The organism is Vibrio sp. 2033, assembly GCF_033339735.1.
In genome coordinates this window covers 428-115,770 of sequence record NZ_JAWOVC010000008.1, presented here as the reverse complement: position 1 = coordinate 115,770, position 115,343 = coordinate 428, and the positions used below count along the sequence as shown (strand labels likewise).

102 protein-coding genes (1 of these 102 cut by a window edge) are annotated in these 115,343 nt (G+C 45.8%); 43 read left to right on the top strand and 59 right to left on the bottom strand.

Annotated features, from left to right (window positions below):
* The 7 genes from R7P74_RS12845 to R7P74_RS12815 form a co-directional block, all read left to right on the top strand.
* Window positions 1-510: the final stretch of a tetratricopeptide repeat protein gene (locus R7P74_RS12845; RefSeq protein WP_005379348.1), read on the top strand. The gene continues 714 nt to the left of window position 1, outside the view; only the last 510 of its 1,224 coding nucleotides appear in the window; the start codon falls outside the window, past its left edge; the stop codon is at window positions 508-510.
* 448 nt (window positions 511-958) lie between these two features.
* Window positions 959-1,582 carry a guanylate kinase gene (gene gmk, locus R7P74_RS12840; RefSeq protein WP_005379347.1) on the top strand — a complete coding sequence of 208 codons (624 nt, stop codon included), beginning with the start codon at window positions 959-961 and terminating at the stop codon, window positions 1,580-1,582.
* Window positions 1,583-1,763: 181 nt separating this feature from the next.
* On the top strand, window positions 1,764-2,036 hold the full coding sequence (gene rpoZ / locus R7P74_RS12835) for a DNA-directed RNA polymerase subunit omega (RefSeq protein ID WP_005379346.1): 273 nt from the start codon (window positions 1,764-1,766) through the stop codon (window positions 2,034-2,036).
* Window positions 2,037-2,075: 39 nt separating this feature from the next.
* The gene (gene spoT / locus R7P74_RS12830) at window positions 2,076-4,196 is read left to right on the top strand and encodes a bifunctional GTP diphosphokinase/guanosine-3',5'-bis pyrophosphate 3'-pyrophosphohydrolase (RefSeq protein WP_005379340.1); all 2,121 of its coding nucleotides are present in this window, start codon (window positions 2,076-2,078) and stop codon (window positions 4,194-4,196) included.
* Between the two features lie 52 nt (window positions 4,197-4,248).
* The gene (trmH, locus tag R7P74_RS12825) at window positions 4,249-4,932 is read left to right on the top strand and encodes a tRNA (guanosine(18)-2'-O)-methyltransferase TrmH (RefSeq protein WP_017820702.1); all 684 of its coding nucleotides are present in this window, start codon (window positions 4,249-4,251) and stop codon (window positions 4,930-4,932) included.
* 253 nt (window positions 4,933-5,185) lie between these two features.
* Window positions 5,186-7,267 (top strand): ATP-dependent DNA helicase RecG, encoded by a 2,082-nt coding sequence (gene recG, locus R7P74_RS12820; RefSeq protein ID WP_086046435.1) that lies wholly within the window; start codon window positions 5,186-5,188, stop codon window positions 7,265-7,267.
* Between the two features lie 232 nt (window positions 7,268-7,499).
* Window positions 7,500-8,888: a uracil-xanthine permease family protein gene (locus tag R7P74_RS12815; protein WP_005379335.1), complete on the top strand. Its 1,389-nt coding sequence runs from the start codon at window positions 7,500-7,502 to the stop codon at window positions 8,886-8,888.
* 72 nt (window positions 8,889-8,960) lie between these two features.
* Here R7P74_RS12815 and envZ read toward each other — a convergent pair whose 3' ends face one another.
* The 5 genes from envZ to R7P74_RS12790 all read right to left on the bottom strand — a co-directional run bounded on the left by envZ (window position 8,961) and on the right by R7P74_RS12790 (window position 14,195).
* Entirely contained in the window at window positions 8,961-10,253 is a 1,293-nt protein-coding gene (gene envZ / locus R7P74_RS12810; protein WP_017820700.1) for a two-component system sensor histidine kinase EnvZ, read from the bottom strand.
* Between the two features lie 102 nt (window positions 10,254-10,355).
* Entirely contained in the window at window positions 10,356-11,075 is a 720-nt protein-coding gene (gene ompR, locus R7P74_RS12805; protein WP_005379333.1) for an osmolarity response regulator transcription factor OmpR, read from the bottom strand.
* Window positions 11,076-11,204: 129 nt separating this feature from the next.
* Window positions 11,205-11,600 carry a DUF1090 domain-containing protein gene (locus R7P74_RS12800; protein ID WP_017635004.1) on the bottom strand — a complete coding sequence of 132 codons (396 nt, stop codon included), beginning with the start codon at window positions 11,598-11,600 and terminating at the stop codon, window positions 11,205-11,207.
* A 105-nt stretch (window positions 11,601-11,705) separates the two neighbouring features.
* Window positions 11,706-12,197, bottom strand: coding sequence for a transcription elongation factor GreB (gene greB, locus R7P74_RS12795; RefSeq protein WP_005379321.1), 492 nt, complete (start codon window positions 12,195-12,197; stop codon window positions 11,706-11,708).
* A 117-nt stretch (window positions 12,198-12,314) separates the two neighbouring features.
* Window positions 12,315-14,195: an ATP-dependent zinc protease family protein gene (locus tag R7P74_RS12790; protein ID WP_171344447.1), complete on the bottom strand. Its 1,881-nt coding sequence runs from the start codon at window positions 14,193-14,195 to the stop codon at window positions 12,315-12,317.
* 229 nt (window positions 14,196-14,424) lie between these two features.
* On the opposite strand from R7P74_RS12790, the gene R7P74_RS12785 reads away from it, so the two are divergent.
* Window positions 14,425-16,746, top strand: a complete 2,322-nt coding sequence (locus R7P74_RS12785; RefSeq protein WP_262634255.1) for a Tex family protein — start codon at window positions 14,425-14,427, stop codon at window positions 16,744-16,746.
* 104 nt (window positions 16,747-16,850) lie between these two features.
* Here the strand turns inward: R7P74_RS12785 and R7P74_RS12780 are convergent, their stop codons facing one another.
* Window positions 16,851-17,315, bottom strand: coding sequence for a hypothetical protein (locus R7P74_RS12780; protein ID WP_005379316.1), 465 nt, complete (start codon window positions 17,313-17,315; stop codon window positions 16,851-16,853).
* Window positions 17,316-17,439: 124 nt separating this feature from the next.
* Complete coding sequence (bioH, locus tag R7P74_RS12775) at window positions 17,440-18,207, bottom strand: pimeloyl-ACP methyl ester esterase BioH (protein ID WP_005384724.1); 768 nt, start codon at window positions 18,205-18,207, stop codon at window positions 17,440-17,442.
* A gap of 84 nt (window positions 18,208-18,291) precedes the next feature.
* Between bioH and R7P74_RS12770 the strand changes: the two genes are divergently transcribed.
* The 4 genes from R7P74_RS12770 to cysQ all read left to right on the top strand — a co-directional run bounded on the left by R7P74_RS12770 (window position 18,292) and on the right by cysQ (window position 21,317).
* Window positions 18,292-19,017, top strand: a complete 726-nt coding sequence (locus R7P74_RS12770; RefSeq protein ID WP_042522603.1) for an amidophosphoribosyltransferase — start codon at window positions 18,292-18,294, stop codon at window positions 19,015-19,017.
* A 97-nt stretch (window positions 19,018-19,114) separates the two neighbouring features.
* On the top strand, window positions 19,115-19,699 hold the full coding sequence (gene nfuA, locus R7P74_RS12765; protein ID WP_262635688.1) for a Fe-S biogenesis protein NfuA: 585 nt from the start codon (window positions 19,115-19,117) through the stop codon (window positions 19,697-19,699).
* 176 nt (window positions 19,700-19,875) lie between these two features.
* Complete coding sequence (nudE, locus tag R7P74_RS12760; RefSeq protein ID WP_005379309.1) at window positions 19,876-20,445, top strand: ADP compounds hydrolase NudE; 570 nt, start codon at window positions 19,876-19,878, stop codon at window positions 20,443-20,445.
* A gap of 44 nt (window positions 20,446-20,489) precedes the next feature.
* Window positions 20,490-21,317: a 3'(2'),5'-bisphosphate nucleotidase CysQ gene (gene cysQ, locus R7P74_RS12755; RefSeq protein ID WP_005379308.1), complete on the top strand. Its 828-nt coding sequence runs from the start codon at window positions 20,490-20,492 to the stop codon at window positions 21,315-21,317.
* A 292-nt stretch (window positions 21,318-21,609) separates the two neighbouring features.
* Here cysQ and R7P74_RS12750 read toward each other — a convergent pair whose 3' ends face one another.
* Genes R7P74_RS12750 through gspC form a run of 12 tightly spaced genes read right to left on the bottom strand, consistent with a single transcriptional unit; the run spans window position 21,610 to window position 32,918 of the window.
* Window positions 21,610-22,371 (bottom strand): type II secretion system protein N, encoded by a 762-nt coding sequence (locus R7P74_RS12750; protein WP_318122886.1) that lies wholly within the window; start codon window positions 22,369-22,371, stop codon window positions 21,610-21,612.
* Window position 22,372: 1 nt separating this feature from the next.
* The gene (locus R7P74_RS12745; RefSeq protein ID WP_005383002.1) at window positions 22,373-22,864 is read right to left on the bottom strand and encodes a type II secretion system protein M; all 492 of its coding nucleotides are present in this window, start codon (window positions 22,862-22,864) and stop codon (window positions 22,373-22,375) included.
* A 7-nt stretch (window positions 22,865-22,871) separates the two neighbouring features.
* Window positions 22,872-24,074, bottom strand: a complete 1,203-nt coding sequence (gene gspL / locus R7P74_RS12740) for a type II secretion system protein GspL (RefSeq protein ID WP_167415599.1) — start codon at window positions 24,072-24,074, stop codon at window positions 22,872-22,874.
* Complete coding sequence (gene gspK, locus R7P74_RS12735) at window positions 24,043-25,053, bottom strand: type II secretion system minor pseudopilin GspK (RefSeq protein WP_005379302.1); 1,011 nt, start codon at window positions 25,051-25,053, stop codon at window positions 24,043-24,045. The genes gspL and gspK overlap by 32 nt, the downstream gene beginning before the upstream one ends.
* On the bottom strand, window positions 25,046-25,723 hold the full coding sequence (gspJ, locus tag R7P74_RS12730) for a type II secretion system minor pseudopilin GspJ (RefSeq protein ID WP_047103742.1): 678 nt from the start codon (window positions 25,721-25,723) through the stop codon (window positions 25,046-25,048). Before gspJ ends, gspK begins: the two co-directional genes overlap by 8 nt.
* Window positions 25,710-26,099, bottom strand: coding sequence for a type II secretion system minor pseudopilin GspI (gene gspI / locus R7P74_RS12725; RefSeq protein WP_193837240.1), 390 nt, complete (start codon window positions 26,097-26,099; stop codon window positions 25,710-25,712). The genes gspJ and gspI overlap by 14 nt, the downstream gene beginning before the upstream one ends.
* Complete coding sequence (locus tag R7P74_RS12720) at window positions 26,086-26,685, bottom strand: prepilin-type N-terminal cleavage/methylation domain-containing protein (RefSeq protein WP_017635010.1); 600 nt, start codon at window positions 26,683-26,685, stop codon at window positions 26,086-26,088. Before R7P74_RS12720 ends, gspI begins: the two co-directional genes overlap by 14 nt.
* Window positions 26,686-26,714: 29 nt before the next feature.
* Window positions 26,715-27,158, bottom strand: coding sequence for a type II secretion system major pseudopilin GspG (gene gspG, locus R7P74_RS12715; protein WP_005379298.1), 444 nt, complete (start codon window positions 27,156-27,158; stop codon window positions 26,715-26,717).
* 59 nt (window positions 27,159-27,217) lie between these two features.
* Window positions 27,218-28,435 carry a type II secretion system inner membrane protein GspF gene (gene gspF, locus R7P74_RS12710; RefSeq protein WP_033905910.1) on the bottom strand — a complete coding sequence of 406 codons (1,218 nt, stop codon included), beginning with the start codon at window positions 28,433-28,435 and terminating at the stop codon, window positions 27,218-27,220.
* Window positions 28,435-29,937: a type II secretion system ATPase GspE gene (gspE, locus tag R7P74_RS12705; RefSeq protein ID WP_005394994.1), complete on the bottom strand. Its 1,503-nt coding sequence runs from the start codon at window positions 29,935-29,937 to the stop codon at window positions 28,435-28,437. The genes gspF and gspE overlap by 1 nt, the downstream gene beginning before the upstream one ends.
* Window positions 29,937-31,955 (bottom strand): type II secretion system secretin GspD, encoded by a 2,019-nt coding sequence (gene gspD, locus R7P74_RS12700; protein ID WP_005379295.1) that lies wholly within the window; start codon window positions 31,953-31,955, stop codon window positions 29,937-29,939. The genes gspE and gspD overlap by 1 nt, the downstream gene beginning before the upstream one ends.
* Window positions 31,956-31,991: 36 nt before the next feature.
* Entirely contained in the window at window positions 31,992-32,918 is a 927-nt protein-coding gene (gene gspC, locus R7P74_RS12695; RefSeq protein WP_115385654.1) for a type II secretion system protein GspC, read from the bottom strand.
* A gap of 253 nt (window positions 32,919-33,171) precedes the next feature.
* On the opposite strand from gspC, the gene hslR reads away from it, so the two are divergent.
* The 4 genes from hslR to R7P74_RS12675 all read left to right on the top strand — a co-directional run bounded on the left by hslR (window position 33,172) and on the right by R7P74_RS12675 (window position 38,738).
* Window positions 33,172-33,558 carry a ribosome-associated heat shock protein Hsp15 gene (gene hslR, locus R7P74_RS12690; RefSeq protein ID WP_005379292.1) on the top strand — a complete coding sequence of 129 codons (387 nt, stop codon included), beginning with the start codon at window positions 33,172-33,174 and terminating at the stop codon, window positions 33,556-33,558.
* 31 nt (window positions 33,559-33,589) lie between these two features.
* The gene (gene hslO, locus R7P74_RS12685) at window positions 33,590-34,465 is read left to right on the top strand and encodes an Hsp33 family molecular chaperone HslO (RefSeq protein ID WP_318122885.1); all 876 of its coding nucleotides are present in this window, start codon (window positions 33,590-33,592) and stop codon (window positions 34,463-34,465) included.
* A gap of 336 nt (window positions 34,466-34,801) precedes the next feature.
* Complete coding sequence (pckA, locus tag R7P74_RS12680; protein ID WP_017820689.1) at window positions 34,802-36,430, top strand: phosphoenolpyruvate carboxykinase (ATP); 1,629 nt, start codon at window positions 34,802-34,804, stop codon at window positions 36,428-36,430.
* A gap of 190 nt (window positions 36,431-36,620) precedes the next feature.
* Window positions 36,621-38,738, top strand: coding sequence for an AsmA family protein (locus tag R7P74_RS12675; protein WP_318122884.1), 2,118 nt, complete (start codon window positions 36,621-36,623; stop codon window positions 38,736-38,738).
* Here R7P74_RS12675 and R7P74_RS12670 read toward each other — a convergent pair.
* The 3 genes from R7P74_RS12670 to R7P74_RS12660 form a co-directional block, all read right to left on the bottom strand.
* Window positions 38,724-39,641 (bottom strand): bifunctional GNAT family N-acetyltransferase/hotdog fold thioesterase, encoded by a 918-nt coding sequence (locus R7P74_RS12670; protein WP_005379283.1) that lies wholly within the window; start codon window positions 39,639-39,641, stop codon window positions 38,724-38,726. The genes R7P74_RS12675 and R7P74_RS12670 overlap by 15 nt on opposite strands.
* A 106-nt stretch (window positions 39,642-39,747) precedes the next feature.
* Window positions 39,748-40,182: a D-aminoacyl-tRNA deacylase gene (gene dtd, locus R7P74_RS12665; RefSeq protein ID WP_021034088.1), complete on the bottom strand. Its 435-nt coding sequence runs from the start codon at window positions 40,180-40,182 to the stop codon at window positions 39,748-39,750.
* The gene (locus tag R7P74_RS12660) at window positions 40,154-41,098 is read right to left on the bottom strand and encodes a virulence factor BrkB family protein (RefSeq protein ID WP_005379281.1); all 945 of its coding nucleotides are present in this window, start codon (window positions 41,096-41,098) and stop codon (window positions 40,154-40,156) included. The genes dtd and R7P74_RS12660 overlap by 29 nt, the downstream gene beginning before the upstream one ends.
* Window positions 41,099-41,132: 34 nt before the next feature.
* On the opposite strand from R7P74_RS12660, the gene R7P74_RS12655 reads away from it, so the two are divergent.
* Window positions 41,133-41,774 carry a DUF2959 domain-containing protein gene (locus tag R7P74_RS12655; protein WP_005382972.1) on the top strand — a complete coding sequence of 214 codons (642 nt, stop codon included), beginning with the start codon at window positions 41,133-41,135 and terminating at the stop codon, window positions 41,772-41,774.
* A gap of 31 nt (window positions 41,775-41,805) precedes the next feature.
* On the opposite strand, the gene R7P74_RS12650 is transcribed toward R7P74_RS12655, so the two are convergent.
* Window positions 41,806-42,348, bottom strand: a complete 543-nt coding sequence (locus R7P74_RS12650) for an AAA family ATPase (RefSeq protein WP_031779018.1) — start codon at window positions 42,346-42,348, stop codon at window positions 41,806-41,808.
* 72 nt (window positions 42,349-42,420) lie between these two features.
* A complete protein-coding gene (typA, locus tag R7P74_RS12645; RefSeq protein WP_005379276.1) occupies window positions 42,421-44,250 on the bottom strand; it encodes a translational GTPase TypA in 1,830 nt (609 codons plus the stop codon).
* Between the two features lie 530 nt (window positions 44,251-44,780).
* On the opposite strand from typA, the gene glnA reads away from it, so the two are divergent.
* The 6 genes from glnA (at window position 44,781) to add (ending at window position 53,408) form a co-directional block, all read left to right on the top strand.
* Window positions 44,781-46,190 carry a glutamate--ammonia ligase gene (gene glnA, locus R7P74_RS12640; RefSeq protein ID WP_005379275.1) on the top strand — a complete coding sequence of 470 codons (1,410 nt, stop codon included), beginning with the start codon at window positions 44,781-44,783 and terminating at the stop codon, window positions 46,188-46,190.
* A gap of 195 nt (window positions 46,191-46,385) precedes the next feature.
* A complete protein-coding gene (locus R7P74_RS12635) occupies window positions 46,386-46,967 on the top strand; it encodes a DUF4124 domain-containing protein (protein ID WP_130544867.1) in 582 nt (193 codons plus the stop codon).
* Window positions 46,968-47,099: 132 nt separating this feature from the next.
* Window positions 47,100-48,146 carry a nitrogen regulation protein NR(II) gene (gene glnL / locus R7P74_RS12630; RefSeq protein WP_017821940.1) on the top strand — a complete coding sequence of 349 codons (1,047 nt, stop codon included), beginning with the start codon at window positions 47,100-47,102 and terminating at the stop codon, window positions 48,144-48,146.
* 57 nt (window positions 48,147-48,203) lie between these two features.
* Window positions 48,204-49,607 (top strand): nitrogen regulation protein NR(I), encoded by a 1,404-nt coding sequence (glnG, locus tag R7P74_RS12625; RefSeq protein WP_005379267.1) that lies wholly within the window; start codon window positions 48,204-48,206, stop codon window positions 49,605-49,607.
* Between the two features lie 102 nt (window positions 49,608-49,709).
* Complete coding sequence (locus tag R7P74_RS12620) at window positions 49,710-52,256, top strand: bifunctional diguanylate cyclase/phosphodiesterase (RefSeq protein ID WP_318122883.1); 2,547 nt, start codon at window positions 49,710-49,712, stop codon at window positions 52,254-52,256.
* Window positions 52,257-52,403: 147 nt separating this feature from the next.
* Window positions 52,404-53,408, top strand: a complete 1,005-nt coding sequence (gene add, locus R7P74_RS12615) for an adenosine deaminase (protein ID WP_017635015.1) — start codon at window positions 52,404-52,406, stop codon at window positions 53,406-53,408.
* A 69-nt stretch (window positions 53,409-53,477) separates the two neighbouring features.
* Here add and hemN read toward each other — a convergent pair whose 3' ends face one another.
* From hemN to R7P74_RS12590, 5 genes are all read right to left on the bottom strand, one after another.
* Complete coding sequence (gene hemN / locus R7P74_RS12610) at window positions 53,478-54,869, bottom strand: oxygen-independent coproporphyrinogen III oxidase (protein WP_318122882.1); 1,392 nt, start codon at window positions 54,867-54,869, stop codon at window positions 53,478-53,480.
* Between the two features lie 184 nt (window positions 54,870-55,053).
* Window positions 55,054-55,542: a DUF2489 domain-containing protein gene (locus R7P74_RS12605; RefSeq protein WP_005379254.1), complete on the bottom strand. Its 489-nt coding sequence runs from the start codon at window positions 55,540-55,542 to the stop codon at window positions 55,054-55,056.
* Between the two features lie 7 nt (window positions 55,543-55,549).
* The gene (gene yihI, locus R7P74_RS12600) at window positions 55,550-56,092 is read right to left on the bottom strand and encodes a Der GTPase-activating protein YihI (protein WP_005379252.1); all 543 of its coding nucleotides are present in this window, start codon (window positions 56,090-56,092) and stop codon (window positions 55,550-55,552) included.
* Window positions 56,092-56,730, bottom strand: coding sequence for a class I SAM-dependent methyltransferase (locus tag R7P74_RS12595; protein ID WP_005379250.1), 639 nt, complete (start codon window positions 56,728-56,730; stop codon window positions 56,092-56,094). The genes yihI and R7P74_RS12595 overlap by 1 nt, the downstream gene beginning before the upstream one ends.
* Before the next feature lie 838 nt (window positions 56,731-57,568).
* A complete protein-coding gene (locus R7P74_RS12590) occupies window positions 57,569-58,186 on the bottom strand; it encodes a c-type cytochrome (protein ID WP_005379248.1) in 618 nt (205 codons plus the stop codon).
* A gap of 159 nt (window positions 58,187-58,345) precedes the next feature.
* On the opposite strand from R7P74_RS12590, the gene yihA reads away from it, so the two are divergent.
* Window positions 58,346-59,005: a ribosome biogenesis GTP-binding protein YihA/YsxC gene (gene yihA / locus R7P74_RS12585; RefSeq protein WP_064353516.1), complete on the top strand. Its 660-nt coding sequence runs from the start codon at window positions 58,346-58,348 to the stop codon at window positions 59,003-59,005.
* Window positions 59,006-59,511: 506 nt separating this feature from the next.
* Here the strand turns inward: yihA and R7P74_RS29930 are convergent.
* The 4 genes from R7P74_RS29930 to hemB form a co-directional block, all read right to left on the bottom strand.
* Window positions 59,512-59,559 carry a hypothetical protein gene (locus R7P74_RS29930; RefSeq protein WP_438356636.1) on the bottom strand — a complete coding sequence of 16 codons (48 nt, stop codon included), beginning with the start codon at window positions 59,557-59,559 and terminating at the stop codon, window positions 59,512-59,514.
* Window positions 59,560-59,752: 193 nt separating this feature from the next.
* Entirely contained in the window at window positions 59,753-62,539 is a 2,787-nt protein-coding gene (gene polA / locus R7P74_RS12580; protein WP_213964346.1) for a DNA polymerase I, read from the bottom strand.
* A gap of 619 nt (window positions 62,540-63,158) precedes the next feature.
* A complete protein-coding gene (locus tag R7P74_RS12575) occupies window positions 63,159-63,593 on the bottom strand; it encodes a GNAT family N-acetyltransferase (protein ID WP_005379245.1) in 435 nt (144 codons plus the stop codon).
* A gap of 127 nt (window positions 63,594-63,720) precedes the next feature.
* The gene (gene hemB, locus R7P74_RS12570) at window positions 63,721-64,782 is read right to left on the bottom strand and encodes a porphobilinogen synthase (RefSeq protein ID WP_225473548.1); all 1,062 of its coding nucleotides are present in this window, start codon (window positions 64,780-64,782) and stop codon (window positions 63,721-63,723) included.
* 184 nt (window positions 64,783-64,966) lie between these two features.
* Between hemB and R7P74_RS12565 the strand changes: the two genes are divergently transcribed.
* Window positions 64,967-65,728, top strand: a complete 762-nt coding sequence (locus R7P74_RS12565; protein WP_154204922.1) for a TatD family hydrolase — start codon at window positions 64,967-64,969, stop codon at window positions 65,726-65,728.
* A 462-nt stretch (window positions 65,729-66,190) separates the two neighbouring features.
* On the opposite strand, the gene tatC is transcribed toward R7P74_RS12565, so the two are convergent.
* The 7 genes from tatC to rmuC all read right to left on the bottom strand — a co-directional run bounded on the left by tatC (window position 66,191) and on the right by rmuC (window position 72,379).
* Window positions 66,191-66,943 carry a twin-arginine translocase subunit TatC gene (gene tatC / locus R7P74_RS12560; RefSeq protein ID WP_005379234.1) on the bottom strand — a complete coding sequence of 251 codons (753 nt, stop codon included), beginning with the start codon at window positions 66,941-66,943 and terminating at the stop codon, window positions 66,191-66,193.
* A 68-nt stretch (window positions 66,944-67,011) separates the two neighbouring features.
* Window positions 67,012-67,410, bottom strand: coding sequence for a Sec-independent protein translocase protein TatB (gene tatB, locus R7P74_RS12555; RefSeq protein WP_033905892.1), 399 nt, complete (start codon window positions 67,408-67,410; stop codon window positions 67,012-67,014).
* Window positions 67,411-67,413: 3 nt separating this feature from the next.
* The gene (gene tatA, locus R7P74_RS12550; protein WP_005382958.1) at window positions 67,414-67,659 is read right to left on the bottom strand and encodes a Sec-independent protein translocase subunit TatA; all 246 of its coding nucleotides are present in this window, start codon (window positions 67,657-67,659) and stop codon (window positions 67,414-67,416) included.
* 52 nt (window positions 67,660-67,711) lie between these two features.
* On the bottom strand, window positions 67,712-69,346 hold the full coding sequence (ubiB, locus tag R7P74_RS12545; protein ID WP_005379226.1) for a ubiquinone biosynthesis regulatory protein kinase UbiB: 1,635 nt from the start codon (window positions 69,344-69,346) through the stop codon (window positions 67,712-67,714).
* Entirely contained in the window at window positions 69,343-69,978 is a 636-nt protein-coding gene (locus R7P74_RS12540; protein WP_054702493.1) for a ubiquinone biosynthesis accessory factor UbiJ, read from the bottom strand. Before R7P74_RS12540 ends, ubiB begins: the two co-directional genes overlap by 4 nt.
* Window positions 69,979-69,989: 11 nt before the next feature.
* Window positions 69,990-70,769 (bottom strand): bifunctional demethylmenaquinone methyltransferase/2-methoxy-6-polyprenyl-1,4-benzoquinol methylase UbiE, encoded by a 780-nt coding sequence (gene ubiE / locus R7P74_RS12535; RefSeq protein WP_005379210.1) that lies wholly within the window; start codon window positions 70,767-70,769, stop codon window positions 69,990-69,992.
* Between the two features lie 77 nt (window positions 70,770-70,846).
* A complete protein-coding gene (gene rmuC, locus R7P74_RS12530) occupies window positions 70,847-72,379 on the bottom strand; it encodes a DNA recombination protein RmuC (RefSeq protein WP_033905890.1) in 1,533 nt (510 codons plus the stop codon).
* A 168-nt stretch (window positions 72,380-72,547) separates the two neighbouring features.
* Between rmuC and R7P74_RS12525 the strand changes: the two genes are divergently transcribed.
* Both R7P74_RS12525 and R7P74_RS12520 read left to right on the top strand, forming a co-directional pair.
* Window positions 72,548-73,453, top strand: a complete 906-nt coding sequence (locus tag R7P74_RS12525) for a DMT family transporter (protein ID WP_225473502.1) — start codon at window positions 72,548-72,550, stop codon at window positions 73,451-73,453.
* Window positions 73,454-73,647: 194 nt separating this feature from the next.
* Window positions 73,648-76,095, top strand: coding sequence for an EAL domain-containing protein (locus tag R7P74_RS12520; RefSeq protein WP_262628842.1), 2,448 nt, complete (start codon window positions 73,648-73,650; stop codon window positions 76,093-76,095).
* Window positions 76,096-76,113: 18 nt separating this feature from the next.
* Here R7P74_RS12520 and R7P74_RS12515 read toward each other — a convergent pair whose 3' ends face one another.
* From R7P74_RS12515 to R7P74_RS12500, 4 genes are read right to left on the bottom strand one after another with little or no spacing between them, the layout of a single operon-like run.
* Window positions 76,114-77,184, bottom strand: coding sequence for an AI-2E family transporter (locus R7P74_RS12515; RefSeq protein ID WP_005379202.1), 1,071 nt, complete (start codon window positions 77,182-77,184; stop codon window positions 76,114-76,116).
* Between the two features lie 45 nt (window positions 77,185-77,229).
* Window positions 77,230-77,556 carry a hypothetical protein gene (locus R7P74_RS12510; protein ID WP_318057940.1) on the bottom strand — a complete coding sequence of 109 codons (327 nt, stop codon included), beginning with the start codon at window positions 77,554-77,556 and terminating at the stop codon, window positions 77,230-77,232.
* A complete protein-coding gene (locus tag R7P74_RS12505) occupies window positions 77,546-78,058 on the bottom strand; it encodes a phage holin family protein (RefSeq protein ID WP_005379198.1) in 513 nt (170 codons plus the stop codon). The genes R7P74_RS12510 and R7P74_RS12505 overlap by 11 nt, the downstream gene beginning before the upstream one ends.
* A 48-nt stretch (window positions 78,059-78,106) precedes the next feature.
* Window positions 78,107-78,355, bottom strand: coding sequence for a hypothetical protein (locus R7P74_RS12500; RefSeq protein ID WP_005379196.1), 249 nt, complete (start codon window positions 78,353-78,355; stop codon window positions 78,107-78,109).
* A gap of 360 nt (window positions 78,356-78,715) precedes the next feature.
* Here R7P74_RS12500 and R7P74_RS12495 point away from each other — a divergent pair, with 360 nt between their 5' ends.
* Complete coding sequence (locus R7P74_RS12495; RefSeq protein ID WP_005379194.1) at window positions 78,716-79,153, top strand: DUF2383 domain-containing protein; 438 nt, start codon at window positions 78,716-78,718, stop codon at window positions 79,151-79,153.
* Between the two features lie 148 nt (window positions 79,154-79,301).
* Window positions 79,302-79,700 (top strand): hypothetical protein, encoded by a 399-nt coding sequence (locus R7P74_RS12490; RefSeq protein WP_017821105.1) that lies wholly within the window; start codon window positions 79,302-79,304, stop codon window positions 79,698-79,700.
* A gap of 203 nt (window positions 79,701-79,903) precedes the next feature.
* Here R7P74_RS12490 and R7P74_RS12485 read toward each other — a convergent pair whose 3' ends face one another.
* The 5 genes from R7P74_RS12485 to R7P74_RS12465 all read right to left on the bottom strand — a co-directional run bounded on the left by R7P74_RS12485 (window position 79,904) and on the right by R7P74_RS12465 (window position 83,227).
* Entirely contained in the window at window positions 79,904-81,568 is a 1,665-nt protein-coding gene (locus R7P74_RS12485; protein ID WP_258474622.1) for a diacylglycerol kinase family protein, read from the bottom strand.
* Window positions 81,569-81,712: 144 nt separating this feature from the next.
* On the bottom strand, window positions 81,713-82,144 hold the full coding sequence (locus tag R7P74_RS12480; protein ID WP_005379185.1) for a hemerythrin domain-containing protein: 432 nt from the start codon (window positions 82,142-82,144) through the stop codon (window positions 81,713-81,715).
* 103 nt (window positions 82,145-82,247) lie between these two features.
* Window positions 82,248-82,445, bottom strand: a complete 198-nt coding sequence (locus R7P74_RS12475; protein WP_005379178.1) for a hypothetical protein — start codon at window positions 82,443-82,445, stop codon at window positions 82,248-82,250.
* 8 nt (window positions 82,446-82,453) lie between these two features.
* Window positions 82,454-82,630 (bottom strand): DUF1328 family protein, encoded by a 177-nt coding sequence (locus R7P74_RS12470; protein WP_005379177.1) that lies wholly within the window; start codon window positions 82,628-82,630, stop codon window positions 82,454-82,456.
* A 45-nt stretch (window positions 82,631-82,675) separates the two neighbouring features.
* Complete coding sequence (locus R7P74_RS12465; protein WP_005379174.1) at window positions 82,676-83,227, bottom strand: BON domain-containing protein; 552 nt, start codon at window positions 83,225-83,227, stop codon at window positions 82,676-82,678.
* A gap of 436 nt (window positions 83,228-83,663) precedes the next feature.
* On the opposite strand from R7P74_RS12465, the gene R7P74_RS12460 reads away from it, so the two are divergent.
* A complete protein-coding gene (locus tag R7P74_RS12460; protein WP_005382945.1) occupies window positions 83,664-85,007 on the top strand; it encodes a sigma-54 interaction domain-containing protein in 1,344 nt (447 codons plus the stop codon).
* Window positions 85,008-85,100: 93 nt separating this feature from the next.
* Here R7P74_RS12460 and R7P74_RS12455 read toward each other — a convergent pair whose 3' ends face one another.
* From R7P74_RS12455 to ftnA, 3 genes are all read right to left on the bottom strand, one after another.
* The gene (locus R7P74_RS12455) at window positions 85,101-86,294 is read right to left on the bottom strand and encodes an NAD(P)/FAD-dependent oxidoreductase (RefSeq protein ID WP_225468024.1); all 1,194 of its coding nucleotides are present in this window, start codon (window positions 86,292-86,294) and stop codon (window positions 85,101-85,103) included.
* Window positions 86,295-86,474: 180 nt separating this feature from the next.
* Complete coding sequence (gene uspB / locus R7P74_RS12450) at window positions 86,475-86,798, bottom strand: universal stress protein UspB (RefSeq protein ID WP_005379169.1); 324 nt, start codon at window positions 86,796-86,798, stop codon at window positions 86,475-86,477.
* A gap of 91 nt (window positions 86,799-86,889) precedes the next feature.
* On the bottom strand, window positions 86,890-87,417 hold the full coding sequence (gene ftnA / locus R7P74_RS12445; protein WP_005379167.1) for a non-heme ferritin: 528 nt from the start codon (window positions 87,415-87,417) through the stop codon (window positions 86,890-86,892).
* A gap of 282 nt (window positions 87,418-87,699) precedes the next feature.
* Here ftnA and uspA point away from each other — a divergent pair, with 282 nt between their 5' ends.
* Both uspA and R7P74_RS12435 read left to right on the top strand, forming a co-directional pair.
* Window positions 87,700-88,125 carry a universal stress protein UspA gene (uspA, locus tag R7P74_RS12440; protein ID WP_005379165.1) on the top strand — a complete coding sequence of 142 codons (426 nt, stop codon included), beginning with the start codon at window positions 87,700-87,702 and terminating at the stop codon, window positions 88,123-88,125.
* Window positions 88,126-88,189: 64 nt separating this feature from the next.
* Window positions 88,190-89,068, top strand: coding sequence for a carboxylate/amino acid/amine transporter (locus tag R7P74_RS12435; RefSeq protein WP_025768287.1), 879 nt, complete (start codon window positions 88,190-88,192; stop codon window positions 89,066-89,068).
* Between the two features lie 69 nt (window positions 89,069-89,137).
* On the opposite strand, the gene R7P74_RS12430 is transcribed toward R7P74_RS12435, so the two are convergent.
* The 3 genes from R7P74_RS12430 to R7P74_RS12420 all read right to left on the bottom strand — a co-directional run bounded on the left by R7P74_RS12430 (window position 89,138) and on the right by R7P74_RS12420 (window position 93,891).
* Window positions 89,138-89,710, bottom strand: coding sequence for a hypothetical protein (locus tag R7P74_RS12430; RefSeq protein ID WP_017821113.1), 573 nt, complete (start codon window positions 89,708-89,710; stop codon window positions 89,138-89,140).
* A 186-nt stretch (window positions 89,711-89,896) separates the two neighbouring features.
* Window positions 89,897-90,676 (bottom strand): class I SAM-dependent methyltransferase, encoded by a 780-nt coding sequence (locus R7P74_RS12425; protein WP_025768285.1) that lies wholly within the window; start codon window positions 90,674-90,676, stop codon window positions 89,897-89,899.
* 89 nt (window positions 90,677-90,765) lie between these two features.
* A complete protein-coding gene (locus R7P74_RS12420; RefSeq protein ID WP_086046423.1) occupies window positions 90,766-93,891 on the bottom strand; it encodes an EAL domain-containing protein in 3,126 nt (1,041 codons plus the stop codon).
* A 113-nt stretch (window positions 93,892-94,004) separates the two neighbouring features.
* On the opposite strand from R7P74_RS12420, the gene asnC reads away from it, so the two are divergent.
* The gene (gene asnC / locus R7P74_RS12415) at window positions 94,005-94,469 is read left to right on the top strand and encodes a transcriptional regulator AsnC (RefSeq protein ID WP_086046422.1); all 465 of its coding nucleotides are present in this window, start codon (window positions 94,005-94,007) and stop codon (window positions 94,467-94,469) included.
* Window positions 94,470-94,535: 66 nt separating this feature from the next.
* Here the strand turns inward: asnC and prlC are convergent, their stop codons facing one another.
* Entirely contained in the window at window positions 94,536-96,578 is a 2,043-nt protein-coding gene (gene prlC, locus R7P74_RS12410) for an oligopeptidase A (RefSeq protein WP_017635033.1), read from the bottom strand.
* Between the two features lie 399 nt (window positions 96,579-96,977).
* On the opposite strand from prlC, the gene R7P74_RS12405 reads away from it, so the two are divergent.
* The 7 genes from R7P74_RS12405 (at window position 96,978) to R7P74_RS12375 (ending at window position 108,016) form a co-directional block, all read left to right on the top strand.
* Entirely contained in the window at window positions 96,978-97,817 is an 840-nt protein-coding gene (locus R7P74_RS12405; protein WP_005379158.1) for a 23S rRNA (adenine(2030)-N(6))-methyltransferase RlmJ, read from the top strand.
* 259 nt (window positions 97,818-98,076) lie between these two features.
* Window positions 98,077-99,435 (top strand): glutathione-disulfide reductase, encoded by a 1,359-nt coding sequence (gene gorA / locus R7P74_RS12400; protein WP_042522575.1) that lies wholly within the window; start codon window positions 98,077-98,079, stop codon window positions 99,433-99,435.
* Window positions 99,436-99,532: 97 nt separating this feature from the next.
* Complete coding sequence (locus R7P74_RS12395; RefSeq protein WP_140103246.1) at window positions 99,533-100,858, top strand: tyrosine-type recombinase/integrase; 1,326 nt, start codon at window positions 99,533-99,535, stop codon at window positions 100,856-100,858.
* On the top strand, window positions 100,851-102,596 hold the full coding sequence (locus R7P74_RS12390; RefSeq protein WP_318122881.1) for a hypothetical protein: 1,746 nt from the start codon (window positions 100,851-100,853) through the stop codon (window positions 102,594-102,596). Before R7P74_RS12395 ends, R7P74_RS12390 begins: the two co-directional genes overlap by 8 nt.
* Complete coding sequence (locus tag R7P74_RS12385) at window positions 102,596-104,644, top strand: hypothetical protein (protein WP_252094121.1); 2,049 nt, start codon at window positions 102,596-102,598, stop codon at window positions 104,642-104,644. The genes R7P74_RS12390 and R7P74_RS12385 overlap by 1 nt, the downstream gene beginning before the upstream one ends.
* Window positions 104,641-105,108, top strand: coding sequence for a hypothetical protein (locus tag R7P74_RS12380; RefSeq protein ID WP_318122880.1), 468 nt, complete (start codon window positions 104,641-104,643; stop codon window positions 105,106-105,108). The genes R7P74_RS12385 and R7P74_RS12380 overlap by 4 nt, the downstream gene beginning before the upstream one ends.
* A gap of 193 nt (window positions 105,109-105,301) precedes the next feature.
* Window positions 105,302-108,016 (top strand): TrlF family AAA-like ATPase, encoded by a 2,715-nt coding sequence (locus R7P74_RS12375; RefSeq protein WP_180793863.1) that lies wholly within the window; start codon window positions 105,302-105,304, stop codon window positions 108,014-108,016.
* Between the two features lie 235 nt (window positions 108,017-108,251).
* Here R7P74_RS12375 and R7P74_RS12370 read toward each other — a convergent pair whose 3' ends face one another.
* Window positions 108,252-109,157: a LysR family transcriptional regulator gene (locus R7P74_RS12370; protein WP_162497013.1), complete on the bottom strand. Its 906-nt coding sequence runs from the start codon at window positions 109,155-109,157 to the stop codon at window positions 108,252-108,254.
* 121 nt (window positions 109,158-109,278) lie between these two features.
* Here R7P74_RS12370 and xapA point away from each other — a divergent pair, with 121 nt between their 5' ends.
* A complete protein-coding gene (xapA, locus tag R7P74_RS12365; RefSeq protein WP_318122879.1) occupies window positions 109,279-110,103 on the top strand; it encodes a xanthosine phosphorylase in 825 nt (274 codons plus the stop codon).
* 105 nt (window positions 110,104-110,208) lie between these two features.
* Here xapA and R7P74_RS12360 read toward each other — a convergent pair whose 3' ends face one another.
* Window positions 110,209-110,820, bottom strand: coding sequence for a bifunctional 4-hydroxy-2-oxoglutarate aldolase/2-dehydro-3-deoxy-phosphogluconate aldolase (locus R7P74_RS12360; protein ID WP_005394384.1), 612 nt, complete (start codon window positions 110,818-110,820; stop codon window positions 110,209-110,211).
* A 9-nt stretch (window positions 110,821-110,829) separates the two neighbouring features.
* Entirely contained in the window at window positions 110,830-112,206 is a 1,377-nt protein-coding gene (locus R7P74_RS12355) for a GntP family permease (protein WP_318105335.1), read from the bottom strand.
* Between the two features lie 153 nt (window positions 112,207-112,359).
* Here R7P74_RS12355 and R7P74_RS12350 point away from each other — a divergent pair, with 153 nt between their 5' ends.
* A complete protein-coding gene (locus R7P74_RS12350; RefSeq protein ID WP_213893885.1) occupies window positions 112,360-112,884 on the top strand; it encodes a gluconokinase in 525 nt (174 codons plus the stop codon).
* On the top strand, window positions 112,884-114,680 hold the full coding sequence (gene edd / locus R7P74_RS12345; protein ID WP_318122878.1) for a phosphogluconate dehydratase: 1,797 nt from the start codon (window positions 112,884-112,886) through the stop codon (window positions 114,678-114,680). Before R7P74_RS12350 ends, edd begins: the two co-directional genes overlap by 1 nt.
* The last annotated feature ends 663 nt before the right edge of the window (window positions 114,681-115,343 follow it).

The window sequence follows — 115,343 nt, the reverse complement described above, 5'->3', positions numbered from 1 at the left end:
TCTCTAGCCACCCTAGAAATGGTTTACAAAATGGGGAAACTAGAAGGAGAGAAGGAATATTTACGCTTTGTAAACTTCTTGGCTTACCAAGGTATTCCATATAAAGCAGCCAAAACTCTTGAAAAGGAAATGGCAGCTGGAAACATTGAAAAGACGAAGGAAAACTATGACCGCCTAGCCAGTTTCTGGCAGCAAGCTAAAGAGCTAGATAAATCAATTCTCGCTTATAAAAAGTCATATAACCTCGCTCCTTCTGCTAAAACGCAAATTCAGATTGCTCGCTTAATGATACAAGACAAGCAATATTCTGAAGCAACTCGTTTTGTAGAAAGCGCGGCATCCAGTGCCTCTAAAGAGCAAAAGGCAGAACTTGAATACATTCGCGGGATGGCCTATTTCGAGCTTAAGCAGCCACAAAAGGCCTTGCAGGCGATGAAAGGCGCTGCTCAATCGCCAAAATTCAGGTCAACCGTTAGCCCTTGGATAAATTTCCTAGAGTCTCAAGGATAATTCGAAGATTAAGTGTGAGTCAGTCGCACGCCTGGGGAAGTGAAAGCTTCCCCTTTTTTCCGTCTTATCATTATTAACCCCTATTTTTAACCAGAGTCACTCACGCAAGCCAAATCGGGACTCTAAACCTAAAATCAGCACACTAAACGGTTGTAGAAATGGTTTTAATAACAGAGTGCGCGGATGGTAAGTCCTGTATCACGCTCCTTCTTCGCTGTTTAGGAACACTCTGGCGTAAGTAACTATTTCATCAAAGACGATCACAGACAGAAAGATCAACTGGTAACAAAATAGAGATCATGATACTCTTCGCCTCCATTTTTCTGGCGGGATTATCACCAATATCCACCCCTTTGGTGGTTGATTTCTCAATGCCAGTGCTATCGTTATAAGAATGTCGAACTTTCCTTCGGCACTCAATCAATCCAATCAAAAGTGGAACAGTACAATGGGCAAAGGTACTCTCTATATCGTATCTGCACCTAGCGGCGCAGGTAAATCTAGCTTGATCTCAGCGATGTTGGAACGCAACCCAACCTACGCAATGAAAGTGTCTGTGTCTCACACCACGCGCAACATGCGACCTGGTGAAGAAAATGGTGTCCACTACCATTTTGTAGCGAAAGATGAGTTTGAAGCCCTGATCGCTAAAGGTGACTTCCTAGAATACGCAGAAGTGTTTGGTAATTATTACGGCACATCTCGTGTATGGATTGAAGAAACACTAAATAAAGGTATCGACGTTTTTCTAGATATCGACTGGCAAGGCGCACGCCAAATCCGTGAACAAATGCCAGAAGCCAAAAGCATCTTCATCCTGCCACCATCAAACGGTGAGTTAGAGCGTCGCTTGAACACTCGTGGTCAAGATAGCGATGAAGTGATCGCAAAGCGTATGGCTGAAGCCAAGTCGGAAATCTCTCATTACAACGAGTACGACTACGTGATCGTAAACGACGATTTTGATACCGCTTTGATGGATTTTAAAGCTATCTTGCGTGCTGAAAGATTGAAGGAAGAAAAGCAAGCTGCTAAATATAAAGGTATGCTTGACGCGTTGTTAGCAGAGTAACTTCAAAAAAGTCACGCTGTAAAACATAAAGAATTTCCCGTTTTTTGCCCAGTGCGAAAAACACAATAAACTACCTGAGAAAGTCCACAAACGGTGGCTTGTCTAATTGCTAGTAAATAAAGTAGTTAGGTTGTATACTTTCTCGTCATTCTAAAATTTTAGTTAACTATTTGGAGTCCTCATGGCACGCGTAACTGTTCAAGACGCTGTTGAAAAAGTTGGCAACCGTTTCGACCTAGTACTGATTGCGGCTCGCCGCGCTCGTCAAATGCAAACTGGCGGTAAAGATGCACTAGTGCCAGAAGAGAACGATAAGCCAACGGTTATCGCTCTACGCGAAATCGAAGAAGGTTTAATTACTAAAGAAGTTCTAGACGCTCGTGAACGTCAAGAACAGCAAGAGCAAGAAGCGGCAGAGCTAGCGGCAGTAAGCAGCATCGCTCACAACCGTTAATTCTGACTTTAGAATTCAACAACCTCCCGGGCCTATAATTTGTATCTATTCGATAGCCTCAAAGACGTTGCCCAAGAATACCTAACAGAGCCTCAGATTGAGGCTCTGCGTCAATCTTATGTGGTAGCGAGAGATGCCCATGAAGGGCAAACCCGCTCTAGCGGTGAACCATACATCATCCACCCTGTCGCTGTGGCTCGTATCTTGGCCGAAATGCGCCTTGATATCGAAACCCTCCAAGCTGCTTTGCTGCATGACGTCATTGAAGACTGTGATGTAACTAAAGAAGATCTCGAAGAGAAATTCGGCAACACTGTCGCAGAATTGGTTGATGGTGTATCTAAACTGGACAAACTCAAATTCCGCGATAGGAAAGAGGCTCAGGCTGAGAACTTTCGTAAGATGGTTCTGGCCATGGTGCAAGATATCCGCGTCATTCTGATCAAACTGGCTGACCGCACGCACAACATGCGTACGCTTGGCGCGCTTCGACCAGATAAAAAGCGTCGTATTGCTCGTGAAACGTTAGAAATTTACGCGCCCCTCGCTCATCGTCTTGGTATTCACAATATCAAAACCGAACTCGAAGAGTTGGGCTTTGAGGCGCTATATCCCAACCGCTACCGCGTACTGAAAGAAGTGGTTAAAGCCGCACGTGGTAATCGTAAAGAGATGATCCAACGCATTCACAGCGAAATAGAAGGCCGTCTGCAAGATTTTGGCTTGAATGCTCGCGTCGTTGGTCGTGAGAAAAACCTGTTCTCTATCTACAACAAGATGAAAACCAAAGAACAGCGCTTTCACACCATCATGGATATCTATGCGTTCCGAGTCGTTGTTGATACCGCTGATACTTGTTATCGCGTTTTAGGCCAAGTACACAGCTTGTATAAGCCACGTCCTGGTCGCATGAAAGATTATATCGCGGTACCAAAGGCGAACGGCTACCAATCGCTACACACTTCCATGGTTGGTCCACACGGCGTACCTGTTGAAGTTCAGATCCGTACTGAAGATATGGATCAAATGGCGGACAAAGGTGTCGCGGCACACTGGTCTTACAAAGACAAAGGCGACAAGTCTGGCACCACTGCGCAAGTAAAAGCTCAGCGTTGGATGCAAAGCCTGTTAGAGCTACAACAAAGCGCGGGTAACTCATTCGAATTCATTGAAAACGTAAAATCCGATCTTTTCCCAGATGAGATTTACGTCTTCACACCAAAAGGTCGTATCGTTGAATTACCTTTAGGCGCAACGGCTGTCGACTTTGCCTATGCCGTACATACCGATGTAGGCAACTCTTGTGTTGGTGCTCGTGTTGATCGTAACCCTTACCCATTGAGTAAGGCATTGAAAAACGGTCAGACGGTGGAAATTATCAGTGCCCCTGGTGCGCGTCCGAATGCGGCATGGCTGAACTATGTCGTGACTTCTCGTGCCCGCACTAAGATTCGACAAGTACTGAAAACGATGCGTCGTGAAGAGTCGATTACTTTAGGTCGTCGCCTACTTAATCACGCACTTGGCCGTCACTCGATTGATTCAATTTATCCAGAAAATATCCAAGAAGTCTTGAATGATCTTCGCCTAGAAAGCATCGATGATTTATTGGCTGCTATTGGATTGGGTGAGTTGATGAGCATTGTGATCGCACGTCGTCTCCTTGGTGACACCGAAGAGCTCACGACAACAAGTTCAATCCCAACGGACTCGAAGAAGAAGCTTCCGATTCGTGGCGCAGAAGGCTTATTGCTGACGTTTGCAAATTGTTGTCATCCTATCCCAGATGATCACATTATTGCTCACGTATCGCCTGGTCGTGGTTTGGTTGTTCACCGAGAAACATGTCCGAACGTTCGTGGTTATCAGAAAGAGCCAGACCGTTATATGGCTGTCGCTTGGTCTGAAGACTACGATAAAGAGTTCATTGCTGAACTTAAAGTCGACATGCTTAACAACCAAGGTGCTCTTGCAGAACTGACCAACGTGATCTCGAAAACAGGATCAAACATTCATGGTCTTTCAACGGAAGAACGTGATGGTCGTTTATACACTGTGACAGTGCTGTTGACGACGAAAGATCGTGTCCACCTTGCTGGTATCATGCGTAAGATTAAGGCAATGCCTCAAGCAACCCGAGTCAGACGCAGAAAGAACTAACCTCTATCGCCACCTACTCTGTTAGGTGGCGATTTTTTATACCTCAATAAATATGAACCTAGAACGTTACAACCGTATTCACCAAGTCCTAAAAACTCGCCAAACTGATCTGACACTTTGTCTCGAAGAAGTACATAAGCCAAACAACGTCTCTGCTGTGATCCGCACCGCTGACGCGACAGGCTTACACAAAGTTCACGCAATTTGGCCAGACAAAATGCGTACGCTGAGCCATACCTCAGCAGGCGCGCGTAACTGGGTTGAAGTGGATACTCACGATTCGATTGAAACTGCGATTACCGAACTCAAAGCGCAAGGTATGCAGGTTTTGGTGACCAATCTTTCGGACACCGCCGTCGATTTTCGCGAAATCGACTACACCAAACCAACGGCAATCATTTTAGGCAGCGAAAAGGTTGGCGCTTCGGAGCAAGCCAAACAGCTTGCCGATCAAGACATTATTATCCCAATGGTGGGCATGGTGCAGTCACTAAACGTATCGGTTGCCAGTGCCGTAATTTTGTATGAAGCGCAACGTCAACGTGAAGCCGCAGGCATGTACGACCGAGAAGAAAGCGCTCTGCCTAAAGAGACAATCAACCGTATTCTCTTTGAACGTGGTCACCCAGTGCTGGCAAAAGTCGCGAAACGAAAAGGGCTCGTTTACCCACCACTCGATGAAGAAGGTCAAATCATCGCCGATGACGCGTGGTGGCAAGAGATGCAAAGCAAGTAACAGACTTTCGTCATCCTGAACGGCGGCGAAGGAGCGTGGTTCAGGATCTAATTCTCAAATATACAGATGCTGATAGTGTTAACTTCAGCGACATACTTGTTGGAAATAGAATCCTGATGTCGCTAAAGCTCCTCGGAATGATAGGTTATCAGTCAAATCATGACACTAACTAAAGCATGACTATTTTTTCCTGTACAAAAACACAGCTCCATGGTTAACATACTGCTATGTTAACCATTTTCTTGAGCCCTCTATGTCCGCCCAAATGTTATCTGCCGTCCCATTAACCTCCCTTTCTGGAGTTGGCGCGAAAGTCGCAGAAAAACTCGCCAAAGTTGGCTTACATAGCGTTCAAGATTTGCTGTTTCACCTTCCGTTACGCTACGAAGATCGTACTCGTATTTACCCTATTGCCAAACTGCATGCTGGCCTTTGGGCGGCCGTGCAAGGTAAGGTCATGGCAGTCGACACCATCTTCGGTAAGCGCAAAATGCTAACGGTAAAAATCAGCGACGGTAATGGCACTATCACGCTGCGCTTTTTCAACTTTACCGCAGCCATGAAGAACAATTTCACGCAAGGTAAGTTAGTACATGCTTACGGTGAAATTAAGCGCGGTGGCATGGGTTTGGAAATTGTTCATCCTGACTACAAGTTTTACGTTAGCGAGCAAAAGCCCGATGTAGAACAGAGCTTAACCCCTGTTTATCCCACCACCGATGGTTTACGCCAAATCACATTGCGCAACCTTACCGAACAAGCTTTAGCCCTGCTTGATAAAACCGCAGTGCAGGAATTACTTCCAGCTGGGTTGTATGACCATCAAATCACTATGTCGCAAGCGCTGCACACCATTCATCGCCCACCACCAACCATTAATTTAGATGAGTTTGACGAAGGCAAACATCCTGCCCAAATCCGCTTGATCATGGAAGAATTGCTCGCACAAAACTTATCGATGCTGGCGGTGCGTAGCAAAGGTCAGAAGGATTCAGCGCTACCTCTCGGTCCTTGTCATAAACTAAAAACGCAGCTTTTAGCCCAACTGCCTTTCTCTCCTACAAACGCTCAAACCCGAGTAGTACAAGAGATTGAGGCCGATCTAGAAAAACCGCACCCAATGATGCGATTAGTGCAAGGCGATGTTGGTTCGGGGAAAACATTGGTTGCCGCTTTGGCCGCTGTTAGAGCCATTGAGCATGGCCATCAGGTGGCACTCATGGCGCCAACCGAACTATTGGCCGAGCAACACGCTATCAACTTCGCAAACTGGTTTGAAACAATGGGCATTCAAGTCGGTTGGTTAGCGGGCAAACTCAAAGGTAAGGCAAAGGAAGCCGAGCTGGCTCGTATTGCCAGTGGTGAAGCGCAAATGGTAGTGGGTACTCACGCGCTATTCCAAGAGCACGTTGAATTTCATCACCTTGCTTTGGTCATCATTGATGAACAGCACCGCTTCGGTGTCCATCAGCGATTAGAATTGCGTGAAAAAGGCGCAAAACAAGGCGCCTACCCACATCAGTTGATCATGACGGCGACGCCTATTCCTCGCACCTTAGCCATGACCGCTTACGCCGATCTAGAAACTTCCGTGATTGACGAGCTACCACCGGGTCGAACGCCGATTCAAACCGTTGCCATTCCAGATACAAAACGTGACGACATCGTCGAGCGTGTCCGAAATGCCTGCTTAAACGAAGGCAAGCAGGCATATTGGGTGTGTACCCTGATTGATGAGTCGGAAGTATTAGAAGCGCAAGCCGCGGCAGATACCGCAGAAGAGCTTCAACGTAAGCTACCGGACGTAAAAATTGGTCTAGTACACGGACGAATGAAGCCGGCAGAGAAACAAGCGGTGATGCAAGATTTCAAAGACAATAAACTGCATTTGCTGGTCGCAACGACAGTGATTGAAGTTGGTGTGGATGTGCCAAACTCTAGCTTGATGATCATAGAAAACCCTGAACGTCTTGGTTTGGCACAATTACACCAGTTAAGAGGTCGCGTGGGCCGAGGTTCCGTTGCTAGCCATTGTGTGCTGCTGTACCACTCTCCGCTGTCAAAAACCGCGCAAAAACGTCTCGGAGTACTACGTGAAAGTAACGATGGCTTCGTCATTGCGCAGAAAGACCTAGAAATTCGTGGCCCTGGAGAACTATTGGGTACAAAGCAGACAGGTCTTGCTGATTTCAAAATCGCAGACTTAGTTCGAGATCAACGCCTGATTCCCGAAGTTCAGCGTATTGCGCGTCATATTCATGACAATTACCCGACTAACGCAACAGCAATTATCGATCGCTGGTTGGGTGAGCGGGATATTTACTCCAAAGCGTAATGATTGAAAGCGAGCCAAATGGCTCGTTTTTTAATACGCCAAAAACAAAGCAAACGTTTGCTTTTTGAGTAAATCTCTCTATAATCGCGCACAAATTTTTAAGTGTGTTAGATCACACTCCACCAACCTGAGTTGACTCTGATTAACAGCAATCACAGGTAACGACGTCAACTCCACCCTGCTCTCCCATTCAGCGAGAACTAGGGAAATATTGCGACTAGCGAGACAAACAATGACAACTTCAAACCGATCTTCGGAACTGGTCTATCAACTCAACGATCGACCACCTTTGCCTCAAACCATTTTTGCCGCACTTCAGCACTTATTGGCGATGTTCGTCGCGGTTATCACTCCGTCACTGATCATCTGTCAGTCTTTGGGTGTACCTGCAGACCAAACGAACACCATCATCAGCATGTCTTTATTTGCGTCAGGCGTGTCTTCGTTTATTCAAATTCGCACCGTTGGCCCAATTGGCTCTGGTTTGCTCTCTGTTCAAGGCACCAGCTTTAACTTTTTAGGTCCTATTATTGGAGCAGGCCTATCGCTGAAAGCCGGTGGAGCAGACATCAGCACCATGATGGCTGCCATTTTTGGTACGATTTTAGTCGCATCATTTGCAGAAATTTTCCTATCTCGCGTATTGGAGCATGCCCGCCGAATCATCACTCCGCTCGTTTCAGGCATCGTCGTCACTCTTATCGGTCTCACACTGATTCAAGTCGGCTTAGTATCAATGGGCGGTGGCTACGCAGCATTAAATGAAGGAACCTTCGGCAGCTTAGACAAACTTGCTCTGGCTGGGACGGTACTTGGATTAATTGTGATTTTAAACCGCTCGAAAAACCCATACATCCGTGTGGCTTCAATCGTGATTGCGATGCTAGTGGGCTACATCATGGCGTATTTTATGGGGATGGTAGATACTTCTCAGCTAGGCGCAACTGAGATCGTAGCACTGCCCGTACCAATGCAATATGGCTTATCGTTTGACTGGTCTCTGTTCATTCCGCTGGTACTGATTTTCTTTATTACCGCACTAGAGGCCATCGGTGATATTACCGCAACATCTGAAGTGTCTGGTGAGCCAGTAAAAGGCCCAGTGTACATGAAACGCATTAAGGGCGGTGTGTTAGCAGACGGCTTAAACTCCGCAATCGCAGCCGTTTTCAACAGCTTCCCGAACTCAACGTTTAGCCAGAATAACGGCATCATCATGCTAACAGGAGTCGCGAGCCGCTACGTGGGTTACTTTATTTCTGGCATGTTAGTGATTCTTGGCTTGTTCCCAGGTGTCGCTAGCTTTGTTCAGCTGATTCCTGAGCCAGTACTTGGCGGCGCAACGATTGTCATGTTTGGTACGATTGCTGCCGCTGGTGTGCGTATTATCTCTCGTGTTGAGCTCGATCGCCGCGCAATTCTGATCATGGCCTTATCCTTCTCAATGGGACTTGGTATCGCACAAAAACCAGAGATCCTGCAATTTATGCCAGAATTTATTAAGAGTATTTTCTCAACTGGTGTTGCAGCAGGTGGCATCACAGCGATCATTTTAAATCTACTTCTGCCAGAGAAACTGGAAGACGAAGATGAACTTCCTCAGGAAGTGAAAGAGTCTTAAGATTATTGAGAATAAGAAAAGCCCAACCTAATTAGGTTGGGCTTTTTGTTTTAAAGGGTGCGGGCCATCGACTTACTTGGTAGGAAAGCTGATTTGAGCGATTAAACCGCCTTCACTGCGATTACGCATCACCACAGAGCCTGAATGTTGGCTGATTATACGCTTCACAATCGCCAACCCTAGCCCAGTGCCTTCACTACCGCGAGCGGTGTCACCACGCGTAAAGGGTTCAAATAACCTCGCGATTTGAGAATGCTCGATACCCGGTCCGTTGTCCTCTACTGAAATCCACACTAGCTGCTTATCTGCTGTCACACCAGTGCTGATTTTGACCCAGCCATTGCCATAACGTAGCGCATTCACAACTAAGTTACTGATCGCCCGCTTAATCGCAATCGCACTTCCTTTGGCTGGCGGCAAGTTAAGATTAAGATCTGTTTCAATTTCAACCTCATAACCACCTTCAGAACTGGCGACGTCACTGGCAATCGTACTGATATCAACCGCTTCAAACGATTCTTGGTTCACCGGTTTGAGGTAATCCATAAACTGACTGATGATCTCATTACATTCTTCCGTATCGCTAATGATCCCCTCCGCAAGATAGCTGTCCTCAGGAGACATCATTTCTGTCGCTAGGCGAATACGCGTCAGAGGTGTTCGTAAGTCATGGCTAATCCCTGCCATTAATAAGGCTCGGTCTTCTTCTAGCTCTTGAATACCTTTCGACATTTGATTAAAGGCTCGAGTTACAGAGCGAATCTCCGATGCGCCTTTCTCTGCTAAGGGGGGCGGGATCTCACCTCGACCGACGTCTTTCGCGGCTCTCTCTAAAGCCAAAAGTGGACGGTTTTGCAAACGAATAAACAACCAACCACCTGCAATGATCAGCAGCGCCATAATCAAGCTGTTACGAAACAGCGGGGCAAAATCTTCTTCTTGCAGCTCAGATAACGGAATACGAATGATGGAGTTCGGCAACTTTTCGATGTGCATCCACAAAATGTAACTTTCATCGCCAAGCAATAAGCGCACTTCTGTGGGCGAACCCAGCTCTTGGCTCATTTCTTCAGACATCAAATCAATCGACATTGCGTGATGAAATTCAATCGCCTTATCGCTATCGAGACTATGAACCGTCACCCCTAATCTTTCTAACAATTGACGCCTTAACGGTGCATCAGACTTTAAAGGTCCTTCATCATCAAGCACCAAATTGAGCTCATGGGCGAGAATTTTATTGAACTGCTGCAAACTCGGCATCAACGCGTAGTTAAAAACGGCGTAGTAAGAGAAAACTTGGCTCGCGAGAAGCAAAGAGATGAACAGCAGAATAGATTGTGTCAATGAACTTCGGATGCGCATGGAACGTTCCTAGTGGTCCTAATCGCGAAATTTCAGCCTTCAAAGGGAAGGTAATGAAGGCTGAAGTTGCTATAGCCAAGTGCTGGCTATGGAGTGAAGAGGTTACACCTCTTTGCCGTCTGGGACGAAAACATAACCTAGGCCCCATACGGTTTGAATGTAGCGCGGCTTGCTCGGATCGTCTTCTAACATGCGACGTAAACGTGAGATTTGTACGTCAATAGAACGTTCCATTGCAGAATATTCACGGCCACGCGCCATGTTCATCAATTTGTCTCGTGACATTGGCTCACGTGCATTCATCACGAGCGCCTTTAGGACAGCAAACTCTCCAGAGGTGAGTGGCATTGCCTCATCACCGCGGAACATCTCGCGAGTGCCTAGATTGAGTCGGAACTCCCCGAACTCCACCACTTTTTCTTCAGTGCTTGGTGCACCCGGCAACTCTACAGTTTGGCGGCGTAATACGGCCTTGATGCGAGCCAACAATTCGCGTGGGTTAAACGGTTTTGGCAAATAATCATCCGCCCCTACCTCAAGACCCACGATGCGATCCACTTCATCACCTTTCGCGGTGAGCATTAAAATTGGCAACATGTTGTTCGCGTGGCGTAGACGACGACAAATTGACAATCCATCTTCACCAGGCAACATTAGGTCTAGCACCATTAAGTGAAAGTTTTCGCGCGTTAGTAGGCGATCCATCTGTTCGCCATTGGCGACACTTCGTACCTGAAAACCTTGCTCAGAAAGGTAACGCTCCAATAGAGCACGTAAACGAGCATCGTCATCAACCACTAAAATTTTATGATTTTCTTGCATTGAAACATCCTTTCAGAAGCGTCTATTGTCGAAAATGTATCACTGTTTTTCCTAACGTGCTCAAGCAAATTGTTACTCTTTTTATCTTAAGCGCTTTATTCTCTCTCTAGCAGGTATTTTCAGCACCTACTATTGACCATAATTCCATTCCAGTTCACGTTTGGCCTCAAGCAGCTCTTGCTGTGCCTCAGCCAGCTTGTGACGTTTTTTCTCAATTTTGTCTGCTTTCCCTGAATGCTGAGCTTCGACTAATTCTTCCTCTCGCTCCTCAACTTCTTTAGTCTTTTCTTCCACTTCTGCTTGCAGCTCTTGGCGCAGCTCACCTTCCGAGCATTCATTCTGGATAGCGGAAAGTGCTTGCTCCAAGCCTTTAATGCGATGCTCATTACCTTGCGCTTTTGCATACTCAAGCTGCTGCTCTACCGCTAACTCTTTAGCGTCACAGCCTTTCACTTCATCTTGAGCAAAAACTGAAAGTGAGAATCCTATTGTTAGTGCAGCACTACACATGACTGCTTTGTTCATTTTACTTCTCCGAGAAAGGCACCATGCCTTTATACCAAATATTCTGACGTTGAGACCCAAGTCACTTCTAGTGAACTTCATGAGACTTGAATCGGTGATAAAGCCTCAGTCTTCCGAGGCCGGTTGAGTATATTCAATTGAGTTGATGAACCACTCTTTTTCACCTTCTGGGGTGCGTACCGTGAACTCTTCATCCACTTGTTTTTTCAACATCGCTCGCGCCATAGGTGAATCGATCGAGATGTAGTCTTTCGCATCGCCGTAAATCTCTTCAGGCCCGACAATACGAAACTTTTTCACTTCTCCTGCCTCATTTTCTATTTCCACCCATGCACCAAAAAAGACTTTGCCTTCTTGTTGCGGAGAATAGTCAACGATCGTGACTTCTGGCAGGAATTTACGAAGGAAGCGGACACGACGGTCGATCTGACGGAGTAAACGTTTATTGAAGGTGTAATCCGCATTTTCTGAGCGATCGCCCAGGCTCGCCGCCCAAGTGACGATCTTGGTGATTTCCGGGCGCTTTTCATTCCAAAGGTAATCATGCTCTTGTTTGAGTTTGTTGTAACCTTCTCGTGTAATCAGCTTAGTTTTCAAATTAACTCCTATCTCAACTAAAAAATGCTGCTCTGTGGCAGCATTAAGGAGATGATATACCCAAAGATCCAACGTTGTTCAGGCTTTGGGTATCAAGGTGATAAGGCGGCCAGAGTGTTACTTTTCGTAATCCGGTTTTTGCGTCACGATGTAATTCGTATCACTCGAAACAACCGCGCCATGTTTTAGGAAGTTTTTACCTAAAATCATGCTGTAATGGAAGCGACCTCGGTCCTGTAAGTTGACTCGGATCTTCTTCTCTAATTCGCCAAGCTTAACATGCATTTCAACCACAGGGCGTACGTTCGCTTTCTCGCCTTTCTTCGCTTTAATACGCATGACATCAACAACAGGCTTAGTAAACGCCTGTTTCATGCCAAGATCGTTCTCATAGGTAAAGCTCACCATGTCTTTGCCGTCTTTCTTAAACTGCTTGATGTTCTTAGCATTGATTGAGCTTACATCTGCACCCGTGTCTAACTTCACAGGGAAAGACATCCCCTCAACTTCCGCCACTTCGATATGGCCAGCTTTGAAAAGTGGCCTTGCATCTAGTAGATGATCTGCGCGAGTGTTCAGCAACACACCACCCTTGGCTATGTCATGACCAAAGACGAAAAAGGGTTGAGTGTCACCCTCATCAAGCACATCGAGCGCAAACTTCATTGATGTGTCTTTTCTACCGAGAAGAAAGTCTCCTTCGACAACAGGGCGAACCGCGCTGCCAACCTTGAGCTTTTTCAACACTGGTTTGGTGATTTTTTCTTCTTTCCCCTCATCGTTCATTAAATAAAACGTGACGGATTCATCCTTACCTTTTTCTGTTACTTCAAACCCATTTACACGCAGTAATGGCGTTTTCACAGTAAAAGTGGGGTAAGCAGGGACGGTATAACCATCAATGGTGACCTGTTCTTCTGGTGAAACGACAAGAGGTTTTGATTTGAGCGCGCTTTTGAACGTTTTTTCTACGCCACCCAGTAGATTTTCTCTGTCCGTATCAATAACAAAGTGCTGACTCGCGACGTCCCGACCTAAGCGAATTTGCGAACTGAACTTACTGCGATCACGCAGATACACCAACCAACGTTGAGTTTCATTTTCGCCGACTTTGACGGGTAAATAGACTAAAGGGCGCTCGCTTTTGGTCGTTTTCAGCATTCGTACCAAGGGTAATGTCATTGGATGACGCTTACCATTCTCGCCCTCTAACATAAAAGAGACTTCGTTATGCTTTTTGTCTACCTTGATGTCCAGTGCATGGACGTTGGTATAACGGCTAGAAGTTGAGATGCTGATCTTATATGGCACACCTTCGACTTCAACCGTCTCTTTTTTGCCAATCATTTTTGCGCTTGGCTGTTCTTGAAGGTAATCGTAACCAGCGAAGACCCATGCGTTATCATCGAGATAGGTTTTACCAATCAAGATAGGAGAAGAGAATTGCGTACGCTTGGTCAGGTTCACTTCCGTCTCAACGGTGTGACCAGCGATTGTCATCGGCATTTTTATTGTCGGGCGTAGGATGGGCTTTTTGCTTGTCCGACTGCGAATCGCGCTCACTCTTTCCAGATCATCGGTAATCTGTATTTCCTTCCCTGTATAAGGGTGAGGAACCGTAAAGCTAACCTTTACTTGATATGGCTTAAAGCTGTCGGCGTCCCACTTTGCCTTCGTACCACCTAAGTCATCGACAATCGCCCAAAGTAACTCGTTATCTTTCAAATCTTGGTAATCTGGGTGTGAGCTACTGACATGGATATTCTCCGCATGCATCGATGTCGTATCTGCACCAGTATCAATCTTGCCAATAAATGGCACCGCTTTTAGTTCCGGAATGTCACTGTAGTAGACGCTCTCCACACGCCCTAGTACCAATTTGTTATCGAGCTGATAAACGGGAGCTTGTGTGGTTCCTGAGATAGACTGCGCCCAACTAAGCGGGGCGGCAAGTAAGGCACTCGTAAGCGCTAACGCCAAAGACATTTTTTTCATCATGATTATCCGTATAAGCCGAGGTACATTTAGTGATATCAACAACCGTGGAATTAGGTTAGTCGATAACTGCGGATATAAGTTCTCAATTTAATTACAGTTTTGACATAAATATGACTGATGTCCACCAGCGCCCGGTAAATTTTTGCCTCGTTAATTTAAAACATTGCAAATTCTTCGAACGACCCCAATGTTCTATACAACCAAAACTGAATTAAAAGAGAAAACACGGATGAGCCAAGCTATCTGTCGCATGATTGCTCAAGAACTGAATGTTCGCCCAGAGCAAGTCAACGCCGCTGTCACCCTAATTGATGATGGCAACACTGTCCCTTTTATTGCACGTTACCGCAAAGAGGTGACGGGGGGCCTTGATGATACCCAGCTTCGTACTTTGGACAGCCGTCTGTCTTACCTTCGTGAAATGGATGATCGCCGTCAAACCATCCTCAAATCAATCCAAGAGCAAGGCAAACTGACGCCAGAGCTAGAACAAGAGATCGCGCAGGCAGACAGCAAAACTCGTCTTGAAGACTTATACCTACCTTACAAACCCAAGCGTCGTACGAAAGGTCAGATCGCGATTGAAGCTGGTCTTGAACCACTCGCAGATCAGCTTTGGAATCATCCACAAACCGAGCCAGAAAGCGAAGCAAGCAAATACCTTGATGCAGACAAAGGCATCGCAGGCACCAAAGCTGCATTGGATGGCGCTCGCGCGATCATCATGGAGCGCATCGCAGAAGACGCAAACTTACTGGAAAAAATTCGCAACCACTTAAATCGCAATGCGGAACTGGTTTCACGAGTCGTTGAAGGCAAAGAGCAAGAAGGCGAGAAGTTTAAAGATTACTTCAACCACAACGAGCCCCTAAGCAAAGTGCCATCGCACCGCGCACTGGCGATGCTACGTGGCCGTAACGAAGGCTTCCTGACATTGGCAATGAATGCTGATCCAGAACAGGAAGAAGGCGCTCGTCAGTCTTACTGCGAAACGATTATCGCCGACCATTATGGCGTGACGCTAAGCAGCGCACCGGCGGATACCTGGCGTAAGCAAGTGATCAGCTGGGCATGGCGCATCAAAGTATCGATGCACATGGAAACCGAGCTAATGGGCGCAATGAAAGAGCGCGCTGAAATCGAAGCGATTGAAGTATTCGCCACTAACCTAAAAGACTTGTTGATGGCAGCACCGGCTGGCCCTCGTGCAACACTTGGTCTCGATCCGGGTCTGCGTACAGGTTCAAAAATCGCGGTTGTCGACTCAACAGGTAAAGTGCTTGCAACCGAAACCATCTACCCTCACCCACCACAAAAACAATACGACAAGTCAGCACAAATCGTTGAGCAGTTGGTGCGTAAGTACAACGTGGATTTGATTGCGATTGGTAACGGTACGGCTTCACGTGAAACCGACAGCTTTGTCGCAGACGTCATCAAACGTGGCAACCTGAAAGTTCAGAAGATCATCGTAAGTGAAGCGGGGGCTTCGGTTTACTCAGCGTCTGAGCTTGCAGCAAAAGAGTTCCCGAATATGGACGTATCACTGCGTGGTGCAGTGTCGATTGCACGTCGTTTGCAAGATCCATTGGCTGAACTCGTGAAAATTGATCCGAAATCTATTGGTGTGGGTCAATACCAGCACGATGTAAGCCAATCTATGTTGGCAAAACGCCTAGATGCGATTGTGGAAGACTGTGTAAACGCGGTTGGTGTTGATGTGAACACTGCGTCTGCGGCGCTACTGACGCGCGTAGCAGGCTTATCAAGCACCATCGCGCAGAACATTGTCGACTTCCGCGATGAGAACGGCCGCTTCGAAGCACGTACAACCTTGAAGAAAGTACCTCGTTTAGGTCCTAAGGCGTTCGAGCAGTGTGCGGGCTTCCTGCGTATTATGGATGGTAAGAACCCACTTGATGCGTCTGCGGTTCACCCAGAAGCGTACCCAGTGGTCAAAGCGATTTCTGAGAAGAACAACAAAGATATCAAAGCACTGATTGGTGATTCAAGCTTCCTTAAAGGTCTGCATGCGGTCGATTACACCGACGATAACTTCGGCGTTCCAACCATTACAGACATCATCAAAGAGTTAGACAAGCCGGGTCGTGACCCACGTCCAGAATTCAAAACGGCGACCTTTGCAGAAGGTGTAAACTCGGTATCTGACTTGGAACCGGGCATGATTCTAGAAGGTGTGGTATCAAACGTAGCCAACTTCGGTGCCTTCGTTGATATTGGCGTTCACCAAGATGGTCTCGTACACATCTCTGCACTGACAGATCGTTACGTGTCTGACCCACGTGAAGTGGTGAAAGCGGGCGACATCGTCAAAGTGAAAGTGATGGAAGTTGACGTGCAGCGTAAGCGTATTGGTCTATCGATGCGTATGAACGACGAACCGGGTCAAGACAACCGCAGCCAACGCTCATCAGCAGCGCCACGTCGTAATGACCAACCGCAGCGTCGTCAGCCTCGCCGTGATGATTCGTCATCGAACAGCGCGATGGGCGGTGCGTTTGCTGCAGCGTTTGCTAAAGCGAAAAAGTAACCTTACCTAGGCTTCACCGCTAACGAGCTTTCATAACTAAAAAGAAAACGCTCCAATCAGTCAACCTGCTTGGAGCGTTTTTGTTTGAGTAGGATATTGAGTCGTCATAATACTGCTATCACTTCTGACGGGGTATGGGGAGCGACTGCATGACCATAATGAAACTTGATCACCTTCCTGCGCTTTTCCATTAATCCTTCATTGATCGCAGCATCCAAAATGCGCTTTGGTAAGCGAAAGCGGATCGCGTAGCCTTTCCCCTGGTCTTCACTATACGATTTGAGCGCAAGCAAACTAAAAAGCCGTTCTAGTGTATCTTCCGGCTCTTCTTGATAACGCGTGTCGACTTCCGTTTCCATATCATAATCAGGATGCTCTGAAGGATCCCAAGAAGACTGACGTCGGCGCTTGTCATCACCTTTTACTTTTCGCTCTGCATTGGTTTTGGCCAATGCGACCGTTGGCGTTACAGGCTCTCGGACTTTATTGTCGCGAGCTGCTTGTTCCGTCTGCACATTCACGGATGGGGCGATCAGTGGCACACTTACGTTGGTCGGTGACACAATCATTGCGAACCCTCCTCAGAGTCGCCCAACTCGTCAATATGGCTTAGCTTTATTGGCTAATAAAACCTCACCAGTCTTTATGTCGACCACTTTTTAAACAACTTGAGGTATTTCCGTTCGCACTTGCTCAATCGTGAGCAAACTCTCGGATTTGAACACAAAATTCGTCATGTTCGGTGATAAAAGGCGCATGAGAGGACTGATTAAAAACAAACTGCTGGGTATGAGGCAACTGTTCACTCAAATCGTTAGCTACTTTAATTGGCACCAACCCATCTAAACGGCCATAAAGACGCAACATTGGAACAGAAAGAGACGTCAACGCATCGCGCAGATCCACATCAGCAAGGATGTTTAGCCCAACCAACAGCGATTCAGGGTTTGGCTGAGGGCGCGATAGTACCGCTTGCTTGAGCTGTTTAACATCTTTACGCGCTGATGGGCTGCCCATCGCTTGCAACGCCATAAAGCGCTCAATGGTCAGTGAGAAATCTTCTAGCAACTGAGAGGTGAACGCACTCAGTACATTCGGTTGAATGCCGCGCCACGGTTTTTCTGCGGCAAATTTTGGTGAGCTGGCAACCGTAATCAACTTAGCCACGCGCTCGGGCATATTTAACGCCACATGCGTCGCCACTAAACCTCCGAGGGACCAACCAAGCCAAATCGCTTTCTCTGGCGCACCTTGCACCACCAGATTAGCAATATGGTCTAAATCTTCGGCATGAGATTCGGCGCTATGCCCGTACCCCGGAAGGTCAACCACATGAACTCGGAAATAAGGTTGAAGAGACTCGACTGTCTGCTGCCATACCGCACCATTCATGCCCCAACCATGAAGTAATACCAAATCTGGTCCCTGACCAAATGACTGCCAGTGTAATTTCGTGCTCATGCTCTCAATCTCTCCCACTTATTTTATTCCCTACGGCTTCAGCCAAGCGTTAGGCTGAGTAAAATATCACCATGAATAAACGCTATGTTATCTCATCACTGGCAAAACATCATGCATCGCGTATTGAGCAGTCAATGCGGCCTGTGTCGGTTCCCTATTCAAACACCAAGCCACACAAATACTCTGCGCTGGTGCGAGCACTGTTTAAAATACCTAACTCCGGTAAAACGATGTCAACGCTGCGGTTTATCATTACAGAAAGAAGAAATGAGTACGGATAGTATTTGTGGTGAATGTCTTTCAAAGCCACCGCCATGGCAAAGGCTATACACGTTAGGCGATTACGACTTTCCCCTTTCACGGGAAGTACAGCGCTTTAAAGATCACGGAGAGTCTTGGCATGTAAAAGCATTAACCGAGCAACTGGCACAGCGCATCACCACGCCAGCTCCAATCATTACCAGTGTGCCATTGCACTGGCAGCGTTACCTGCGCCGGGGTTTTAATCAAAGTGATGTTTTAGCCCGACACCTCGCCAAGCAATTGCAGACTAATTTTGATGCGAAGGTCTTTCGTCGAGTAAAGCTCGCCCAATCACAGCGTGGTAATACCAAAACAAGCCGTGAACAAAACTTAAAAGGCGCGTTTATTCTCAATAAGCAACCTCACTCTTCCCATGTTGCCATCGTCGATGATGTAGTCACCACAGGCAGTACCGTCCGACAATTATGTCATTTACTACTTGAAGTTGGCGTAGAAAGCATCGATATTTACTGCATCTGCAGAACACCTGCTCCTCGTTCTCTCTAGATCGCTTCGCCATGCCTTAGCATCAAAAAGACTAGACCCATACGTCAACAAGAGTAGAATAGCAGCAGTAACCTACAAATTTACTCGGGTATTCGTCGTGTCAAATATTACTATTACAGAAACTGCGCAAACGCATTTCGCTAACCTTTTAGGTCAACAACCTGAAGGCACTAACATTCGTATTTTCGTTGTGAACCCAGGTACACAAAACGCTGAGTGTGGCGTGTCTTACTGCCCACCAGAAGCAGTAGAATCGACCGACACTGAACTCTCTTACAGCGGTTTTTCAGCTTACGTGGATGAGCTAAGCCTGCCATTCCTTGAAGACGCTGAAATCGATTTTGTTACCGATAAAATGGGCTCTCAGCTAACGCTAAAAGCACCTAACGCTAAAATGCGTAAAGTTGCGGACGACGCACCACTGGTTGAGCGCGTTGAGTACGTTATCCAAACTCAAGTGAACCCACAACTTGCTGGCCACGGTGGTCACGTAAACTTGGTTGAGATCTCTGAAGACGGTGTTGCGATTGTTGCATTTGGTGGCGGTTGTAATGGCTGTTCTATGGTTGACGTAACACTAAAAGAAGGCATCGAGAAAGAACTGCTAAACCAGTTCATTGGTGAACTAACCGCAGTTCGTGATGCAACAGAACATGACCGTGGTGATCACTCTTACTACTAAGAGTAAACACTGTCAGAAAATGGGAGGCTTCGGTCTCCCATTTTTGTATCGATACTGAGGTGATGCTGAGATGCTTAGCTCGACTCGTAAAATCCGCTAGAAACTCAGGCGGAGTTCTCATATATTAAGAATCTTACGCATCTCGTAAACGCCAACGACACCAAGGAGCCAGCGTCATGCCGAAACGAACCCCACCAGAGATACTCTCATGCCAGACGGTTGCAAAATCCAAACTGTTTGCTGTGGAAGCGCTCGACCTTCGTTTTTCCAATGGTGAGCACCGTACTTATGAGCGTATGAAGCCAAGTGGACGAGATGCTGTAATGGTAGTCCCTGTAACAGAACAAGGCGATTTATTACTGGTGCGTGAATACGCCGCTGGAACTGAACGTTACGAGCTAGGTTTCCCAAAAGGGCTGATTGACCCAGGAGAAACACCACACCAAGCTGCGGATCGTGAGTTAAAAGAAGAAATCGGCTTTGGCTGTAATCAGTTAACCCCGTTGAAACAAGTTATCCTCGCGCCATCTTACTTTTCGAGCAAAATGACTCTATTTTTAGGACAGGCGCTTTATCCAGAGAAGCAAGAAGGCGATGAGCCTGAACCACTGGAAATTGTGCGTTGGCCACTTGCGCAAGCCGAAGAGTTATTAACTCACATGGATTTCTGTGAAGCACGAAGCATCACAGCGCTAATGTTGGCACTGAAACACTTACCAAACACCACTCACAAGCATAACCAATAACGGTCATTAGAACCGAATAACACTGTGAGTAAGGACTATCACTTATGCCAATGACAAAAGATCTATCTCACCTACTTCCTCAAGTCATCGAGATTGCCCGCAGTGCTGGGCAAATGATCCTCGAAATATATGAAAAGAAGCAATACGAGGCCTACACCAAAAGTGACGAAACTCCCGTAACAAGTGCAGATATTGCAGCTCACAAGTTCATCACTGAACGCTTGAGTGATCTGACGCCTGACATTCCCGTGTTGTCAGAAGAAGACGCAGACATAAGCTTAGAGCAACGCGCTCAGTGGGAACGTTATTGGTTAGTCGACCCTCTTGATGGTACTCAAGAATTCATCGCTCGCAGTGGTGACTTTGCCACTATTATTGCGTTGGTCGACAACAATCGACCAACCATGGGCGTCGTTTACGGCCCTGTATCTGGCGTGACTTACTACGCTTATAATGGCAAAGGCGCCTGGAAAATTCCCGACATGTCGGACAGCGTCAAAATCCATACACACAAACACGAACAGCCAGAGCAAAGCATCGCAATTGCTATTAGTCGTCGCCAAGACATCAATCGTATTACTAACCGTATGAGCAGCGCCTGGAATTACGACTTAATACCGCTCGGTTCTGCAGCATTGAAAGCATGCCTCGTCGCGGAAGGGGCGGTAGATTGCTATCTCCGACTAGGTCCAACAGGTGAGTGGGACACCGCTGCGACACAATGCATTGTTGAAGAAGCTGGCGGACGTATTCTCAGCACGCAATTAGAACCGCTGTCATATAACGAGCGGGAAACACTAGAAAACCCGAACTTTATTGTTCTTGGTGATGCGGATTTACCTTGGAATGAGATTTTACAACGCAAAGATTAAGCGCCCTATCGGTAAAATTTAGAGCACAAAATTCTAGCAATAGAAAGGCCACGAATATCTTCGTGGCCTTTTCTTTTTGACCTTCTGTACAGCACTTGGAGTATTTGGCCTACTATGTTCCAATTGCCTGTAAAGCTGAACGAAAGAAAACAAATCAATTAAAAATCATGGTTTTAAATTTCCATTCATTCCCAATGTACAGCGAATAGAGGTTTTAGCTTACGATGATCCAAAAGCAAAAAGAGCTGCACAATAGCAGCTCTTTTAAGATATTGGATTTTGTCACGATAGGTTAGAAGCGCCCTTGGTAATTAAACTCGTATTGACCTTGAGCATTCGGCTTACCCAACCATTTCAGTTGCTCCCCCATGCTGGATGGGAACTCTGCACCAGGTTTGAACCACGCTTTGGTTGAGTACCGTTGATTAGGCATCAGTTCAGCGGAAAACGCCGCAGAGACTTGTTTGCTGCTCTGCTCACCAGTTGCCGTCAATACACTATCCTGACAGTTTATATCGGCAATCACAGGACCGAGATCTAAGCTGCCAACGGGGCTTTGAATACCACTGGCATTCCATACTAAAGTGCCTTCACCGTTCTTACACCAAGGCGCAGCATAAGTCGCATGACGAATATTCAGCTCAAGCTGCCCATCAACACCAACAGGCACAGGGAGGCGCGCTTGCTCAACAACTTTTACCGCCGGAATCGAGGCAACTAAGTTTTTGGCATAAGGGCCATCACTTAAGCTATAGCCGACAAAACCGCGCCCACGAACGTCCATTTCACTACCACGACCAAAGCGCACAGCAAACTCAGCTTTACCTGTCAGTAGACTCGACCATTGGAAATCCCAATTAACTTCTCCAAGGTTCTGGTGCTGCCAACGAATACTAGCAGCTTGACCTTGCCATACCGAACCGTTGGCTCCTTGAATGTCCAGGCCTCTCACTGTTGGTGCTTGTTGTAACACCCAAGAGACTGGTAATCCCATTAAAAGACTGACTGAAAAAAAGACGATAAAGATAACAACGTAAAGTACTGCTCGCTTCACCTTAACCTCGCTTAAACTGAAGGCGGTTTACATCGATCATGCCCGCTTGCTCTGTTCGGTCGATATCTAAAAATTCGACTTCAATACCCTGTTGCTCTTTCAAGTAACGTAACCAATCCACTAGTTGATTAAACGCGAGTGGTTTGATCCACACTTGAACGCTCTCATTACGAGGTTGTACTCGAATCAACTCAACTTTATAACGACGAGCTGAAGAAGAAACCAACTGATTCAACGGTTGACTAGAGTAGCTCACACCGCTGCTTTTTCGCAGTGCAGTGATGCCATCCGCTTTATCTTGTACCCAAGCTAGCAACTGCTTTTCACTTTGAATACGTGACTGAGCTAGCTCCGCACGTTGACTCATTGGCTGTAATAAACCCCAATAAATAATACCGATAACGGCAATAGCGCCACATCCCATGACCAAACGCTGCTCACGCTGCGAGATGCTGCTCCACCAAACCTGAGCTTGAGAAATTAAATTTTTCATCATCACCTCACAAACGCTTCAAAACAAAGCTGCCAACCACAACGTTATCGCTACGGTTCAACTGACCTTGCTCAACATTAAACTTCTCTGCCAATTTCACACGAGCCTGCTCAAAAGGTTGGAAGTCTGAACTACGAGCCTGAATACGTACTTCGCCACGTTGTCCGTCGTATTTAAAGCTAGTGATCTCCAAGTCGCTGACCTGACCAAGCGTCGCGGGTAATGCCGCCAACCATGACAACATTGCCTGCTGACCACTTCCACCAGATAAGCGGCGCTCTTCATCATCCATTTGTCGTTTGAGGTAACTAACGGTAGGAATGCGTCGTTTATTTGGGAACACTTGGCGGAAAATACGCTCACTCTCCTCACGATACGCTTGAGCTTGTGCTTCGTACTTGTGGACCACGAGCAACTGCTGCGCAACCATGACAACGATAAGCACCCCCGCAGCAATGGTGGCTTTTTGCCAGAGCTTCCAGTATTTACCCCAAGAAGATTTCGGCTTGAAGATCCCAGTCAGCAAATTGACTTTGCTTTCTGTCACCCCCTTCGCCAGTAAAGCCATCGTCATTTCTTCTGGTTGCGGCTCCCATATTTCAGGTAACGCAGATTCCGGGACCGAGCTATAGCAATCGAGCTTCCAACCTTCATGATTTTGTAGATAAGAAGAGAGGTAAAGGTCTAACCAAGAAGCGTCGACAACCGCGCCCTCTGTCGCAGAGTGACGAATTAGCCATTGCTCGCCAATCATTGCAGCACTGCTGTGCTCTCCACGAACCGGTAATGCAAGCACATCGGGTAAAATGCGTTTAATGGCGATACCTTGGCTTGAAAAACGTTGCAGTACAGTCTGAATCCAAGCACGTTCAACTGCGCAAATCTGCGCTTTGTCCGCTTGTTTACCCAACACGCTAAAGTGCAGGCCATCAACGTCCTGAGCAACTTCGTCTTCCACTAAGTACGGTAACATCGCCTCGAATTGGCGTGTTGCACCAGGTGGTATATCCACTTGCGTCAGGACCACATCATTACTCGCCAACAGCGCCACAACTTGGCGCTGACCAGCATATGAGACCAACTCATCTAAGTGTTCCCACCCGGCGATTTCACCGCTAGCAATCACTTCCTGTTGATCTGTCGACCACACCACCCAAGGAATGGTACTTTGTTGTTCGCTACTCAGCCGAACGGTCAGAAACTCGCTCACTGATCCCTCCAAAACGACGGCGAACTACGGTCACCGTTTCTCTATTTGTACTTTGCAAAAGGCTTCGGATACGTACACGTGATTCATCCACCAACACTTGTGCATCCAATTCAAAAAAGGCGCTATCCACACCCAAATAGCCTTTGGCGTTTTTCTTTACATCTTCACTTAAGCCAGCCATTTCTGACTCTGCTAAAAATTCATCAATGCTATCCCACCCATCAAATGGGCGTTTTTCAATTAGCTGAATCGCATCACTACTGCTTAAGTTTGGTGAGAACATTGCCACCAAAATCGGAGCTTGCTCAACATCAATCGTATTCACGTTTAAACGCCAGTCATCACTTGGTAATGCACAGACCAGCGGCTCCAATTTTTGGAAAATTTCACCACTCACCTGATAGACAGCCCGTAACTCGGAAGCATCTGCCATCCAACCATTTGATGCTAAATAGGAAGGCTTCATCGCTTCATATGTGCTGTCTTCAACCCCAGTAGTCGAACGGACAGAGTCGTCAGCATCAATGTATTCCCAAGTAGAGTCTGCAATGATTTCTGCTTGATATGGCTCGACATCCAACTCTTCTAATAAGCGCTGCAATACATTCACTAAATATGGTCTTGTAATTTGCTGACCCGTTGGTTGCACACGACTCAATACATTTAGATTAAAGCACGCTTGCTTGTCTCTAATTCGTCCCGCCGCTTGACCATAATCTAACGGATAGACTTGCTCTTTTATCGCCCACGGTTGACTCATATTAATCGTGTCGGTGTCTTTATAACTTTGCTCGATACCCACTTTTGCTAGCGCCTCGACGCCAAGGCTGTACCAATACGCTTGCTGGTAATTGATTTGATTAGCGCCTCGCTGAAACTGCAAGAACAAACGTTCCGACATACTGGCAGCAACCGTTGCCATAATCGCCAGCAACATCAACACTATAATCAAAGCAACACCGCGCTGACGGTTAACCATTATTGCTGTCTCCTGAACTTTCCTCTTTCTGACTCAATGTGCCATCAGGAGTGAGATAAGTGCGGGCAATTTCTCCATAGTCTTTGAGAGTGAGAACAACAGAAACCGCTTTCGGCAGCGCTTTTTCTTCAGCCCACTCTTTTTTCCATTGCTTACCATCATAGAAACGCATATCAAATGACTCGACCTGCGTTAGCAATGGAGTAACAGTACCTTGTTGCCCAACCGGCGTATCAGGATAGCGCCACCATACTCGCTGCAGTGTTTCTTCTTTTAAGCGATAGCCAACCTTGGTTACTTCTCCACGAGGGAACTGCTGCTGAGGGTTGTGCCAACCTAAACGGGCAAACATCAGTCCTTTGGTATCGGAGTCCAACAGGTAATCGGACCAAAAAATTAGCCGGCTAGCAGGCTCTTCACCATTAGTACGTGTTTGACGCATCGCCATTTGACGAAAATCGTTATCCATCATCACCATGGCACGCTGAATTTCGTTTAAGCGTTGGGTTCGTTCTTGTGATAGCGCATTGCTACGCTGTACTTGCGATACCACTTGGTACGCAGCGACACTTAAACTGGCAAAGATGGCAATCGATACCAACACTTCAATAAGTGTAAAACCTTTTACCCTTTGGCGCGTATTTGCGCGGGGATTATTATTGCGCCACATAGCTTCGTACCGTTACTACAGGGCTCGCGCTTTTCTCTACCGAGACGCTCACATCAAATGCTTTCAGCAATGGCTGCGTCGTGGCGACTGGCGTGACTTTCCAGAACCAAGTGCGTCCTGCCAGCTCTTCTGTGCCGTTTTTCGCTTTGAGTTCTCCGGTATTCAACATCACATTTGCCATCTGATTATCCACAACCATGGCTGCAAACATTTTTTCTTCTAAATAACTGATTGTATTAATATGCTGGCTCACAGAGCGAATGACACTGATGGCAGCGGTAGCGAAAATTGCCAGTGCGACCAATACTTCCAGTAAGGTCATGCCTCTCGTCCGGCGATGACTCAAATTTAGGCGAGCTTGCTTAAAATTGCGCATTCTCATCCTCTTTCACTTCTTCGCCCGGAGCTAATAACAAAATTTGTCCACTTTCTTTGCCAATGACTCGCCAACCGTCATTAAAGGCATCACCATTTTGCGGAAAAAAAGACAGGGTAAATGGCGTGACTTCGGCGCTGGAAAAGATAAACACTTGCGGTGGCTCAATTTTCTTTTCGTCCTCTTCTTCTGCGAACATGTCTTCATCAAAAAGAGAACCTGGTTTGAATAAGCGCTCATCATTATCCCAAGCACCACCGCCGAGCTCGAGTTGTAGCGTAATATCTTCTTCTAGCTTGGTTTTGCTCGGAATCTGCTTTAATTTCAGAGGCTGCCAACCTTCTGAGGTTAAACTCAGTAGAGCGTAGGTCGATTTGGCATCATCCACTCGAACGCCAAAATCTTTACCGCTCAGCACCGCTTCTTCATTGAGCAGCTGTAAACGCTGAAAAAAGCTTTGAGCATACTGTTTGGAAAGATCTTTTTGGCTAGTCGGTAACGTCGAGATCACGGCCACAGCCGTAAGAGATAGCAAAACCAGCACCAATAGAATTTCTATCAATGTAAAACCGTTATGTTTTCGCATTTGTTTCATTAGTGCTGGCTTAGGCTCAATTATTGGAAGTCTTGCATGTTCCAGTTGCCAATATCTGCAGCTGGACCTTCTCCACCCTCTTGGCCATCTGCGCCTAGAGTGAAGATATCGATTGTACCGTTATCACCTGGGCTTAAGTATTGGTACTGGTTGCCCCAAGGGTCATTAGGAAGACGTTTGATGTAACCACCATCACGGTAGTTGCGTGGCTCTGGGTTAGATGGCTTACTAACCAATGCTTCTAGACCTTGGTCCGTTGTTGGGTAAACGCTGTTATCCAACTTGTACATATCTAAGGCATTTTCCAACGCGACAATGTCCGTAATCGCTTTTTGTTGGTCTGCCTTCTCTTTGTTACCCAATAGGTTTGGAACAACAAAACTTGCCAAAATACCTAGGATAACCACAACAACCATCACTTCTAAAAGTGTAAAACCCTGTTGTTTACTACGCTTAAACTTCATTTTTTTCTCCGAAAGTTAGATTAAAGCCATGCCGTTAGTAGACACGTCTTAATTCGAAATTATCCGCTCATCAAGTTATTCATTTCTAACATTGGCATCAAGGTCGCCATCACAATGAACAACACTAATCCAGCCATTAATGCAATCAGCGCAGGAGTAAACACACCCAGAGCAATATTGACTGTTGATTCAAAGTTTTGATCTTGGTTATCGGCTGCCCGCGTCAACATGCTCTCTAATTCACCACTTTGCTCACCACTGGCGATCATGTGTAGCATCATTGGTGGAAACAAGCGGGTTTGGTCCAACGCCTTACGCAGACTAGCGCCCTCTCGAACGTTATCCGCTGCAAGCAACACTTGCTGCTTCACATAACGGTTAGACATAACATCTACCGCAACGCGCATACCCTCTAGAATTGGAATCGCACTGGAAGTACAGATCGAAAGCGTTCGTGCGAATCGTGCGGTATTCAAACCTCGAGAGATCTTACCTATTAGCGGTAAGCTCAAGATTTTTCTGTCCCAAGCTAAGCGAAAGTCTGGCTTTTGCAACGCCAGTTTGAGGCCATAGAAAAGCACCACCAGCACAACGAAAATAATCAGCCCCCAATCTTGCACAAACTCACTGGCTGCCAGTAAAAATTGCGTCGATTGAGGTAACTCTTGGCCCATCTGAATGATGGGTTCAATGATTTTAGGAACCACTGTCGCCAATAAGAACGAAACGATGACAACCGCGAATACCACCAAAACTACAGGATAAATCATGGCTTGAAGCAATTTAGATCGCATCTTTTGGCGGTTTTCGACATAGTCTGCCAAACGCTCTAATACGGTATCGAGGTGACCTGATTTTTCACCCGCCGCAACCATGGAGCGGTACAGTTCATCAAACACGTGTGGGTAATCGGCAAAACTGTCGGCAAGCGGATAACCCTCTGTTACTTTCGAGCGAACCGCAGCCAACATAGAACGAATCCTCGGCTTTTCAGCCTGCTCAGAGACCGCACGCAAACACTCTTCCAAAGGCATTCCTGATTGGACTAGCGTAGACAATTGCCGTGTGATGAGTGCCAGCTCAGATGTTGAGATACCGCGCTTAAAGCTGACTGAACCTGAAGACTTAGCCGATTTAGCTTTCGTCTCGACCACTTCAATCGGGATCATCCCTTGCTCTTTGAGTCGCTGGCGCACTTGTCGGGCGTTGTCCCCTTCTATCGTGCCTTTTTTATGCTTGCCTTTTGCATCTAGCGCTTTGTACTCAAATGCCGCCATTAGGTTTCCTTCGTCACTCGCATCACTTCTTCAAGTGACGTAATACCACGACGTACTTTGCTTAAACCATCACTGCGAATACTTGGCGTATGGGCGCGAACGGCTCTCTCAATTTCTTGTTCACCAGACTCTCGATGAATCAACTCTTGCACTTGCTCATCAACCATAATGAGCTCGTGGATACCTGTTCGACCTCGGTAGCCTTTTTGGTTGCACGCTTCACAGCCTTTTGCTCGGTGCAGTTCTAACGGTTCATGCGCTTCCATACCAAACAGTTTTTTCTGTTCCGCATCGGCTTCATACGGCTCTTTACAGCTTGGACAAAGCGTTCGAACTAAGCGCTGCGCTAGCACCCCTAATAACGAAGAAGAAATAAGGAATGGCTCAATACCCATATCACGTAGACGCGTAATCGCACCCACTGCGGTGTTGGTGTGGAGAGTCGACATTACCAAGTGACCCGTTAAGGACGCTTGCACTGCAATTTGTGCGGTTTCTAAGTCACGGATCTCACCGACCATCACCACATCCGGGTCCTGACGCAGAATGGCACGCAAGCCACGCGCAAACGTCATGTCGACCTTCGGGTTCACCTGAGTCTGACCGATGCCATCAATGTCAAATTCGATCGGGTCTTCAACCGTTAAGATATTGCGTTCGTTACTGTTGATCTCTTGCAAGCCAGCGTACAAAGTCGTCGACTTACCAGAACCCGTCGGGCCGGTGACCAAGATAATACCGTGAGGACGCTGAATAAGATGACGGAAATTGTCGTGCACGGAAGGCGTCATACCTAAGCTATGCAAATCGAGACGCGTCGCGTTTTTATCCAACAGACGCATTACCACGCGCTCCCCATGAGAGGACGGCATCGTCGATACACGCACGTCCACCGCACGACCACCGATACGCAACGAAATACGGCCATCTTGAGGCACACGCTTTTCTGCGATATCTAGTTTAGCCATAACCTTCACACGAGAAACTAGCAAAGGCGCAAGCTTACGACTTGGGGTCAGAACTTCACGCAATACGCCATCGACACGGAAACGAATCGAAAGGGTTTTCTCGAAAGTTTCGATATGAATATCCGACGCCCCTTCTTTGATCGCTTCGCCCAACATGGCGTTGATCAATTTGATGATTGGCGCATCGTCTTCCGATTCTAATAAGTCTTCATCGTGCGGCAGTTCTTCAGCCAAAGAGAAGAAATCATCGCTATCAGCACCAATATCTTCCATCAACTGACGCGCTTCAGACGAGTCGCGTTGATATGCTTCGGTCAGCTTTTTATCAAAGGCTTCTTTATCGATAGGTTGCGGTACGAAGCTTTTCTTTAATACACGACGGACTTCAACCAGAGCCGCAGGGTTAAGCGGCTCGACATAGTAAAGAATAGGTGGACGCTCAGGATGCTCTGTCTCCAGCACCAGTTTAAAGCGGTTGGCAAAACTGAATGGCAGACGACGCATACTTGGCGCTGTGTCTAACATATCAACCATTAGTTGTTTTCCATTTGATCAATAAACGCTTGAATCTCTGTTGGGTGCTGACGCTCCTGGCCAAAGGCTGGCATAACCGGGATCTTCTCGTCTGCCATCAACTTCAACCCTTGATCCGCTTTATAAAGCTGTTCTGCGCGAATAAAGTTGTATTTACGCTGCGTAATACCGTCAGCCGTCACACCATCGCGAATAATCGTCGGCTTGATGAACACCATCAAGTTACGTTTTTCTGTTTGCGTGCTAGTTGACTTGAACAGGTGACCCAGTACCGGAATGTCACCCAATAGCGGCACTTTAGACTCACTTTCAAGTGCGCGTTCATCGACCAAACCACCAAGAACCAACATCTGACCATCTTGGATCATGACAGAGGTGTTTAACTGTCGTTTAGCAAAGCGAACGTCAACCGCACCGTTTGCGCCTAATACGTTGGAAACTTCTTGTTCAATGTTTAACTGTACAGAGTCACCTTCGTTAATTTGTGGCACTACTTTGAGTTTGATACCGACTTCTTTACGGTCAACCGTTTGGAATGGGTTGTCGTTGTTTGAGCCAGCCGTAGAGCCCGTAATAACCGGAACCTCTTCACCCACAATAAATGATGCTTCGCCATTATCCATTACGGTAATACTCGGAGAAGATAGAATGTTTGAGTTGGAGTCAGAAGCAACAGCACTAATTAGCGCTGTCCAGTCACCCATGACAATACTCATTGCCGCACCATTTACTCCGCTAAGCGCTGACGCTAGCGTAGAGTAGTCACCTGATTCAGTAACATCATATGGCGTTCGTTCGCCATTAGAGTTGGTATAGTATTCAGTTCGGGTTTGATCTTTTGCTTCTTCTAGACCAACCATCACCTGACCAATCGGGGCTCCTGAGTTACCGTACTGAATTACAGCACCCGTTTCTAACGAACCCCACTGAACACCTAGGTTAATACCATCACCTTCAGACATTTCGACAATTAACGCTTCAATAAGAACCTGAGCACGACGAATATCGAGTTGAGAAATGACGTCTTGTAATGCCATCATAATATCTGGCGGCGCTGTTAAAACTAACGAGTTAGTTGCAGCGTGAGCAGCAATGACGACCTCACCACGCGATGCACCTGATGTTTTCTGACCGGCTTGTTTTTCAGCTTGCAGGTTATCGGAAACACCTTTCAATACATCCACCAAGTCTTCAGCTTTCGCATTTTTCAGGTACACAACTCGGTTGTTACCTTTTGTCGCCATTTCAACATCAAGTTGACGAATCAAACGTTTCAAGCGGGCTCTTACTTTTGGATCACCAGAAATTAAAATCGCGTTAGTACGTTCATCGGCCACAATTTTAGGTTCAAGGAACTCTGGCGTGCTTTTCTGATTCGCACTTTTATTCAGTGCTTCGACAATGCGTACCATTTCAGCAGCAGATGCATTACGCAGCTCCACCAATTCAATTTCTTTATCACCGGCTTGGTCAACACGCTTGATGATCTCTGCTAAGCGATTCACTACTGCCGCACGACCAGTAATCAAGATAATATTCGCTGGATCATAATGAACCACGTTACCGGCACCGGCGTTATCAATCAGCTGACGAAGTAGAGGAGACAACTCACGGACCGACACATTACGCACCGCGACAACTCGAGTGATAACACTATCGCCTTGCGCGCTGCCATCACCTAACACAGGGATTGCTGAGGTTTTTGAGTCTTTTGCTTTGATAACCTTAAGTACCCCATTGTCCATCTCTACGACTGCGTAACCGTATACTTCAAGGACATTAAGGAAAAAGCTGTAATATTGCTCTTCGTTAAGTACGTCATAGCTGCGGACATCGATCTTACCGCGTACTGAAGGATCAACAATGATGGTCTTTTCGAGGTTACGACCCACTATGTTGATGAATTCTTGAATATCAGTGCCTTTAAAGCTCGCACTAAATTCGTTTGCCATTGCACCTGGTACGCAGAGTAAACTTCCTGCTAGTAGCCAAGCACTTTTGCTGAACCAATGTTTCACGTATGTCTCCCTGAACTTACGCCGGTTGCCTAAGTCTTACAATTGGATATAGATATCGTACTGTTGGCCGTCTCGCTCAACAGTTAAATTTAATTCTTGCGGATCGCTCATCACTTGCATCAGTTGTACTGAAGAAGACGGATCACTTAAATCGATCCCGTTCAGTTGAACCGCAATATCACCAGGTTGTAGCCCTACATCATTAAATAATGCGGCATCACGACCAGGTGATACTCGATAACCAACAATGTCTCCGTCTTTTTTGACGGGTGAAATGGTGATGTATTTAAAAACGCTTTGTGGATCTTTCGCAATTTCCTCGCGGATTTGCTCTAATTTCTCTCCAACGTCAGACGTCGCTGCTTCTGCTCGCTGAGCTTGCGCCCTAGCTACCTGCGGCGATTCAGATAGCTTCTTATATTCTATACCTTGCATCATTAAGGTCTCGTCTCGACCTTGGTTATCAATGATGACGCGATCCACCAATACCGCTTTTAGCGTCGCACGTGTCCCTTCGATTTCTTCACCCAAACCGTACGTAGCTTGCTTACCTCGGTTAGCAATAACAGCAAGGCTGGTATTGGCATCACTGCTGGCAACCGCACCGACTAGGGTGAGGTTAAGGCGCGTCTTAGGGGCGTCTTTAACAATAGGCTGTTCTACAACTGCCGCTTTTTGCTCAGTGAATTTACCGAATAGGTTGGCATTCTGAAGGGCATTAAAATCTATCGCGTCGCCTTTATTGCTCGCAGTAACGCTACTCGCCGATGGACGCCATTGCGGCACTTCCGACGATTGAGGTATGGCTAACCACACAATTTTGCCAAGTATCCATCCGGTTATCGCAATAAACAGACAGGTAAGCAACAAGCTAAGTTTGGCTTGAATGGTATAATGATTGGACTTGATCTGAGCCAGTAGCGGTCTGCTTGATAATCCTGCACTTAGCTCTAAACGTTTCACTGAATGGATTCCTTTATTCTAACGTCCGTCATTTAAGCTATAACGATAGCTATCGACTTTAAATTGCTAAATTTGCAATAAAATTATTACTCAACAAAGAGCAGTGAACTATATCACAAGTTGTCTTTCATACCTTTTTCTTATGCAGTTTTTGCCAACTCCCTTGAAAAAAATACGCCTTGACTCCATCTGTAGGTGAATAATCCATCACTCATTGCCGTATTCGGGCAGTGATTAGATAGCGTAGTGTTCTATGAGTTCCCTAAATGAAGCCGTTAGGCTAGATAAATGGCTATGGGCCGCAAGATTTTACAAAACCCGCTCCATCGCGCGTAACATGGTCGATGGCGGTAAAGTCCACTATAATGGCCAACGAAGCAAGCCGAGTAAAATCGTTGAAGTGGGCGCTGAAGTAAGACTTCGTCAAGGCAACGAAGAAAAAATCGTGATCATCGAACAAATCTCAGATCAACGCCGAGGCGCTCCCATCGCACAAACCTTATATCGCGAAACTAATGAAAGTATAGCGAAACGTGAGGAACACGCGACTCAACGTAAGCTTAATGCCCACAACCCAAGTCCGGAACGCCGCCCAGATAAAAAGCAGCGCCGAGACATCATTAAGTTCAAACACCAATAAAAGCCGGAATTACCAACGAGGAAAGCACTCCATGGCAAATAATGTTTTAAACCGCTACCTATTCGAAGATCTTTCAGTACGTGGCGAGTTGGTACAATTGGATGAAGCGTACCAACGTGTTATCTCCAGCAAGGAATATCCGGTAGCAATAGAGAAACTGCTGGGTGAGCTACTCGTTTCAACTACTCTTTTAACTGCCACTCTTAAGTTCGAAGGTTCAATCACCATCCAGCTACAAGGCGACGGTCCTGTGTCTCTTGCCGTTATCAACGGTGACCATAACCAACGTGTTCGTGGCGTAGCTCGCTGGGAAGGCGATATTGCCGATGACGCAAACATTCACGATCTAATGGGTAAGGGCTACCTTGTGATCACTATCGAACCGAAAAACGGCGAGCGTTACCAAGGTGTCGTTGGATTAGAAGGTGACACTTTAGCAGAAGTGCTAGAAGGCTACTTTGCAAACTCAGAGCAGTTAAAAACGCGCCTATGGATCCGCACTGGTGAGCATGAGGGCAAAGCACACGCAGCAGGTATGTTGATTCAAGTGATCCCTGACGGCACTGGCTCTCCAGATGATTTCGAACATCTAGAGCAGCTCACTGATACAGTAAAAGATGAAGAATTGTTTGGTTTAGAAGCGAACGAGTTATTGTATCGACTATATAACCAAGACAAAGTATGTCTGTACGAGCCGCAACCTGTCGAGTTCCATTGTGGCTGTTCTCGTGAGCGTAGCGGTGCCGCAATCATCACCGTTGAGAAAGCTGAAATTTATGACATTTTGGCAGAAGTTGGATCAGTTTCTTTACATTGTGATTACTGTGGCACAACTTATACGTTCGACGAATCTGAAGTCACTGAACTGTATGCACAAGCTTCTACGGACAAGAAAACCCTGCATTAATTTACATAGCTTATCAAGCACGTAATTTACCCTACAAAAGGCCAGCTTAATGCTGGCCTTTTTGTGATCAACCCCTCGTAATAACTAGCCTCAAGCGTAATAAAACAACTGCTTAATTTTAAACAATTAATAATGATTTTGCCCTAGCGCAAAGGATTGCGTGCACGATAGACTATTCCCACCAATATGTGACGGGTTACCTAAAACCTTATTGAAATCATGGGTAAATTTTGAGCTATCTCCCTGTTTTCTCCCCGCCCCGTTGCTAGCATGGTGAGCAGATTAAAATTAAAACATTCTTACAAAATCCCTACAAAATCCTTATAAGGAGCACCTATGACCGTTATGGAACATACTAAGGCTGCAACACTTGATCTAACCAAGCACGGACTGCATAACGTAAAAGAGGTTATTCGCAACCCAAGCTACGAAATGTTGTTTGAGGAAGAAACGCGTGAAGACCTAACCGGTTATGAGCGCGGCGTGGTTACTGAACTAGGTGCGGTTGCCGTTGACACTGGCATCTTTACTGGTCGCTCACCAAAAGATAAATACATCGTCAAAGACGCTACGACAGAAGAACATATGTGGTGGACGTCTGATCAAGTGAAAAATGATAACAAGCCAATCACTCCTGAAGTGTGGGACGAGCTAAAAGAACTGGTCACAAACCAGCTTTCTAACAAACGCTTGTTTGTTGTTGACGGTTACTGTGGTGCAAACCCAGATACACGTTTGAGCATTCGTGTTATCACAGAAGTCGCATGGCAAGCGCACTTCGTTAAAAACATGTTTATTCGCCCGACAGAAGAAGAGTTAGCGACATTTGAACCAGACTTCGTAGTAATGAATGGCGCAAAATGCACTAATCCAAAATGGGAAGAGCAAGGCCTGAACTCAGAAAACTTCACCGTATTTAACCTAACTGAGCGCATGCAACTTATCGGTGGTACTTGGTACGGCGGTGAAATGAAGAAAGGTATGTTCGCCATGATGAACTACTTCCTTCCACTAAAAGACATCGCATCAATGCACTGTAGCGCTAACATGGGCAAAGATGGCGATGTAGCGGTATTCTTCGGTCTATCTGGTACGGGTAAAACGACCCTGTCGACTGATCCTAAACGTGCGCTAATTGGTGATGATGAGCACGGCTGGGATGATGACGGTGTCTTCAACTTCGAAGGTGGTTGTTACGCAAAAACCATCAAACTTTCGAAAGAAGCGGAGCCGGACATCTACAACGCAATTCGTCGTGATGCACTGCTAGAAAACGTAACAGTACGTGGCGATGGCTCTATCGACTTTGATGATGGTTCGAAAACAGAAAACACACGTGTTTCTTACCCTATCTACCATATCGATAATATCGTTAAGCCAGTATCAAAAGGCGGTCACGCGAATAAAGTGATCTTCCTATCAGCCGATGCATTTGGCGTACTGCCTCCAGTATCTAAATTGACACCTGAGCAAACTAAGTACCACTTCCTGTCTGGCTTTACCGCCAAACTAGCGGGAACAGAGCGCGGTATTACTGAGCCAACACCAACTTTCTCTGCTTGTTTCGGCGCGGCGTTCCTAACACTTCACCCAACTAAATACGCAGAAGTACTGGTTAAACGCATGGAAGCAGCAGGCGCTGAGGCTTACCTAGTGAACACAGGTTGGAACGGCACTGGCAAACGTATCTCGATTCAAGATACGCGCGGAATTATTGATGCGATTCTTGATGGTTCGATTGAAGATGCACCAACTAAGCACATTCCTATCTTCAATCTTGAAGTACCGACTTCACTACCAGGTGTGGATCCTAGCATTCTAGACCCTCGCGACACGTACGTTGACCCACTTCAGTGGGAAAGCAAAGCGAAAGATTTAGCAGCGCGCTTTATCAATAACTTTGATAAGTACACAGACAACGCTGAAGGTAAATCTCTGGTTGCGGCTGGTCCTCAGATTGATTAAATCGAGTAACAGCGACGTCGCGTGAACTCAGTGAAAAGTTGGCATTAACTTATCACCTTTACGTAGGCCAAGTTACAAAAATTGCTTCAAGCCCCTCTTTTGAGGGGCTTTTTATTGAATACCACAGAATATTGATACAAGCTAAAGCCTATCTAGTTTTATTTCATAACACACGTAGGTTCTAGCAAAGATGAAAACAGCGCGTCGAGTTCTACTTCTGTTACTGGTTATCTTAGTTGCCATTCCGGCCGCTACGATTGCGCTGCTAACAACATCTTACGCGGACGCAACCTGGCGCTTGCTGTCAAACACCTTTTCTCTTCCCTTCCGGGCCGAAAGCGTGCGTTATGGCTTTCCCTATCACCTAACTTTACAACGCGTGAACACCAGCGGAGACGATGCGTCTTACATCGAGCAAGTCGATTTATGGATGAATCCCGATGTTTATCGCGATGGTAAATGGATCGTTGATAGTTTATTGATTGATGGTATGAGCTTGCAGTATGGTGCACCAAAGCTCCCAGCTTTAGATAACGTTTTATTCCATCAAATCGCGCTCAAAAATATTGATTACGCCGACGAGCAGTTCTCTGCCAATGGCATTGACCTTCAAATTCAATCACCACAATGGAATGGTCAATTAATACCATATGGCGAAGTTCAACTTGCAGCTGACCAACTCTATTGGAATGGCGAAGCCTTTAATCAAGTCTTAGTCGATATAGACTACAAACCGCAAGACAGTACGCTTTATGGCACCTCTTTTAACTGGCGTAACAGTCAAATATCTGGGCAAGGGGAGCAGTATCCTCAAGGTTGGTCTTTAGTAAATGTGACCATCAACAAGCTGAAACTGAGTAATACGCAGCGCCAATCACTGCTTGCAAAACCTTGGCACGATCTACCATTTAACATTAATCATATTAATAGCTTAGATTTGCTTAACGCCGATATTGAATGGGGCGACTGGCACTGGCAGAACTTGGATCTTTCTGTGGAAAACGCCACACTGCCACTGTCTCTCTGGAAGACAAAAGCTCAAGTGTCATTGCAGGCGGATAGCGTTCGATTCCAGCAGCAAACCGCAATAGAGCCACGTTTGAGTGCCGCTATCGAGCCAGGAGTAATCCAGCTCAACGAGCTCAGCTTAGATTGGCAGCAAGGTCGAGTGCAAGTTTCTGGATTGTTCACGCCAACACAATGGAAGCTCAAAGAAGCCTCTATTCAAGGCCTCAAGTGGGCAACACAGCCAGAAGACAACCTAAATTGGTGGCACGCCGCCACCAGCGAGTTAGAGCATGTTGCAATCGAACGACTCGACATTGAGCGCAGCCAAATTATCCAGCTATCTCACGAACCTTATTGGCAACTTTCCGGTTTAAATATCGAAGGGCAACAGCTTGATATTAAACAGTCGGCTCAACGTTGGGGCCTTTGGCAAGGCGAATTGGAAGTCAGCGTTGTCAACGCCAGCTATGACCAAATACTCACGTCTCACGCAGCACTTGCCATGCAAAGCAAAGATGGCTTTTGGCAATTGACTCGCCTTTTTGCGCCACTCGAGCAAGGCTACGTAGAAGGCATCGGACAAATAGATTTGAGTACCCCGAGCCAACCTTGGGCGCTCAACGTCAATGCTGATGGTATTCCCTTATCGCTCTTCCACGATTATTTTTTACCCGACACACTGGCTATTGATGGTTTTTCCGATCTCAGCCTCGATCTACAAGGGTTATCAGGTGATCGCAACATGCTGGCCTACAGCTTATCGGGTGAAGTGGAAGCCAATCTCCGAGATACCCGCTTGAAGTCCCAAGCGGATCATTCGCTCAAAGCCATTACCTTAAGTCCACTGCGTTTAAGCGCGCAACGAGGGGAAGTTGCCATAAAGCCGGTCACCATCTCAGGAAAAGCCATAAGTGGTAAGGTTTGGGGAACATTTGATATGGCCAACAACCCGCTAAGTGGCATTACTTATCAATTGGAAGAGTCGTGCGGAAACATTGAAGGCGATCTACTAAGTGGCGAAACCCACCGTAATGAGTGCGTGAACGCATCAAAACTGGCCGAGCCTACTGATATTGAGACTCCACAGAAAAATGAACCTTCCATCGAGCAGCCAATCGTAATTGATAACATCAATTTGGAGACTCAAGAGGAAGAGCTTTACGAAGAAGTTATCGAAGAAGATGAAGTACCCGACACGAATTCCGCAGCAGAACAAACCCTCTTACCGACAGAGCAAGAAGGTGAAACAGATAAGCGCCCAGCAGATCAGTCGGCGCTTACCCCATCAGCAACTGAGTAACTGCGAGTAGTTCGGTATCAGCATATAGGTACCGACAAAATCAACAGCTGGCGTGTCACCACTATAAATCACTACGTGAATAACGATGCGTGCTTTGCGTCCCGACTCCAATCGGTCTAGGTCACCACTGATCCCATCCAACGAAGTACTCGCCACGGGGTTTTGTTCGACTGGTTGACGATAGCGAATCGAGCTGTCGGCCAACACAATATCACCGTGCAGCCCACGCTCTTTAAGCAGCAGCCACGTCATCCCCCACCCTGTCAGGGTTGCTAAGGTAAAAGCTGACCCAGCGAACATGGTGTTATGCGGATTAAGGTTAGGATTAAGCTGCGCACAGCATTCAAACTGGTAACCCGTGTACTGGTTAATTTTGATCCCCATTTTGTCGCTAATTGGGATTTGTTGCTCCCAGCGCTGTTGAAGCTCAGTACACCATTCAGGGCGACGTAACACATTGGCCATCGGATCCAGTTGCTTCACCATTTGCTGATGGCGCACAGGGCCACGCTCATCGGTTAGCTCGCCTCGACGCTCAAAGCCATTTTTTTCATAAAAGGCGATGGCATCTTCACGGGCATTACACACCAAGCGTTTCGCTCCTTCTTGGCGCGCTAACGACTCTAGTGCAACCAAAACCAGCGAACCCATTCCTTTGCTACGGCGATTATTTTTAACCGCCATGTAGCGGATCTGGCCATCATTATCCGGTGTAATGTATAAACGGCCAATCGCCATAGGACGACCTCGTCCATCAACAATCATGCGGTGATGGCTCATTTCGTCGTATTCATCGCGCTCTGAGCCGATCGGCATACGCCATGGCTCACGAAGCAGTTGCCAGCGAAACTGATAATACTTGTTTATCTGATTATCGGTTTTGGGAGTAATGAGTTTGAACATATCAATCCTTTGAAAGCACAACACTAATCAGTGTCGGAAAAATTACTCCAAGCCAATTCCATGAGCTTGGAGTTAAAGCTTAGACTATGGCGCCTGTGTTACCAGATTAGACCTGCAACCAAAACGTCACTGGACCGTCATTCACCAAGGACACTTTCATATCGGCAGCGAAGCGGCCACGCTGTGTGGGTAAGACTTCTTCACACAAGTCAGAAAAGTAATCATACAAGCGCTCTGCATCAACAGGATGCGCACCGCGAGAAAAGCCAGCTCGCGTGCCTTTTTTTGTATCCGCAGGCAGCGTAAATTGAGAAACCACCAGCACTTTACCTTCCACCTGTTTAACGTTCAGGTTCATCTTGCCTTCGTCATCTTCGAACACACGGTAGGTTGTAACACGCTCCATTAAACGCTTTGCTTTAGCTTCATCGTCGCCCTTCTCTACGCCCAATAAGACCAGCAGACCACGATCAATTTCTCCTACGACTTCACCATCCACACGGACGGCTGCTTCACTGACTCGTTGAATTAGCGCTATCACTACTCTCGCTTCCTTCATCTGTTAACTGAGATTCAGCGGTCGAGTGTATCATGTCTAAATCTTCACTCCAGTGCTCTCGCTCACCAAGCGCAGCCGTAACTTCCGCCCCCAATAACACGATCATCCAGCATAAATACACCCAAACAAATAAGATAGGAATCGCCGCTAACGCGCCGTAGATGAGCTGATAAGACGGAAACTGAGTGATGTAAAGCGCAAAGCCTTTTTTACTCAACTCGAACAGTATCGCGGCGACTGCTGCCCCCATGGCACCATGAGCGAGGTGTACTTTTTTATTCGGCACTAGAATATACAAGCCAAGAAAAGCAAAAAAGGACAGCAACAACGGTAGCCAACGCAGAAATAAATTAAACGCACCAGATAATGTCTCGTTCTCTAAAATTTGCAGCGAAGTCACGTACGACGTCGCCGCAATACTCGCACCGACCATGATCGGCCCTAACGTGAGTACCATCCAATACATAGAGAATGAAAAGACTAAACGGCGCTTGTCTTTAACTCGCCAAATGTAGTTTAAGTTCTTATCAATGTTGGAAATCAGCATGACCGCTGCGATGAATAAAAACCCACCGCCAACCGCGCTCATTTTGCCCGTATTCGCCACAAATTCCTGTAATGCCGTATGTACAGCTTCTCCAGAAGCTGGCACAAAATTCTCAATAATGTAGCCTTGCAGCACCTCACCAACGTTCGCAAAAACGGGAAATTTCGACAATATTGATAACAATACCGTCAGCATTGGCACGATGGATAACAAGGTAATGTAGGCAAGATAGCCCGCGTTCACATTCACACGGTCATGCGTTAATCGCTTAAGAAGATACTTAAAAAACGCGACGCAACTTGGCAGTAGATTGATTAATCTCGCCTTGTAACTCTCTGATAACTGGTTCATAGTTCATCCCATAATTAGCGCCGAGGACATAAGAATGCCTTATTTATTAGCAATTGTACTATCAATTTTCACTTTAACAGGGTGTCAATCTGCTTATTACTCAGCAATGGAGCAGGTTGGGTATCATAAACGAGATATTATGGTCGACCGCGTCGAAGATGCCAAAGAATCTCAACAAGATGCACAAGAAGAATTCACCAGTGCACTTGAAGCCTTGTCTGCGATCACCAACTTTGATGGTGGTGAGCTAGAAAATGTCTACAACAACATCAATGACAAATACGAAGATAGCGAAAAAGCGGCTCAAGACGTACGTGACCGTATTGCTGCGATTGAAGACGTATCCGGTGCACTGTTTGATGAGTGGCAAGATGAGCTAGAGCTGTACTCGAGTGCGAAACTGCGTCGTTCAAGCGAGCAAAAACTACGTGAAACCAAAGCCTCGTACAAAACCATGCTTAGCGCTATGAAGCGTGCAGAGAAAAAGATGACACCGGTACTGGACACGCTACGTGACAACACGTTGTACTTAAAACACAACCTTAACGCCAGTGCGATTGGTTCTTTGCAAGGTGAGTTCTCTAGCTTAGAGAAAGACATTCAGTTTGCGATCAAACAAATGAACGAAGCGATTGCAGAGTCCGATAAATTCCTACAGAAGCTCAATCAAAAGTAAATGATTTAGACCTCCTCCTAGTGAGGAGGTTTTAGTCGGCGACCTCACCGAGTAAACCGATGACTCTTCGAACAAAGCCTACCCTCTCTGGTACAGTTCCCCATGGCACTTCTACCACTTCATAACCCAACTCAGTATAGACACTCACTAACGACTGATGAATCTCCAATGCTTCTTCAAAGCTGTGCGGACGCACTTCATCTTGTACGTAAATGGATGCTTCAGGTCGACAAGTAAACACCTGACTATGGTACCCAGCGCTTTCGGTTAAGAAAGCTTGGTCAACCTTACAGCCGCCCACTTGTAGGTATGCAATGATGTCGGGGATGGCGCGATCAACAAACGCAACATCATGACAACGCGCATCACTCTTTTGTTTGTCCATCAACCCAAGGCATAACTTGGCAAACTCAGGTAAATTCGTCCACGGCAAAATACCATTTTCTAACTGGCTTTGCTGCTCAATCAAGTCGCGAGACCCTTCAGGAAACGTGGCATAACCACACGCGTCTAGCGCATTCAGCAGTGTTGTTTTTCCCGCACCAGGCCCACCGGTGATAATAATCGGGTTCATATTCAACTCCAGAAAACAAAAAGCCCCGAGCATAACTCGAGGCTTCTTCTTAATTGAATCGCTTAACGAAAATTATTTCGCGCCACGAGAAGCACGCTTACGGTCGCTTTCCGTTAGGAACTTCTTACGGATACGGATGCTTTCAGGCGTTACTTCTACTAGCTCGTCGTCATCGATGAATTCTAGTGCTTGCTCAAGAGTCATCTTGATAGGCGGAGTAAGAACCTGTGCGTCATCGGTACCAGATGCACGAACGTTGGTTAGCTGCTTACCTTTCAGTGCGTTTACCGTTAGGTCGTTGTCACGGCTGTGAATACCGATAACCATACCTTCGTAAACTTCAACACCGTGACCGATAAATAGACGACCACGCTCTTGAAGGTTGAACAGTGCGTTAGTTAGCGCTTTACCCATCGCGTTCGCGATTAGTACACCGTTTACACGTTGACCGATGTTACCGCCTTTGTGAGGGCCGTAGTGATCAAACGTATGGTAAAGAAGACCTGAACCTGAAGTCAGTGTCATGAATTCCGTTTGGAAACCGATCAGACCACGTGATGGCATAACGAAGTCCATACGCACACGACCTTTACCGTCTGGAGACATGTCTTTCAGCTCACCTTTACGTAGGCCGATGTTCTCCATGATGCCGCCTTGGTGCTCTTCCATTACGTCGATAGTTACCGTTTCGAACGGTTCCATCAACTGACCATCTTCTTCTTTGATGATTACTTCTGGACGAGATACCGCAAGCTCGAAGCCTTCACGACGCATGTTTTCGATCAGGATAGAAAGGTGAAGTTCACCACGACCTGATACGCGGAATTTATCTGGATCGTCTGTTTGCTCAACGCGTAGTGCAACGTTGTGTACCAGTTCCTTCTCAAGACGCTCAAGGATGTTACGTGACGTTACGAACTTACCTTCTTTACCCGCGAATGGAGACGTGTTTACTTGGAATGTCATCGTTACTGTTGGTTCATCAACAGACAATGGTGGTAATGCTTCTACTGCGTTTTGTGCACAGATAGTGTCAGAAATTTTCAGCTCGCCAAGACCAGTGATTGCGATGATATCACCCGCGTTAGCTTGTTCCACTTCGTGACGCTCTAGGCCAAGGTAGCCCATTACTGTACCCACTTTACCGTTGCGAGTTTTACCGTCAGCACCAATAATGGTTACCTGCTGGTTTGGTTTAACGCTACCACGAGTTACGCGAGCCACGCCGATAACACCAACGTAAGAGCTGTAGTCTAGCTGAGAAACTTGCATCTGTAGTGGACCATCAAGGTCAACATTTGGCGCGTCAACAACATCAACGATAGTTTGGAATAGTGGTTCCATGTTCTCGCCAGTTTCGCCTTCTTCTAGAGAAGCCCAACCGTTAAGTGCTGATGCGTAAACTACTTTAAAGTCTAGCTGGTCATCAGTTGCACCTAGGTTGTCGAACAGGTCGAACACTTGGTCCATAACCCAATCAGGACGTGCGCCAGGGCGGTCAATCTTGTTGATTACAACGATTGGTTTTAGACCGTGAGCAAACGCTTTTTGTGTTACGAAACGCGTTTGAGGCATTGGACCATCAACAGCGTCAACGATAAGTAGTACAGAGTCTACCATCGACATGATACGCTCAACTTCACCACCGAAGTCCGCGTGTCCCGGAGTATCTACGATGTTGATACGGTAATCGTTCCAGTCGATTGCTGTGTTTTTAGCAAGAATGGTAATACCGCGCTCTTTCTCGATGTCGTTCGAGTCCATGACTCGCTCTTCAGCTTCACCGCGAGACTCAAGCGTGCCTGATTGTTGTAGCAGCTTGTCAACCAACGTGGTTTTACCGTGGTCAACGTGCGCGATGATCGCGATATTTCTTAATTTATCAATCTGTGGAGTAGCCATGGATATTGATTCACTTAGATAGATGAAATGCCCCCACGCTGAGAACGGGTGCTCTCTGGCGACATTTGCTGATTAAAAAAACGGCCATAATGTACCAGATTTTAGCAAAAAGCCTAGAAATATGTGATCTACTCCCGAGCATTTCTGCGATTTTTACGCTTAATGCCCATTTTCTTCCTCAGAACGAATTGATTAAACGCAACTTTATTCTAATCGATGCATAATTCAAATTGACTCTTGCTCAAAAACTGGGCTGAATACGCAATGTACCTGTCACATTATGGTGCAACAATGATTTTTGGCACCATAATAGTGCAAGCAAAGATCATTTTGGTGCAAGCAAGTGCACCAAACTAGCATTCAAAAACACAATTGCTTGAAATTAATGGAATATTTTTTTTGGCACGGTTTTGGCTTTAGTTAAAACAGCATCGATTAATGAAAAGTCAAATTGATTAATCAATGCCAGGTTTCATGAATAATTCATAAATCGAGCTTTTACCGCTTATTAACACTGGAGGTTATCCAAGATGTCAGTAGAAAACGTTCTATCGCTGATCCAAGAAAACGAAGTTAAGTTTGTTGACCTACGCTTCACTGATACAAAAGGTAAAGAGCAGCACATTTCGATCCCTGCTCACCAAATCGACGCAGACTTCTTCGAAGAAGGTAAAATGTTCGATGGTTCATCAGTTGCTGGCTGGAAAGGTATCAACGAATCAGACATGGTAATGATGCCTGACGCATCTTCTGCTGTGCTTGACCCATTCACGGAAGACGCAACACTAAATATCCGTTGTGACATCTTAGAGCCTGCAACAATGCAAGGCTATGACCGTGACCCACGCTCTATCGCAAAACGCGCTGAAGACTTCATGCGTTCTACTGGTGTTGCAGATACTGTACTTATCGGTCCTGAGCCAGAATTCTTCCTATTTGATGACGTGAAGTTCTCTACAGACATGTCAGGCTCTTTCTTCAAAATCGACGACGTAGAAGCGGCATGGAACACAGGTTCTGACTACGAAGAAGGTAACAAAGGTCACCGTCCAGGCGTTAAAGGTGGTTACTTCCCAGTAGCTCCAGTAGATTCATCTCAAGACATCCGTTCTGCTATGTGTCTAGTAATGGAAGAAATGGGTCTTGTTGTTGAAGCACACCACCACGAAGTGGCAACGGCGGGTCAAAACGAAATCGCAACTCGTTTCAACACGCTAACAACCAAAGCTGACGAAATCCAAATCTACAAGTACGTTGTACACAACGTTGCTCACGCGTTTGGTAAAACAGCGACGTTTATGCCTAAACCACTTGTTGGCGACAACGGCAGCGGTATGCACGTTCACCAGTCTCTAGCAAAAGATGGCGTAAACCTATTTGCTGGTGACAAGTACGGCGGTCTATCTGAAATGGCGCTTTACTACATCGGTGGTATCATCAAACACGCTCGTGCAATCAACGCATTCGCTAACCCATCAACAAACTCGTACAAACGTCTTGTACCAGGCTTCGAAGCACCAGTAATGCTAGCTTACTCAGCGCGTAACCGCTCTGCTTCAATCCGTATCCCAGTGGTACCAAGCCCGAAAGCACGTCGTATCGAAGTTCGTTTCGGTGACCCAGCGGCGAACCCATACCTATGTTTCGCAGCAATGCTTATGGCTGGTCTTGACGGTATCAAGAATAAGATCCACCCAGGCGAAGCGATGGATAAAGACCTTTACGATCTTCCAGCTGAAGAAGCAGCAGAAATCCCAACTGTTGCATACTCACTAAAAGACGCGCTAGCAGAGCTAGATGCTGATCGTGAGTTCTTAACAGCGGGCGGCGTATTCTCTGACGACTTCATCGATTCATACATCGACCTTAAGTCTCAGGACGTAGAGCGTGTGAACATGACAACTCACCCTGTTGAGTTCGAACTTTACTACTCTGTGTAAGATCGACACTGTGTAAAATGTAAACACAGCAATAAAATATTAGGCTCGCCTCGCAGGCGGGCCTTTTTTGTATTCGCCAGTCAAGCTTCGACGTTTAACATGAGAGGATAATAAAAATACACTTAGAATTTTTCCTTACAGGTCAAAGAGCTAAGCCATTGAAACGTGAAATCATCGAACAAGAGAAGGTGAGCAATGAAAGTTCAGCTTATTCCATCACTGTGTGCACTCAGCGGATTGTTAATCGCCTCTATCGCCTTCGCGCAGGTCGCGTATACGTGGGTAGATGAAAATGGCGTGGTTCACTTTAGTGATACGCCAAACAAAGGAGCAAAAGCGATCGCACTGCCAAACCTTGAAGCCAGCGCACCAGCTCCTGAGGTAGAAAGTACTGAATCGCTCGCACCTCAGACTACGCCATCTACTGCATCACAAAACAAGCCAGATAAAACAACCGAGAAGCCTCTCCCATTACAACTCTCGATGCTGACTCCCAAGCACAACGAGACCATCCGCAGCAATCGAGGCATCATCAATATTCAATTAGAAACCAATCGCAAGCTTGGTATCGGTGAGCAATTGCAATTGTTACTCGATGGAAAACCTTATGGTGCACCACAAAACCATATAGTGTGGCAGTTAAACAATATTGACCGAGGCACTCACACACTTGCTGTGCACGCGAAAAGAAGCGGCAAGCTTATTGCATCTACTAGCCCTATAACGGTGCATTTACATAGAGCAAGTGTTAAGCCGACCGTAAAAGGGGCAAAATAGAATATCTGGTGAAAAAAATCACATCACAGCGATGCTTTTCACTTTTTCTTCTAAGATTTATTCGCCATACTTAACGTTCAATTGCACCATTATTGTGCATCGCACAATCTTAAAGCAAAACAAGGACGTAATGTGGATACCAGTCTTCCTAGTGCCATTCTCAACAATATGGTGACAGCAACGCTGATTCTTGATGATGGATTGGCCATCCGTTATGCCAATCCGGCTGCCGAATTGCTGTTTTCTCAAAGCGCCAAACGAATTATTGAACAATCGCTTTCTCAATTGATTCAGCATGCGTCGCTGGATCTCGCGCTGCTCACTCAACCGTTGCAAAGTGGCCAAAGCATCACCGACAGTGACGTCACTTTCGTTGTTGATGGCCGCCCTTTAATGCTAGAGGTGACGGTTAGCCCTATCACTTGGCAAAAGCAGTTGATGCTTCTGGTCGAGATGCGCAAAATTGATCAGCAGCGCCGACTCTCTCAAGAACTGAACCAACACGCCCAACAACAAGCGGCGAAGCTGTTAGTCCGAGGGCTTGCACATGAGATCAAAAATCCGCTTGGCGGCTTACGCGGTGCGGCGCAATTGTTAGAAAAAATGCTGCCAGAGCCCTCTCTCACCGAATATACACACATCATCATTGAGCAAGCCGACCGTTTAAGGGCGCTCGTGGATCGATTACTAGGACCGCAGAAGCCAGGTAAGAAGACACAAGAAAATCTGCACCAAATTCTTGAAAAGGTTCGCCAACTGGTTGAATTAGAGTCACAACGCTCAATCATCATTGAACGAGATTATGACCCAAGCTTGCCAGAGATTTTGATGGATACAGACCAAATCGAACAGGCAATGCTTAATATCGTCAGCAACGCCGCACAAATTCTTAGCCATCAAGAACACGGGAAAATAACCATTCGCACCAGAACGGTGCATCAAGCCAATATTCACGGCAAACGCTGTAAACTCGCTGCTCGTGTCGAAATCACAGACAACGGCCCAGGTATTCCACCGGAACTACAAGACACGCTGTTCTATCCCATGGTCAGTGGCCGCGAGGGAGGAACAGGATTAGGGCTATCTATTTCGCAAAATTTGATCGACCAGCACAATGGAAAAATAGACGTAGAAAGCTGGCCTGGTCACACAACATTTACTATTTATCTGCCGATCTGATTGCGCTAATGGACTTCAAGTCGCGTCAGTTTTTCGGTTTGCTGCAAGGATTACTACATGAGTAAAGGATATGTTTGGGTCGTTGATGACGACAGTTCAATTCGCTGGGTAATGGAGAAAACGCTCTCCTCTGCCAACATCAAATGTGAAACCTATGCCGATGGAGAAAGCGTGTTAATGGCGCTCGAACGCGAAGTGCCGGATGTTCTAGTATCAGACATTCGCATGCCAGGCATTGATGGGTTGGAGCTACTAAAACAAGTACAGCGCGATTACCCAGACCTTCCCGTGATTATCATGACCGCGCATTCAGATTTAGATGCGGCAGTGAATGCGTACCAAAAAGGTGCTTTTGAATATTTACCAAAACCTTTTGATATTGATGAAACTTTAACTCTGGTTGAACGAGCCATTGCACACAGCCACGAAAACAAACGCGAGCAGCTCTCTCCAGAAGACATTCCAGCAGAAACGCCTGAAATTATCGGTGAAGCACCAGCGATGCAAGAGGTGTTTCGCGCCATTGGTCGTCTTTCTCGCTCCTCTATTTCAGTCTTGATTAACGGTGAATCGGGCACGGGTAAAGAACTCGTTGCTCATGCACTGCACCGTCACAGTCCACGTGCTAACAAACCTTTCATTGCGCTCAATATGGCGGCGATTCCCAAAGACTTGATTGAATCAGAACTGTTTGGCCACGAAAAAGGCGCGTTTACGGGGGCAAACAATGTTCGTCAAGGACGATTCGAACAAGCCAATGGCGGCACTCTATTTTTAGACGAAATCGGCGACATGCCATTGGACATTCAAACTCGTTTGCTACGCGTTCTAGCTGACGGGCAGTTTTATCGAGTGGGCGGTCACTCTCCGATCAGTGTCGATGTACGAATTGTCGCGGCAACACACCAGAACTTAGAAAAGCTGGTGCACGAAGGTGACTTCCGTGAGGACCTCTTTCATCGCTTAAACGTGATTCGCGTGCAGATCCCGGCACTGCGTGAGCGTAAGCAAGACATTGAAAAGCTTACACAGCATTTTCTTATCCGTGCAGCTGATGAGCTTGGTGTGGAAACAAAAACTCTCCACCCGTCGACTGTAGAGATTCTTAACCGCCTTGATTGGCCTGGCAACGTGCGTCAATTAGAGAATATTTGCCGTTGGTTAACCGTTATGGCCAGTGGTAGCGAGGTGTTACCAAATGACTTGCCAAGCGAACTACTCGAAGAGAAAAAATCCATTTCAGACTCTGCACATGGTAGTTGGCAAGAACAATTGGCGGATTGGGCACGGCATTCACTCGCAGCAGGAGATAAAGAACTACTTTCTTACGCTTTACCAGAATTTGAACGCATTTTATTAGAAGCAGCCTTAGAGCACACTAAAGGTCATAAGCAAGATGCCGCTAAAGTATTAGGCTGGGGGCGAAATACACTCACCAGAAAATTAAAAGAATTGTACTGACAATCACTTACGTGGTGCGTTAACAACGAGCGTCGTTTGTCACTCGATATTAATAAAAACATCAGTACAATTGTGGCGCACCACCATCTATGTGATTAGGCGATGTCTACTGCTACGACTCAAATTACACTGCGTACTGCTGTTCTGATTCCATTTGTCATGATCTTCTTACTGGCGATCGGTGTCATTGTCTACGTCCAAAAACAAAGTTACGAAGAAGTGGTCACGGATATCAGTGACAAGCAACTTTCCGTGTTAACCGAAAGCGTCCACGACCACCTCAATAGCTATCTACGTAAGCCTTTTACTGCGGTTATGGCTCTCGCGCACAACGTCAGCTATCACAACCTTTATCGCCCTCACGATACCTCAGACATTCAAAACTACCTGCTGAGTGCATTCAAAAATCTTTACCAATCGATACCGCAGTTGGATGTAATCGCATTTGGTTCAGAAAACGGCGACTTTGCAGGCTTTCGCCGCGAGCTTTCCGACGATTACACCTTAATGGTGCAAGATCGCCACACCGATGGTGATCTGGTTATTTATGGAACCAACCATGTGAGTAACAACATTCGAACGGTTATCTCCCAATACGATCCTCGCACTCGCCCATGGTATAAGCCCGTTGCAGATAGCCAAGACGCCACTTGGTCTGAAATTTATACCAACGCTGATGAACGCCAGGATATTACGCTATCAGCCATGACGCCGGTGTACAAACACGACCAATTTGCTGGTGTTTTGGTGACAGACATTCGTATCAATACATTCAACGAGTTCCTGCGCGAGTTAAAATACAACACTAAAGCGTCGGTCTACATCATGGACCCAGATCATCGTTTAATCGCTCACTCAGGCCCGGGAAGCGTCATCTCATGGGGCACAAAATTTTCGGATAAAGGGCAGCGTTTGCTTGCCGCTGAAAACGCAGACCCGATCATCAAAATCAGTGCGAGCCGCGTCCGGTCTTTCGATCTCAACAACACCAAGCAACCTTATACTTTTTCATTTGAACATGATGGCCAACGTATTTTCAGTCGGCTAACCCCGTATCGAGACCAAGATGGCTTAACATGGTTTATTGGCACCTCCATTTCGGAGTCCGAGCTTCTCGGCCTGTTACCGAAAAGCCAGCAAGAGAGTTGGCTCGTTGGCATTATTGTAAGCCTATTTGGGATCGCCATCAGTTGGATCATTTTCAACCGAGTTACCAGACCAATTAACGCGACGGCCGCCGCCGCTCAGCACCTGGCAAATGGGGATTGGGATAGCGGCATGCCAAAGCCTGGTTATGTGTATGAGACAACCGTACTGGTTCATGCTTTTAATGAAATGGCGAACAATCTAAGAGCTTCATTCAAAGCATTGCGTGAACAGTTAGTTTATGACTCTCTAACACGCTTATATAGCCGTCAGGGTTTGGTCGAAATCTGTGAAAATCAGTCTCATCTTTGTCACGGCAGTTTATTTTTACTTGGTATCAACAAATTTAGAGATATCAACGACAGTGTGGGTCATCACAACGGCGACCAGTTGTTGGTCAGCATCGCTGAAAGGCTAAAACAGCAGTTTCGTGACAACGCATTATTGGCTCGGATTGGTGGTGATGAGTTCGCGGTGTTTCTCTCAAATGTCGACACTGAAACCAAAATTAAACAAACCGAGCGTCGATTACAGCAACTCTTTTCCACCCCATTTATGGTGGAAGGCGAGAATGTAGTGATGAAGATTTCACTTGGTATTGTACAAACCCAGCCAAACGAAACCATGCCTTTATGGTTACGCAACGCCAGCATCGCATTAAGTTACGCTAAACAAGACTCACTGACTGGTGTTTGTCACTACAGCCCAGAACTAGCGAGCGCTTCAAAGTTTCGTACGCAAATGCTGACCAAGATCCAAACTGGCATTGAAAACCGAGAGTTTATTCCTCATTACCAACCGATTGTGGATCTCGTCAGTGGCACAGTGTGTGGCGCCGAAGCACTTGCGCGCTGGCATAGCGACTCAGGTATGGTGTCACCATTAGATTTTATCCCAATCGCGGAAGAAAGCGGCATGATCAAAGCCATCGGCCAACAGATTCTGTTACAAGCTTGTCGCGACACTTACCAAGCGATCGAAAGCAAACAGTGGCCGTCGGACTTCCAACTGCATGTGAATATCTCTGTTAATCAACTATCCTGCCCAAGTTTTGTTGATACGGTGACAAGCGTATTGGATATCACGAAATTACCAGCAAGTAACCTCACACTAGAGATCACAGAATCACGTATCATTGATAGCGCACCGACCACACTAGAAAATATGACTAAACTGCGTGAAATGGGTATTGGTATCGCGATAGATGACTTTGGCACCGGCTACTCATCACTGGGTTACCTCCACTCTCTGCCGTTTACCTGCTTGAAGATTGATCGCACCTTCATCAATCAACTCACACAAGAAAACTTAAACAGTTCAGTCGTCGCTGCCGTCATCAATATCACAGCAGGTCTCAAAACTAATGTCGTCGCGGAAGGTGTCGAGGATAGCAATCAAGCACAATTACTGCGCTCTTTAGGCTGTAATCAGGTGCAAGGCTTCTATTACAGCCGCCCTATGCCACTAGAAGAATGGCCAACACATTTGGTGAACATGAAGTAGAAAAGAGCGAGAATCGTTGATTTCCTAGTCATCCTCTACTGACAATCTACCCAACTGTTATTTATACTTAACTGCAAATCTTACCCATGTATTGTCACAGATGATGTTTGGGCCCTGTTCCAGTTCATAACTATCCGGATCGACAAAATGATAACGAAGAACCTTCCTCTTACTGATTTGCACCGTCACCTCGACGGTAACATTCGTACTAAAACGATTCTTGAGCTAGGCCAAAAGTTTGGCATTGCCCTACCAGCGTACGATATTGAGTCTCTCACTCCTCACGTTCAAATTGTCGAAGCGGAACCCTCTCTTGTTGCTTTCCTTTCTAAGCTCGACTGGGGTGTTGCTGTACTGGGCGATCTAGATGCATGTCGTCGTGTCGCGTACGAAAACGTAGAAGACGCGCTAAACGCACAAATCGATTACGCAGAGCTGCGTTTCTCTCCTTACTACATGGCGATGAAACACAAACTACCAGTAGAGGGGGTTGTTGAAGCCGTCGTGGACGGTGTGCAAGCGGGTATGCGCGATTTTGGCGTGAAAGCCAACCTGATCGGTATCATGAGTCGCACATTTGGCACTGACGCATGTCAACAAGAACTGGACGGCATTCTGAGCCAGAAAGATCACATCGTTGCCGTCGACCTTGCGGGTGACGAGCTAGGCCAACCGGGTGATCGCTTTGTGTCTCACTTCAAGCAAGTACGCGATGCTGGCCTTGGGGTAACGGTCCATGCTGGTGAAGCAGCAGGTGCAGAGAGCATGTGGCAAGCAATCAATGAGCTGGGCGCAACTCGTATCGGTCACGGCGTAAAAGCGATTCACGATCCAAAACTGATGGATTACCTAGCAGAAAACCGCATTGGTATTGAATCTTGCCTGACGTCAAACTACCAAACAAGTACGGTAGAAACGCTAGAAAACCACCCTCTCAAGCAGTTCCTAGAGCATGGCGTTCTTGCGTGTCTGAACACTGACGATCCAGCGGTTGAAGGCATCGAACTGCCATACGAATACGAAGTAGCAGCACCAGCCGCTGGTCTGAGCCAAGACCAGATTCGCCATGCGCAAATCAATGGCCTTGAGATTGCGTTCCTTTCAGAAGCAGAAAAAGCGGAACTGAGAGAAAAAGTAAAAGATCGCGCTTAAATCCAGCGAAAACATAAAAAAATGCCAGCATCTGCTGGCATTTTTTATATCTTGAATCTGTATCTCTGATTAAATAACACGAGAGAATTGTTGCTGACGCGCCTTCGCTCGCAGGTACTTATCGAAGCTCATACAAATATTACGGATCAACAAACGACCTCGCAGCGTCACACGAATTTCATTGTCATCCACTTCCACCAGCTCATCGTTGATGAAGGTCTGAAGTAGCTGTAAGTCTTCTTTAAAGTACTGATCAAACTTCACTTTAAACTCAGACTCAATGGCTTTCTTGTCTAACTTGAAGTTACAAATCAGCTGCTTAATCACTTCACGACGGAGCAAATCATCGGAGTCCAGAGAGACCCCTTTCCATAGAGCGTGACGAAGTTCGTTGACTTGAGCGTAGTATTTCTTCAGCTCTTTCTGGTTTTGCGCGTACGCATCGCCGATCATCGAGATTGCAGAAACACCAAAGCCAACCAAGTCACATTCACCTTGTGTGGTGTAGCCTTGGAAATTGCGATGCAAAATACCTTCGCGCTGGGCAACAGCAAGTTCATCGTCCGGCAAAGCAAAATGGTCCATACCGATAAATTGGTAGCCAGCACCAGTCAGTGTCGCGATGGTGTCTTGCAGAATTGCCATCTTCTCTTCTGCCTTTGGCAGATCTTCGTTTTTAATCTTACGCTGCGCTGCAAATAGCTGTGGCATGTGCGCGTAGTTAAACACGGATAGACGGCCCGGCTGCATCTCTAGCACTTGTTCTAGAGTCTTGGCAAAAGATTCTTTGGTCTGCTTCGGTAAACCGTAAATCAAATCTAGGTTCGTCGAACGAAAGCCTAACTCTTTTGCGCGCGCAACCATCGCAACGATGAACTCTTCATCTTGCTCACGATTCACCAGTTTTTGCACTTCTTTATTGAAGTCCTGAACACCGATGCTCAAGCGATTGAAGCCTTCACTACGCAGATGATCCAGCATGGTCAGCTCGATTTCACGCGGGTCAACCTCGATACTGATTTCAGCATCGCTACTAAAAGTAAACTCTTGGCGTAGCAGGCTCATTACACGCGTGATTTGCTTTTCAGAGAGAAACGTCGGTGTACCACCACCAAAATGCAATTGCGTCACGGTGCGACCAACAAGTAATGCAGCACGTTGACGAATTTCGTGTTCAAGCACGTCGAGGTATTCATCCGCTTTGTGCGAATGGCGTGTAATGACTTTATTACATCCACAGTAGTAACAAAGCTTGTGACAGAACGGAATGTGTACGTACAGCGATAATGGGCGTTCTGGGTATTGAGTACATGCCATATCATAATCAGAAATGGTGAACGCTTCATGAAACTCCAGCGCCGTTGGGTACGACGTATAACGAGGCCCGGAATAGTTGTACTTATCCAATACCGCTTGATCCCAGACGATTTGCTGTTTCGATTCAGTGTGTTGATTCGACATGGTGGTACTTTCCGTTAAATGCTAGGGCAACGAAAGCCGTCACCCGATATTCAGAGCCGCTATTTTGCCATACGACGATGACAAGCGTGGCAACGCCGACTGGCTTTTTAAGTATAAAACTAAAGAAGTGCTAGCGTGATCACGATACCCCCATTAGCCATAAGGAGACTATTGGGGGTCGCGCTTAAATCATCTGAATATTGATTTGATTATTCAGTGGCTGGACGTTTTTCTGCAACACTTTGAGCTCCTCAATAATCGCATCAGTGAGGCGGCTTTCCGCTTTATGACGCGTCAAGTTCTGTTGCATACGCTCTTTCTTGGCAAGTTGTTGGCGTTCTTCGCCACGCGCCATATCTTTCACTATGTGGTAAAGCTCAGAAATCGCAGGGTACGTTTTATCGAAATCAACGCGGTCTTCACCTTGTACATAATCCATGATGTTATACACACGGATACTGATTTCAGATAAATCGCACTGCCCTTGAATGCCCGCCTGACACAAGGTATGCACATTCTCAAAAATGTTGGCGTTACGTTTGTCTATCGCCAATTTTTGATGCTTCAGCTGCAATTCCTTTTGCTTTTTCAATTGAAGCAGAAGGTAACCTGCATAAGAAGCGAGTGCGATGATAATCACAACACCAGCAATAGCTAATAAGGTTACATTCATAGCTTAATTATCCTTTATAGTCGTCGAAATTAATGTCGTCGAAATCTGCCAGCAAGTCATCATCGTTGCGCGTGCTTTTCTCAGCAGGTGCAGTGAAGTCTTCCTCTTCTTCAGGTTCCAACAAACCTAGTTGGTCCATTAGCTTCTCAATGCGATCGAGTTTCTCATCGACGAATTTCTGTAGACCTGTGCCCAGGTTTTCACCCGCTTCAATACGGTCTAGCAACACGTTCAATTGCGCGTCATTTTCTAGCATCTCTAGTTCTTGCTCTGCCGACAAACGACGCTCTTGCTTCGTCATTTTCTTCGCAGGTTCAACAATCAGAGGTATTTTCTTTTTGCTGCCTAAGCGCGGGTCGCGATTTTGTGCAGCAGCTTGCTTTTTCTGCTCGTTAACTTCTGAGTTACGGTTACCCGTTTTCAGACCTTTACGCTTTTTAGCACGCTTGCGTAAGCGGCCTTCCACATCAGATTCTGTACGGTTACGAGTTACAACAAACTCAGGTGCACCAGCGGCACCCGGTTTTCTAGATTTTTTACTACGGCTCATTACTGGGGTTTCCTCAGTAAAATTACATCATTACCAATAAATTCGAGTTCGAGCTTATCCCGCTCTGCTAGGAACTGGAACGTGTCACGACTAAAGAACACTACGTGAGTGAGATCATTCTTATAATGCCATGATTTGAAAGCCTCCACGTCGATGACCATTTTCGTCATCAGGCCTATCCAGCCCCCTGGCTTAACTAAATTCAACCATTGCTTCCACACCAAATCTGGGTGGTAGAGGTGCTCTATCACCTCTGTTGCTGTCATGAAGTCGTACGTTTTTTCTAAAACCGACGTATCAGGGTGGTAGTAGAGATCGTACAACGCCATGTTGTGCCCCGCCTCTTCCAGCATCAAGGAGAGCGTTGGGCCAGGACCACAACCAAAGTCGATACCATTTGATTGTGGAGAAATTCGCTCTGTGATCGGGTCAGCAATACGCGACAAAAAGCGTCGGTAACCCAAATCATCGGGGTTGTTCTCATGCAAATCATAGTGAGCTTTTTCGCTTTCCGCATCCAAACGTTGGTCTGGATTTACGAATACCAAGCTGCACTGCTCACATTGAAGATATTCACGACGCTTATCTTCAAAATAATGGTGAGTGCGCTGATTTTGGCATAAAGGACAGGTATGCATGCTGACTTCCTCAAACAGGGATGCGAAACATACCAGAAAGTGAACTCGGATTGGAGTGTTGTTGAGTATTTTTTCAGCAATTTTTGTTAAAAAACTTTGTTTACAACCTATAAAGCTAAATAAGTGCAGTAATCTCAATTCAAGTTACGACTGAGCAAGTCAACGGATATAAAAAAAGCGACAGTCAGACTGTCGCTTTCTAAGTGCCATCAATTGGCGAAACTGTGTTGCACACATTTGGTGCACCAATGATCCCTTTGTTTTTAGAGCTTTCCCTGCCAAAAAGAGTTGTTTTTCATCTTCCTGATGAGTTTTGGCTATCCGTTTACTTCCTGTCTACTGAGCAACTTCCTGTGCCTGATCCGTTTCACTGTCTTAACCGTCAGACGAGATGACCATCCTTATCTGATAGGCTCCCTACCTATCTAAATCCCTTTCTAAATCACCAAGCATCCGAGCTACATCCTTGGAGACCTAAACCGTGGTCTTAAATCCTTACATTCACTCCCTGTGAACGACTTCTACTTTACGCCATCCCGTTATGCTCACAAGTAATGGGTTGAAAAAATAATCCGCCTATTTTTCTAAAAAATCAAAATTATCATTTAATCAAAAACTTAAAAACACTAACAAGAAAAAGCCAACATCAAGTATGGCAAATGTCTCACAAACTGCCGAGCCAACTATCGCTTTCGCATCCAAACTCGACTGTGATATCTGTCACGAACAAAAATGCCCTAGTGGATTCACTAGGGCATTTTTGTACAAGTTGCTCGAACGATGTAGGGACATCTACCCAACCAGCTCAAGATGCAGGATCTTGAGCGATTTAGGTATATTAGTGCAGACCGCCAACGTATTTAGACAGCACTTCGATATCTTCGTCTGTCATTTTCTTCGCGATGTCGCGCATCATGGCATTCATATCATTACCACGGTCACCATCACGGAATTTTTCTAGCTGAGCTTTGATGTAGTCAGCATGCTGACCAGAAATTTTCGGGAAACCTGAAAGCTCAGTACCATTGCCACGAGGACCATGACATGCAATACATGCGGTTAGGCCACGCTCGGCATCACCAGCGGTATAAAGCGTTTTGCCTTTTGCTACTACATCTTCAGGTGTTGAGTTTTCTGAAACTGGTAGCGAAGCGTAGTAAGCAGATAGGTCTGCGATATCTTCATCGCTCAGTGGCATTGCCATACCACTCATTACAGGATCGTAACGACCTTGTTTACCACCACTTGTCATGCCTAGCTTAAGTTCTTTTAACTGCTTCTCAAGATACTTAGCGTGTTGGCCTGCGAGTTTCGGGTACGTTGTTATTGCACTGTTGCCATCTGCTCCGTGACAGGCGACACAGGTTTGTGATTTTGCTTTACCAGCCTCAATATTACCTTGGGCCCATACTGAGCAACTGGCTAAAAGACTCAAAATTAGCGCTAATTTCTTCATGACATTCCATTATAATTATCAAGCTTCCAGTACCACGGAATGTGAACATACCGCGTACACTCATGGTACAATAGGCGACCTTATGCCGAGCACGGTTATTTTACACATTTTCACAAAAAAGTAATCAATCGACTACACAAAGTCGAGATGGAGTTAACAGTGAGCGTAAAAATTCATTACCAAAATACGCATTTCATCACCAGCGCACCCGATATTCGTCACCTGCCGGAAGACGAAGGTGTCGAAATTGCGTTTGCAGGACGCTCAAACGCTGGTAAATCGAGTGCACTTAACCGTCTAACTAATCAAAAAAGCTTAGCCAAGACATCAAAGACACCTGGTCGTACGCAATTAATCAACCTTTTCAAAGTAGAAGAAGGTTGTCACATTGTCGATCTACCTGGATACGGTTTTGCTCAAGTACCGGTAGAAATGAAAAACAAATGGCAGAAATCTTTGGGTGAATACCTACAGAAACGCGAGTGCCTAAAAGGCTTAGTGGTTCTAATGGACATTCGTCATCCAATGAAAGATCTCGACCAACAAATGATTTTCTGGGCCATCGATAGCCACATTCCTGTGCAAGTTTTGCTAACCAAAGCAGATAAACTAAAAAGTGGTGCACGCAAACAAACTCTACTGAAAGTTCGTAAGCAAGTAGAAACTTTCGGTGGTGACGTTTCTGTTGATGTGTTCTCCTCACTTAAAGGATTAGGTGTCGATCAGCTACGTGCAAAACTGGATACCTGGTTTGCACCAGCACTAGCGCACCTGATAGAAGAAGACGAACAAGAGACACCAGCGAGCGATGAAGAATAATTAACAATATTTGTTAAATTTCTTCGACACGGCCCTGCCATTTGGTGGGGCTTTTGTTTATCTGAACTAAATAACAGGCAATAAAAATCCCCGCCTTCCTGGCAGGGATAACGGGAGAGAAAAATTGGTAATTATTGTTATGTGACGAAGCATTGCTGAACTGAGATTCGATTTCAATAGGTTAAAAAGCGCTCTTGTTTCCTGTTTATCACCAAACATTCACTCCAAAAACACCCAATAGCATTACAATTCAGACAGTTAAGCCAAGCAAAGCTTCAAAAAGATGTAACTTAGTTTCCTTCAAGAAAAAATAATAGTGTGACTGGCGTAAATTTACAGGATGAATAACGCAATAAATTTGAAGGAAAAATCGAGATTTTGCAGTGACTTAGAAAGGTCAAAAAAGAAGGTTTTTGAAGGCTTACTTTAAGCTACTGATCCAAAAGAATAATTTTCTTTCGCCCAATAAAAAACGCCCCAGTCAAAAACTGACTGGGGCGGCTGAATCAGCCTAATCCAATAACGTGAAACAAAAGGTCTGAAAGATAGAACATCTTACCTCTGTACCCTACGAGTATTAATGTACAACAATTGGTCAGAATTGCAAAGAATTTTTGTAGTTTTTTTTCATGAAACTTTTATTAAGCAACATCAAAGTTAACTTTGCGCTAGCTTTTTTAATCTCAAAAAAAAGCCAGCGTTTGTGCGCTGGCTCATAATTAATTGGTTATTTTGGTCTAAAAATGACTAATGAGCTTGATCCCAGTTATCACCATGACCTGCTTCTGCAACCAACGGTACTTTTAGCTCTGCTGCAGATTCCATCAATTTCTGTACTTTACTTTCAATTTCGGACAATGATGACTCTTCAACTTCAAAGACCAATTCATCGTGTACTTGCATTAATAACTTCACACGACCATTGCCTTCTTCCTGAATCCACTGATCAACCAACAGCATCGCTTTCTTAATGATGTCCGCAGCCGTACCTTGCATTGGTGCGTTGATTGCCGCACGTTCAGCAGCTTTACGACGCATCCCGTTGCGCGATTTGATTTCTGGTAAATGCAAACGTCGACCAAAAATCGTTTCAACATACCCTTTATCTGCTGCCGTGCTGCGTGTGTCTTCCATGTACTGCATCACGCCTGGGTAACGTTCAAAGTATGTATCCATGTACGCTTGAGCCTCACCACGAGGAATGCCTAATTGCTTCGCCAAACCAAACGCACTCATGCCGTAAATAAGACCGAAATTAACCGCTTTCGCACGACGACGTTGCTCACTTGAAACGTCTTCAATAGAAACACCCATGATTTCTGCTGCGGTTGCCGCGTGGATATCTTTGCCATCACGGAATGCATCCAACAACGCTTGGTCGCCAGAAAGGTGCGCCATGATGCGTAGTTCGATTTGCGAGTAGTCGACCGCTAAGATTTTATGCCCTGATGGCGCGACAAACGCTTGACGAATACGACGGCCAGCTTCGTTACGAATTGGAATGTTCTGTAAGTTCGGATCAGTAGAAGATAGACGACCCGTTGCAGTCACTGCTTGGTGGTAAGAAGTATGCACACGTCCCGTCGATGGGTTGATCATCTTCGGCAGTTTGTCGGTGTAAGTTGATTTTAGCTTCGCCAAACCACGGTATTCCAAAATCAGTTTTGGTAGCGGGTAGTCTAGCGCGAGTTCTTGCAGAACTTCTTCATTCGTCGATGGTGTGCCTGATGGCGTTTTCTTCACAACCGGTAAACCCATTTTTTCAAATAGGATGGCTTGTAATTGCTTTGGAGAGTTCATATTAAACTCTTGCTCAGCAATTTCGTACGCTTTCTTTTCAAGCTCATCAAGGCGAGCGGTAATCTCGACCGACTGCGCACTTAGCTTCATTTCATCAATAAAGACCCCAGTGCGTTCAATGCGCGAAAGAACTGGCACTAACGGCATTTCAATCTCTTCGTAAACTGTCTTCAGGCTTTCATCCTGCTCGATATTAGCAAACAAGCGATTGTGCAGACGAAGGGTCACATCCGCATCTTCTGCCGCGTATGGCGATGCTTGTTCCAGTTCGATTTGGTTAAACATAAGCTGATTTTTGCCTTTACCTGCAATTTGCTCAAAAGAAATGCAGCTGTGCTGTAGGAAGCGAAGCGCCAAGCTGTCCATATCGTGTTTACCGCCGACACTGTTGTAGATATACGATTCCAACATCGTGTCGTGCTTGATACCTTTTAGCTCAATGTCGTAACGAGCGAGTACAGACGCATCATACTTTAAGTTTTGACCGACTTTTGCTTTCGCTGCATCTTCAAGAATTGGCTTCAGCTGTTCTAGTACCCAATCACGATCAAGCTGTTCAGGCGCATCTAAATAGTCATGTGCAACTGGCACATAAGCCGCAATACCTTCATCGACAGCGAATGACAAACCAACTAGATTCGCTAGCATGTAATCTAGGTTATCGGTCTCCGTATCAAATGCAAACAGCTCAGCCGTTTGAAGTTTATCTAGCCAAGCATTGAAGGTTTCTTTATCCAGAATTGTTTCATATTGGCTGCGATCGATTGTTACCGCAGAAGTTTCCATCTCGGCTTGAGAAGAAGAAGCTTGTGAAGATCCTGCAAGCTCTACGGCCTCCACAGATCCAGAACCGCCTTCAAGTAGTTCATTCAACCAAGATTTAAACGTCAGTTGGCCATACAGCTTCACTAATTCGTCTTTATTTGGTTCCGCTTTCAGCAATGATTCTGGCGTTTCCTCAAGCTCAACATCCAATTTGATGGTCGCGAGCTCATACGAAAGCATGGCATTTTCTTTGTTGTCGATGAGCTTTTTCGCCATGGTTTTAGAACCACGGAAACCAAGCCCTGCAATATCATCGAGGTTTTCATACAACTTCGTCAGACCACCAATACCTTGCAGTAGTGCGGTCGCTGTTTTATCACCGACACCCGGTACACCAGGAATGTTATCTACTTTATCGCCCATCAGTGCTAAGTAGTCGATGATCAACTCAGGTGGAATGCCAAACTTTTCAACCACACCTTCACGATCCATTACGACGTTCGTCATGGTGTTGATCAAGGTAATGTTATCATCCACTAGCTGCGCCATGTCTTTATCACCAGTACTGATCAATACAGGCATGCCCTTTTGTGATGCTTGGTATGCTAACGTACCGATGACGTCATCCGCCTCGACGCCAGGAACACAGATCAGCGGCAAACCCATTGCACGAATAACATTGTGTAATGGTTCAATTTGACAACGCAGGTCATCCGGCATTGGCGGACGATTAGCTTTGTATTCTGCATACATATCATCACGAAAGGTTTTTCCCTTTGCATCGAAAACCACCGCGATGCGCTCAGACGCAAACTGACGCATCATGCTGCGTAACATGTTCACGACGCCGTAAACGGCATTAGTTGGAATTTCACCATTGCTCATGGTGCCCGGGTAGGCGTGAAAAGCGCGATATAGGTAAGAAGAGCCGTCGATAAGGATCAACGGATTTTCAGGAATACTTGCCATAATTGTCTGTATCCAATTCAGTACTTGAGAGATCTGCCTAGGATGCCATGACTGCTGATCCGAATCTATCTTGTTCGCTCGATCTAGGTCGCGTAAATTTTTCCGACTTTATTCACGAAAACACCAACCCCTGTGGATAACTCTGTTTATAGAAATTATCCACTGGTTATCCAATAACAAAAAACACAAGAAAACATCGACTCAAACCATTGATTTATAATAACAAATTCGCACAACGGCGAGAAGATCAACGATCCTAAAATGATCATCGCATGTGGAAAAGATATTAATAGTGACGTCAAATAGAAATCGTAGAAAAGAAAAAAGCGACCCGAATGGGGTCGCCTAGCAGAAGTGGTAAAGCAAATTCTGTAAATAGAGCAGCTTAACCAAGAAGCTATAAATTACACTGGAAGCAATGTGAGCAATGTCGTGTCAAAAAGAATTCGTGCAAGTTCTCGGAAAAATGTTTCATCACTTCTCAACTTTCAGTTAATTAACTTCTGTTAATAAGTCACTCAACGTCCTTGTGAACTTTCCTCATTCCCTAAGACAGGTTTAATAATAATGATTCTCATTTCGTAGTCAACAGTTAAATGAGAAAAAATCTCATTTATTTTCACATTGCTTTAATGAAATGCACTCGAGATTCTCGAAGATTTACTTTTTCTTCAAACTTTTCAATTATATAGCCATTTCTTAATAACAAGCGAAGCATAGCCGGAAACTGGTTTCGAGATTTCACTTTTAATGTGTTGTAGCCTTGTTCTGCCACCCAATCCTCTTGAGCTTCCAAAAGCAGTTGTGCCACGCCTTCATTTCGAGCTTCAGGGACAACACCACCTAACCAGCTATAGAAAACACCATCCTCTAATTCGTAACCTATTTTGAAGCCGACAATCGTGCCATTTTTTTCTGCAACGAGGATTAAACTGTTTTTCTCTTCTAAACGTTGAGTCATGGAGTCTACCGTTTCTCCTTTCGAAAACTCGGTAACACGCGCCACAACTTGAAGTGCTTCTTCCAATGTGCCTTCACGAATCAGCATTGTCATTGTTCTCTTCTCCAAAATAAAAATACCCAAGCACCTTGGATTGTTACTGTTGTAATCCGCCTGAGGTTACTTGGGTATATACAGACGAACAACTCTTGTTGGTCTGGTATTTCTCACTGAGCGATAATTACTCTTCTGTCGCTTCCGGAGTACGATTTAGGTGTTGAGCAGTTTGTGCATTCTCTTCTGCCAACCACTCAGCAACGTCTTTCGCAAAGTACGTTAAGATGCCATCTGCACCTGCACGTTTGAAGCACAATAGTGATTCCATCACAATTTCACGCTCTTTGAGCCAGCCATTCATGATCGCCGCTTTATGCATCGCGTACTCGCCAGAGACTTGATAAGCAAATGTCGGTACTTGAAGTTCAGTTTTTACTCGGCGAACTACATCTAAGTATGGCATACCAGGTTTAACCATCACCATGTCCGCACCTTCATTGATGTCTAGCGCCACTTCGTGAATCGCTTCATCAATGTTTGCTGGGTCCATTTGGTAGTTTTTCTTGTTGCCGCCTTTTAGATTTGAAGAAGAGCCAACCGCATCACGGAATGGTCCGTAGTAGTTCGATGCGTACTTAGCCGAGTAAGCCATGATTTGAGTATGAATGTAGCCCGCGCTTTCTAATGCTTCGCGGATCTTACCAATTCGGCCATCCATCATGTCTGAAGGCGCGACTACGTCAGCTCCCGCTTCTGCATGAGACAAAGCCTGCTTAACCAATACTTCTGTGGTTTCATCATTCATTACGTAGCCATCTTCATCGATGATGCCGTCTTGGCCATGTGTCGTGAATGGGTCAAGTGCCACGTCTGTGATTACACCAATTTGAGGAATGTGTTCTTTAAGCGCTCGTACTGCTCGCTGAACCAAACCTTCTGGGTTGTAGGCTTCAGTAGCACATAAGCTTTTAGCGTCTTGGTTTACGACAGGGAAAAGCGCGATTGCTGGAACGCCTAGATTTGCAAGGTATTGTGCTTCTTCTAGCATTAAATCAATCGACAAACGCTCTACACCCGGCATGGACTCCACGCTCTCACGACGATCTTTACCCATAAGAATGAACATTGGGTAAATCAGATCATTAACAGAAAGTTGGTTCTCAGCCATCAAACGACGACTAAAATCGTGCTTACGTAAACGACGCATACGGCGTGCAGGGAATGGACCTTGAATTGATACAGACACCATTTTCTCCTTGTCTGGACGGTTATGATGATCAAATCATCTGGTGAACAAAATCATATCACTCTTGATGCATGTTGCGAGTGACAATCTGGAAAAAGGTAATGAAAAAAACTGAAAATGACCCAGCACTCACACTCAAGTATACTTCGAATACGAAACCAACCATGAAGCACAGAGAGTAACGATGATCGATACCCACGCGCACATCTATGCTAGCGAATTTGATAACGACCGCGATGAAGTAGTACAACGCGCCTTAACGCAAGGCATTAATAAAATCCTGTTGCCAAACATCGATCTGGACTCGATTGAGCCCATGCTACAAACCGAAGCGGCGTATCCAGACGTGTGCCACTCAATGATGGGACTCCATCCTTGCTATGTGGATAACAACGTTGAGCAAACATTGGAAGTCATCCGCGGCTGGTTTGAGAAACACAAGTTTATTGCGGTGGGCGAAATTGGTATCGACCTGTATTGGGACAAAACCTATCGCGCTGAGCAAGAAATGGCGTTCGTAGCTCAACTTAACTGGGCAAAAGAGATGGATTTACCGGTCGTTATCCACACTCGTGATTCGATTGAAGAAACACTCACTTTGCTGCGACAAGAGCAAGATGGTCGTCTGCGTGGTGTATTCCACTGTTTTGGAGGCAGCTTAGAAGAAGCGCAAGCAATCAATGAGCTAGGCTTCCACTTAGGCTTAGGTGGCGTATCAACCTTTAAGAATGGCGGGATGGATAAAGTCATTCCACATTTGGATATGCAGTGGGTCATTTTAGAAACCGACTGTCCATATTTAGCGCCGGTGCCACACCGTGGTAAACGTAATGAACCAGCCTACACTTCTCTCGTTGCACAACGTGTTGCCGACTTGCGTGATGTCGACATCGCAACCATCGATGCCATAACGACTGAGAATGCCAAAACGCTGTTTAATATTTAATTCACGAGAATTGAAAAAAGCGACGAAATCAACGTCGCTTTTTTATCACCTAAACTATTGAATGAACGATTCAACCCGTTGAAATAGTAGAACAATCCATACAAAATTATTGATAAACATAATAATTAACTAGCAACTCTACTTACTTCTCATATCGTCACTTTACTTCGTCCGCTTTGCAAAACTGTCGACAACTCGACACATTATTTTTCTATACTGATTTACGCCCATTAATTAGCACAAATGTAAAACAGCATGAATATGGAAGTTGAAGTGTGTACACATGGTGCTTACTTACAACGCGTACCGCGCAGTTTTTTTCAAAAGCTGCTGGGCATCAAGGAAGTATACGTATGCACAAAATGTGGTTACGTCATGAAAGTTAAGTAATTAGCCCAAGAAAAAACCAACCGCAAAAAAAAAAGCGGCTCAATTGAGCCGCTTTTCACATCTAGATTAGCCTTATTCTTCGGTTTCCGCTTCTACTTCTTCGCTTCGACGAGTATAAAAACGCGCGAAGAACAAACCGACTTCAAACAGTAAACACATCGGAATAGCGAGTAAGGTTTGCGAGATCATGTCTGGTGGCGTTAACACCATACCTACGACAAACGCAGCCACTATAATATAAGGACGTTTCTGTCTTAAATCTTCTGGTGTAGTGGCCCCAGTCCAACACAACAAAATAATCGCAACAGGCACCTCAAATGCGATACCAAACGCCATAAATAGCGCCAGCACAAAGTCGAGATAGCTAGAAATGTCGGTCGCAAACTCTACACCACCCAATGAGATAGCAGTAAAGAAGCCAAACACTAGTGGAAACACCACAAAATACGCAAATGCCACACCGCAATAAAACAGCAGTGAGCTGGAAAACAGCAACGGCATAATCAATCGACGTTCATGCTTGTACAAACCTGGCGCTACAAATGCCCACACTTGATACAAGATAAACGGTACCGCAATAAATACCGAAGCAATTAACGTCAGCTTAAGTGGCGTAAAAAAAGGTGACGCTACATCCGTAGCAATCATGGTCGCGCCTTCAGGTAGACGTTCTACTAAAGGTGCGGAAACAAACTCGTAAATGTGGTTAGAGAAATAAATTAGTCCGACAAACACGACCAACACTGCGAGGATTGAGCGCAGTAGTCGGTTGCGAAGCTCCAACAAATGACTAATTAAAGGTTGTGTCTGCTCGACGGTAGACATGGCAAACCTCTTATTAAAAACCAGATCAAAAAGGAGCTACCAATCACTAGTAGCTCCTCCTAATGAGACTATTCGGCTTTCTTATCTGCCGCTGTAACCTTGCTCTCTTGCGCTTTCTCTACCTTTTCTGCTGCTGGCTCTGTTTTTACAGGCTCAGCCTCTGAATCGGTGTTCTTTGCGTAAGGACGATTTACAGATTGCGCTGCCTTCTTCAACTCTTCAACTGAAGATTTCAACTCAGGGGACAAATCATCCATCCCCATTTGTTCTGCTTTGCGCAAGTTTTCTTGCAGCTCTTGGACTTTCAGCTCGTGTGACAATTCGTCTTTGACGCTATTTGCCATACTCTTAGCGGCACCGATAAAGCGAGACACGCTGCGAATAGCATGAGGCAAACGCTCCGGCCCAAGAACGACCAGACCAACAACAGATATTAATACCAGTTCCCAAAAACCGATATCAAACACGTTTTACGCCTGCTCTTTGTCTTTTTTCGTTTCAGGAGCAGCTTCTTTTTTCTGCTGCTCTTCTAGACTTTTTGGTTCGAAGTCTGCGTCTTTGTCATTTTTTGCAGGTTCATCTTCGCTCATCGCTTTTTTGAAGCCCTTAACGGCACCACCCAGATCGCCACCGATACCGCGTAGTTTCTTTGTTCCGAATAGCAATACAACAATTACAGCAATGATTAGAAGTTGCCAAACACTGATACCACCCATTCTCTTTACCTCGGGTCTTTAAACAAACAAAAATATTTCAAGAGTTTAACGTCTATTGACGATAAGCTCGCCAACTAAGCAGCCAAAATGTGACACCTGCGATACCGCAGGCCAACGAAAGCTGCTCAAAAGCATCGTTCACCAATATTGCCGAGCATACGACTAAAGTCGCGCCAACGCCAAACAAAAACTTTCCTGTCGCCTGCTGGCGCTTGCTCTGGCGATACCCTTGATAAAGCTGATCCATACGTTGATTCATCGCTTTACCTTGTTTCAGGCTATCGTAAAGTAGCTCTGGAAGTTCAGGTAATTTCTCTGCCCAAAATGGTGCGCGGTCTTTAATCGCATTCACTAGAGCTTGTGGCCCAACTTGATTCATCATCCATTCCTCCAGGAATGGTTTTGCGGTCTCCCACAAATCAAGTTGAGGATATAGCTGCCTACCAAGCCCTTCCACGTACAACAGCGTTTTTTGCAACAGTACAAGCTGTGGCTGAACCTCCATATTGAATCGACGTGCCGTATTGAACAAATTCAACAACACATGACCAAAGGAGATTTCGCACAATGGCTTAGCAAAAATAGGCTCACACACAATGCGAATCGCGAACTCAAACTCATCGACATTGGTATCCGCAGGCACCCACCCTGAATCCACATGTAACTCAGCCACTCGGCGGTAGTCACGATTGAAAAACGCCAGGAAGTTTTCCGCCAGATAACGCTTGTCTTCGCTATTAAGTGTACCAACGATTCCGCAATCTAGCCCTATCCACATTGGGTTTTCTGGATGTTCGGGTTTGACGAACACATTACCCGGATGCATATCGGCATGGAAAAAGCTGTCTCGGAACACCTGAGTGAAGAACACACTCACACCGCGTTCCGCGAGCAATTTCATATTGGTGCCATTTGCTTTCAAGCCTTCAATATCAGAGACTTGAATGCCATATATTCGCTCAGAAACCATGACAGTTTCATTACTGAAGTCGGGAAAAACTTCAGGAACATACAATTCTTCGCTGCCCTCAAAGTTGCGGCGCAACTGAATGGCATTCGCCGCCTCACGTCGCAAGTCGAGTTCATCAAGCAGGGTTTTCTCGTACTCACGCACGACTTCAACTGGTTTTAAACGACGTGCTTCAGGCATCGCTCCGGCGACTATACGCGCCATTCGGTGCATCAGTTTTAGATCTGAATCAATGACTGGGCGAATATCTGGGCGGATAACCTTTAATACCACTTCTTGGTTAGTGTCTTTTATGCGCGCAGTATGTACCTGAGCAATCGACGCAGACGCCAGTGGTTTAATATCAAACTCGGTAAACCATTTTTCTAACGGACCACCTAATGCTTGCTCCATCTGCTTTTTTGCCAACTCGCCATCAAAAGGCGCGACTTGGTCTTGAAGTAAAGCTAGGGGATCAGCGATATGCGGAGGAAATAAGTCACGGCGCGTCGACATCATCTGACCGAACTTAATCCAAACCGGCCCCAGCTCTTGCAGTGCTAAACGCAGACGTTCACCGAGTGGTTTTTCTGGGTGCTTGTTCTTAATCCAAAACAAGCTTTTGCGCAGTAAAAGCGGCGCTTTGGTCAGTTGGTGATCGGGAAGCAGCTCATCTAAGCCGTATTCCAGTTGTACTTTGGCGATGTGGTATAAGCGCTTTAGTTCTGCTGGCGTCATGGTTTCTCCAATGCAGGCTTATCTGCATCCAGCTTATTCAGCAAAGCCGTTAAACGAGCTTCAATGCGAGAAGCCTGGCTGCGAACCTCATCAACTTGGTCGCAGAAATAGGCCACTTCTAACGGAGCGGGAGCCAGTTTCCATTCTTCAGTCACTACTTGCGCAAGATGACGCTGGTGTTTTTCTGCTTGAGACGCAAGAAAGTTGCCGATGTTTTTTGAACCTTGTACAAAGGTATGTGCGGCGACATCGCCAGTTACGCGAGACAACCACTCTTCAACATCTGGCTTGCAATCCACCATCAACTGAGAGAATTTCTGCGCCAATTGAATATCGCCTTCAAGCTCAAGTTTATCTTGTTTAATAAGGCGAGTGATGTTGGCCTGGTCACGCAGCTCTGGCAACACGCTCAAGTTGAGCGATAAGTAGCAGTTTGGCTGTCCTTCGTAATGACCGAGCACATCAATTTGCTGACTAAAAACGAACGTCAGTGTTTTATTGATCTCTTTCAGGTGAACTTGAATAACTTGACCTTTTAGACGTGCTAAACGACGGCCCAATTCAGGGTCGTCTTTGATCAGAGTATTCAGTGACGTTTCAATCACAGCGGTGATAAGTGGTTCAAATGGCATGCCGTTAACCCTTAGAATTTATAACCGCGATGCAAAGCCACAATACCACCAGTTAAGTTGTAGTATTTGGTGTTTTCAAAACCTGCGTCTTGCATCATGCCTTCCAGCGTTTCTTGGTCTGGATGCATACGGATTGACTCCGCTAGGTAGCGGTAACTCTCTGAGTCATTCGCAACTAGCTCACCGATTCTCGGCAACAAGTGGAATGAATATGCGTCGTATACTTTCGATAACGGCTCTAGCACTGGTTTTGAAAATTCCAACACCAATAGACGGCCGCCAGGCTTCAGTACGCGGAACATTGAACGAAGCGCTTTGTCTTTGTCAGTCACATTACGCAAACAAAAACTGATGGTGATGACATCAAAATAATCATCTGGGAACGGCAGTTCTTCTGCGTTGGCTTGAACGTAATGCACGTTACCCACAATACCGTTGTCACGCAGTTTATCGCGACCAACGTTAAGCATTGAGTTATTGATATCGGCAAGGATGACATGGCCTTCATCGCCAACAATGCGCGAGAATTTCGCCGTCAAATCCCCCGTACCACCACCTAGGTCAAGAATACGTTGGCCAGGGCGAGCGCCACTACAATCGATAGTGAAGCGCTTCCAAAGGCGGTGAATACCACCTGACATCAGGTCATTCATGATGTCGTATTTTGTTGCCACGGAGTGGAATACTTCGGCAACCTTAGTCACTTTTTCGTCTTTTGCCACTGTAGAGAAACCAAAGTGAGTGGTTTCATTCTCTAACGCTGTATTGGATTGCAAACTTGTGTCCGTCATTCTAATTCCTCTTAGGCAGCGCTTTCCTCTACGGGGCGTTTGTTGACAAATAAAATCGCCCACTGCACTGCGGGCGATTAGTTTACTTTATCCTCAGCCGGATGTCTTTCTACTAACGGGTCATTTTCTGAAAATGCATCACTCTGCGCTAACTGCGCGAGGTCGGAAGAAATCGGTCGTTTAATTTCAACTCCCAAGTGTTTAAAGCTTTCGGCTTGGCGAATCACATTTCCGCGCCCTGTGGCAAGCTTGTTCATCGCACCTTGATAGCTTTGATTCGCCTTATCCAGCGCACCGCCGAGCCCCTCCATGTCGTCCACAAACAATCGTAATTTGTCGTAGAGTTTTGTCGCGCGCTGCGCAATCATTTTGGCGTTTTCATTTTGGCGTTCATTGCGCCATAGATTATCAATGGTGCGCAATGCCACCAGCAACGTTGTTGGGCTCACCAAAATGATGTTTTGCTCCATCGCGTCTTTAATCAAGCTCGGATCGGCTTGAATCGCGACTTGGAACGCCGGCTCAACCGGAATAAACATAAGTACATAGTCCAAACTCTGAATACCTTTGAGTTTGTGGTAGTCCTTCATGCTTAACCCTTTGATATGTGCACGTAGAGCAGCTAAGTGCGCATTCAAAGCCTGATCGCGCTCAGCATCAGTTTCGGCGTTGAAGTAGCGCTCATAGGCAACCAGCGCCATTTTAGAATCCACAACCACTTGTTTGTTTTGTGGGAGATGAACAATGACATCAGGTTGGTAACGCTTGCCTGCTTCATTTTGTAAGTTCACCTGAGTCTGATATTCGTGCCCTTCACGCAAGCCAGATTCGGCAAGTACCCTAGCGAGCACCACTTCGCCCCAGTTACCTTGCTGTTTGTTGTCCCCTTTCAACGCTTGGGTCAAATTAACCGCTTCGCGCGTCATTTGCTCGTTCAAACGTTGCAGGTTTTTCAGCTCATGCACTAGGGTATGGCGCTCTTTAGCTTCTTGGCTAAAGCTGTCATTAACGTGCTTTTTGAACCCTTCTAACTGTTCTCTAAGCGGTGACAACAAGCCTTCTAAACTCTGACGGTTTTGCAAATCGACCTTCGCGGTTTTTTCTTCAAACAATTGGTTGGCCAAGTGCTCAAATTGTTGTTTCAAGCGTGCTTCCGCTTGTTCTAAAATTTGCAGTTTTTCGGCATTAGCTTGGTTAATTTGCTCATGGCGAGCTTGCTGTTCACGCAGCTGCGTTTCTAGACGTGATTTGTGTTCACGCATCTGACCAAGCTCATCAAAGTATTGCTGGCGCTCTTGCTTTACAGCCTCGAAGTAACGCAGTTTTTCCATTGCTGCCATCAGCTTTCCATGTGTTTGGCGTACTTCAAACGCGGCTTTATCGCGCTCATCATCTAATTCATCCAACTCTTGCTGGGCATCGGCAAGGCTTTGCTTGACCTGTTCAAGTTGCTGTTGATGAAGCTGTTTTTCTGAAAAAAGTTGTTGCTCGAGAAGCTGAGTTTGGGTGATAAAACGCTGTTTCACCCACCAACCGGCAGCGACACCACTAAGCGTGGCAGCACAAAGAGAAGAGAGAATGAGAGATTGGTACTCAAGAATCCATTGCATAATAGCGAGTTAGCCTGTGTTTTGTATCTATAACAATGGTATTTAGACACTGGATAAATGTCCAGTTTGTTGGATGAAAAATCCTCGCATACACTAGGCCTTCCTATAATATTCTTTCTTCCGCTCAAATTATCCAAACCGAGCGGCACATCATCACGCAGAGGCATCATGAACGAGCGTCGCGCCCTAGGATTTGGGCTCTCAGCAGTATTACTTTGGTCTACCGTTGCAACCGCATTTAAACTCACGTTGGCAGAATTTACGCCGATTCAAATGCTATGTATTGCCAGCATCATCTCTGCGATTGCGCTAACAGTAATCTGTGGTGTGCAAGGTAAACTGGGCCAGCTAAGCGCTACATTTTTCTCAAACCCTTGGTATTACCTACTGCTTGGGTTGATTAACCCTTTGGCGTATTACGTTATTCTGTTCAAAGCATATGACTTGCTGCCCGCATCTCAGGCTCAAGCGATCAACTACAGCTGGGCCATCACCTTAACGCTAATGGCTGCTGTTTTCTTAGGACAAAAGATCCGTGGTAAGGACTGGCTAGCTTGTGGTTTTAGTTATGTCGGCGTGATAGTGATTGCCACACAAGGCAATCTTTTAGGCATGGAATTTGAGAGCCCGTTGGGTGTTGGTCTTGCGCTGCTATCAACGCTGCTGTGGGCCGGTTACTGGATTTTAAATACCAAAAATAAGGCCGACCCTGTGGTTGGCGTTCTGCTCGGCTTTTTGGTCGCTATTCCATTCGCCATTGGTTTAAGTCTTTATGAAGGTGCGAGCTTGCAGGCAATCTCAATTAAAGGCTGGGCAGCGGTGACGTATGTCGGATTGTTTGAAATGGGGATCACTTTCGTTTTGTGGCTGAGCGCACTCAAATCAACGCAAAACACCGCGCGTATCAGTAATCTGATCTTTGCTTCTCCATTTATCTCACTCATGTTGTTAGCTACCATCATCGGCGAAGAAATTCATCCTTCAACCTTGATTGGCCTGGTATTGATCATCAGTGGCTTAGTCATTCAGCAAGTCTCATGGGGCAAGAAAACCAAAGCGGTAAACGCTTCTTAATCACCTATCAAAAGCCCTAAAAAACGATGCAATAAGTTGGATAAAAAAGAGATATAGATAACATTTTAATGATAGAAAGCACTTTACGCTGCTAGGATTTAGCTACGCGTTGGATACGATACTCACAAAGCCCAATAGCTTACGCTAGATTCTAATATAATTACCTTTGGGCGATTTAGGACTCGTTATTAATTATGTTTCGCTTCGCTATTCCTTCGCCTTTGATGGCAGACTGGCAACACGTTCTGCGACAATGCTGTGATGTAACTCAAGCTCAGGGACAGCTTTATACTCTGAGCGATACTCAGCAGTGGCTATCGACTGAGGTGTCCACCTCAACCCAAAATCATCGTGCTATCGTCGATGTGATAACGCAAGTTGTCGATCACTTTACGCCGACAGATTTTACAGTTAGCCATACCCCCTTTGAAGAGCAAACCTTGAGCATAGGACCGATTTGGCTACCAAATGGCGAATTGCTTGCCGTACTGACACTGACTCACCCTAATGATCAATCAACAGTTGTTTCGGCATGGCTAAGCGCAATGGCGGGGCGGATCAGCTTTGATATCAACTTGCACTGTCCGCAAGAACAAACGCGACATCAAAGCGCGGAAATAAAGCCAACACCAACACTACAAGAGTTTATCGACTGCCTTGAAGACCACGTATGGATAAAAGGCATGGATGGTCTTTATTCGATGACCAACCGAAGCGTAGAAAATGCGTGGCAAAAAACCAACAGTGAAATCATTGGAAAAGACGATTTTGCTCTGTTTAGCCATGAACGTGCGGAAAAATTCATTGATGCCGATAAATTGGTGGTAGCCACGGGCACGCAAAATATTGTTGAAGAATGCCGTCAAATTGATGAAAACAATAACCCCACTTGGCTAGAAACCATTAAGTCTCCTGTCCGTGATCATGCGGGAAACTTAATCGGCATTCTGGGGATGACACGTAACATCACCCGCCGAAAAATGGTAGAAACGCAGCTCTCCTTAGCGTCCCAAATTTTCAACAATTCGCAAGAAGGCATGGTCATTACAGACCGCAATGCCAACATCATTGATGTAAACACGGCTTTTACCCAAATTACAGGTTACCGCTCTGAAGAGGTGATAGGAAAAAACCCACGAATTCTGCGCTCAGGTCATCATGATCAAGGTTTCTATCAACAGTTGTGGCATCAACTCGAAAACAAAGGCCAATGGAAAGGCGAATTCATCAACAGAAAGAAAGATGGCAGCATTTATCCGCAATTAGCGACCATTAGCGCCGTAATGGACGATAAAAACCACCTTATTAACTACATTTGTGTGTTTGAAGATATCTCTGTGCGTAAGGCACACGAAGAAAAGCTGCAGCGCATGGCTTTTTACGATCCATTAACCAATCTACCTAATCGCACCCATTTACTCAGCTTACTCGAGCAACACATCGAAACCGGACACAAAAACCAGCAGACGTTTGCCACCCTATTCTTAGATATCGACCATTTCAAACACATCAACGATAGTATGGGCCACTTCTGTGGTGACCAACTGCTGTCTAAGTTAGCGATTCGTCTGCAAGATGTGCTTCACCTCAATGCGCATGTGGCTCGCATTGGCGGCGATGAATTTGTGATTATTTTGCCAGACATCCATAGTGATGTTGCCTTACTGGAAACCGTCGGCGATATTCTAAGCGTATTCCAGCAACCATTCGACTTGGCAAACCACGACTCACTTCGTGTCTCGACAAGTATTGGTATTGCCTTGTACCCAAGAGACGGTCAAGACAGTGAAACCTTACTGAAAAACGCAGACACCGCGATGTACTTAGCAAAGAAAAATGGACGCAACGGCTACGCGTTTTACTCACCGGATTTGACCGATAAATCCGTATCCCATGTACGCATTCAATCCGCTTTGCATCAAGCAATAGAAAAACAACAACTCCGGTTAGAATTCCAACCGCAATACAATTTGGAACAAAATACGATTGTCGGCGTGGAAGCTTTATTACGCTGGCAGCATCCAGAGTTTGGCCTTGTACCACCAGCAGACTTTATTCCAATTGCAGAAAAAACAGGGCTGATTCAAAGCATTGGTGAGTGGGTGTTACAACAAGCCTGTTTGCAAGGTAATGCTTGGCTGGACCAAGGCATCGAGTTTGGCAAAATCGCCGTCAATGTTTCTGCGTTGCAGCTTCAGCAGTCAAATTTCATTCAGCGATTAAGTACTATCCTCGATAACACCGGATACCCTGCCCAACGGTTAGATTTGGAGATCACAGAGAGCTTTTTACTAATCGACCCTCAACAAGCCATTGCATCGTTAAATCAATTACGAGAACTGGGTATTGAGATTTCTCTGGATGACTTTGGAACTGGCTATTCGTCTTTGTCTTACTTGAAAGGTTTGCCAATCAACAAACTGAAAATTGACCGCTCATTTGTCAGTGATGTCCCAAGTAATAGCGACAGCAACGCGATTGTGAATGCCATTATTGCCATGGGAAAAACGCTGTCGTTGAAAGTCGTCGCGGAAGGGATAGAAACTCGGGAACAAGCCGATTATTTATTCGAAAAAGGCTGTATTTATGGTCAGGGATATTTATTTAGTCAGCCAGTGAGCGCTGAAAAACTGTTTCGTTGAACCAGCTTGCTCCTCAAGTCACTCTCGCGGTGCCACGTCCGCGGAGGTGATTTGTTTTGCTTGATTTTGGGTTGATTGGCATAGCTCTAGACGATCAACCAAAATATTGATACAAACCAGCAACGGCACACCGATCAATAGTCCCATTCCGCCCCAAAGCCAGCCCCAAAAAACAAGCCAAACAAAAATCACTAACGGGTTTAAGTTAAACCTTTTCCCCAATAGTGTTGGTGTAACAAACTGACTTTCAATCAAATTGAGCAGTAAATAGATAGACACCACCGTCAGCATAAAACTGACCGACTCCAACTGAAGATAAGCAACAAAGCCAAAGCTCACCATGGATATGACAGGGCCGAGGTACGGCGCAAAATTCATCACGCCTGCAAATGCGCCCCATAGAAATGGATCTTCAAGGCCTAGAACAAAAAACACGGCCCCAACACTCAACCCCAGCCCCGCATTCACTAAAGTGATGGTGCCAATGTATCGAGATAGGTCTTTCTGTAGCGCTTTGACCAATTCAATCGCTTGGCGCTGTTTGGCGAACCCATGTAAGTAAGACACTGACTTTCGAAATAAGCTTCGTCCATGATTGAGCATAAAGTAAACCATAAACAGCACGATCATCGCTTGTGTCAAAATCGTCGGCGTAGTGGTCGCGAGCGTTTTTACCAAAGAAAATACGGTGTTGTTCCCGACCTCATCCATACTCATATCGTTGGCGATATTCAATGGAGTATTAAGGTGATCAGCCGAAGCTTTAGTAACTTCGCTTACTTCTTGCGACACATTTTTCACGATACTGGGCAGCTCAGACCACCATTGCTTGGCGGGCTCCGACATGGCGGCAAGACCAATAATTGAGGCGCCAACTAGAAATGACAGCGTCAACACGACGGTAATAGCACGTGGTAAGCCTTTGTCTTCAAGATAATTAATGAAAGGGCTGCACAGCAGAGAAATAAAGGTGCTAAGCACAATAGGTAACAATATTGGCTTGGCAAAATACAGCCCTGGGACGAGTAACAGGACGAGAAGCGTTGCACCAATCGCAGTGTTGGCAGGAATGTTCAATTTCGCTGTCATAATAAGCTCAGAATCGGTAAGAAAACTTTGCGGTGAAATCCGCTATTAGAGTGGTTCGCCCTCTGTCGTCGCAGCGTTGCTTACTTGTGTTGCTGCATTTCCATTTTGCTCCGCACCTGACTCATCCAGAGAAGCTGCCGCGACCGGCTTTGTGAGCGAATCGGTAATATCAGACACGCTGCTAACCAATAGCCCCATCGACGAAATAGAAGAAGTCAGTCGAGACAATCGATCTGCTTTTGCTGCGGTAACGGCAACGACAGCACTAATGCCTAATGTCGTCCAAGGGTTTTCTCTCACAAACTTCTTGGTGGTAAACGTGAACATTTCCATCGACAAACAACATTGCTCTAGAGATACTTTACCTTCCATCCGCTTGATCCGCATGGCTCGATTGAGCTTTTGTAGCGAGCGCATCCCACCCCTCCTGTAATTGTTCTGTCGTATTTTTGAATCCAAGAAATCCAACTAAACGCTTCTGCCACCAGGCTAAAGCAAATAATGCCAAGCCTAATGATGTGATAAATACACCCACGGCAACATATACGTTGGCAGTTAACTGATAAGCCACCACCCCAGAGGCAAGGCACAAACTGAATACGAACAATACCGACAATAGGGTAAAAACAACGGTACACAGCAAAATTTGACGCACTGCGGACACGTTAACTTTCATCTCCAAGAGGAACAAATCCAACGTTGAACCTGACCATGCTTTTAGCGATTTCGTCAGTTGGTCCAATTGCGCAAGAATGCTGCTCAAACCATTAATGGTTTGTTGGATATCCTGTTCTTCTGCCCCATCAGGGGCTCGGCCGCTGTCTGAAGCCGCCGAGCCTGATTGCTGATTGGTAACTTGCCCTGAGTTATTCATGTGAAGCCTCGCCTTTCTGTTGTGTGGCTTAATCCTTGGTGACCACTATTATTTGATCAGCTTCGAAACCGCCCAACCAGCAAGGAAGGCACAGCCTATGCTCAGCAATGGGCGCTCCTTGATTACATTTTCTGCCGACTTAGTCGCCTGCTGAACTTGCTGCGCACCTACATCCAGCTTCTCTTTGGCTTGGTCTTTCATCGCGCCAACAGCTTCCGTCGTGGCTTGCTCCGCTAAGTGATATGCTTCTTCTAACTGCTCTTGAGGTTTTACTGTGCTTTCTTTTGTAGTAGCCATAACTAGCCTCCATTAATGAGTTGAGTAGTGAATCAAGTGAAACAATGTTTGACCTCACTTACTCCCTACAAAGCCATATCCATGCCAGAATTTTAAGTTATTGTTTTTTATTGGTTTTATTTTTGTTTCGATAAAAAGCCGTATCTGTACGTGTAATTCTTTCCAGGCTTTCCCCGCCATTCTTGTAATTTTTTCTTAGCGCCTTACCGACTGTTAGCAATTTATTGCAAAACAAGACATTAAGTCACTGATTAATAAGACTTAAAACTCATTGGCATACAACCTGCAATTGAAGATGAACATCGTGTTTGTATTCCATACGCTCAAACACCCCTATCACCAGTAAATAAGGAGTGGCATATGAAAAATGAAAACATCGCCTCAATCATTGAGCTTATCGAAAGCGGAAATGAAATTTACAACAAGGCCATCGAGAACATCGACAACACTTCTTTGAATAATGTGTTGGTAGAACTGCTCAGAGTACGTGAGCGTGCAGTCATTGAGCTCACTCCCTACTCTCTAGCAAGTAACAATGAAGAATCTGCCGACGACACTCCAGTTTCCTACACCATCAAGGCGCGTGAGGTCTACAGCGACGTGATGAAGGAAGTGTCCTCTGACAAAGAGTCTATGTATTTAGAACAGCTTGAAGGTGTCGAAAGCAAGGTACTCAAAGAGATTGAGAATTTGATTACTTCCCACCCAGAGCAGGCGGATAACTCGGTTCTGCTGAAAGTTCGTAGCGATATAAAAAGCTGCAAAGAAAAACTCAGCAGCATCAGCCTTATTAGCTAAAACTTGGTGGTCGCCTTTGCAATAAAGCTCGGTATTGATCAAAGAAATGGCCAACTTGCTTTGGCCATTTCTGACAAGCCCACAGGCGCATTAACATAACCATCACGAGAAATGTCCCACGACAATAGTCATAAATAAAGAGGTCACTATGACATTGGATAACAATCGAGTAAGGGAGCTACTCGTAAAAATGACACACCATCGCCAAACGTGTTTGCCTCTCGTTAACCCGCAATCACATATGACACTCGCAAGAGCGGCATATCGATTCGTGAAAATAGAAAAAGTGATGATCAAAAAGATGGCGAAGCTGTTCTTCGATCAAGATGGTGAAAAATTCATTGCAGAAAATGCCACCGAATACGGCGTTGCCGAGTTAGGCAATTACAAAGAAATGCATTTTATGAATAAATTACTGTTAGATGATTTAAAAGCCCTGCTTAGAGCCATTGACGACACCAACTTAACCGCACTTGTTTCTTATTGGTTAGCTGCTTTACAAGTTGAAAACGATGAAATTGAAAAGCACTTACCTCAGGGTGAGTAATTATACTCGCCCTTCTTTCTTTCACTTTGTTTAAACCACATCCCCAATCAACCTAGTAAAAGGTGCAGATAGAAAAAAAGCCGCTGCATCTACGCAGCGACCTTAATAGCCTTTTTACGACGCACACCAAATCATCAAACAACACAGAAAAAGCGCCATGTAGAATACGAAGCAAATGGCGCGTTATCCGCGGATTATCTGTGTTAAAGCGAAGCTGATTTACGTCTCTGGCTTGGAACAAATACGTTCAATGACTTTGGACGCAGCTTGATTGCCAGTTGCTCATCAGAATACAGTTCACCATCAATCACATACTCAATCGGTTTATTCGCAGAAATAGTGACGCTCTGAGCCGTCGCGTATTGAAAATGTGTCGATTCTTCCTGTGCGCCTACGCTCGTTAATGTCAGATCCGACAATGCGATAAGACGTCCGCCTAAAGACTCGGTGTTATCTAAATATGTGATATGCAGCTTGCCATCATCAGGCTGCGGCGCATCACCACCTTGGGCAAGCAACGTACTAAATGGAGCGATATTCGCAACGACAAAACTATGGACTTCAAGCGTTTGTGTATTCTTGTCGTGGTTTCCATCTTCAGTTGGAGCGTCTAACGATACGGTTAAAGCTTGCGTTTCTTCCGCCACTACAGCATTAAAAAAGCCGGTGAGGTAAGCGAGTTGTCCAAAAACATTTTTCTCTTCTCGCTGAGCGTGCTCGATCATTTTCTGTTCTAGCCCAATGCCTAAGACCAATAAAATAAGCCGCTGATTACAGTCCGCAGTATCAATACGTTGGCAGTGTCCGCCAAGCAACGCTTCACACGCTTTTTCGACCGGTGAGAATTTGGCGCCAACGCCATAGAGCACATGACATAACGCATTGGCAGTTCCGAGCGGAACAATACCGAGTTTTAGGTCGGTATCCACCAATTGGCTAGCCACCTCTGTTACTGTGCCATCGCCACCAGCTACGATGATTTGCTTAGCTCCACTTTCTTTTGCCTGTTGTGTTAGCTGCTCGGCGCTGAGGTTTGTGGTGGTTTGATGAATACTCAAGCGATATTTTTTGGTTAGCTCACGAATCAAGTGCTGTTCGTTTTCCTCCCATTTGCCGCCACCTGAAACAGGGTTAACCACCATCCAAGTGGATTGATCCAGCCCCAGTACGCCTTTTTCACTGATCGCTCGTAACGTCCTAATCTGTAATTTATTTAATCTCGCGGTACTACGTACGTCATTGATTTTTTTCATCACAGATTCAACCGTCAGTGACGGGTCTTTGCTCAGTAAATACGCCGCCACAACAAACACTGAACGACCACGCCCTAACGCACAATGCACAACCACAGCCCGCGAGCACGAGATTTGAGTATCAATCCAGTTAATCGCATGGCGAAGGCGCTCTAGCGTTGGGGCTTTGTGGTCGAGTACCGGAATCGAAAGGTAATGAAACTGCTTGTCGGTCATCGCACTTTCAAGGCCTGCAAATTCTGCGGTGACATCGACAATACAAGAGATCTCATTGGATTCGAGAAAATCTAAGTCACTCTGAAACAAACGGCGAGATAGGTATAAATTGTCGCTGACTTTTTGGATTGGAGGCACAGTATCACGCCGTCTTTCCCAGGCGTTATACGCTCTAGCCCCCAATAAAAATGGAATGAATGCCCAGCGAATCCACCTGACAATCTTGCCATCTTGGTTTTTTCTAAAAATAGAGGGAATGTCGAATACGTAGGCTACGCTGACCAACGCTAAAGAAAGAGATATCCACAAGAACAGCAGACTAACGATAATTTGAGGCGTATAGATAGCGGCCAATAAACTGATCAGAGCGCCAAGAATATAATATTTGATGATAAACATTCGCTCTCCTTGCCTTCAGCGAGTGCACTTTTTAGTGGAAGTTAGAATACGCGGGGGATTGAGCTTGGATACATGAACTTGAGTAAACGCCTTGATTGAGTGCCTTCCCGTGCCGAAATGGCACGAAAAGGTCCAACACTCTACCTAGCTTGCCATCTCTTCAACATAACCATCCGCTAGTTTCATTTTCTGCTTATCGGTCATTACCTTACCGGCTAACTGGAAGAAACGCTGCTCTTCTTCCTCAAGATGGTGCAACACTTTGTGACGCAAGGTTTTCATTAGGTTGAGCCACGCTGGCGAGCTCATATCGGTTGCATCAAGCTGTGCAATCACTTTATCAATTTCATGATGCTCTGCGATGCCATGGCGAGTGAGATCAATGGTCTTATCGCTATCTATTAAAGGCGCGTAGAAAAATCGCTCTTCTGCCGCTGCGTGCTGTTCGAGTTCCTCTTTAAGGTTGTGGTAAAACTCTTCACGAGCGGGGGAATCTCCAGACGTTTCCATCAGAGCATCGAGTAAAAGGCGCTGCTTTTCATGACTCTCTTTCAGTACATCAAATATGTTTTTCATCTTTGACTCCTTATCTGATTGTAAACAATTGGGACAAAAGGAAGGGCGGTGATTGACCGCCCCTCTCTTACATAGCTATGCGTAAAAACCTAACCTGATTCGGCTAACAATCTTGGTCTTCAGCGTTTAGGTTTTCTTTAATGTTTTCACATTCATCTTCAATCGCATTTTGGGTTTCTTCGGCGGCTTCATCTATCTTTTTGCCGGCCTGTTCCATTGGCCCTTCTTCACTACAAGCTGCCAACGCAAACACCAAACCGAATACTGCGGCGATACGGTAAATAAATGACGTAAGTCGCATGGAATCTCCTATCTATTTACGTTTTTTCTTCCCAGCAGAACAATCACTATTGATACAATTAATGACAATAGGAATAGGTAAAATATCACTTGCGCGATAGAGGCAGCAGCTCCTGCAATACCGGTAAAGCCTAATAGTGCAGAAATTAGTGCCAGTGCCAGAAAAATAAACATCCAACGAACCATAGTGTTACCTCCTAATAAAAGTGGGTTAAATCACTCGGCTCGCTATTATTGAACCACTTCTAGCTTATCAATCACCTTATTTACGTCATTGGTGTTATTTGCAATTGAAATTGCAAGATCATGCTCCGCATCTGAATTAACTTTACCTGCCAACGTTACCGTTTTGCGTTCTGTCGTTACATCAATATCCGTACCACTCACATTGGTATCCATTAGTAGGCGCGTTTTAACTATAGTCGTGATTTTAGAATCGGTCAGTGTAGCTAAAGCTTCTGAATCAGTTTCTTTCTTGCCTTCATTCACTACTGACAATTCGTTGTTTACTTTTTTCACACCATCAAGACCAGTAACAAGCTCTTCGGCAAGTGATTTTTCAAGATCATTGTTTACCGAACCAGAAAGGGTAACGACCTGATTCTCTACATCGGTATTGATATCAAAAGAGTTGAGATTGCTGTTTAGCAGTAGTGTGGTTTCAGCTTTACCATCTAGCCAAGCGTCCATGGATTCTTTTTCCCATTTATCACTCGCTAAGACTGCTGTAGATGAAGTAGCAAGAACTGACGTAAGTACAATTTTAGCTGCGATGTTATTCATGGTAATTCTCCTTTATTGACGTTGCACTTCCCTAGGAGCAAACCATGTGCCAACTTTATAACTCATTGTTTTTAATTGACCAATAAAGGAAAGAGGTAAAAATGAGATGAGCAATAAAGTATAAGCATGAATTATTTACACGTAAAAAATGTAATTTTTAATCGGTGATAAAGCCTCCGTCACTTGTGCCTAAATAACCTGATAAAACAGAAAGGCTATTTCCCCAGAATCAATTAATAGCAAACTTATTATTTTAAAAATAAAAATCTGAACAAAAGGAAATATCTACTGATGGCTCTCACCGATATATATCAAAAAGGGGCTAACAACATAAAAATACCGAACAAATCCTTAAATCTATGCTGACAATATTTTGTCTTGTGAAGTGAGAATAATCCACGTACATTGTTTCTGTCATAGTAAAGAGGACATTTCTATGTCGATGCCAAGCCTGTTTCTAAGAATACAAGATCCATCACTTAAAAATGCCATCGCTTCTTGCCAGGAACTGAACAAATTTCGTCTGCATGACATCGATGCCGCAGACCAATGGATTGAAGATTTCCTACAACTCAAACCGGAAGTTGCGATTGTTGAAGTCGCCCACTTTACTAGTGCAGATTATCAACGTCTTTCTAATATCGAAGACATCTACGATATGGACTTGATCATCATTAGCTCTGGCGCTCCAAACGAGAACTTGGATAAGCTGATGAACTTGGGTGCTATTTTTCACTACAGAAAGCCCGTTGATATTGCCATTCTGACGGACACCCTGAGTGAAGTCAGCCAGTACTATCAACACAAACAAGATCAAGGGCGTAAAGTGTCCACCAGCGATCTTGACCAATTTGGTCTTTTGGTCGGCTCTTCCTCTCCGATGCATCAGCTCTATCGTATGATCAGGCGCGTTGCTAAAACAGAAGCCAACGTCCTTATTGTCGGTGAAAGTGGATCAGGCAAAGAACTGGTGGCGCAGACCATCCACTTAGCGAGTGAGCGTAAACAGCAGCCCTTTATAGCGATTAACTGTGGTGCCATTAGCCCTGAATTGGTTGATAGTGAACTGTTTGGCCATGAGAAAGGCGCTTTTACCGGAGCAAATAAAACTCACCAAGGTGTATTTAAGCAGGCAGAGGGCGGCACCCTATTTTTAGATGAAATCACCGAGATGCCTATCGAGCATCAAGTGAAGCTATTGCGGGTGCTAGAAACCGGAGAGTATCGCCCAGTTGGCAGTAATACAGTTCATATCGCTAATACTCGCATCATTGCTGCTACAAACCGTGATCCTAAAATCGCCATTGAGGAGCAGTTCCTGCGTGAAGATCTGTTTTTCCGCTTATCGCATTTCCCATTAACGATACCGCCACTGCGAGAACGAGGCGGTGATATCGTCGGTCTGGCCAAGCACTTTATTGCGCACCGCAACGCCAATGAGGCAAAAACCAAAACGATTCTTGACTCTGCGATCCAAAAAATCGCTGCACACGACTGGCCAGGTAATGTCCGTGAGCTCAAACACACGATCGAGCGTGCATTTATTTTGGCTGATGACACCATCCGAGATGAACACCTGATCTTCGACACACCACCATTGGAAACAGGCACCAGCATCGAAGACCTTGTTCCGGCGGGCGTTTCGCTAGAAGAGCTAGAAAAAGCCGCCATTCTCAATACCCTTGAAGAGAATCAAGGCAATAAAACGGAATCAGCGCAGGAGTTAGGCATTAGCGTGAAAACGCTCTATAACAAACTCGAAAAGTATCAAGACGAGTAACTCGCTATGGGAATACAAAAAGAGTACTGAATAAAACTCAGTGCTCTTTTTGTATCTTATCTTTTATGCAGTTAGGCTGCGTTTGGTGTTTGATTAAACCCACTGCCCCGCAACAAAACCGCTCGACCAGCACCACTGAAAATTGTAGCCCCCTAGCCAACCAGTCACATCCATCACCTCACCAATAAAATAAAGCCCTTTAATGTCTTTGCATTCCATGGTTTTCGAGGATAAGTGATCAGTATCGACACCGCCGAGTGTCACTTCCGCAGTTCGGTAGCCTTCAGTGCCATTCGGGGCGATATCCCAATGCTCTAGGCGCTCCACAATCGCCGCAAGCTCCTTTTGATTGAACTGTTTTAGCGGTTTATCGACTAGCTCTTTACGTTCAATTAAGACTTCAACCAGACGCTTAGGCAGCACTTTGGCAAGCGTATTCTTGAGTGACTGATTTGGATGCTTCTCACGACTGCGTTCTAATAACTCAGCAACATCATCGTTTGGCACAAGATTGATCAACACCTTTTGTCCGGCCCGCCAGAATGAAGAAATCTGTAACACTGCTGGACCAGATAACCCACGATGTGTGAACAACAGGGCTTCTTTGAACATGGTGCCATCTTCAGCCGTAATTTCCGCAGGTACCGCGATACCAGATAACTCAGCAAAGTCTTCTTTGTCTTCTTTATGCAGAGTAAATGGTACAAGACCTGCCGTGGTTGGGATAACTCGAAGACCAAATTGTTCCGCGACTTTATAACCAAATGGTGTCGCTCCCAGTTTTGGCATCGACAAGCCACCTGTTGCGATAACTAAAGACTCACATTCGACAATCTCAGTACCAGCATGCAAACGAAAGCCTTCATCAATTTTTTCAATCGAATGAACATCGCATTGGTAACGCTGCTCGATGTTCGGCATGTCACACTCAGCTAACAACATCTTCACGATATCTTTGGCCGTAAATGCATCGACACAAAACAACTGGCCGTGATCACGCTCTTCGAACTCAATGCCATGTTTACACACCATCGAGATGAAATCCCAGTTAGTGTATTGGGAGAGCGCCGACTTAACAAAGTGCGGGTTTTGACACAAATAGTGATTAGCTGAAACGTCGTAGTTAGTGAAGTTACAACGACCACCGCCCGAGATAAGGATTTTACGTCCTGGCTTTTTAGCATGATCGAGCACCCAAACACGGCGGCCTCGCTTGCCTGCTTCTGCAGCACACATTAAACCTGCTGCGCCTGCGCCAATTACAACAACATCAAATTTCTTACTCATCGGTAGCTCTTAGACTGATTGGTATCGAATCAAAATAAAAAAGGATGTGCACATTGCACATCCTTGCTTTCTAGGCGCGACATTCTACCGACAAATACCGAAAGGGAAAAGCGCTTAAACTCTAAGCGCTCTGTATGTCCGCAAAATCTCAGACAGAACAACTATCTAGATTATTGACTCTTAGAGAATGAAGGCTGCAAGTAGCGTCACGCCGAGCAACGCGGTCGATAGAACAAACAATTCACGCACTCTTTCACACTTACCAGTAAAAATTTCATCGTGGTGATGATGATATTCTTTACTTTTAATGTAGTGATACAACCTCACCTGCTTGGTGACATTTCCATGAGTGGTAAAAAAACCATTACCATCAACTTGCTGATATAACAGCGGATGCGCTTCACGCATGATATAAATTAGAGAACGAAGAGCGGTGAGATACCGGACCATATTAACTCCAGTTACCACCATTAGCGCAAATAAGATTGTGTCTCCACTGATCATCTTTTCCTCCCTACATCTTCAACAATGCTCAAGAGAAAAAGACGATCAACACTTCGTCTTTACCCGCTACTTACAACGTCCCAAAACGCGTTTACGCAGCTGGAGCATCCATGATTGAAGATGAACCTTCTTTCGCCATTTGTGCTAGATCTTTGTCAATGAAGAACAACGCTTTACCGTCTTCACCTACCAGTTCGATCTTATCTAAAATCCCTTTAAACAACTTCTCTTCTTCGTGCTGTTCTGACACGTACCACTGTAGGAAGTTAAACGTTGAGTAGTCTTGGCTAGTAAATGCAACGTGCGCCAGTTTGTTGATTTTTTCCGTGATCATTTGCTCATGTTCAAATGTCTCGCGGAAAACGTCACCTAGGCTCGCAAAGTCATGCTTTGGCGCATCAATAGCGCCTAAGATTGGCATTGAGCCAGTTTCACTCACGTAAGTGAATAGGCGTTGCATGTGCTCCATTTCTTCTACGGCGTGAGCGCGTAAAAATTCAGCCGCACCTTCAAAACCTTTGTCTTCACACCAAGCACTCATTTGTAAGTATAGATTGGATGAGAAAAATTCTAGGTTAATTTGCTCATTCAATTGTTCGACCATAGTTTGAGACAGCATGTTAACTCCTATTATTGTGCATGCAATATACCCAAGTAACCTCGAAATAAATGACGCTGCGAGAATAGCTTGGTCTGGCAGACACGGCGAAGTTTCACTTCAACTCTAGTCAGTAACACTACGCTTATTTCAGCATATCAAAGTCACTTGGGTATAACGCCACTATAACATGATTACTGAGACAAGACTTTGTACCTACGGCACCGATATGAGATCACTTCAGCAAATTTTTTTTGGGGTTGGTGCTAATCTAAAACTATGACCTTACAAGGAGATAGCAATATGAGTTACAAACACATACTTGTGGCAGTCGACCTTTCAGACGACAGTAAAGTGTTGATTAAGAAAGCCGTATCACTGGCTAAACCTCTGGATGCGAAAGTCTCTTTTATTCACATCGACGTGAACTACGCAGAACTCTACACCGGGCTTATCGATATCAATATGGCAGAAGCGCAACATCAAGCAATGGAAGCATCGCGCACACAATTGGCAAACTTCGCTGAATATGCGCAATACCCAATTGCCCATACTTTAGTCGGTAGTGGCGATTTGAGTAATGAGCTGTGCGATACCATTCAAGATTACAGTATTGATTTGGTGGTTTGTGGTCATCACCAAGATTTCTGGAGCAAGATTCTATCTTCGACTCGACAGCTGATTAACTGCTCACCAGTCGATATGCTGGTCGTACCGCTAAAAGACTGATTGGCGCAGCGATAAAACTTGGTTAGACTGCGGGCACATTTGTTGTTGATAAAGATTCTCATCCATGGCTTATCTATCCGCAGTTACCCTACTTTGGGCATTCTCATTTAGCCTGATCGGCGTTTACCTCGCCGGTCAGGTTGATTCTTGGTTCTCGGTGTTCATGCGCGTGGCACTGGCGAGCCTGGTTTTCATTCCCTTTTTGAAATTCCGTGGCGTTAGCAAATCCCTGATCGCGAAACTGATGACTGTCGGTGGCTTCCAGCTCGGTTTGATGTATTGCTTCTACTACCAATCTTTTTTGCTCCTTTCCGTGCCAGAAGTATTGCTGTTCACCGTATTCACACCCATTTACGTCACGCTAATCTATGACTTCTTGAAAGGTCGCTTTTCACCTTGGTACTTAGTTACCGCAGCAATAGCCGTATTTGGTGCCGCCTGGATTAAATTTGCAGGCATTAATGAAGATTTCCTACTGGGCTTTTTGGTCGTACAAGGAGCAAACCTCTGCTTTGCCATCGGTCAGGTGGGCTACAAATATATCATGGAGAGTGAACCCGTCGATTTGCCACAACACACCGTGTTTGGCTACTTCTACTTAGGTGCACTTTGTGTAGCAACCGTGGCTTTCGCGCTCATGGGTAACCTCGACAAACTACCAACCACTACAACGCAATGGGGCATTCTGACATACCTTGGGTTGATTGCTTCTGGTTTTGGTTACTTTGCTTGGAACAAAGGCGCGACTATGGTGAACGCAGGTGCACTGGCAGTAATGAACAATGCATTGGTTCCGGCGGGCTTGATTGTAAACATTGTGATTTGGAACCGCGATGTTGATGTCATGCGACTCGCCATTGGCGGTGCGATCATCATGCTATCCCTATGGATTAACGAAACCTGGGTGAAAAAGCGCGTAGAGATGAGCTACGCCAATAAGTAACGCAGCTAATCCTATAAACATTTCGACAATAAAAAACGCTCTCCGACTGGAGAGCGTTTTTTTATTTGATTAATGCACTTTGGCTTGTGAGATTGCGTTCATCAAAGCATTAGGTGGCGTTGGCAGCAACACTTCTAGTTTCGCATTACGCGCTTCCAGTTTACGCTGACGCTTAAGTAACTTTTGTTGTTTTTTCGCCACTTTTAGCAACTTCTTTTGCTGCTTATAGTGCTTTTTCAGTGCTTTTTTCGCTTTCTTGAGCGATTTTTTATCCGCTAAATCAAACCATACTGATGCGTCGGCTCTTACTGGCTCCGGAGATTTTTCGGCTTGTTTTTTCTCTTTCACGCGCTCAACAACACGCTTCACAATCGCGGCTTTTTCGTTGCTTTGTTTAGTGGTCACTGGAATCGCTTGTGATGGCAGAGCTTCAACCAATAAGCCACATGCTTGTTGCTCACTCAATGGCTTGTCTTGGCATTTTTGTGGAGGAATTGCGGCTGGCTTACAAAGGGTATCTTTGGCCGATGAAGAGCGTGCGCAAGAACGACAAACGAATTTTGGTGCGACAACTAAACGATGGATATCACCAAGTTCTGCCGCGATCTGTTTGCGACTCATTTTACATAAACGTTTAGCCATTCTACTACTCCAGCTTCCCAGTTATCGACCGCATCACAACAAGTGAAATAATAATAATTCTTAGTTAGATATACAGTCAGGAAAGGGAATTAGCAAGAGAAAACTATCAATAGAGACGAGGAAAGAGAAGCTGAGTCACAGCACGATACACCGTACTGTGACAAGAAAAGTTGAGCCGTCAGGAAGTTATGCCATCGATGCTTTAACATAGACATCGAAGCGATTTTTTTTCGTTTCAATCGCCATGGTCGGTTTTTTCTCGTTCAGCCAGTTAGCATAGTCTGGGCGTTTAACTACTACACGCTTTGTGGCTAACGCCATGGCTGGTTCTAGTAGGCCATCGGCGTCCAAATCGGCGCCAACCAACGATTGGAAAACGCGCATTTCTTTTTTCACGAGCGCCGACTTCTTTTTATTTTCTGGGTGCGGATACATCGGGTCAAGATACACCACATCTGGCTGGACAAAGTCTTTATCTTGCGCCAATTGTTCCAACGCATCATGGCTAGAAGCATGGATTAGCGACATGCGCTCAGATACCCAGGTGCCGATTTCTGGGTCTTGTTTCGCTCGATCCAAGCCATCATCTAACAAAGCCGCGACGACTGGATGACGCTCGACCATCTGCACTTTACAACCTAGTGAGGCGAGCACAAACGCATCACGACCAAGACCTGCCGTGCCGTCTAACACGGTTGGCGTTGCCCCTTTGTTCAACCCCGCAGCTTTCGCAATTGCCTGACCTTTACCACCACCGAACTTGCGACGATGACCGACCGCACCACCAATCAAATCCACAAAGATTGCACCCAGCTTTGGCTCATCCACTTTACGTAGCTCCAAACGCTCGGTGGTTAGCACCAAAGCAAAATCGCTATCGTCAGTATGAGAAAGCCGCCAACGCGCAGCGAGTTCATCAAGATGAGATTGTTGAGACAGGTTTTCACAGATCAATTGCAGTTGCAAAAGGAGGCTCCAATAAAAATCGAGGTAACTGGCGCTGAGTGTATACCTAAGTTACCTATTAATGCTAGGTTGAGCTTGCTACGCAGAGGTTATACAACCGTCAGTTGCTCCACTAGCTCAGAAAGCGGCTTAGGATGACCAATACCGTAGCCTTGGCCGTAGTCCACACCGAGGTCTATCAAATGCTGCATGACCTGGTCATTTTCGACAAACTCCGCCACCGTCACTTTGCCTAGTTGTTTCGCCAAGTCATTGATTGAACGAACCATCACGCGGTCCATTTCATTTACGTTGATATCTTGCACGAAAAGACCATCAATTTTCACGATATCGACAGGAAGTTTCTTTAAGTAACCAAATGAAGACAATCCAGATCCGAAATCATCCAATGCAATCATGCAACCCAAAGCCTTTAGCTTGGTAAACAGCTCAATGGCTTGATCCAGATTGCTCATCGCCGCTGTCTCGGTGATTTCTAAGCAGATTTTTTCACACGGCAGAGTCGAACTTTCCAATCGCTCCAATAAGAAGTCAATAAACTCTTGATTCCCCATAGATTGACCTGAAAGGTTTATCGAACAGCGACCAAGCTGTTCAATCACCTCAGGACGCTGTTCAAACCACTCTAGCGTTTGAGTAATAACCTGCTTATCAATCCAATGGGCAATGTTGTAGCGCTCGGAAGCAGGGATAAACAGCGCAGGAGAAACATAATCACCGTACCCATTGCGAATACGCACCAAAATCTCAAAATACATTTGAGTCTCGTGCTTTTGTAAGCTTTTTATCGGTTGAGCAAACAGTTCTAAACGTTGATTCGACAATGCCTCATGCACCAAATTGACGCTCTGCATTTCCATCTGACGACGCTGCAACTCTTCGTTATCTAAGCTGAATAGATTATAGCGGTTACGGCCTTGCTCTTTAGCGGCGTGACAAGCAGAGTCTGCTTGAGCGTGCACCATTTGTGGCGTATCAGCGGTATGATCGATGATACGGATACCAATTGAGCAACTGATGAACAGGCGTGTGTCTTCCCAAATAAAGAGGTGTTCGCTTAGTGTCGAGATGATCAGTTTGGCAATATTGATGGCGCCATATTCGTCACAGTCTTTGAGTAACACCGCAAACTCATCGCCTCCCATTCGAGCCAAGATGGAATTGTACGGCAGAACGCCTTCCAGCATACTGGCGCAGAATTGAATCGCCGCATCACCTGCATCATGCCCAACCGTATCATTGAGGACTTTTAGCTGATCTAAGTCGAGGTACAGCATGGCGTGGACTCGACGATGGCTGTCCACTTCGCACAGTGCGGTCTTAAGCTCTAGTTCAAAATGGTTTCTGTTGTAAGTCCCCGTCAGTAAGTCATAGCGAGCTTGGTATTCCAATTTCTCGGAGAGCAGTTTGGTTTCGGTAATATCTTCGCCCACAATCAGCAGTTGCTCAGATTCACTCAGCGGACGAATATTCTCGCGCACCCAAACACGATGACCATTTGCATGACGATACTCGACTTCACGTCGCCAAACACCATGCACTTGCTGGTTGGGTTGCAATAACACTTGGCGAGGGAACAGCACTTTGTCATCAAAATAGAACTCCCTCAGGCGATGTCCGAGCATGTCCATCGGTTTGTAGCCAAGAAGTAGTTGAGCAAATCGATTCACTTCTTGAATTCGGTTATTACTATCAAGCGTCACCATCATCACGGGCTGCTGCTCGTAATAGTTGCGTAAGGTTGACTCACGTTGGTAGAGCTTGTCCTCCATCAATTTACGACTGGTAATATCGCGCGCTTCAAACAAGTATTGCTTATGATTCCCTACTTGCTGAGAAAAAGGCTTGAGCGAAACTTCTAACACCAATGCGCCGTGTTCTTTACTCCAAATTTCAGCTTCAAACGTCGACACTTGATGGTGAGGCGCGTGGAAATACTCCTCAAGCAACGCTTGTGCTTTTTCACTCCAGTTGGGGTGAAACCAAAGTGGTCGGTCTAAACGCAGTCCTTGGTGATAAAGTAAGGATTGAAGGTGATCGTTGCCCGATTTAAGCACACCGTTGGCATCCAAAATGCCCATATACTGCATGCTCTGATCGAAAATCGATTCTAGAATAGCCTGGCTTTCTCGCACAGCGCTCTCACTTCGACGCATCCGCTGTAAATAATAACCCATCAGCAAAATGACCACCGACATCACCACAAACAGGCTACCAAACAGGCGAATTTCCTTGGCAAAACGTTCAGAAAGCTTCATTGGCTTATTAAAAAATACCGCAGAAACCTCTTGTTCAGCCCCCAATCCCCAACGCGCTACCGCTTGGTAATCGAGCTTTATTTCAGAATCACTTTTTTTCACCGCAGGCAGAGGCTGATCAGGGTTATCCAAAACGAACTCAAGCATCTCTGCACTCTCAATACCATGCCGATAACCACTTTGAATAACCCCTCCAACTGCGCCATGACCCAAACCAATGTCATGCACCATAAACAGCGGCGCGTTTGAGACTTTGTTGACACCAACCCAGTCACGCTCGCTGCCAACCATACCTTGTTTATCTCGGTAATAGGTCCAGAACAAGACGACTTTATCGGAACTCAGTTTTGCGACTTGTTGTTTTAGATCGATGATACTGTCTGGGACAACTTGTACGATTTTGTCTCGATATTGCGGGAACTTGAGGACAAAATTGTCGATTTGATAACGCAACACCTCACCGGTCACCGAGTGGTCACTGACGATGAGAACTTGTGTGTAGTTCGGATGTAAGCGCTCAATAAGAGCGAGATTCGCTTCCAAATCGACATCTTCCATGACTCCGGTTGCATTCAGAGAACGATGTAAAGAAGGATGGTAGTTATTAATGCCGTTAAATATAACTGGGGTGTCTTTGATGATTGGGGCTAAACGCTGCATGAGTTCAAGTGCATTGTTATCGCTCACTAAAATGGCATCGAATCGCTCTTTGCGTAATTTCGTAAGATACAAGGATTTTAGTTGCGCAAAAAACTGCTCACTCTGGTTACGTTTCGAGTCTAGATAGAGCACACGCATGTCCAGCGCTCGATCGCCCAGCTGTTGCTCGATGCCTCGCTGTATGGAGTCCGTCCAGAAAAAACCCTGATGATAGGAGTGCACGACCAACACCTTCGGATCTGAGGCCGTAGCAAACGCGCTCCAACATAGCGCGGCAATAACCAGAAAACGCTGCACATTATCTCCATAGCTCGGAGTTAACCCGCAGTTACTCCTGCCAAACCTTGTGAATCCTATCCGCTATGAGTATAAAAGGGAGGTAAAACTCTATCCCTAACGGAAATCATAGTATGAATACGAGCCTGCCGAAACTCGACGACCTTGACCGCGCAATATTAAAAACACTGATGGCTGACGCCAGAACGCCCTACGCAGAAATGGCAAAGCAGTTCGATGTCAGCCCTGCCACTATCCATGTGCGTATCGAGAAGATGAAGTCGGCTGACATCATCGAGGGAACGGAGGTGATCATCAATACCAAAAAGCTTGGCTACGATGTGTGCTGCTTTATTGGTATTAACCTCAATGCAGCTCGTGATTACCACTCCGCGTTAGAAAAACTCAACGCGCTCGACGAAGTCGTTGAAGCTTACTACACCACGGGCGCGTATAACATATTCGTCAAATTGATGTGCAAATCGATTGAAGAGCTGCAATTTGTACTGATCGACAAGCTGCAAGCCATTGATGAGGTTCAGTCCACGGAGACATTGATATCGTTGCAGAACCCGATCAACCGAAACGTAAATCCGTAAAATTTTTTATAAAAACTGTACAAAAAAGGCCAACCGAACGGTTGGCCTTGATGTTTTTTGCTCAATTTACGCCGCAATACCCGAATGGCGCAACAGTGCATCGATTTGTGGCTCGCGGCCACGGAAGCGCTTAAACAGCTCCATTGGCTCTTCACTGCCCCCCATTTCTAGGATGTTGTTCAGGAAGCTTAGACCCGTCTCTTTGTTGAAGATGCCTTCTTCTTCAAAGCGAGAATACGCGTCTGACGACAGCACTTCAGCCCATAGGTAGCTGTAGTAACCCGCACTGTAGCCACCAGCAAAAATATGGCCGAAGCTGTGTGAGAAACGCGCCCACTCAACCGCAGGAACTACCGCGACTTTCTCTTTCACTTTCGCCAGAGTTTCCAGTACACGCGCACCCACTTCAGGGTCATATTCGGTGTGAAGCGTGAAGTCGAACAAGCCGAATTCTAGCTGACGCAAAATACCCATCGCAGATTGGAAGTTTTTCGCTGCGAGCATTTTGTCTAGCATCGCTTTAGGTAGCGGCTCACCTGTCTCATAGTGACCAGAAATGAACGCCAGCGCATCCTCTTCCCAACACCAGTTTTCTAGGAACTGACTTGGTAGCTCAACCGCATCCCAAGGCACGCCATTAATACCTGAAACAGCACCTGTATCAACTTGCGTCAACATGTGGTGGATTCCATGACCAAACTCATGGAATAGCGTCACGACTTCATCGTGCGTGAACAGTGCTGGTTTGTCGCCCACTGGACGGTTGAAGTTACACGTTAGATACGCAACCGGCGTTTGCAGCTCGCCAGATAGCGTAACGCGACGACCACGACAATCATCCATCCACGCGCCGCCACGTTTGTGTTCACGAGCGTAGAGATCTAGGTAGAAACTGCCACGGAGTGTGCCTTCAGCATCAAAGATATCGAAAAAGCGCACGGACTCATGCCAAGTGTCTACGCCTTCGCGCTCAGTAACGGTCATGCCAAACACGCGGTTTAGCACTTCAAACAGACCGCTCACGACTTTTGACTCTGGGAAGTATGGGCGCAGTTCTTCATCCGAAATTTGGAACAGGTGCTGCTTTTGTTTCTCGCTGTAGTAAGCGATATCCCAAACGTTCAGCTCTTCAACACCAAACTCACTTTTCGCAAACTGACGTAACTCTTCGACTTCACGTTCACCTTGCGGTTTCGCTCGTGTCGCTAGGTCATTCAGGAAGCCCAGCACTTGATCCGGCGTTTCAGCCATCTTTGTTGCTAACGACTTTTCACTGTAAGTATTGAAACCTAGCATACGTGAAATTTCATGGCGCAGTTTTAGCTGCTCAGTAATGATTTCTGAGTTATCCCATTTGCCTGCGTTTGGACCTCGATCAGAAGCGCGCGTCACGTACGCTTCGTACACTTCTTTACGCAACTCTTGGTTATCGCAGTACGTCATGACAGGTAGGTAAGATGGGATATCTAGCGTAATGAGGTAACCATCTAACTCTTTTGCTTCTGCGGCAGCTTTCGCTGCTGCCAGCGCCGATTCTGGCATACCTGCTAGGTCTTTCTCGTCTGTGATGTGCTTGGTCCAACCCATGGTGGCATCCAGCACATTGTTAGAGAATTTAGAGCTCAGCTCAGACATACGTTTGCTGATCTCGCCGTAACGGTGCTGCTCATCGGATGGCAAACCAATGCCTGATAACTCGAAATCACGCAGTGCATCAGTGATGGTTTTCTGCTGGGCACGAGTTAACGTTGCAAATTCTTCGCTCGCTTTGATGGTTTTGTACGCTTCGTACAACCCTTTGTGCTGACCAACCCAAGTGCCGTACTCTGACAAAATTGGTAGGCAACTTTCGTAAGCTTCACGTAGCTCTTCGCTGTTCACTACCGAGTTCATGTGACCCACTGGCGACCAGATGCGGCTTAAGCGATCATCCGCTTCTTCAATTGGCGCAATCACACTGTCCCAAGTTGGGTGAGCGTTGTCTTGTAGAACTTCATCGATTTTTGCTCGGCAGTCAGCAATCGCTTGCTCAACGGCAGGCTTGATGTGTTCTGGTTTAATTTGAGAAAACGGAGGTAGGTCCGTAAACGTCAGAAGAGGATTAGACATGAATAATTCCTTTTGTGTTTTGACTCTGTGATTGCCTGTCTATTTTGTGTAGATAGGCCAACTCAATGTACAGACGAGCCAGCAACATGGATTGGGGGAGCTCCGTTCCCTTTCTCTATGCCGCGATGACCATCATATAGTCAACCAGCGCTACTCTGTCCTTGAGTCTTGTTATACCTAAATGAAATTTCACACCCTTTTGAGTGCGAGAAACTCACCTAGTTCAATTCGATTACCAATAGTAAGTGTGGGTGACTTAAAGAAATTTCAATAGCGTCCCCTTATCAGAGGAACAGATTTGATTGGAAGTTCTACATCTTTAAGTTACTTGAGTATAATACCGCCATAGAGTGAAAATCACAGACCACACTCAACCAAAGAGTGTTTCGAGAGTTTAATTTGTTAAGTTACCGCCACAGCTTCCACGCTGGCAACCATGCCGACGTGGTCAAACACATCGTTCAAAGCCTCATTCTTGATGCGCTGAAACAAAAAGATAAGCCATTCGTTTATCACGATACCCACTCGGGTGTGGGCCGTTACGATCTGACTCACGAATGGTCTGAAAAAACGGGCGAATACAAACAAGGCATCGCACGTATTTGGGATAACCCAAGCATTCCCGAAGACATCAAAAGCTACATCGATGCCATTAAAGTGCTCAACAACGGCGAGAAGCTGCGTTACTACCCAGGCTCACCACGTGTAGCGCGCGCGCAAATCCGCCCACAAGATCGCATGGTGCTGACCGAGTTGCACCCGGCCGATCACCCATTGTTAGAGCAAGAATTCCATCGTGATCGCCAAGTGAGCATCTTCAAAGAGGACGGGTTCCAACGCCTCAAAGCAAGCTTACCGCCACAAGAACGTCGTGGTTTGGTGCTGATTGACCCACCATACGAACTCGCGAAAGAGTATCGCGATGTGGTACGAGCGATTCATCAGAGCCATAAACGTTGGGCAACCGGTATCTACGCAATTTGGTACCCAGTGGTAAACCGCCACGACATCGAAGATATGATCGAAGGCTTGGAAGCACTGGGTATTCGTAAAATTCTGCAAATCGAGTTAGGTGTTGCACCAGATACCAACGAGCGCGGCATGACGGCATCCGGCATGATTGTGATTAACCCGCCATGGAAACTGGAAAGCCAGATGAAAGAGATTCTGCCATTCCTGCAAGACGCGATCGCACCAGCAACTGGCCACTGGAAAGTGGACTGGATTGTGCCAGAGTAAGCACTTCAGTACTGCTATCTTCAAGCGCAACGATATTCTCGTTGCGCTTTTTTATGCTCTCACCTTCTCCCTCCAGTCGTGCTTATTCTTCTTTTTGTGCCTCTCATCGCTATTTGTCATAAGTATTGTCGCTTTTTCCCATTTAGGAATTAGTCGAATTCGATTTATGATAGTGGGATAACGGTGGCATTGAGTTCGGGCAAGGTCATCCCAATCTATCTATGTACCAGATAAAATTTATAAGCTCTTGGAGAAAGTAATGGCGACTCATTTTGACTATATCTGTATCGGTGGCGGCAGTGGCGGCATCGCATCTGCAAACCGTGCGGCGATGTACGGCGCGAAAGTTGCGCTAATCGAAGCTCAAGACCTTGGCGGTACCTGTGTAAACGTAGGTTGTGTACCGAAAAAAGTGATGTGGCATGGCGCGCAAATCGCAGAAGCGATGAACCTGTACGCAGAAGATTACGGTTTTGATGTCGACGTGAAAGGTTTCGACTGGAGCAAACTGGTTGAGAGCCGTCAGGCATACATCGGTCGTATTCACCAATCTTACGATCGCGTTCTTGGCAACAACAAAGTAAACGTGATTAAAGGCTTTGCTAAGTTTGTTGACGAAAAAACTGTCGAAGTAAACGGTGAACACTACACAGCAGATCACATCCTGATCGCGGTTGGTGGTCGTCCTACTATTCCAAACATTCCAGGCGCTGAATACGGCATCGATTCAAACGGCTTCTTCGACCTAGCAGAGCAACCAAAACGCGTTGCGGTTGTGGGTGCTGGCTACATCGCAGTTGAAATTGCTGGCGTACTGCACGCGCTAGGTACAGAAACGCACCTGTTCGTACGTAAAGAGTCACCACTGCGTAGCTTCGATCCAATGATCATCGATACGTTGGTTGAAGTGATGGACGCAGAAGGTCCAAAACTGCACACCCACTCTGTACCAAAAGAAGTGGTAAAAGAAGCCGATGGCAGCCTAACTCTGCACCTAGAAAACGGTGAAAGCCAAAACGTTGACCAACTGATTTGGGCAATCGGTCGTCACCCTGCGACAGACGCAATCAACCTAGCGTCAACCGGCGTGGCAACGAACGAAAAAGGCTACATCAAGGTAGACGAATACCAAGAAACTAACGTGAAAGGCATCTACTGTGTGGGTGACATCATGGAAGGCGGTATCGAACTAACACCAGTAGCAGTGAAAGCGGGTCGTCAACTTTCTGAGCGTCTTTTCAACAACAAACCAAACGCGAAGATGGACTACGATTTGGTACCAACTGTGGTATTTAGCCACCCACCAATCGGCACTATCGGTCTAACAACGCAAGAAGCAGAAGAGAAGTACGGCAAAGACAACATCAAAGTCTACACATCTGGCTTTACTGCGATGTACACCGCTGTTACTAAGCACCGTCAACCATGTAAGATGAAGCTTGTATGTGCGGGCGAAGAAGAAACGGTTGTTGGCCTACACGGCATCGGCTTCACGGTAGATGAAATGATCCAAGGCTTCGGCGTAGCAATGAAGATGGGCGCAACCAAAGCAGACTTCGACTCTGTTGTGGCTATCCACCCAACGGGCTCAGAAGAGTTCGTTACCATGAGGGGTTAGTGTAGGAAAAGCTTCTTACACACGTAAGTAAATCTGGAAAATAACCAATCACTGTCCATACTGGATGCATGGACAGTGATATTTTTCAGGATGATTTATGACATACCTTGTACACTCCAGCGATGTTTTCAAAGAGACTGAGCTACAAAAACTGGATAATGGTACATTCCATTGCCTCCCTTCCAATGACAATATCGGTTCGCTGCCAACCCTCTTTTCACAAGATGGTGTATTCAATCACGAAGCCAATAGCTACCTGCTTTATCTTAAGGCCATAAAGAAAGCAGAAGATTTATCCCCTTGCGCGCAGGCTTTGCGTGCCTACTACCAATTTCTTGAGGATAAGGAGTTGAGTTGGGATAAATTCCCGCCAGTCAAACGGCTCAAACCAACTTACTTGTTCCGCTCCCACCTACTCAAGAAAATAAAGCAAGGCGAGCTTGCACATAGCACAGCCAGTGTTCGTATGAACCAAATCGTCAACTACTATAAATGGTTGATGCACGATGGTTATCTATGCATAAAAAACGAGAAGGAAGCCCCATTCAAAATGGAGTTTGTCTCTGTTGAAAACAATGGGATGCTTTCCCATATATCCCCAACCTTCATCGTTGAAACCAGTGATTTACGCATAAAAGTACCAAGGGATGCGGATAGCAAAAACATCAGACCGCTATCCCCGTTAAGCCGTGATGCCCTGAGCATTTTGACTCAACATCTCCTGCAAACATCTGAAGAGCTGCGCTTACAAGCCTTGCTTGCGATTGATACAGGAATGCGAGTTGAAGAAGTGGCAACTCTAACGCTAGATGCGCTAGACACTGCAACCCCGCTTGCTGAAAGCGAGCATCGTTTAGAGATTCTGTTATGCCCCCGCTCCACAGGGGTGCAAACCAAGCTCCTAAAAACTCGGGCTGTGGAGATTTCATCGGATTTACTTCATTCATTGAATGAATATCGAACTTCAGAGCGCCGCCTGAAGCGTGTCGCCAAGATGAGTGAGAAAATTGAGCAGTTGGATAGCGACGTCCCTCCTTTCGCCCAGAAGACTATTGAAATACTGGAGCGCTGTGAACGTCACGAACCACTCTTTGTTAGCCAGCAAGGTAACCCTGCTACAGGGAAGTCCATTGAAGCTCGGTGGGTTGAGTTCAGGGCGGAAATAAAAAAGGCCGAGCCTTCATTTACCCATCGCTTCCATGATTTACGTGCCACCTATGGCACCTATCGCCTCAGTGACCTGCTAGAGGCTAAATTGCCCGTTGTCGACTGTATGGAGCTTCTGATGGGCTGGATGGGGCATAAAGATGAAAGCACCACCATGAAGTATGTGAAATTCTTACAGCGCAAGGACGCCTTCAAGGTCAAGTTCGGCATCCTTGATAGCATAATGCACGAAGCTTTGGAGGCAGAGAATGAGTAACATCACGCACCTTCATAATTGGAATCCCGACCTATGCATTGAATTGAATGTAAATGGTAATGCCCGAGTGGATTTTAATCGCTTGTTATTTAAACACGCTCCATCTACCAAAGCTTTGCAGCAAGGCCAACAATTTGAAGGTGCGGATAGAGAAGCCTTCATTCTTCAAATGAAGGCTCGATTTGATGAAATTATCAAAGAAGGGGGGAGCCATTCAACTCTCTATACCCACTTTCATAGAGTAGTTCAATATCTTCAGTGGTGTGACAAGAAAACTGACGAAGCCTTTTCTCAATCATCGATTGAGAACTATATGAATTATCAAAATGAGCGTGTCATGTTAGGGCAAGTCAAAAGCGTAACCTATGCGCAAGTTCATGCTTCTATCGTGGCTACTTTCACTCTTTATTTAGACTTACCTCGCTCGTATTTCGACAATATCGTTGTGCGAGATAAAAGTGATGCTGAGTCTTTTGAGGCTTACACCCGAAGCGATTTAAAACAAATTCTTCCTTTTTTAAGGGCGCTATTTAAGCAAACGCATCAACAGTTTGTTACGTCCCCTGAAAAGCATATGCAGGCGTATAAAAGCTCACCTACCATGACCTTTAACTGGAAAGGAAATGAATATCCATTATGCGGCGCAATCTCAAAAATGATGGCAGCTGCCACGTTCCTAATGGCGTATTACACCTATGCAAACACAAGTGACCTGTTCAAGTTAAAACAGCCCGAGAATGCTTCAACAACACTAGGTGAAGTGTGGTATACGATGCCAGCCTTTAAGCGTAGAGCTTTCAAAACTATTCGTGTTGAAATGGGTGAGCACGAACTTGAAATACCAAAGTATTCGATGAATTTTTTTGATAAGTTACTTGAAGCTTCACGATTAATTTCTGATGAAAGTGATGCCCTACTTCTGCAAACGATTGCCTCAAAAGAAGTGCAATCCATCAAGGGGGCAACCCTGCAAGCCTTCCTTCATTTGTGGGTAGAAAAACACTTTACCTTCACCGACCAAACAGGACGAAGACTGCGCCCTGTGGTAAGCCGATTTCGTGAAACAGGCGCTCAATTAACGGCGTACCATCAAGGTGAAATAGCTAATGACATCATGCTTGGAAATACGTCCAATGTTCGAAAAAAGCATTACAGCGAAGGCAATAAGCACAGCAATAATGGGATGCTGCAAGACACTTTCGCCATTCGTGAAGAGCAAATAAAAAACGGTGTATCACCCAAGGAAGCAAAAGAAAATCTTGGTATTTATGTGCTTATCATTGAAAAAGAGAATGCCATTAAGTTACCAAACCTTAGTCGAACATCAAACGGTGGGAGTTGCAGAGACCCTTTCGGAAGTAAGTCGGTGAAGTTTACCAGAAAGGCACAAAAGCAAAGGTTAGCCAAAGAGGGAGAAAAATTAGCTTGTGCGGATTTATTAGAGTGCTTTGGCTGCCCTCATCAAGTTATCGTTCAGTCCGTTGTAGATATTTGGTGCTTGCTATCGTTTAAGGCGTGTATTGAGGAATCTCTGTTCTTGCATTTGGATGCCCATCATTATCGTAAGAATTTTGAGCAAATAATAGTGTTTATCGACTCCAAAATTCTTCCCAATATCAATTCAAAAATAGTAAAACAAGCAGAATCAAAGCTGGATGATGATGGACTTCACCCCGCATGGGGTGAACCCGAATCGATTCTTCACTTAATTCCTAACAATCCGAAGGAGAGCGTGTAATGCCAATCGAACATTTATATTTAGATAGCTTTCCAGAGCAGCATAAAGTACAAGAAGTCGATATTGTTAGGCTTTATCACGAAGGCCGCTTTGATGAGCTTGATAAGGTTGTGGTCTGTAAAGATAGCTCTGGCAATGTCACTGCCACCTTTGGGGATAGTAATTGGAATTGTTTTCCGTTTTCTCGGAAAAAAAATAAGAACAACCTTAATTTTGAAGCACTCGATAACAGCCCAGAGTTACAGCGAGAATTAAAGATTTTCATCTACGGATGGTTATTCAATAAAAGCCCACAAAAACGTAAGGCTTTGAAGTTCTCTAGCACGTATTCAAGGCTCAAGGATGCGAACGTGGCTTACCGTCATTTAGAAAAACAAGGCTTTGGCTCTATACGTGCTCTTTCAAAACCATCAAATTGGACTGGCTTTGAATCGTACTTGGTTGAAAAGCAATTCGCTAAAAGTTCATTAGAGCAGTGTTTTGTCGCTATCAATGCAATTATTAAAGATACAGCATGGCACAAGGTTAACCATGAGTTTTCTGAGACTATAAAGAGTACTGCTTTATCTAAAAAGTTAAACCAAATGGAGGGGCAGCAAACACTTACCATTCCTGAGCGTTTATGTAATGCCATCTATGGCAAAGCCATTGAATTGATTGAAGGTGCACATACCCATAGAGAGTTAATTGCTCAAGTTGAGAACGAGTTGCAAGAGAACTACCTTGAAGGAAAACGAATTGTCGATGAAAAAGCCGCTAATGGTTCGATATTTTTTTTTATACTAACTAACGGTCAGGTAAATACACAGAAACGCGCTCAATCAATCAACAACAATAAACCCCGAAAGCCACATGACATTATTGCCCCTCTCGCACAAAAATTATCAAGTATTCCATTAAAAAACGGGAGTGATTTTCAGCGTTATCTAGCACAACTAATCACTGCTAATTACATTGTGTGTGGAGGGTTTAGCGGTATGCGTGATTCAGAGTTGGATAAGTTGACTCCCAATAGTTATTACACGGACACCCTTGATGGGCGTGAGTACCACATGCTTCAATCACATACCTTTAAGCTCGGCGAGAAGAGAGAAACGTGGATAACCGCCAGTTCATCTAAGACTGCTATTGAACTCATGACCACACTTACTGAGCGGTGGCGACAAGAGGTAATGTACCCAGATAAAAAGTACAACAATAGCCTTTGGGTTAATCAAACGTATCGCTCTAAATCACCCATATTCATCACGAATTGGAATCGACGCCTTCAACGCTTTTGTGAGCAATTTAATTTCATTGTGACAGAGGAAGACTATCAAGACTGCCTTGATTCCAACCCTCAATCTCATGAGAAAATTAAAAAGACGATACAGGTTGGTCAGCCTTGGTGCATGACTACCCACCAATTTAGACGCTCTTTAGCATTCTATTGCATTAAAAACCGCTTTGGCACACTGGTTGCCCTTAAACAACAATTTAAACATCTCCATCTTGCAATGACAGAGTGGTATACAAATGGTGGAAAGTTAGCGAGTTATCGAAATCTTATCGTAGATGACAAGTTTAAGGCGATGCTTGACGATATTAACGCAGAAACCACCGCTAACAAGATATTTAAACAATGGCACTCAGATGAAACCCTATCAGGTACTCATGGCAAATCGATCATGAAAATGCGAGGGGATGTCCCTACCATCTACAGTTCTTGGGATGTGATATACAAGGCCGTAAAAAATGGTAAGTTGACATTGCATGGCTCAATGCACAGCTATTGCAAATCTGGTTATGACTGCGATATGGACGGTGTGGTCACTCCCCAATTCTGTGTGGGCTGCGCCTCTGGTAGTAGCATCATTGACGAGCAACAGGCTAAGTGGTGGCAGAAAAAGCACCGCAGTCTAGTTGCTTACATGGTATCTGGCGAAGAAATTTCGGTAAGTGAACATAGCCACTATGTCACTCAAGTAAGAGCCGCAGAGAAAGTCATGGCTGACTTTGATATGTCCTTTACCCCTTTTGAACCTGACTTAAAGGTGGCCAACTTATGAGTAAGAACGAAAATACACAATTAGCATTAGAGGCTGCACTAGAACGTATAAAACAAGGCAAGCCCAAGCGTATTCCCACCACGCGAAAGCTTAGCGTAAGAGCGGTGGAGGAAGAAGCGAACTTAGGTAACGGTAGCGGCTATTACTACCCCGATTTCGTTCAGAAGGTAAAACAGGTCAAAGCCGATATTGCCGAAGCCAAAGGAGAATATGTTCAACCTGAAATTCAATCAGTACGCACCAAGCTCAGTGAGCAAAAGCGCATCAAGCAAAACTACAAAGATAAGTATGAGGCTGTTAAGCAGCAACTAGCAGACTTTGCAGCAGCTCAGCATCATCTGAATGATAAACTCGTAAAAGCTCTGAGTGACAAGGAAGAGTTGGAGTTTGAGAATGCCAAATTGCGAGAAGAATTAGCAAATTTCAAGCGGAGTAAGGTCACCTCTATTACACCGATGGATTAACCCTTTTTGCATCCTCAACTCGAATGAACGTCAATCTTCTATGGTTTCGACACCACCTCAATTTCGAAGCCATAGAAAGCGCTAACAACTTACATGTATTTACTAAGATATTGATGGCCGTCATGTGAATTAAATTGAATAATACATTTCCGTAAGGATAATGAAACCATTCTCCATAATAGCGTACAAGACCATGAATAATATTGTTGGATCCAGATGGTGGAAGTTTGACTTTCACGCTCATTCCCCTGCATCACTAGACTATAAACAGAAAGATATTTCTCCGAGAGATTGGTTACTAGGTCATATTGAACATGGAATTGAATGTATAGCCGTAACCGATCATAACACTTCAGGGTGGATAGATTGTCTACAACAAGAAGCTCAACAGTTAAGAACGGAAGGCCATACCATACATCTATTCCCTGGAGTCGAAATAAGTACACAAGGCAACGTACATGTCCTTGCTATCTTTGACCCCTCTGTGGATGCTCAACATGTCGCAACAGCAATCGGAGCTGCCGGATACACAGGAACTTATGGTGATAGCGATACCGATGGAAGTCAAAGCCCAGAGCACGTCGTAAAAGCCATAACTGAGAATCTAAATGGTGTTGCTATTCCTGCGCATATTGAACTTGAAGGATCAGGTGTATGTAAATTAGGAAGTAAATCTGTATTGCGAGTCTGCAAAGCAGCGGATGCAGTAGAAGTTGTATTCCCTGATAAACCACAAATGTCGACCTTCAGAGCTACTGGATTATCATTACCACAAATCATTGGTTCCGACTCCCATGCCCCAAACGAGAATGGAAGAGCATACACATGGGTCAAAATGTCCTCTCCAACTATAGACGGTCTTAAACTTGCCTTGCTAGATGGGAATACGTGCATTAGGCGATCCGATGAAGAATTTACACCTAATACTCTTCCGTCGACATATTTGAAAGAACTGACAGTGAGTGATACAAAATATTGTGGCAGAGGTAAGCCATTTAGTGTCAAGCTAAACCCTTGGCTCAACTCAATTGTAGGTTCTCGTGGTAGTGGCAAATCGACTTTAGCGGAGTTCATTCGTATCGCTCTACACAAGACAGGAGATATTCTTCAACTCGATGAGTCAAATGAGATTAGGCGTAATTTTGAAAGGTTCTTCAGAGTTGCCCAAAATCGAAATGATTATGGTGTTCTATTAAACAACAGCCAGATCCAGTGTGTTGTTGCGAAGAACAATATTGATTACAGAATCTCTTGGGATCAGACACAACAACAAGCCACCATTCATCGAAAAGACAATGAGCAATGGGTTCCTGAGTTGGGTGACATTCAAACCCGATTCCCAGTCAGCATATTTAGCCAGAAACAAATATTTGATATGGCTAAAGACCCAAACACACTACTAGCGATCATCGATAACTCGCCAGAAGTAAGCATACAAGCATGGCAAACACATTGGGATGAGTTAAAAAATCAATTCATTCAGCTTCGTGCATCTGAACTAGGCTTAATCAATAAAGTTTCTAGTCTGAATACTATAAAAGGTCAGCTAGCAGACGTTAATGCTAAAATCGCACATATAGAGGCATCTGGTCACGCACAAATACTGCAAAACTACAATAATTTATACCATCAAAAAAACTACGTCTTGAATGCTCTCAATCTCATGAATAGTGAGATTACGACCATAACAAATAGCATTCAAACTTCCACTGGCCAGATAAGTGGAGGCATTAGTAACGAAGTCACAAATGATCCAATGATAGCTAACTCTCTCCAGCAAACGGCTCGGAAGATTGAAGATTGGAAACACAGCGCAACTCAAGAACTCGGCTTAATCGCATCTGAATTAGCCTTGCTGGGCGAGGCTGTAGAAAAGTCCAACCTTTCACAACTATGTACTGGTGCCTACAACCAATACTCTCAATTAGTCACCTCAATGCAGCAACAAGGCATAAAAGAGCCGTCTGAATACAATTCATTGGTAAAAGAGCGTGTTGCTCTAAATGGAAAGGTAGAAGAGATAGATTCCGCCAATAAGCAGCTAAACACACTAAGGGATCAAATCAAAAACTCTTATCAGAGCCTTATTGAATGGAGAAAAGAGCTGACCAAACGACGAGATGCATTTGTTAACCAATACATCTCACCACATCGAGATCTCAAGATAACAATTGGTCAATTGCAGCATTCTGAACACTTGGAGCTATCTTTTCGCGAACTGATTAATCGTGTTGATGGAGCCTTTGCCAGCGATTTAATGGATGAGGACAAACAACAAGGTATCCTGTATGCATTAAAGTCTAAAATGGCTGAAGCTGAAGAAAAGCAAGTAGGATCTTCTTACGAGCATTTACACCAATTCAAGTTAGATGTATTCAACCACCATACGTCAAAAACAAACATACTTAACTGCACTATTGGCAAACGATTATCATCTGTTATTGAGCAGTTAGATAGCTCAAGCCTAGATAGGCTCTGGAGTTGGTTCCCAGAGGATAACTTATCTGTAGAGTTTTACGATGGGCGTCGATTCAAACCTCTAAGCCAAGGTTCCGCAGGGCAAAAAGCTGCGACAGTTTTGTCATTTTTGCTATCGTATGGCGATGAGCCTCTCATCGTTGATCAACCAGAAGATGACTTGGATAATGCACTAATCTCCAAGCTGGTGATAACTAAGTTGCATGACATAAAACCTAAGCGTCAGTTTTTAATTATTACTCACAACCCAAATATTGTTGTGAATGGCGATAGTGAATTAGTCATCGTACTAGAGGATAAAGGAAATATTACATTGGCTGCTGCGGGTGGATTACAAGAACTATCTGTTAGGCAGGAGGTATGTGAAATCATGGAAGGCGGCAAAGAGGCACTGGAAAAGCGATATAAACGAATGAAGTACAATAGTTAACTCTCTGGAAAATGCTATACTGACAACACAGTTTTTAGAAAAAATGGCTATCAAAATTCATTTTTCTGGAAAACACACAAATACCTTGCCATAAAAGGCTTTACAGAAATCCTCCAGATTCTACGTGTGACGGTAATTCGTAACGATGCGTTAATTGCGCGCTAATCGCATTGCTGATTTCAGCGAATCATTTGAAAAGGTCATCTTAGGATGACCTTTTTTTGTTAGACCATGCTTAACTCGCATTCTCCAATAACGTGCGAATAAACTCGGCTTTGATAGCACTCTCCTGCTTACCGTCATGAATCAGACACAAGTCTGCACGCAGTGACTCTTTCAGCTTGATAAAACGAATCCCATGCCAATGATGCTGAGAAAACGTCGACGGCACCAACGTCACGGTATTGCTGTTTGCCACATACGCCATCAAGGTGCTTGGCTCCACCACTTGTTTGCCAAGATGGGGTGAAAAGCCTTCTTGCAGACAGGCATTGATGATGAAGTTTGCCGAGGCAGAATTCGCCAAACTCATAAACGCAAACTCACACGTCTTTAAATCTTGGAGCCGCAGCAAAGATTTGCTGGCTAACTCATGTTGCTCCGACACCGCCACCACAAACACATCTTTGCCCAAAGATACCGACTGATACGGATAAATGTTGAGTGCATCAGCAAAACGCACAATGCCCACATCGATTTTCTTCTCGCTAAGGTGCTTCTTTTGCGTCTCTGGGTTGAGGTCAAAAATGTCGGCGTGATAAGTGTCATGCTCAGCATGGAAGCGCTGTAACAGACGATCAAATCCGCCCCAAAATGCGCTACTTACCACACCAACTCGCAAGATATTTCTCTGGTTCAACCCCACTTGCTGAACTTGATTGAGCGAGACATCCAAGGTCTGAAAAATCAGTTGGCATTTGGACTCCAACAATCGCCCGGCCTCCGTCAGCATGACGTTTCTTGAATCACGCTCAAACAGTTTGACGTTAAGCACCTCTTCCAACTCTTTGATGCGATTGCTCAACGGCGAATTGGTGATATTGAGGTTCTCGGCCGCCTTAGTGAAATGCTTGGTTTGTGCGACCTCGTAAAAGTAACGCAGCATCTTCAGCGTCACGCGCTCAAATGGTTCTGACTTCATGCATTGAGTCCTAGCGAATTTCATCATCCTCTTTTTAAGGATGATAGTAGCGAATAAAGCAAAGATAACCAGCGCAGAAAGTCACACAATGGAATCAACACACAACCAGAAGGTGACTAACATGAATCACGATCCAGTAATCGGCGCGCTACAAACCATTCGCGAACGCAAACCAAACTTCCAACCTAAAGCGGCGTTTATTTTAGGCTCTGGCTTAGGCGTATTGGCAGACGAGCTACAAGACAAAGTGGTCATTCCATACGAAGAGCTCGAAGGCTTTCCGGTTAGCACCGTGCAAGGCCACTCTGGTGAGTTGGTACTTGGCACCATGGGCGGCGTAGACGTAGTGTGCATGAAAGGTCGCGGTCACTACTACGAACACGGCTCAATGAAGGTCATGACAACGCCCGTGCGCACCTTTAAAAAGCTGGGCTGTGAGTTTCTGCTCGTCACCAACGCGGCAGGCTCACTTCGCCCTGAACGCATCGACGTCGGTTCTCTGGTGGTATTTCATGACCACATCAATACCATGCCTGAGTCGCCAATGGTCGGTCCGAATGATGAAGAGTACGGCCCGAGGTTCTTCAGCCTCGCCAATGCGTACGACAAAGACCTGCGCGCAGAAGCGTTTGAAGTTGGCAAAGCCAATGGCATTCACCTGAATGAAGGTGTGTTTGTCTCTTACACAGGCCCCAACTTTGAGACCGCAGCCGAAATCCGCATGATGCAAATCATCGGTGGTGATGTGGTGGGCATGTCGGTCGTGCCAGAAGTGATTTCTGCGGCGCATTGCGGCTTACCCGTATTGGCAGTGTGTGCGATCACCAACATGGCAGAAGGCTTGGGAGATGTAGAATTGTCTCACGCCCAAACATTGAAGTGCGCGAAGCTAGCCGAAGCAGATTTCATTCGCTTTATTAAGCGCTTTATGAAGCATCACTTCTAAAACCGTTTCATTCCCAAAAGCAAAAGGGTCATCAAGTAACTTGATGACCCTTTTTCGTATCACGTTTTCTAACGTTCGGGGGTATTTCGGGGCCGTTTGTGCGTTTTACTTAACTGCGCGAACCAATTCAGCAATGCCTTCCCAATCGCCGTTGTCCATCATTGCGGTTGGCACCATCCAAGTACCGCCACAAGCTACAACCGATTTCAGCGCTAGGTAATCTTCCACGTTGGATGGGCTTACGCCACCTGTTGGCATGAATTCAACTGGGTAAACCGCCGTGAGTGCTTTCAACATGTTTACGCCGCCTGATGGCTCAGCAGGGAAGAACTTCAACGTACGCAGACCCATTTCCATCGCTTGCTCAACCAAGCTTGGGTTGTTTACACCCGGTACGATAGTCACGCCACGTTGCTGACAGTATTTCACTGTGGTTGGGTTGAAGCCTGGGCTAACGATAAAGTCCACGCCCGCTTCGATGGCGATATCCACTTGTTCTGTGGTCAGAACGGTGCCCGCGCCAATCAACAGTTCTGGGTACGCTTCACGCATGATGCGAATCGACTCCGCCGCCGCTTCGGTGCGGAATGTCACTTCCGCACATGGTAAACCGTTTTCTACCAACACTTTTGCCAGTGGCAGAGCATGTGCTACGTCGTTGATTGCGATAACTGGGACGATTTTGATTTCTCTTAATCGTTGTTCAAGTGTTGTCATGGGGAACCTCTAAAGAATAAAGCTTAATGTTGCGACGATAATAAACGCGATACCGCCAAGTAACGTTTCCATTACCGTCCAAGTTTTTAATGTGGTTTTCTCATCCATCTCAAGGAGACGAGATACCAACCAGAAACCAGAGTCATTGAAGTGAGACAGTACCGTTGCACCACCCGCAATCGCGATTACGATAAAGCAAAGGTCGAGTTCACTCAAACCTGTTGATGCTGCCACAACCGGCGCGATAAGAGCCGCCGTGGTGGTTAGCGCTACGGTTGCCGAGCCTTGAGCAACACGCAGACAGGTTGAAATCACAAACGCCGCCACAATCACAGGCATACCTGTGTCTGTAAGAACGTCAGCCAGTGCATCACCAATACCGCTTGAGCGCAGTACGCCGCCAAACATGCCACCTGCACCCGTTACTAGGATAACACCACAGATAGGAGCCAATGACTCACCACATAATTTTTCTAGTTTTGCCATGCCGTAGTCTTTGGCAAACACAGCCAGACAGACAATCAAAGTGATCAGCAACGCAACTGGGGTTTTACCTAGCATGCGTAGGAACTCAACCAGTGCCGTTTTGCCATCAATCACACCCGCAACCGCCAGTGTGTTCAATACCGTATCCAAACAGATTAGCAGGACTGGCAGCACAAGGATGGTCATAACCGTGCCAAATTTTGGTGCGTTGCGCTCATCCACCATCGCTTCGCCATTAAAGAAGGCTTTAGATAGTGGGATATCGAATTTTTTGCCCGCGTACAAACCAAATAGGTAAGCGCCAAGGTACCAAGTTGGAATAGCAACCAGAATACCCACCACCAATAGCAGACCGATGTTTGCGCCAAGGAATTCTGCCGCTGCAACCGGACCTGGGTGTGGTGGAACAAACGCGTGCATAACCGCAAAAGCACCGGCTGCTGGCAACGCGTATTTAATTGGTGAGCCACCAAAACGAGCCGCCACACTTAGGATGATTGGCATCATCACTACAAGGCCAGCATCGAAGAAGATTGGGAAGCCAAACAGTAATGAAGCGACGCCCAAAGCAAATGGTGCGCGCTCTTTACCAAAGCGACCAATCAAAGTGTCTGCCAGCACTTTCGCACCGCCAGTCACTTCAAGAATTTTACCGATCATCGCACCAAGACCAACCAGCAATGCCACGGAAGCCAGAGTACCGCCGAACCCACCCATCATGGTCGATACGACTTTCTCTGAAGGAACGCCAGTGGCGATTGCCGTACCTAAACTCACCATAGTAAGGGAAGCAAAAGCATGGACTTTCAGTTTAATGATCAGAACGAGTAACGCTGCAATGGCAAGGCCTGCAATCGTCAGTAGGAACGTAGGATCTGGGGTTAGGGTTAATTGCTCCATAGGTTCACCTTTAAGAATTATTGTTTGTGTTATGGTTCACATTTATTTAAGTTACCGGTAACATGTTACCGATAACATGAATAAGATAAACCCATATTTTAAAGTGAATTCAAAAATTGAGATCACGCGCAAATTTGGTTATGAGGATAAGTTATGGCTGGTAGTAGTGTCATCGTTATGGGCGTTTGTGCTAGTGGTAAAAGCACAATTGGTGAGCATCTAGCGAAAAAGCTAGGGCGTAAATTCATTGATGGTGATGATCTTCATCCACGAGCGAACATTCAGAAAATGGCATCGGGCCAGCCTCTGAACGATGATGATCGCAAGCCATGGCTAGAACGCATTCGTGATGCGGCGTACAGCCTAGAAAGCAAAAACGAACACGGCATTATTGTCTGTTCAGCACTGAAAAAGATTTACCGCGATCAGATCCGCGAAGGCAACGACAACGTGACCTTCCTGTTCCTTGATGGCGATATGGAGTTGATCCTTAATCGCATGCGTATGCGCAAAGGCCACTTCATGAAAGAAAACATGGTGAAGAGCCAATTCGAGACGCTAGAGCGCCCAGACAACGAGCCTCAAACTCTGATCGTCAGTATCGACGGAGACATCAGCGACGTGTTGGAACGCTCTGCCGCTGAGCTAATCAAAATGCAAGCGATCGAGGTGGCGTAATGACTCACTCTGTTGTTCTTGAGGTCACACAACGTTTGACCGAGCGCAGCCGTGAAGCACGCGCTGCCTTTCTTACTCGCACCGAAGTCCAAGCCGAAGCAGGTAAAGGCCGCGTTGGTTTATCTTGTGGTAACTTAGCCCATGCAGTCGCCGCTTCTTGCTCTTCTGAAAAGAAAAATATTCTCGATTTTACTCATGCCAATGTCGCGCTGATCAGCGCCTACAACGACATGTTGAGCGCCCACCAGCCGTACCAAGACTACCCAGCGCAAATCAAACAAGTGCTGGCGGACTACGGACATACAGCGCAAGTAGCAGGTTGTGTGCCAGCGATGTGCGATGGGGTGACTCAAGGTCAAGCCGGCATGGATATGTCGCTGTTTTCGCGTGACTTAATTGCGCAATCAACGGCGTTGTCTTTGAGCCACAATGTCTTTGATGCCACATTACTGCTTGGCATCTGTGACAAAATCGCCCCGGGGCAACTGATGGGCGCACTGTCTTACGCGCACCTGCCGACTGCGTTTGTACCAGCGGGTCTGATGGCAACAGGCATCAGCAACGAAGAGAAAGTCGACGTGCGCCAAAAATACGCAGCGGGTGAAGTCGGCAAAGACGCTCTGCTGGATATGGAGTGTCGCGCTTACCACTCTGCGGGTACGTGTACGTTTTACGGCACAGCCAACACCAACCAGTTGGTGTTCGAAGCCATGGGCTTGATGCTGCCAGGTTCGGCATTCATTCATCCCCATACCCAACTGCGTAAAGCGTTAACCGATCACGCGGCTCTGAAAATCGCCTCAATGACGGCGGGTTCTGCACACTTCCGTCCGTTGGCAGAAGTGGTCACAGAAAAGAGCTTGGTCAACGGCATCATCGCTCTACTTGCATCTGGCGGCAGCACCAATCACACCATTCATATGATCGCCGTGGCGCGTGCTGCTGGCATCTTGCTCACGTGGCAAGACATCAGCGATCTGTCGGATGTGGTTCCTTTGTTAGCTCGCGTTTACCCGAACGGCCCAGCCGATATGAACGCGTTCCAAGACGCGGGGGGCGTGCCTGCGTTATTGCACCGCTTGAACCAATCCGAGCTTTTGCATCGCGATGTGAAACCCGTGTTTGGTGAATTTGAAGACCAAATGACGCTACCGAGCCTTATCGATGGCCAACTGACTTGGACACCGTGCCAAGGCAGCCAAGACGGTGACGTGATCGCCAAACCGGACGCCACTTTCCAAAACACCGGCGGCACTCGCGTACTGACTGGCAACTTGGGCAAAGCCGTGGTGAAAGTGTCTGCGGTGAAAGAAGAGCAACGCGTGATTGTTGCACCTGCGATTGTATTCCAATGCCAACACGAAGTGGAAGCCGCGTACAAACGTGGTGAGCTGAACAAAGATTGCATCGTTGTAGTCACACACAACGGCCCAGCAGCAAACGGCATGCCTGAACTGCACAAGCTGATGCCAATTTTAGGTAACGTGCAAAAAGCGGGCTTTAAAGTGGCGTTGGTTACTGACGGTCGCTTATCTGGCGCGTCAGGTAAAATTCCGTCTGCGATTCATGTTTCTCCAGAAGCCATTCGTGGTGGCGCGATTGGTTTGGTGCGCAACGGCGATTTGATTCGTCTGGATTGCCAAACGGGCGAACTGAACAACTTAAGCGATACCACTGGTCGCGAGTTGATTCATTTCGACACCGAATCTACCCAACAAACCTGGGGACGAGGCTTGTTTAGCGTGATCCGCCAAAACGTATCGAGTGCAGAAGAAGGCGCAAGCTTTATTGTTTAAGGCGAGAAGAAAGACCTCGTCGTTCCGACGAGCCCAAGCGAGATCAGGAATCTAATAGCAAAATGCTGTGAAGTCAGAGAAAACTCCTCTGCCACAGCACTTTTTGTTGGTAGATTCTGAATCACACTCGTCCCTCGCTGTTCAAAATGACGAACTTTAGGATTGGCCTCTGTTCTTTTTAAAAATGAATGAGTCCGTCATTCCGACGAGCCTAGGCGAGATCAGGAATCTAATATCAAGGTGCTGTGAAGCCAGAGAAAACCCCTCTGCTACAGCACTTTTTGTTGGTAGATTCTGAATCACGCTCGTCCCTCACTATTCAGAATGACGAGCTTTGAGATTGGCCACCGCTATTTCTAAAAACGAATGAATCCGTCATTCCGACGAGCCTAGGCGAGATCAGGAATCTAATATCGACATGCTATGACGTCAGAGAAAACTCCTCTGCCACTGCACTTTTTGTTGGTAGATTCTGAATCACGCCGTCCCTCGCAGTTCAGAATGACGAGCTTTGGGATTGGCCACCGCTATTTCTAAAAACGAATGAATCCGTCATTCCGACGAGCCTAAGCAAAATCAGAAATCAAATATCGACATGCTATGACGTCAGAGAAAACTCCTCTGCCACTGCACTTTTTGTTGGTAGATTCTGAATCACGCCGT

Excerpts from the sequence above, each read along its gene's own strand:
- R7P74_RS12565 (WP_154204922.1), top strand. The coding sequence starts at position 64,967 with ATGATCGATACCCACGCGCACATCTATGCTAGCGAATTTGATAACGAC.
- gmk (WP_005379347.1), top strand. The coding sequence starts at position 959 with ATGGGCAAAGGTACTCTCTATATCGTATCTGCACCTAGCGGCGCAGGT.
- ubiB (WP_005379226.1), bottom strand. The coding sequence starts at position 69,346 with ATGACGCCAGCAGAACTAAAGCGCTTATACCACATCGCCAAAGTACAA.
- R7P74_RS12500 (WP_005379196.1), bottom strand. The coding sequence starts at position 78,355 with ATGGCTACTACAAAAGAAAGCACAGTAAAACCTCAAGAGCAGTTAGAA.
- recG (WP_086046435.1), top strand. The coding sequence starts at position 5,186 with ATGTCCGCCCAAATGTTATCTGCCGTCCCATTAACCTCCCTTTCTGGA.
- R7P74_RS12435 (WP_025768287.1), top strand. The coding sequence starts at position 88,190 with ATGGCTTATCTATCCGCAGTTACCCTACTTTGGGCATTCTCATTTAGC.
- R7P74_RS12635 (WP_130544867.1), top strand. The coding sequence starts at position 46,386 with ATGAAAGTTCAGCTTATTCCATCACTGTGTGCACTCAGCGGATTGTTA.
- R7P74_RS12430 (WP_017821113.1), bottom strand. The coding sequence starts at position 89,710 with ATGGCTAAACGTTTATGTAAAATGAGTCGCAAACAGATCGCGGCAGAA.
- R7P74_RS12660 (WP_005379281.1), bottom strand. The coding sequence starts at position 41,098 with ATGAACCAGTTATCAGAGAGTTACAAGGCGAGATTAATCAATCTACTG.
- ubiE (WP_005379210.1), bottom strand. The coding sequence starts at position 70,769 with ATGACGGACACAAGTTTGCAATCCAATACAGCGTTAGAGAATGAAACC.
- gspI (WP_193837240.1), bottom strand. The coding sequence starts at position 26,099 with ATGCGCAATTTTAAGCAAGCTCGCCTAAATTTGAGTCATCGCCGGACG.
- R7P74_RS12375 (WP_180793863.1), top strand. The coding sequence starts at position 105,302 with ATGAATAATATTGTTGGATCCAGATGGTGGAAGTTTGACTTTCACGCT.
- hslO (WP_318122885.1), top strand. The coding sequence starts at position 33,590 with ATGGCAAATAATGTTTTAAACCGCTACCTATTCGAAGATCTTTCAGTA.
- rmuC (WP_033905890.1), bottom strand. The coding sequence starts at position 72,379 with ATGCAATGGATTCTTGAGTACCAATCTCTCATTCTCTCTTCTCTTTGT.
- ftnA (WP_005379167.1), bottom strand. The coding sequence starts at position 87,417 with ATGCTGTCTCAAACTATGGTCGAACAATTGAATGAGCAAATTAACCTA.
- R7P74_RS12670 (WP_005379283.1), bottom strand. The coding sequence starts at position 39,641 with ATGTTCAAACTCATTACTCCCAAAACCGATAATCAGATAAACAAGTAT.
- tatA (WP_005382958.1), bottom strand. The coding sequence starts at position 67,659 with ATGGGTGGTATCAGTGTTTGGCAACTTCTAATCATTGCTGTAATTGTT.
- polA (WP_213964346.1), bottom strand. The coding sequence starts at position 62,539 with ATGGCAAGTATTCCTGAAAATCCGTTGATCCTTATCGACGGCTCTTCT.
- R7P74_RS12785 (WP_262634255.1), top strand. The coding sequence starts at position 14,425 with ATGAGCCAAGCTATCTGTCGCATGATTGCTCAAGAACTGAATGTTCGC.
- R7P74_RS12675 (WP_318122884.1), top strand. The coding sequence starts at position 36,621 with ATGAAAACAGCGCGTCGAGTTCTACTTCTGTTACTGGTTATCTTAGTT.
- hslR (WP_005379292.1), top strand. The coding sequence starts at position 33,172 with ATGAGTTCCCTAAATGAAGCCGTTAGGCTAGATAAATGGCTATGGGCC.
- R7P74_RS12355 (WP_318105335.1), bottom strand. The coding sequence starts at position 112,206 with ATGGAGCAATTAACCCTAACCCCAGATCCTACGTTCCTACTGACGATT.
- R7P74_RS12590 (WP_005379248.1), bottom strand. The coding sequence starts at position 58,186 with ATGAAGAAATTAGCGCTAATTTTGAGTCTTTTAGCCAGTTGCTCAGTA.
- nudE (WP_005379309.1), top strand. The coding sequence starts at position 19,876 with ATGCCGAAACGAACCCCACCAGAGATACTCTCATGCCAGACGGTTGCA.
- R7P74_RS12460 (WP_005382945.1), top strand. The coding sequence starts at position 83,664 with ATGTCGATGCCAAGCCTGTTTCTAAGAATACAAGATCCATCACTTAAA.
- R7P74_RS12655 (WP_005382972.1), top strand. The coding sequence starts at position 41,133 with ATGCCTTATTTATTAGCAATTGTACTATCAATTTTCACTTTAACAGGG.
- R7P74_RS12470 (WP_005379177.1), bottom strand. The coding sequence starts at position 82,630 with ATGGTTCGTTGGATGTTTATTTTTCTGGCACTGGCACTAATTTCTGCA.
- R7P74_RS12465 (WP_005379174.1), bottom strand. The coding sequence starts at position 83,227 with ATGAATAACATCGCAGCTAAAATTGTACTTACGTCAGTTCTTGCTACT.
- R7P74_RS12575 (WP_005379245.1), bottom strand. The coding sequence starts at position 63,593 with ATGACAATGCTGATTCGTGAAGGCACATTGGAAGAAGCACTTCAAGTT.
- tatC (WP_005379234.1), bottom strand. The coding sequence starts at position 66,943 with ATGTCTACCGTCGAGCAGACACAACCTTTAATTAGTCATTTGTTGGAG.
- edd (WP_318122878.1), top strand. The coding sequence starts at position 112,884 with ATGACTCACTCTGTTGTTCTTGAGGTCACACAACGTTTGACCGAGCGC.
- R7P74_RS12780 (WP_005379316.1), bottom strand. The coding sequence starts at position 17,315 with ATGATTGTGTCACCGACCAACGTAAGTGTGCCACTGATCGCCCCATCC.
- R7P74_RS12390 (WP_318122881.1), top strand. The coding sequence starts at position 100,851 with ATGAGTAACATCACGCACCTTCATAATTGGAATCCCGACCTATGCATT.
- R7P74_RS12815 (WP_005379335.1), top strand. The coding sequence starts at position 7,500 with ATGACAACTTCAAACCGATCTTCGGAACTGGTCTATCAACTCAACGAT.
- uspA (WP_005379165.1), top strand. The coding sequence starts at position 87,700 with ATGAGTTACAAACACATACTTGTGGCAGTCGACCTTTCAGACGACAGT.
- typA (WP_005379276.1), bottom strand. The coding sequence starts at position 44,250 with ATGGCTACTCCACAGATTGATAAATTAAGAAATATCGCGATCATCGCG.
- gspK (WP_005379302.1), bottom strand. The coding sequence starts at position 25,053 with ATGGTTAACCGTCAGCGCGGTGTTGCTTTGATTATAGTGTTGATGTTG.
- R7P74_RS12360 (WP_005394384.1), bottom strand. The coding sequence starts at position 110,820 with ATGACAACACTTGAACAACGATTAAGAGAAATCAAAATCGTCCCAGTT.
- R7P74_RS12595 (WP_005379250.1), bottom strand. The coding sequence starts at position 56,730 with ATGCATACCTGTCCTTTATGCCAAAATCAGCGCACTCACCATTATTTT.
- R7P74_RS12395 (WP_140103246.1), top strand. The coding sequence starts at position 99,533 with ATGACATACCTTGTACACTCCAGCGATGTTTTCAAAGAGACTGAGCTA.
- R7P74_RS12490 (WP_017821105.1), top strand. The coding sequence starts at position 79,302 with ATGACATTGGATAACAATCGAGTAAGGGAGCTACTCGTAAAAATGACA.
- gspJ (WP_047103742.1), bottom strand. The coding sequence starts at position 25,723 with ATGTGGCGCAATAATAATCCCCGCGCAAATACGCGCCAAAGGGTAAAA.
- R7P74_RS12650 (WP_031779018.1), bottom strand. The coding sequence starts at position 42,348 with ATGAACCCGATTATTATCACCGGTGGGCCTGGTGCGGGAAAAACAACA.
- R7P74_RS12510 (WP_318057940.1), bottom strand. The coding sequence starts at position 77,556 with ATGGAAGGTAAAGTATCTCTAGAGCAATGTTGTTTGTCGATGGAAATG.
- R7P74_RS12800 (WP_017635004.1), bottom strand. The coding sequence starts at position 11,600 with ATGAACAAAGCAGTCATGTGTAGTGCTGCACTAACAATAGGATTCTCA.
- R7P74_RS12495 (WP_005379194.1), top strand. The coding sequence starts at position 78,716 with ATGAAAAATGAAAACATCGCCTCAATCATTGAGCTTATCGAAAGCGGA.
- R7P74_RS12525 (WP_225473502.1), top strand. The coding sequence starts at position 72,548 with ATGAACGAGCGTCGCGCCCTAGGATTTGGGCTCTCAGCAGTATTACTT.
- glnG (WP_005379267.1), top strand. The coding sequence starts at position 48,204 with ATGAGTAAAGGATATGTTTGGGTCGTTGATGACGACAGTTCAATTCGC.
- prlC (WP_017635033.1), bottom strand. The coding sequence starts at position 96,578 with ATGTCTAATCCTCTTCTGACGTTTACGGACCTACCTCCGTTTTCTCAA.
- add (WP_017635015.1), top strand. The coding sequence starts at position 52,404 with ATGATAACGAAGAACCTTCCTCTTACTGATTTGCACCGTCACCTCGAC.
- gspF (WP_033905910.1), bottom strand. The coding sequence starts at position 28,435 with ATGGCGGCATTTGAGTACAAAGCGCTAGATGCAAAAGGCAAGCATAAA.
- bioH (WP_005384724.1), bottom strand. The coding sequence starts at position 18,207 with ATGAGCACGAAATTACACTGGCAGTCATTTGGTCAGGGACCAGATTTG.
- rpoZ (WP_005379346.1), top strand. The coding sequence starts at position 1,764 with ATGGCACGCGTAACTGTTCAAGACGCTGTTGAAAAAGTTGGCAACCGT.
- cysQ (WP_005379308.1), top strand. The coding sequence starts at position 20,490 with ATGCCAATGACAAAAGATCTATCTCACCTACTTCCTCAAGTCATCGAG.
- R7P74_RS12380 (WP_318122880.1), top strand. The coding sequence starts at position 104,641 with ATGAGTAAGAACGAAAATACACAATTAGCATTAGAGGCTGCACTAGAA.
- envZ (WP_017820700.1), bottom strand. The coding sequence starts at position 10,253 with ATGCGCATCCGAAGTTCATTGACACAATCTATTCTGCTGTTCATCTCT.
- pckA (WP_017820689.1), top strand. The coding sequence starts at position 34,802 with ATGACCGTTATGGAACATACTAAGGCTGCAACACTTGATCTAACCAAG.
- R7P74_RS12520 (WP_262628842.1), top strand. The coding sequence starts at position 73,648 with ATGTTTCGCTTCGCTATTCCTTCGCCTTTGATGGCAGACTGGCAACAC.
- R7P74_RS12605 (WP_005379254.1), bottom strand. The coding sequence starts at position 55,542 with ATGAATGTAACCTTATTAGCTATTGCTGGTGTTGTGATTATCATCGCA.
- yihI (WP_005379252.1), bottom strand. The coding sequence starts at position 56,092 with ATGAGCCGTAGTAAAAAATCTAGAAAACCGGGTGCCGCTGGTGCACCT.
- glnA (WP_005379275.1), top strand. The coding sequence starts at position 44,781 with ATGTCAGTAGAAAACGTTCTATCGCTGATCCAAGAAAACGAAGTTAAG.
- R7P74_RS12745 (WP_005383002.1), bottom strand. The coding sequence starts at position 22,864 with ATGAAAAATTTAATTTCTCAAGCTCAGGTTTGGTGGAGCAGCATCTCG.
- R7P74_RS12620 (WP_318122883.1), top strand. The coding sequence starts at position 49,710 with ATGTCTACTGCTACGACTCAAATTACACTGCGTACTGCTGTTCTGATT.
- R7P74_RS12485 (WP_258474622.1), bottom strand. The coding sequence starts at position 81,568 with ATGTTTATCATCAAATATTATATTCTTGGCGCTCTGATCAGTTTATTG.
- trmH (WP_017820702.1), top strand. The coding sequence starts at position 4,249 with ATGAACCTAGAACGTTACAACCGTATTCACCAAGTCCTAAAAACTCGC.
- R7P74_RS12720 (WP_017635010.1), bottom strand. The coding sequence starts at position 26,685 with ATGCGAAAACATAACGGTTTTACATTGATAGAAATTCTATTGGTGCTG.
- gspG (WP_005379298.1), bottom strand. The coding sequence starts at position 27,158 with ATGAAGTTTAAGCGTAGTAAACAACAGGGTTTTACACTTTTAGAAGTG.
- R7P74_RS12770 (WP_042522603.1), top strand. The coding sequence starts at position 18,292 with ATGTTATCTCATCACTGGCAAAACATCATGCATCGCGTATTGAGCAGT.
- uspB (WP_005379169.1), bottom strand. The coding sequence starts at position 86,798 with ATGATCAGTGGAGACACAATCTTATTTGCGCTAATGGTGGTAACTGGA.
- R7P74_RS12515 (WP_005379202.1), bottom strand. The coding sequence starts at position 77,184 with ATGACAGCGAAATTGAACATTCCTGCCAACACTGCGATTGGTGCAACG.
- ompR (WP_005379333.1), bottom strand. The coding sequence starts at position 11,075 with ATGCAAGAAAATCATAAAATTTTAGTGGTTGATGACGATGCTCGTTTA.
- R7P74_RS12540 (WP_054702493.1), bottom strand. The coding sequence starts at position 69,978 with ATGCCATTTGAACCACTTATCACCGCTGTGATTGAAACGTCACTGAAT.
- R7P74_RS12385 (WP_252094121.1), top strand. The coding sequence starts at position 102,596 with ATGCCAATCGAACATTTATATTTAGATAGCTTTCCAGAGCAGCATAAA.
- xapA (WP_318122879.1), top strand. The coding sequence starts at position 109,279 with ATGAATCACGATCCAGTAATCGGCGCGCTACAAACCATTCGCGAACGC.
- R7P74_RS12505 (WP_005379198.1), bottom strand. The coding sequence starts at position 78,058 with ATGAATAACTCAGGGCAAGTTACCAATCAGCAATCAGGCTCGGCGGCT.
- R7P74_RS12790 (WP_171344447.1), bottom strand. The coding sequence starts at position 14,195 with ATGATGAAAAAAATGTCTTTGGCGTTAGCGCTTACGAGTGCCTTACTT.
- R7P74_RS12455 (WP_225468024.1), bottom strand. The coding sequence starts at position 86,294 with ATGAGTAAGAAATTTGATGTTGTTGTAATTGGCGCAGGCGCAGCAGGT.
- R7P74_RS12370 (WP_162497013.1), bottom strand. The coding sequence starts at position 109,157 with ATGAAGTCAGAACCATTTGAGCGCGTGACGCTGAAGATGCTGCGTTAC.
- asnC (WP_086046422.1), top strand. The coding sequence starts at position 94,005 with ATGAATACGAGCCTGCCGAAACTCGACGACCTTGACCGCGCAATATTA.
- R7P74_RS12475 (WP_005379178.1), bottom strand. The coding sequence starts at position 82,445 with ATGCGACTTACGTCATTTATTTACCGTATCGCCGCAGTATTCGGTTTG.
- gspE (WP_005394994.1), bottom strand. The coding sequence starts at position 29,937 with ATGGTTGATATGTTAGACACAGCGCCAAGTATGCGTCGTCTGCCATTC.
- hemN (WP_318122882.1), bottom strand. The coding sequence starts at position 54,869 with ATGTCGAATCAACACACTGAATCGAAACAGCAAATCGTCTGGGATCAA.
- R7P74_RS12350 (WP_213893885.1), top strand. The coding sequence starts at position 112,360 with ATGGCTGGTAGTAGTGTCATCGTTATGGGCGTTTGTGCTAGTGGTAAA.
- R7P74_RS12480 (WP_005379185.1), bottom strand. The coding sequence starts at position 82,144 with ATGAAAAACATATTTGATGTACTGAAAGAGAGTCATGAAAAGCAGCGC.
- gorA (WP_042522575.1), top strand. The coding sequence starts at position 98,077 with ATGGCGACTCATTTTGACTATATCTGTATCGGTGGCGGCAGTGGCGGC.